Annotated in this window: 108 protein-coding genes, 1 tRNA gene and 3 pseudogenes (2 of these 112 running past the window's edge); 52 read left to right on the forward strand and 60 right to left on the reverse strand. The window is 69.1% G+C overall.

Going from position 1 to position 114376, the window contains the following annotated elements; translation table 11 throughout:
* The 6 genes from C1746_RS05805 to C1746_RS05830 form a co-directional block, all read right to left on the reverse strand.
* Positions 1-176 carry the start of a PKD domain-containing protein gene (locus tag C1746_RS05805; protein WP_116713710.1) on the reverse strand. The gene continues 3811 nt to the left of window position 1, outside the view, so the window shows 176 of its 3987 coding nt (coding positions 1-176); its start codon is at positions 174-176; the stop codon falls past the left edge of the window.
* A gap of 1 nt (position 177) precedes the next feature.
* Positions 178-1740 carry an oligosaccharide flippase family protein gene (locus C1746_RS05810; RefSeq protein ID WP_116713711.1) on the reverse strand — a complete coding sequence of 521 codons (1563 nt, stop codon included), beginning with the start codon at positions 1738-1740 and terminating at the stop codon, positions 178-180.
* Entirely contained in the window at positions 1737-3269 is a 1533-nt protein-coding gene (locus C1746_RS05815) for a sulfotransferase (protein ID WP_116713712.1), read from the reverse strand. The genes C1746_RS05810 and C1746_RS05815 overlap by 4 nt, the downstream gene beginning before the upstream one ends.
* Positions 3266-3766 (reverse strand): UDP-N-acetylglucosamine--LPS N-acetylglucosamine transferase, encoded by a 501-nt coding sequence (locus C1746_RS05820; protein ID WP_116715587.1) that lies wholly within the window; start codon positions 3764-3766, stop codon positions 3266-3268. The genes C1746_RS05815 and C1746_RS05820 overlap by 4 nt, the downstream gene beginning before the upstream one ends.
* Before the next feature lie 318 nt (positions 3767-4084).
* Complete coding sequence (locus tag C1746_RS05825; RefSeq protein WP_116713713.1) at positions 4085-4768, reverse strand: enoyl-CoA hydratase/isomerase family protein; 684 nt, start codon at positions 4766-4768, stop codon at positions 4085-4087.
* Positions 4765-5514, reverse strand: coding sequence for a VOC family protein (locus tag C1746_RS05830; protein WP_116713714.1), 750 nt, complete (start codon positions 5512-5514; stop codon positions 4765-4767). Before C1746_RS05830 ends, C1746_RS05825 begins: the two co-directional genes overlap by 4 nt.
* A gap of 39 nt (positions 5515-5553) precedes the next feature.
* Between C1746_RS05830 and C1746_RS05835 the strand changes: the two genes are divergently transcribed.
* The gene (locus tag C1746_RS05835) at positions 5554-5799 is read left to right on the forward strand and encodes a hypothetical protein (protein WP_162867433.1); all 246 of its coding nucleotides are present in this window, start codon (positions 5554-5556) and stop codon (positions 5797-5799) included.
* A 32-nt stretch (positions 5800-5831) separates the two neighbouring features.
* On the opposite strand, the gene C1746_RS05840 is transcribed toward C1746_RS05835, so the two are convergent.
* Both C1746_RS05840 and C1746_RS05845 read right to left on the reverse strand, forming a co-directional pair.
* Positions 5832-9257 carry a cell wall-binding repeat-containing protein gene (locus tag C1746_RS05840; protein WP_162867434.1) on the reverse strand — a complete coding sequence of 1142 codons (3426 nt, stop codon included), beginning with the start codon at positions 9255-9257 and terminating at the stop codon, positions 5832-5834.
* Positions 9258-9389: 132 nt separating this feature from the next.
* Positions 9390-10103 carry a DoxX family membrane protein gene (locus tag C1746_RS05845; protein WP_116713717.1) on the reverse strand — a complete coding sequence of 238 codons (714 nt, stop codon included), beginning with the start codon at positions 10101-10103 and terminating at the stop codon, positions 9390-9392.
* A gap of 87 nt (positions 10104-10190) precedes the next feature.
* Here C1746_RS05845 and C1746_RS05850 point away from each other — a divergent pair, with 87 nt between their 5' ends.
* Together C1746_RS05850 and C1746_RS05855 are read left to right on the forward strand one after the other, a co-directional pair.
* On the forward strand, positions 10191-10640 hold the full coding sequence (locus tag C1746_RS05850) for an acyl-CoA thioesterase (RefSeq protein ID WP_116713718.1): 450 nt from the start codon (positions 10191-10193) through the stop codon (positions 10638-10640).
* A 169-nt stretch (positions 10641-10809) separates the two neighbouring features.
* Positions 10810-12654 carry an AMP-dependent synthetase/ligase gene (locus C1746_RS05855; RefSeq protein ID WP_116713719.1) on the forward strand — a complete coding sequence of 615 codons (1845 nt, stop codon included), beginning with the start codon at positions 10810-10812 and terminating at the stop codon, positions 12652-12654.
* A gap of 28 nt (positions 12655-12682) precedes the next feature.
* On the opposite strand, the gene mtnA is transcribed toward C1746_RS05855, so the two are convergent.
* The 3 genes from mtnA to C1746_RS05875 form a co-directional block, all read right to left on the reverse strand.
* Positions 12683-13822 (reverse strand): S-methyl-5-thioribose-1-phosphate isomerase, encoded by a 1140-nt coding sequence (gene mtnA, locus C1746_RS05860; RefSeq protein ID WP_116713720.1) that lies wholly within the window; start codon positions 13820-13822, stop codon positions 12683-12685.
* A 3-nt stretch (positions 13823-13825) separates the two neighbouring features.
* A complete protein-coding gene (locus C1746_RS05865; protein WP_170124912.1) occupies positions 13826-15835 on the reverse strand; it encodes a TIM44-like domain-containing protein in 2010 nt (669 codons plus the stop codon).
* Between the two features lie 67 nt (positions 15836-15902).
* Positions 15903-16907 carry a patatin-like phospholipase family protein gene (locus C1746_RS05875; protein WP_162867435.1) on the reverse strand — a complete coding sequence of 335 codons (1005 nt, stop codon included), beginning with the start codon at positions 16905-16907 and terminating at the stop codon, positions 15903-15905.
* A 90-nt stretch (positions 16908-16997) separates the two neighbouring features.
* Between C1746_RS05875 and fabG the strand changes: the two genes are divergently transcribed.
* Positions 16998-17735, forward strand: coding sequence for a 3-oxoacyl-ACP reductase FabG (fabG, locus tag C1746_RS05880; RefSeq protein WP_116713723.1), 738 nt, complete (start codon positions 16998-17000; stop codon positions 17733-17735).
* Between the two features lie 30 nt (positions 17736-17765).
* Here the strand turns inward: fabG and C1746_RS05885 are convergent, their stop codons facing one another.
* The 4 genes from C1746_RS05885 to C1746_RS05900 form a co-directional block, all read right to left on the reverse strand.
* Positions 17766-18656: an AEC family transporter gene (locus C1746_RS05885; RefSeq protein WP_116713724.1), complete on the reverse strand. Its 891-nt coding sequence runs from the start codon at positions 18654-18656 to the stop codon at positions 17766-17768.
* Positions 18657-18707: 51 nt separating this feature from the next.
* Complete coding sequence (locus C1746_RS05890; RefSeq protein WP_116713725.1) at positions 18708-19001, reverse strand: MazG nucleotide pyrophosphohydrolase domain-containing protein; 294 nt, start codon at positions 18999-19001, stop codon at positions 18708-18710.
* A 121-nt stretch (positions 19002-19122) separates the two neighbouring features.
* Positions 19123-20004 carry a bile acid:sodium symporter family protein gene (locus tag C1746_RS05895; protein ID WP_116713726.1) on the reverse strand — a complete coding sequence of 294 codons (882 nt, stop codon included), beginning with the start codon at positions 20002-20004 and terminating at the stop codon, positions 19123-19125.
* Between the two features lie 24 nt (positions 20005-20028).
* Complete coding sequence (locus C1746_RS05900; RefSeq protein WP_116713727.1) at positions 20029-20706, reverse strand: TetR/AcrR family transcriptional regulator; 678 nt, start codon at positions 20704-20706, stop codon at positions 20029-20031.
* A gap of 163 nt (positions 20707-20869) precedes the next feature.
* Between C1746_RS05900 and C1746_RS05905 the strand changes: the two genes are divergently transcribed.
* The 10 genes from C1746_RS05905 to C1746_RS05950 all read left to right on the forward strand — a co-directional run bounded on the left by C1746_RS05905 (position 20870) and on the right by C1746_RS05950 (position 29909).
* Positions 20870-21193: an aldehyde dehydrogenase family protein gene (locus tag C1746_RS05905; RefSeq protein WP_420810994.1), complete on the forward strand. Its 324-nt coding sequence runs from the start codon at positions 20870-20872 to the stop codon at positions 21191-21193.
* Positions 21194-21369: 176 nt separating this feature from the next.
* Positions 21370-21747, forward strand: coding sequence for a Fur family transcriptional regulator (locus C1746_RS05910; RefSeq protein WP_276309954.1), 378 nt, complete (start codon positions 21370-21372; stop codon positions 21745-21747).
* 74 nt (positions 21748-21821) lie between these two features.
* Positions 21822-24017 carry a catalase/peroxidase HPI gene (gene katG, locus C1746_RS05915; protein WP_116713730.1) on the forward strand — a complete coding sequence of 732 codons (2196 nt, stop codon included), beginning with the start codon at positions 21822-21824 and terminating at the stop codon, positions 24015-24017.
* 180 nt (positions 24018-24197) lie between these two features.
* Positions 24198-24599: a hypothetical protein gene (locus tag C1746_RS05920; protein WP_116713731.1), complete on the forward strand. Its 402-nt coding sequence runs from the start codon at positions 24198-24200 to the stop codon at positions 24597-24599.
* A gap of 2 nt (positions 24600-24601) precedes the next feature.
* The gene (locus C1746_RS05925; RefSeq protein WP_116713732.1) at positions 24602-24847 is read left to right on the forward strand and encodes a helix-turn-helix transcriptional regulator; all 246 of its coding nucleotides are present in this window, start codon (positions 24602-24604) and stop codon (positions 24845-24847) included.
* Positions 24848-24946: 99 nt separating this feature from the next.
* A complete protein-coding gene (locus C1746_RS05930) occupies positions 24947-26674 on the forward strand; it encodes an FAD-dependent monooxygenase (RefSeq protein ID WP_205711729.1) in 1728 nt (575 codons plus the stop codon).
* A 58-nt stretch (positions 26675-26732) separates the two neighbouring features.
* Positions 26733-27428, forward strand: a complete 696-nt coding sequence (locus C1746_RS05935; RefSeq protein WP_116713733.1) for an MBL fold metallo-hydrolase — start codon at positions 26733-26735, stop codon at positions 27426-27428.
* A 47-nt stretch (positions 27429-27475) separates the two neighbouring features.
* Positions 27476-28420 carry an alpha/beta hydrolase gene (locus C1746_RS05940; RefSeq protein ID WP_116713734.1) on the forward strand — a complete coding sequence of 315 codons (945 nt, stop codon included), beginning with the start codon at positions 27476-27478 and terminating at the stop codon, positions 28418-28420.
* On the forward strand, positions 28417-29226 hold the full coding sequence (locus C1746_RS05945) for an SCO6745 family protein (protein WP_116713735.1): 810 nt from the start codon (positions 28417-28419) through the stop codon (positions 29224-29226). The genes C1746_RS05940 and C1746_RS05945 overlap by 4 nt, the downstream gene beginning before the upstream one ends.
* Before the next feature lie 35 nt (positions 29227-29261).
* The gene (locus C1746_RS05950) at positions 29262-29909 is read left to right on the forward strand and encodes a TetR/AcrR family transcriptional regulator (protein ID WP_116713736.1); all 648 of its coding nucleotides are present in this window, start codon (positions 29262-29264) and stop codon (positions 29907-29909) included.
* A gap of 121 nt (positions 29910-30030) precedes the next feature.
* On the opposite strand, the gene C1746_RS05955 is transcribed toward C1746_RS05950, so the two are convergent.
* The 3 genes from C1746_RS05955 to C1746_RS05965 all read right to left on the reverse strand — a co-directional run bounded on the left by C1746_RS05955 (position 30031) and on the right by C1746_RS05965 (position 32945).
* Positions 30031-30858 (reverse strand): DUF6544 family protein, encoded by an 828-nt coding sequence (locus tag C1746_RS05955; protein ID WP_162867436.1) that lies wholly within the window; start codon positions 30856-30858, stop codon positions 30031-30033.
* The gene (locus C1746_RS05960) at positions 30855-32315 is read right to left on the reverse strand and encodes an alpha/beta fold hydrolase (protein WP_162867437.1); all 1461 of its coding nucleotides are present in this window, start codon (positions 32313-32315) and stop codon (positions 30855-30857) included. The genes C1746_RS05955 and C1746_RS05960 overlap by 4 nt, the downstream gene beginning before the upstream one ends.
* 393 nt (positions 32316-32708) lie before the next feature.
* Complete coding sequence (locus tag C1746_RS05965) at positions 32709-32945, reverse strand: hypothetical protein (RefSeq protein WP_116713739.1); 237 nt, start codon at positions 32943-32945, stop codon at positions 32709-32711.
* A 117-nt stretch (positions 32946-33062) separates the two neighbouring features.
* Here C1746_RS05965 and C1746_RS22440 point away from each other — a divergent pair, with 117 nt between their 5' ends.
* Positions 33063-33515, forward strand: coding sequence for a hypothetical protein (locus C1746_RS22440; protein ID WP_205711730.1), 453 nt, complete (start codon positions 33063-33065; stop codon positions 33513-33515).
* Complete coding sequence (locus C1746_RS05975) at positions 33508-34422, forward strand: DNA-formamidopyrimidine glycosylase family protein (protein ID WP_116715589.1); 915 nt, start codon at positions 33508-33510, stop codon at positions 34420-34422. Before C1746_RS22440 ends, C1746_RS05975 begins: the two co-directional genes overlap by 8 nt.
* A gap of 67 nt (positions 34423-34489) precedes the next feature.
* Here the strand turns inward: C1746_RS05975 and C1746_RS21935 are convergent, their stop codons facing one another.
* Complete coding sequence (locus tag C1746_RS21935; protein WP_162867438.1) at positions 34490-35215, reverse strand: GAF and ANTAR domain-containing protein; 726 nt, start codon at positions 35213-35215, stop codon at positions 34490-34492.
* A gap of 141 nt (positions 35216-35356) precedes the next feature.
* On the opposite strand from C1746_RS21935, the gene C1746_RS05985 reads away from it, so the two are divergent.
* From C1746_RS05985 to C1746_RS06005, 5 genes are all read left to right on the forward strand, one after another.
* A complete protein-coding gene (locus C1746_RS05985) occupies positions 35357-35818 on the forward strand; it encodes a hypothetical protein (RefSeq protein WP_205711731.1) in 462 nt (153 codons plus the stop codon).
* A gap of 73 nt (positions 35819-35891) precedes the next feature.
* Positions 35892-36944: a glycosyltransferase gene (locus tag C1746_RS05990; RefSeq protein ID WP_205711732.1), complete on the forward strand. Its 1053-nt coding sequence runs from the start codon at positions 35892-35894 to the stop codon at positions 36942-36944.
* On the forward strand, positions 36941-38017 hold the full coding sequence (locus C1746_RS05995) for a glycosyltransferase (protein ID WP_116713742.1): 1077 nt from the start codon (positions 36941-36943) through the stop codon (positions 38015-38017). The genes C1746_RS05990 and C1746_RS05995 overlap by 4 nt, the downstream gene beginning before the upstream one ends.
* 8 nt (positions 38018-38025) lie before the next feature.
* Positions 38026-38946: a glycosyltransferase family 2 protein gene (locus C1746_RS06000; protein ID WP_162867439.1), complete on the forward strand. Its 921-nt coding sequence runs from the start codon at positions 38026-38028 to the stop codon at positions 38944-38946.
* A gap of 44 nt (positions 38947-38990) precedes the next feature.
* Positions 38991-39434: a PA2169 family four-helix-bundle protein gene (locus C1746_RS06005; protein WP_116713744.1), complete on the forward strand. Its 444-nt coding sequence runs from the start codon at positions 38991-38993 to the stop codon at positions 39432-39434.
* Positions 39435-39506: 72 nt separating this feature from the next.
* On the opposite strand, the gene C1746_RS06010 is transcribed toward C1746_RS06005, so the two are convergent.
* Positions 39507-40199: an MgtC/SapB family protein gene (locus tag C1746_RS06010; protein ID WP_116713745.1), complete on the reverse strand. Its 693-nt coding sequence runs from the start codon at positions 40197-40199 to the stop codon at positions 39507-39509.
* A gap of 75 nt (positions 40200-40274) precedes the next feature.
* On the opposite strand from C1746_RS06010, the pseudogene C1746_RS23150 reads away from it, so the two are divergent.
* The 3 genes and pseudogenes from C1746_RS23150 to C1746_RS06020 all read left to right on the forward strand — a co-directional run.
* Positions 40275-40396, forward strand: a pseudogene (locus C1746_RS23150) (LLM class flavin-dependent oxidoreductase); the annotation flags it as partial.
* Positions 40397-40461: 65 nt separating this feature from the next.
* On the forward strand, positions 40462-41280 hold the full coding sequence (locus C1746_RS06015) for an endonuclease/exonuclease/phosphatase family protein (RefSeq protein ID WP_116713746.1): 819 nt from the start codon (positions 40462-40464) through the stop codon (positions 41278-41280).
* 63 nt (positions 41281-41343) lie between these two features.
* Complete coding sequence (locus C1746_RS06020) at positions 41344-42381, forward strand: LLM class flavin-dependent oxidoreductase (protein ID WP_116713747.1); 1038 nt, start codon at positions 41344-41346, stop codon at positions 42379-42381.
* 16 nt (positions 42382-42397) lie between these two features.
* Here the strand turns inward: C1746_RS06020 and C1746_RS06025 are convergent, their stop codons facing one another.
* Complete coding sequence (locus tag C1746_RS06025) at positions 42398-42937, reverse strand: TetR/AcrR family transcriptional regulator (protein ID WP_116713748.1); 540 nt, start codon at positions 42935-42937, stop codon at positions 42398-42400.
* A gap of 71 nt (positions 42938-43008) precedes the next feature.
* Here C1746_RS06025 and C1746_RS06030 point away from each other — a divergent pair, with 71 nt between their 5' ends.
* Positions 43009-43461 (forward strand): small multi-drug export protein, encoded by a 453-nt coding sequence (locus C1746_RS06030; protein ID WP_116713749.1) that lies wholly within the window; start codon positions 43009-43011, stop codon positions 43459-43461.
* Positions 43462-43494: 33 nt separating this feature from the next.
* On the opposite strand, the gene C1746_RS06035 is transcribed toward C1746_RS06030, so the two are convergent.
* The 4 genes from C1746_RS06035 to C1746_RS06050 form a co-directional block, all read right to left on the reverse strand.
* On the reverse strand, positions 43495-44277 hold the full coding sequence (locus C1746_RS06035; RefSeq protein WP_205711733.1) for a nuclear transport factor 2 family protein: 783 nt from the start codon (positions 44275-44277) through the stop codon (positions 43495-43497).
* Between the two features lie 121 nt (positions 44278-44398).
* A complete protein-coding gene (locus C1746_RS06040; RefSeq protein ID WP_162867440.1) occupies positions 44399-44812 on the reverse strand; it encodes an Rrf2 family transcriptional regulator in 414 nt (137 codons plus the stop codon).
* Positions 44813-44932: 120 nt separating this feature from the next.
* Positions 44933-45006 (reverse strand) — tRNA-Pro (locus tag C1746_RS06045).
* A 69-nt stretch (positions 45007-45075) separates the two neighbouring features.
* The gene (locus tag C1746_RS06050) at positions 45076-45525 is read right to left on the reverse strand and encodes a MarR family winged helix-turn-helix transcriptional regulator (RefSeq protein WP_116713751.1); all 450 of its coding nucleotides are present in this window, start codon (positions 45523-45525) and stop codon (positions 45076-45078) included.
* A gap of 40 nt (positions 45526-45565) precedes the next feature.
* On the opposite strand from C1746_RS06050, the gene C1746_RS06055 reads away from it, so the two are divergent.
* The gene (locus tag C1746_RS06055; RefSeq protein WP_162867441.1) at positions 45566-46213 is read left to right on the forward strand and encodes an NAD(P)-dependent oxidoreductase; all 648 of its coding nucleotides are present in this window, start codon (positions 45566-45568) and stop codon (positions 46211-46213) included.
* A gap of 4 nt (positions 46214-46217) precedes the next feature.
* On the opposite strand, the gene C1746_RS06060 is transcribed toward C1746_RS06055, so the two are convergent.
* From C1746_RS06060 to C1746_RS06085, 6 genes are all read right to left on the reverse strand, one after another.
* Entirely contained in the window at positions 46218-48143 is a 1926-nt protein-coding gene (locus C1746_RS06060) for a primary-amine oxidase (protein WP_116713753.1), read from the reverse strand.
* A gap of 101 nt (positions 48144-48244) precedes the next feature.
* Positions 48245-50338: a cell wall-binding repeat-containing protein gene (locus C1746_RS06065; protein ID WP_116713754.1), complete on the reverse strand. Its 2094-nt coding sequence runs from the start codon at positions 50336-50338 to the stop codon at positions 48245-48247.
* A 260-nt stretch (positions 50339-50598) separates the two neighbouring features.
* The gene (locus C1746_RS06070) at positions 50599-51516 is read right to left on the reverse strand and encodes a metallophosphoesterase (protein ID WP_162867442.1); all 918 of its coding nucleotides are present in this window, start codon (positions 51514-51516) and stop codon (positions 50599-50601) included.
* Positions 51517-51521: 5 nt separating this feature from the next.
* Positions 51522-54212 (reverse strand): transglycosylase domain-containing protein, encoded by a 2691-nt coding sequence (locus C1746_RS06075; RefSeq protein ID WP_116713756.1) that lies wholly within the window; start codon positions 54210-54212, stop codon positions 51522-51524.
* Positions 54213-54272: 60 nt separating this feature from the next.
* Positions 54273-55382: an o-succinylbenzoate synthase gene (menC, locus tag C1746_RS06080; RefSeq protein WP_116715591.1), complete on the reverse strand. Its 1110-nt coding sequence runs from the start codon at positions 55380-55382 to the stop codon at positions 54273-54275.
* Positions 55379-56188: a GNAT family N-acetyltransferase gene (locus C1746_RS06085; RefSeq protein ID WP_116713757.1), complete on the reverse strand. Its 810-nt coding sequence runs from the start codon at positions 56186-56188 to the stop codon at positions 55379-55381. Before C1746_RS06085 ends, menC begins: the two co-directional genes overlap by 4 nt.
* Before the next feature lie 67 nt (positions 56189-56255).
* Between C1746_RS06085 and C1746_RS06090 the strand changes: the two genes are divergently transcribed.
* Positions 56256-57074 carry a LamB/YcsF family protein gene (locus C1746_RS06090; protein ID WP_116713758.1) on the forward strand — a complete coding sequence of 273 codons (819 nt, stop codon included), beginning with the start codon at positions 56256-56258 and terminating at the stop codon, positions 57072-57074.
* Positions 57071-57721 carry a 5-oxoprolinase subunit B family protein gene (locus C1746_RS06095; protein ID WP_116713759.1) on the forward strand — a complete coding sequence of 217 codons (651 nt, stop codon included), beginning with the start codon at positions 57071-57073 and terminating at the stop codon, positions 57719-57721. Before C1746_RS06090 ends, C1746_RS06095 begins: the two co-directional genes overlap by 4 nt.
* A 164-nt stretch (positions 57722-57885) precedes the next feature.
* On the opposite strand, the gene C1746_RS06100 is transcribed toward C1746_RS06095, so the two are convergent.
* The 3 genes and pseudogenes from C1746_RS06100 to C1746_RS23155 all read right to left on the reverse strand — a co-directional run.
* Complete coding sequence (locus C1746_RS06100; RefSeq protein WP_116713760.1) at positions 57886-59019, reverse strand: ArsA family ATPase; 1134 nt, start codon at positions 59017-59019, stop codon at positions 57886-57888.
* The gene (locus tag C1746_RS22700) at positions 59012-59653 is read right to left on the reverse strand and encodes an ArsA family ATPase (protein ID WP_240598855.1); all 642 of its coding nucleotides are present in this window, start codon (positions 59651-59653) and stop codon (positions 59012-59014) included. Before C1746_RS22700 ends, C1746_RS06100 begins: the two co-directional genes overlap by 8 nt.
* A 58-nt stretch (positions 59654-59711) precedes the next feature.
* Positions 59712-59978, reverse strand: a pseudogene (locus C1746_RS23155) (ArsA-related P-loop ATPase); the annotation flags it as partial.
* 60 nt (positions 59979-60038) lie between these two features.
* Here C1746_RS23155 and C1746_RS06110 point away from each other — a divergent pair.
* From C1746_RS06110 to C1746_RS06125, 5 genes are all read left to right on the forward strand, one after another.
* A complete protein-coding gene (locus C1746_RS06110) occupies positions 60039-61448 on the forward strand; it encodes an NfeD family protein (RefSeq protein ID WP_116713761.1) in 1410 nt (469 codons plus the stop codon).
* Between the two features lie 9 nt (positions 61449-61457).
* Positions 61458-63221 carry an RNA polymerase sigma factor gene (locus tag C1746_RS06115; RefSeq protein WP_116713762.1) on the forward strand — a complete coding sequence of 588 codons (1764 nt, stop codon included), beginning with the start codon at positions 61458-61460 and terminating at the stop codon, positions 63219-63221.
* 198 nt (positions 63222-63419) lie between these two features.
* A complete protein-coding gene (locus tag C1746_RS06120; protein ID WP_116713763.1) occupies positions 63420-63710 on the forward strand; it encodes a WhiB family transcriptional regulator in 291 nt (96 codons plus the stop codon).
* Between the two features lie 28 nt (positions 63711-63738).
* Positions 63739-63891 (forward strand): Sp36 family protein, encoded by a 153-nt coding sequence (locus C1746_RS22445; RefSeq protein WP_205711734.1) that lies wholly within the window; start codon positions 63739-63741, stop codon positions 63889-63891.
* Positions 63888-64346 carry a RidA family protein gene (locus C1746_RS06125; RefSeq protein WP_205711735.1) on the forward strand — a complete coding sequence of 153 codons (459 nt, stop codon included), beginning with the start codon at positions 63888-63890 and terminating at the stop codon, positions 64344-64346. The genes C1746_RS22445 and C1746_RS06125 overlap by 4 nt, the downstream gene beginning before the upstream one ends.
* Before the next feature lie 59 nt (positions 64347-64405).
* Here the strand turns inward: C1746_RS06125 and selB are convergent, their stop codons facing one another.
* Complete coding sequence (gene selB / locus C1746_RS06130) at positions 64406-66367, reverse strand: selenocysteine-specific translation elongation factor (protein ID WP_116713765.1); 1962 nt, start codon at positions 66365-66367, stop codon at positions 64406-64408.
* Positions 66368-66504: 137 nt separating this feature from the next.
* Between selB and C1746_RS06135 the strand changes: the two genes are divergently transcribed.
* Positions 66505-66999 (forward strand): GGDEF domain-containing protein, encoded by a 495-nt coding sequence (locus C1746_RS06135; protein WP_116713766.1) that lies wholly within the window; start codon positions 66505-66507, stop codon positions 66997-66999.
* Here C1746_RS06135 and C1746_RS06140 read toward each other — a convergent pair whose 3' ends face one another.
* Positions 67000-68115, reverse strand: coding sequence for a peptidoglycan-binding protein (locus C1746_RS06140; protein WP_116713767.1), 1116 nt, complete (start codon positions 68113-68115; stop codon positions 67000-67002).
* A gap of 56 nt (positions 68116-68171) precedes the next feature.
* Positions 68172-69512 carry an L-seryl-tRNA(Sec) selenium transferase gene (gene selA / locus C1746_RS06145; protein WP_116715593.1) on the reverse strand — a complete coding sequence of 447 codons (1341 nt, stop codon included), beginning with the start codon at positions 69510-69512 and terminating at the stop codon, positions 68172-68174.
* Positions 69513-69692: 180 nt separating this feature from the next.
* On the opposite strand from selA, the gene C1746_RS06150 reads away from it, so the two are divergent.
* The 3 genes from C1746_RS06150 to C1746_RS06160 all read left to right on the forward strand — a co-directional run bounded on the left by C1746_RS06150 (position 69693) and on the right by C1746_RS06160 (position 73037).
* Positions 69693-70532, forward strand: coding sequence for an NUDIX hydrolase (locus C1746_RS06150; RefSeq protein WP_116713768.1), 840 nt, complete (start codon positions 69693-69695; stop codon positions 70530-70532).
* A gap of 10 nt (positions 70533-70542) precedes the next feature.
* Positions 70543-71349 (forward strand): MBL fold metallo-hydrolase, encoded by an 807-nt coding sequence (locus tag C1746_RS06155; RefSeq protein ID WP_116713769.1) that lies wholly within the window; start codon positions 70543-70545, stop codon positions 71347-71349.
* A gap of 146 nt (positions 71350-71495) precedes the next feature.
* Positions 71496-73037, forward strand: a complete 1542-nt coding sequence (locus C1746_RS06160) for a phosphoenolpyruvate carboxykinase (ATP) (protein ID WP_162867443.1) — start codon at positions 71496-71498, stop codon at positions 73035-73037.
* Between the two features lie 1537 nt (positions 73038-74574).
* Here the strand turns inward: C1746_RS06160 and C1746_RS22710 are convergent.
* The 3 genes from C1746_RS22710 to C1746_RS06180 form a co-directional block, all read right to left on the reverse strand.
* Positions 74575-75699: a cell wall-binding repeat-containing protein gene (locus C1746_RS22710; RefSeq protein ID WP_162867445.1), complete on the reverse strand. Its 1125-nt coding sequence runs from the start codon at positions 75697-75699 to the stop codon at positions 74575-74577.
* A gap of 68 nt (positions 75700-75767) precedes the next feature.
* Complete coding sequence (locus tag C1746_RS06175; protein ID WP_162867446.1) at positions 75768-76319, reverse strand: hypothetical protein; 552 nt, start codon at positions 76317-76319, stop codon at positions 75768-75770.
* 134 nt (positions 76320-76453) lie between these two features.
* Complete coding sequence (locus C1746_RS06180) at positions 76454-76687, reverse strand: hypothetical protein (protein WP_162867447.1); 234 nt, start codon at positions 76685-76687, stop codon at positions 76454-76456.
* 172 nt (positions 76688-76859) lie between these two features.
* Between C1746_RS06180 and C1746_RS06185 the strand changes: the two genes are divergently transcribed.
* Both C1746_RS06185 and C1746_RS06190 read left to right on the forward strand, forming a co-directional pair.
* The gene (locus C1746_RS06185) at positions 76860-77465 is read left to right on the forward strand and encodes an RNA polymerase sigma factor (RefSeq protein WP_116713775.1); all 606 of its coding nucleotides are present in this window, start codon (positions 76860-76862) and stop codon (positions 77463-77465) included.
* A gap of 19 nt (positions 77466-77484) precedes the next feature.
* Positions 77485-78708, forward strand: coding sequence for a DUF5667 domain-containing protein (locus tag C1746_RS06190; RefSeq protein WP_116713776.1), 1224 nt, complete (start codon positions 77485-77487; stop codon positions 78706-78708).
* A 287-nt stretch (positions 78709-78995) separates the two neighbouring features.
* On the opposite strand, the gene metH is transcribed toward C1746_RS06190, so the two are convergent.
* The 7 genes from metH to C1746_RS06225 form a co-directional block, all read right to left on the reverse strand.
* A complete protein-coding gene (gene metH, locus C1746_RS06195; protein ID WP_116713777.1) occupies positions 78996-82466 on the reverse strand; it encodes a methionine synthase in 3471 nt (1156 codons plus the stop codon).
* 101 nt (positions 82467-82567) lie between these two features.
* Positions 82568-82951: a response regulator transcription factor gene (locus C1746_RS06200; protein WP_116713778.1), complete on the reverse strand. Its 384-nt coding sequence runs from the start codon at positions 82949-82951 to the stop codon at positions 82568-82570.
* Positions 82948-83385, reverse strand: a complete 438-nt coding sequence (locus C1746_RS06205) for a response regulator transcription factor (RefSeq protein WP_162867448.1) — start codon at positions 83383-83385, stop codon at positions 82948-82950. Before C1746_RS06205 ends, C1746_RS06200 begins: the two co-directional genes overlap by 4 nt.
* A 14-nt stretch (positions 83386-83399) precedes the next feature.
* Positions 83400-84182 (reverse strand): hypothetical protein, encoded by a 783-nt coding sequence (locus C1746_RS06210; protein WP_116713780.1) that lies wholly within the window; start codon positions 84180-84182, stop codon positions 83400-83402.
* Entirely contained in the window at positions 84179-85876 is a 1698-nt protein-coding gene (locus tag C1746_RS06215; RefSeq protein WP_116713781.1) for a sensor histidine kinase, read from the reverse strand. The genes C1746_RS06210 and C1746_RS06215 overlap by 4 nt, the downstream gene beginning before the upstream one ends.
* 64 nt (positions 85877-85940) lie before the next feature.
* On the reverse strand, positions 85941-88595 hold the full coding sequence (locus tag C1746_RS06220) for a bifunctional acetate--CoA ligase family protein/GNAT family N-acetyltransferase (RefSeq protein WP_116713782.1): 2655 nt from the start codon (positions 88593-88595) through the stop codon (positions 85941-85943).
* A 13-nt stretch (positions 88596-88608) separates the two neighbouring features.
* Positions 88609-89220, reverse strand: coding sequence for a flavin reductase family protein (locus tag C1746_RS06225; protein WP_116713783.1), 612 nt, complete (start codon positions 89218-89220; stop codon positions 88609-88611).
* A 41-nt stretch (positions 89221-89261) separates the two neighbouring features.
* On the opposite strand from C1746_RS06225, the gene C1746_RS06230 reads away from it, so the two are divergent.
* On the forward strand, positions 89262-89666 hold the full coding sequence (locus tag C1746_RS06230) for a hypothetical protein (protein WP_116713784.1): 405 nt from the start codon (positions 89262-89264) through the stop codon (positions 89664-89666).
* A 1-nt stretch (position 89667) separates the two neighbouring features.
* On the opposite strand, the gene arfB is transcribed toward C1746_RS06230, so the two are convergent.
* The gene (arfB, locus tag C1746_RS06235) at positions 89668-90096 is read right to left on the reverse strand and encodes an alternative ribosome rescue aminoacyl-tRNA hydrolase ArfB (protein ID WP_116713785.1); all 429 of its coding nucleotides are present in this window, start codon (positions 90094-90096) and stop codon (positions 89668-89670) included.
* Positions 90097-90135: 39 nt separating this feature from the next.
* Here arfB and C1746_RS06240 point away from each other — a divergent pair, with 39 nt between their 5' ends.
* From C1746_RS06240 to C1746_RS06265, 6 genes and pseudogenes are all read left to right on the forward strand, one after another.
* Positions 90136-90567 (forward strand): CrcB family protein, encoded by a 432-nt coding sequence (locus tag C1746_RS06240; RefSeq protein ID WP_116713786.1) that lies wholly within the window; start codon positions 90136-90138, stop codon positions 90565-90567.
* Positions 90564-90905: a fluoride efflux transporter FluC gene (locus C1746_RS06245; RefSeq protein ID WP_205711737.1), complete on the forward strand. Its 342-nt coding sequence runs from the start codon at positions 90564-90566 to the stop codon at positions 90903-90905. Before C1746_RS06240 ends, C1746_RS06245 begins: the two co-directional genes overlap by 4 nt.
* A gap of 114 nt (positions 90906-91019) precedes the next feature.
* Positions 91020-91331 (forward strand): thioredoxin domain-containing protein, encoded by a 312-nt coding sequence (locus tag C1746_RS06250; protein WP_116713787.1) that lies wholly within the window; start codon positions 91020-91022, stop codon positions 91329-91331.
* A gap of 12 nt (positions 91332-91343) precedes the next feature.
* A pseudogene (locus C1746_RS06255) lies at positions 91344-91634 on the forward strand (thioredoxin domain-containing protein); the annotation flags it as partial.
* A 69-nt stretch (positions 91635-91703) separates the two neighbouring features.
* Entirely contained in the window at positions 91704-93134 is a 1431-nt protein-coding gene (locus C1746_RS06260) for an ABC1 kinase family protein (RefSeq protein ID WP_116713789.1), read from the forward strand.
* An 86-nt stretch (positions 93135-93220) separates the two neighbouring features.
* Positions 93221-93883 carry a YceH family protein gene (locus C1746_RS06265; protein ID WP_116713790.1) on the forward strand — a complete coding sequence of 221 codons (663 nt, stop codon included), beginning with the start codon at positions 93221-93223 and terminating at the stop codon, positions 93881-93883.
* Between the two features lie 70 nt (positions 93884-93953).
* On the opposite strand, the gene C1746_RS22450 is transcribed toward C1746_RS06265, so the two are convergent.
* The 6 genes from C1746_RS22450 to C1746_RS06295 all read right to left on the reverse strand — a co-directional run bounded on the left by C1746_RS22450 (position 93954) and on the right by C1746_RS06295 (position 102518).
* Complete coding sequence (locus C1746_RS22450; RefSeq protein ID WP_116713791.1) at positions 93954-96998, reverse strand: cell wall-binding repeat-containing protein; 3045 nt, start codon at positions 96996-96998, stop codon at positions 93954-93956.
* 150 nt (positions 96999-97148) lie between these two features.
* On the reverse strand, positions 97149-98336 hold the full coding sequence (locus tag C1746_RS06275; protein WP_116713792.1) for an alpha/beta hydrolase: 1188 nt from the start codon (positions 98334-98336) through the stop codon (positions 97149-97151).
* 20 nt (positions 98337-98356) lie between these two features.
* Complete coding sequence (locus C1746_RS06280) at positions 98357-98794, reverse strand: globin (protein WP_276309955.1); 438 nt, start codon at positions 98792-98794, stop codon at positions 98357-98359.
* Between the two features lie 2 nt (positions 98795-98796).
* Positions 98797-99624: a helix-turn-helix domain-containing protein gene (locus tag C1746_RS06285; RefSeq protein WP_116713793.1), complete on the reverse strand. Its 828-nt coding sequence runs from the start codon at positions 99622-99624 to the stop codon at positions 98797-98799.
* Positions 99625-99666: 42 nt separating this feature from the next.
* Positions 99667-101235 (reverse strand): D-alanyl-D-alanine carboxypeptidase/D-alanyl-D-alanine endopeptidase, encoded by a 1569-nt coding sequence (dacB, locus tag C1746_RS06290; protein ID WP_116713794.1) that lies wholly within the window; start codon positions 101233-101235, stop codon positions 99667-99669.
* Complete coding sequence (locus C1746_RS06295) at positions 101235-102518, reverse strand: class I SAM-dependent RNA methyltransferase (RefSeq protein ID WP_162867449.1); 1284 nt, start codon at positions 102516-102518, stop codon at positions 101235-101237. Before C1746_RS06295 ends, dacB begins: the two co-directional genes overlap by 1 nt.
* Positions 102519-102648: 130 nt before the next feature.
* Between C1746_RS06295 and C1746_RS06300 the strand changes: the two genes are divergently transcribed.
* On the forward strand, positions 102649-103503 hold the full coding sequence (locus tag C1746_RS06300) for a hypothetical protein (RefSeq protein ID WP_116713796.1): 855 nt from the start codon (positions 102649-102651) through the stop codon (positions 103501-103503).
* A gap of 162 nt (positions 103504-103665) precedes the next feature.
* Here the strand turns inward: C1746_RS06300 and C1746_RS06305 are convergent, their stop codons facing one another.
* Positions 103666-104508, reverse strand: a complete 843-nt coding sequence (locus C1746_RS06305) for a 50S ribosomal protein L11 methyltransferase (protein ID WP_116713797.1) — start codon at positions 104506-104508, stop codon at positions 103666-103668.
* 63 nt (positions 104509-104571) lie between these two features.
* Between C1746_RS06305 and C1746_RS06310 the strand changes: the two genes are divergently transcribed.
* A complete protein-coding gene (locus C1746_RS06310; RefSeq protein ID WP_116713798.1) occupies positions 104572-105387 on the forward strand; it encodes a hypothetical protein in 816 nt (271 codons plus the stop codon).
* A gap of 35 nt (positions 105388-105422) precedes the next feature.
* Here C1746_RS06310 and C1746_RS06315 read toward each other — a convergent pair whose 3' ends face one another.
* A complete protein-coding gene (locus C1746_RS06315; protein WP_116713799.1) occupies positions 105423-106580 on the reverse strand; it encodes an acetate/propionate family kinase in 1158 nt (385 codons plus the stop codon).
* Positions 106577-108703 (reverse strand): phosphate acetyltransferase, encoded by a 2127-nt coding sequence (pta, locus tag C1746_RS06320; protein ID WP_116713800.1) that lies wholly within the window; start codon positions 108701-108703, stop codon positions 106577-106579. The genes C1746_RS06315 and pta overlap by 4 nt, the downstream gene beginning before the upstream one ends.
* A 74-nt stretch (positions 108704-108777) precedes the next feature.
* Between pta and C1746_RS06325 the strand changes: the two genes are divergently transcribed.
* Genes C1746_RS06325 through C1746_RS06335 form a run of 3 tightly spaced genes read left to right on the forward strand, consistent with a single transcriptional unit; the run spans position 108778 to position 110987 of the window.
* Entirely contained in the window at positions 108778-109410 is a 633-nt protein-coding gene (locus tag C1746_RS06325; RefSeq protein ID WP_116713801.1) for a hypothetical protein, read from the forward strand.
* Positions 109407-110258 (forward strand): aminotransferase class IV, encoded by an 852-nt coding sequence (locus tag C1746_RS06330; RefSeq protein WP_162867450.1) that lies wholly within the window; start codon positions 109407-109409, stop codon positions 110256-110258. Before C1746_RS06325 ends, C1746_RS06330 begins: the two co-directional genes overlap by 4 nt.
* Before the next feature lie 51 nt (positions 110259-110309).
* Complete coding sequence (locus C1746_RS06335; RefSeq protein ID WP_116713803.1) at positions 110310-110987, forward strand: DUF2510 domain-containing protein; 678 nt, start codon at positions 110310-110312, stop codon at positions 110985-110987.
* Positions 110988-111095: 108 nt separating this feature from the next.
* On the opposite strand, the gene C1746_RS06340 is transcribed toward C1746_RS06335, so the two are convergent.
* The 3 genes from C1746_RS06340 to C1746_RS06350 are packed head-to-tail and all read right to left on the reverse strand — an operon-like array spanning position 111096 to position 114178.
* The gene (locus C1746_RS06340; protein WP_116713804.1) at positions 111096-112055 is read right to left on the reverse strand and encodes a methylenetetrahydrofolate reductase; all 960 of its coding nucleotides are present in this window, start codon (positions 112053-112055) and stop codon (positions 111096-111098) included.
* Between the two features lie 36 nt (positions 112056-112091).
* The gene (locus tag C1746_RS06345) at positions 112092-113132 is read right to left on the reverse strand and encodes a LacI family DNA-binding transcriptional regulator (protein ID WP_116713805.1); all 1041 of its coding nucleotides are present in this window, start codon (positions 113130-113132) and stop codon (positions 112092-112094) included.
* Positions 113129-114178, reverse strand: a complete 1050-nt coding sequence (locus tag C1746_RS06350) for a LacI family DNA-binding transcriptional regulator (RefSeq protein ID WP_116713806.1) — start codon at positions 114176-114178, stop codon at positions 113129-113131. The genes C1746_RS06345 and C1746_RS06350 overlap by 4 nt, the downstream gene beginning before the upstream one ends.
* Positions 114179-114363: 185 nt before the next feature.
* Between C1746_RS06350 and C1746_RS06355 the strand changes: the two genes are divergently transcribed.
* A protein-coding gene (locus C1746_RS06355) for an ABC transporter substrate-binding protein (RefSeq protein ID WP_116713807.1) crosses the window boundary here: on the forward strand, positions 114364-114376 show its beginning. It continues 1415 nt past the right edge of the window; 13 of the gene's 1428 nt are visible here — the first part of the coding sequence; the start codon lies at positions 114364-114366; its stop codon lies off the right edge, out of view.

Genomic DNA, 114376 nt, shown 5'->3' on the forward strand with positions numbered 1-114376 from the left:
GTGTTGTTGTCCGGGTCGTCGCTGACGACGACGTCCTGGGTATCTGATACTGCTGCCGCAGGGGTGAGCAGTGAGGCGGCCAGCATGACGACGAGCGCCAGCAGCAGGCCGACCTGCAGCACCGTGCGGATGCGGTTCGTGATGACTGGGTGGGATGGGGACGTGAAGGAGTACATGTCAGTTCGTCAGTCGTGAGGGGACACGAGCAGTCGTGTCAGATCGGTGGGATTCGCTTGTGCTGCGTGGCCCTGCTGCCCGCCGGCGGAGGACCTGGAGGAGTTCTGGGATGCGCCCCCGGTTGAGGGTCAGGTAGGTACCGCTTGCCACGAGGAGGTACAGGACCGCCGTTGCCACGCTGTCCTCCGTCGTCGCTCGCATCACCAGGCCGGTCAGGCCAAATGACCCGAGCGCGATCAGGCAGACTGCGCCGAGATCCCGACTGAAGGGCGTGACCTGCACGTGTCGCGTGACGTGCCACAACGACAGCGATTTGGCCACCACCCGGGACAATCCCCAGGCTAGCGCGGCCCCCGAGATGCCGAGGGTGGGGATCAGGGCCACGTTGAAGCCGATGTTGATGGCCAGGGCGGCGGCGGTGATGACCAGGTTGGCAGTGCTGCGGCCGGCCATGAGCAGAACCATGTCGACGCTGCCCACGGCACTGCTGAACAGCCCTGATGCGGCCAGGATCGCGACCGCGGTGGCTCCGGCGACGAACTCCGGCCCGAAGACGCGCAGGATCGTCGGTGCGGTGATCGCCGCCGCCAGGAATACGGGCCAGACGACCACCACGGTCCAGACCGTCGACCGTCGGTAGATTGCTGCCAGTCGCTCGGTCGACCCGCTGGCATAGTCGGACGCGAGGCGGGGTTGGACGGCCTGACCTACGGCGTTGATGACGAAGAAGCCCAGCTGGAGGGCGCGCGACGCGACCGCGTAGATGCCGGCGTCACGCGTGGACATGAAGGCGCCGACCAACAGCACATCCACCCACTGGATCATGATCTGCAACCCGGACGCGGCGGCACGGGGCAGGGTGAAGGACCAGAAGTCGCGAACGTCTGCGCGGGTCATGGCTGGCCGGTCGGCCGCATCGGCGGGTTGCATGGCTCGCAGCCAGCCGAAGGCGGCCAGAGCCGCAAGACCGAACGGAAGGGCCCAGGCGACGCCGAGCAGTGCGGTGTTGCCGATGACGAGCGCAACGGCGCAGAACAGGATCTGGGCTGCCGGTCGCGCCATGCGGTCCAGGAACACCGTGGGGTTCATGCTGCCCAGGCCGCGGGTCGCCCCGAGTACGGCCGAGAGGACCGCACCGACCGGGATGAACGGTGCCATGGCGCGGAGGTGGCCGGCGATGAGGTCGGCGTGCTCGGCGTCGCCGATCAGATCGGCGAGGGGGTCGGCGGTGAGGAACAGGATGACGGCCGTGATTCCCGAGACCACCAGGACGGGACCGAGTGCCACCCGCAGCAGGCCCGCTGGCACCCGTCCGTCCGGCGTCTTCGCCATCTGTCGGATCAGACCGGTGTCGGTTCCCAGGGTGGTGGCGGTGATCAGGATGGTCACAGCCGCGACCGCTGACAGAAACGCGCCGGCTTCCCCAGCGCCCAGCAGCCGGGTCAGCAGCGCCAGCAGGCCGATGGCACCCACGGCAGCGGTGATCGACCCGAACAGGTTGATGGCGCTGCCGCGACCCACGCCCTGGCCGGGCGAGCCCCCAGCGTTGGCCGCTCGAGTCATCGTCGACCTCGGCGGGGCAGGTAGCCGTAGGCGGCGAGCAGGGGTGCCGTCACCGCCGTCACCGTCGCGCGGTCACGGGCATCCAGGGCGGTCCGCCACTGCTCGTCCAGCCGGAGCGGGACCGGGCCGGCTTGGAATCGCATGGGGTTGCCCCCGATGGTGTGGCTGGTGCCCAGATCAGCGACGCCCTCGCCCACGAAGGAGAGGTCGGCATCCCCGCGGTCGATGAGGTCCAGCACCCGCGCCAGGTGTTCGGTGGGTTGAGCGATCAATGACTCGTAGGCGACCCTGACGGTTGGGACGTCCAGCGCCCGCAGACCGTCCAGCAACGCGTTGTACGCCAGGTAGCGACCCGCGGTCTGACCGGGACGCCAGCGGGTCATCATCGCATCGGCGTCGTCCGTTTCCTCACCGTCGCCTCCGGCCGCTCGATCGAACTGGCGCTTGACCTTCATCCACGAGAAGGCCACGCCGCGGCTGTCGCGGACGAGGTGGACGACGCGGAGATCATGGCCGACCAGACGGCGGAGCAGGAAGGCCGTCGCGACGTGTTTGCTCGAGTCCACGACCCACGGAGAGCCGCTGATCGCACGGATCGCGTCGTAGACGGGGAGCAGATACCGGCCGTACTCCGCGACTGCGCGGTCGAAGGATGGTCGAAGGCCGACCGGCGCGGCGAGGAGTGGGAGGTAGCGGTCTCGCTCGACCGCGTGTTGGGCGGCCACCACGCGCATGGGATCGATCTGGCTCCAGCCACCGAAGGCGTGCTGCCCCACCTGAGACCAGAACGGGCAGTCCTCGAAGGCGCGTCCACAGGCGCAGGGCTGACCCTCCAGCAGACCCCGGGTCCAGAGGTGGACGACCTCACCGACCGAGGTGCAGCCGTCGACGCGTCCCAGCATCCGATCGAGCAGCGTGCTGCCACTCCGTCCCATGCCCGCGATCAGCAGCACCTGCTGGGGCATCGCACCGTCAGGGGTCCTGACATCGTCGACCGGACCGTGACTCCGAATGGCGTCCTCGATCACCGTCCCCAAGGTAGCGACGGCTGGGCGAGGTCCGGTCTTGGCCAGCGCCGCGGCTCGGCGGGGCGCCCTCACCGCCGCGTCCAGTGCCGCCCAGAGGCTGTCCCGATCGTGGACCAGTTCGATCTCGCCGTGGGCCGCGAGGCGAGCTGTGAACCGCATCTGGTGGTCGTCCACGTGCTCGTCGTAGGCCGGATCTCGCGGGAGGACCAGAGGCCGATGACCACTGGCCTGGACTTCCAGGATGGTTGCTGGACCGCCGTGGCACACCACAGCGTCCGCCGTCTGCATGGCGGCAGTGAGTTCGTCGTGCGGGATGTAGTCCAGACCAACTGCCGCGCTGGGCGGGGTGGAGGTCCCGTACTGCACGGTGCAGGCAACCCTCGGGTTGGCCTCTGCCCACTCGTCAAGCCACCGGACGGCCCGATCGAACCGGTGATGGTCGGTCCCGACGGTCAGCAGCACCGACCGGTCTGGAGGGAGTTCTGTGACGCGCTCGCTCACAGCAGACGCCCGATCACGATGCCGTCGGGGTAGAAGGCACGCTGTTCCTCCCACTGCAGGAAGACGGCGGTGGACAGCGGCCGGCACAGACGACCGGTCAGGCTGGCCGAGTCGATGCGGTCATAGACCTCGATGAAGAACGTGGGGATGCCGCGCAGTCGACCCAGGATGAAGAACGGCAGGGCCAGACCGGCGCCGCTGGAGACGATGGCATCAACACGTTGCCCGGAGAGGATCCGCCAGGCCAACCGGGTGTTGCGAATCAGGTTCGGGATGTTGCGCGTGGTCGGGTGGTACCCGTGGATGACGTGGTCGTCAGCCAGCACCGCACGGGCGTCGGGCTTGTCGAAGGTCACCCAGAGCGGGTTGTGTTGAGCCAACCAGGGTTCCAGTGCCCGCAGCTGCGTCAGATGGCCCCCCGATGACCCGACCAGGAGGATGGTCTTGTCCGTCAGGGGGACGGCGCCGGCATCCGCGACGGGGACGTCAGACACCATGGCAGCCGCCGGCCCCGCCTTCACCACGGGCCGTGGTCCCTCAACCTGCTGCTCGACTCGCACTGCGCTTCTCCTACTCGTGTGACTGCTGGCTGTGCACGAAGTACCACTGCGTGCAGCGCCACCGCTTCGTTGGTGCAGCTGCGCCCATCCGGACGGGCCGGCATCTGCGGTGCCTCTGAAACGGATTCCTCCCCCATTACTTTGCGCTACCTTGGGTCAGATTGCAAGCTCTGGATGACATTTCTTCGGCTGAGAAACCAGGGTTTTGGGGTTTCGGTCGAAGTTACTGACCGTGGTCACAGTCGACGAGGTGTGTCAGGGCACGAACAGGTCGGCGCGGTCGCCGTCCGCATCGATGTGTGCCAGTAGTTCGGCGTGGACGGTGGTGCGGATGTTCCGGAGATTGGGCCCGCGATAGGCAGCCAGGGCCGCCGCCTGCTGCAGGGCGAGTTCCCGATTGGCGTCCACGCCCTCGACGGCGACGTCGACCACGCCGTGCTCGGCTGCCTCGGCTCCGCCCATCTGCTGGCCCAGGACCATCAGACGGTGAACCGTCGGTTGCGGGATGCGAGAGCGGATCAGGCGATCCATGACCACCGGGAAGCCCATGCCGAGCGCGACCTCGGGCAGTCGGAACCAACCGCGGTCGGCACGCATGATCCGCAGATCGGTGCACAGGGAGAGCATGGCGCCGGCGGCCTGGGCGTGGCCGTTGATCGCCGAGACGGTCGGCAGGTCCAGTCGAAGCAGACGACCGAAGAGGGCGTGCACGGTCTTGATGAAGTCCATGTGCCCATCACCCACGCTGGAGAGGAACTCGAGGTCGAGCCCCTGGTGGAAGGACTTGCCGGAGCCGGTGATGACGAGGCTCGACGGCCCCTCCACCGCCTCGACGGTGTCGAGTGCGGCGTGCCAGTTGGCGATGGTGTCCGGGTTGAGCACCTGGTGGTCGTCGTCCAGCGTGAGCAGCTGCACGGTGTCATCGGTGGTGAGGTTCATACGGTCGCCTGGTTCGTCGGAGGCAGGAGGGCCGGCCTGTAGGGAGTCCCAGCGCCGGGCCGCGCCGCGGCGTAGCCGTCGACCTCCTGGAGCCGTAGCCCGAGGGGTCCGGCGGATGAGGACCCTCTCAGCTCGATCGCCGTGGCGGAGTCCGGGTAGGTGGCCAGCATCGACTCCTCATCCAGTGGACGAACGGTCGCGCCGAGCGTCGTCCAGAGCCGGGCCGAGGCAGCCAGGTCGTGGTGGCCGAGGACCACCCGGTCGAGTCGTGGTGCCGTGGGATCGACCGGGGCCGGGGCGGGACGCCCGGTGGCGGCGGCGAACTCGGCGTCACTGAGTGCGGCATCGGCGATCTGGACGATGACGCCCCCGACGGTCCTCGGTCCCAGGAAGGCCTCGTGCCAGACGGGATCGTCGTCACTGACGTCCACGACCGGGACGCCGGCCTGGGCGAGGCGCTGAACCCCCTCCGCCAGGCTGTGCCGGAGCTTCAGGGTGAGGTGGTGGATGCGACCCGGACCGAAGCGGTCGAGGTAGGCGGTCATGAACGAGGCGTCGCGGCCCGGCGCGATGAGCTCCACCTTGCCGCCGCAGGAGAAGCGGACCTGTTCGTTGGAGAATGCCGCACCACGTGACCCCATCACCGGGACGGCACCCATCTCGTGCCACCGCGCGGCAGCAGCATCCAGATCGGCAACTGCAACGGCGACGTGGTCGAGTTGGGCGGTCAGCGGGGCGGGCGGCATGGATGTGGACTGTATGTGCTCGGTACCATCACCGGACCGATGAGCGACCCGACCTGCGCAGAGCCGGCCGCCGACACGCCCTTCGACGCCGCACTGGGTGAGTTGCTGCGGGCCTGGAGGGCCTGGGACGACGTGCAGAAGCGAGGGTCGAGCGTCCCGCTGCCCGAGCGAACGGCTGCGTTCATCGCCCTGGACGACGCCCGTCGTTGGGTCGGGGCCTTCGACGGGGCGGGCCGCCAGCCGGGCTGGCCAGGCCGACCGCCGGGACCGACCTCACCCGCCTGAGCGGACGGGCGGACGACGCTGGCCGCTCCCGCCTACGAGGGCCGGCGGTCCTGAGCCAACTCGCGGACCTGCAGTTCGTCCAAGGCCACGTCGAACACGTAGACGTCGTCCAGGCCGGTCTGCGGATCCGTGCGGGAATCGCCCACGCCGCGGGGCGTGTCCGTGCCGGTGAAGCCGCCGCAGTTGTTGGCGAAGTTGCCGATCATCAGGACGCAGTTCGCACCGGTCTCCTCCAACGTGACGCCGGCTTGGAACGCCGTGGCAACCTGCTCGCCGTCGACGAACAGGCTCACCCGCACGCCGGCCGTCCCACCCTCGGTGACCTCCTCTGCGGTCCCCGCGACGTGGGTCCACAGGCGATCCCCCAGTGGATTGGCGTCAGTGGCGTCGTACCGCAGTTCGGCCGGCAGATTGGGCTGGACATCGTTGCTCAGCGGCAGGGGGCCGAGGACGAGCGTGCCGTCACCCGAGCCGGAGAGCCAGAGGCCCATGTAGCCCGGCTCGCCCACGATCACCCGCCGCTCGGCGGCGCCGCCAGGTGAGCTGTCTGCCACCCATGCGGCCAGGGTGAAGGCGCCGCCGTACCAGTTGCTGGTGTCGTCGAACGCGTTCACCCGGAGCACACCGTTCTCGTCCTCGAAGCCAGGACTGGCGGCCGCCCAGGCCCGGCCCAGTTGACCCTGCCGGTCACGGATCGGCCCGCTGCCGTTCGGGATGGACGCGGTCCCGTCTGCCTCACGCGTGGTGGCTGCGCCCTCGTTCGGGAACTCGAACGCGAAACCATCGATCGGCTGGTCGCCGATGTCCAACGGCCAGTAGCCGAGCGGGTTGACGAGTTCGGCGCCGCGCGAGCCGTCCAGCGGGAACTCGTCGATGTCGTCGTCCAGCCCGTCGCCGTCGGTGTCGGCACGGTTCGGGTCCGTGCCCTCTGTTCGCTCCCGGGCGTCGTCCCACCCGTCACCATCGACGTTGGCCGACGTCGGATCGCTCCGTACCTCGTACGGGCCTGCCACGGCGTTTCCTCGCGGCTCGACGACCTCGATGGTGAGGGTCGCGGCGACCTCGGCCTCGTCGCCGAGCGTGTCGCCGTCGCTGTCGGGCTCGGCGTCTGAGGTGCCGAGCTGCCGCTCCTCCCGGATCCGGTCCAGCGTGTCGCCGTCGCGGTCCTCGTAGAAGACCAGCCGCGTCGCGTCCCCGGCCCGCAGGTTCACGTTGTCCAGGCCGAAGGGCAGGTTGTTGCCGATCGACGCCGAGCCGACATCGGTGATCCAGTAGGCGTTCTCCGAGCCGTTCCGGGGGAAGTCGACGTCGACATTGCCGATGCGCTGGTCCAGCGACGTCAGCACCTGGACCGGGAAGTCACTGCCGTTGATGCCGGTCACCTCATCGGACACGCCGAGTGTCCGGCCCAGCAGCACGCGGAGGGCCTCGCAGAGGGGCGTACCCGCCGGGGTGCCGTCGCTGTTGCGGTCGTAGGTGGTCGAGACGAAGGCCTGCTCGATCTGACCCGACGGCCCGGCGTCGATCGCGATCGAGGCGGTGTTCTGCCGCACCCGCTGCTGGTACTGGGAGAAGTCAGCTGCGTCGGTCCGGACGTCCCCCTTGCCGATCTCGGACAGCGTGAAGGTGCTGATGACGAACTCGAGGCCGGTCAGCTCGCGAGCCATCTCGAGCGCCGTGACGGCCGGGATGTCCTCCACCATCAGCTGCAGCTCGGCCGGCGGTGCGCCCTCGGTCAGCGCGAAGCCGGGTTCCGCACTGGCTGCGCCGACGGGGACCCGCCGGCCGTCCGACGTCAGGCGCGACACGTTGATCGTGATGTCCTCCATCCGGAAGTCGACGTGCCCGGCGTTGGACACCCCGACCGTGAACGACAGTCGGCCGTTGTCCACGTTGGCCGTGCTGGCCTGGGAGGTCTCGACGGCGAGGGAGTTCTGCTCCCGGAACTCCTCGGTGGTGATCGTGCCGGTCGTGTTGGTCGTGGAGTTGGTGTAGGAGTAGTTGACGCTGCCGGCCAGGCCGGACGGTGACGCGCCGACCTCACCGCCGACCTGGTGGGTCTCGGTCGTCTCGGTGGTGTCGATGTCCTGCGTGGTGTCGGTCCGCTCGGTCGCGTTGACGGTCGTCGTCGCGAGCGAGTCGGTCTGCGACAGCGTCCCCTCCAGTTCGAGGTTGATGTCGTTGACCAGCTCGATCGAGATCTCGGGGACGTCGGCGATGAGCGGGTTGAAGCGAGCCGTGTCGACGACCGGGTCGAAGGCGAAGGTGCCGGTCTCCTCCTCGGTGGAGAACCCGTCTCCGTCCGGGTCGCTGTCCGGTGCCAGGTCGCCGATCAGGTTGCTCAGCGTGGTGCTGGTCGGTGTCGTGCAGTCGCCGAAGGTCGGCAGGTCGGGGTTCGGGCCGGGGCCCGGGTCGCCGGGGCAGTTGGTGCCTGTGGGAAGGATCTGCGCCAGTTGGGTGACGGCGTCGCCGGTGATCGCTCCGGTCCCCCCGAGCAGGTTGATCCGGTCCAGGTCGCAGTACTCGCTGGCGATCCGCTCGGCCACCACCGGCGCGGCGGCCAGGTCATCACCGGGGACGAGGAGGAACGCCTGACCTTCGGCTGCCACCGCAGGACCGGCGGCGAGGGCGTCGGGGAAGTTCTGGCCCGTTGCCAACCACCGGGTGGCGTCGCTCATCCCGGCAGCGATGGCCTCGTCGTAGATCGCCGCGGAGGTCTCCCAGCGGCTGGCGCCGGCGATCCGTCGGACGGAGTCGGCCAGGGTCTCCAGTTCGGTTACGACCGCGTCGGACACGGCGTTCACCCCGCCCAGGACGACGATCTCGTCGGGTGCGGATCGGACCAGCTGGTCCCGCGTTGGCGTTGGGAGCTCGTCGGTGCCGGTCAGGACGATGGGATTGCCGAGGAAGGCGGCGTACGGCGCGGCGGAGAGCGCGTCGGGGAAGTCACCACCGGCGGCCACGAAGACAGTGCTCTGGTCGGGAGCCTCCGCGGCAGCAGCGGCGGCGGTGTCGAAGCGGCTGATCCCCTCGATGCGTCGGACGGTCGTGGTCTGGCCGAGTTCGACCTCGACCTCGGCCGAGACGGCGCTGGTGCCGCCCAGGATGATGACGTCGGTGGCACCGAGTCGGGCGATTTCGGCCAAGACCTCCGGCGGGAGGGAGGTCGAGTTGACCAGCAGGATGGGGGCGTCGTTCTCCGCGGCGACGACGGCGCCGACGAGGGCGTCGGCGAACTGGTCTGCGCGGCTGATGACGACCGTCTCGGCGGAGGAGAAGGTGGCCTCGGAGACGGCGACGGCCGTCAGGATCCGGGAGCTGCCCGAGATCCGGTCGACGTCGACCCGCCCAACGGTGCCCTCGTCCTCCTGGGCCGTGGCGGTGGCGCTCGGCAACAGTGCGGCCGCCAGGAGCATGGCGGCAAGCAGCGATACGACGGGTCGAACGGACACCCTCATGTCACACATCCCTCAACGAGCTGGAGCGCCGGCTCAGCGCTGGCGCGACCCTATCAAGGAACCGTCGGCCTTGGTCAAGTGAACCTGCCGGGCTCGGGAGGTCCCGGCGTGGCCGCCCTCGCGCGGCGTGACCTAGTAGGGCGGGACGGCTGCGCGTGCGGTCCTGCCAGCCAGCCCGACCACACGGCTCAGGCCTCGGCCGGCCTTGGCCGCCAGCTTCGCGTCCCGACGTGCCTGCTTGGCCGTGGCGATCACGGCCGCCTTGGTCTGGGCGGCCTTGACCCGCGTGTCGGCGGCGGCCTCCGCAGCCTTGACCCGAGACTCGGCGGCCTTCGACTCGGTCTTGGCCTTCGCGACCTCCGCCGTGAGGTCCGCGACCTCCTTCTGATGGTCGGCCAGCAGCTTGGAGTGCTCGATCGCGTGCTGTGCGCGCCAGGCGACACCCGGCTCCCCCTCGGTGTCCATGGCGGCGATGATCAGCCCGCCGAGGAGCCCCACGTTCTTGAGGAAGTGGATGGTCTGCTGAACCCGCGTCGCCTCTGAGTCGCTCTCCCAGAACCGATGACCAGCAGCCGTGGTCGGAACCAGGCTCGCGGCAAGAGCGGCCGCCGCCGGACGGGCGAACGTGTTGGTGGCCAGACATACACCGGCGCCGACCTGCAGGGCGCCGTTGGCTCGGATCAACGCCTCGGTGTCGTCCGGCAACTGGTCGATCCGATCGGCCAGTTCGTCCGTCACGGCCTCGGCATTCGGAACCTTGGGACCCGGATTGCGGAGCGCGTCCAACCCGCCGTAGATGAACATGGAGGCGAGCATCCCGCGCGCGGCAGTACGAAGAAGAGACATGGCTCAGTCTTATCCGGCATCCGCCCGGATCAATCCCAACCGGCCCGGCCGTGCTGAACTGGACGGAACTCTGGCAGGATCCCGACCATGAGCGCGACCGCTGAGCAGCCGGCATTCGACCTGGCCGACCCGGCTGCCTACTCCTTCTTCCAACGGGAGAACGTCCGGTTCAGCGACACCGACATGGTCGGACACGTCAACAACGTCGCCCACGTCGCCTTGGTCGAGGCCGGTCGGCTGGCCTTCGCCTTCGACGCAGCGGAGCGGGCGGGGGTCGAGACCGGGCTCGTCACCTTCGTCCGGCTCGAGATCGACTTTCGCGACGATCTCTACTACCCGGCCGCGGTCCGCATCGGGGCACGGGTGCTCAGGGTGGGTAACTCATCCTTCACCGTCGGGATCGGGGTCTTCGACGGAGACCGTTGCGTGAGCACATCGGTCAACGTCTTGGTGCACCTCGGTGATGACCGTCGACCGGCGCCGCTGCCGGACGCCATGCGGTCGGCGTTGGAGCGCTCGCGCCTGGGACAGCCCTGATCACCAACCCCTCTCGACGTTGGCGGCGTCCCGACACCGGGTAAACCTCCGGCGACGAGGCGGAGCGTTGAATCCACTTGCGGTACGAAAGCGGCAGGTGATTCACTCCGCCGATGGTGCTGCCGCGGAGCAGCCCCCCTATATGGCAACCCCGAGGAGAACAGAGCCCATGGTGTTACGCGTCAACACCCTCGCCGAACTTCTGCACCAGCGTGCGGAGCAGAACCCGAACGACATCGCCATCCGGACCAAGGTCGACGGGACGTGGACGGATCGGACGTGGTCCTACGTCCGCGACAGGGCTGATGCGATCGCGGCGGGGATCCTGACCGCGCGGGACGGGGCCCTCGAGTTGGCCCACAACGACGTCATCGGGATCCTCGGGCAGACCTCGGAGGACTGGGTCGCCTGTGACCATGCGGGGCTCTCGATCGGTCTGCAGACGGTGCCGATCTACGCCTCGCTCCCGGCGGAGGAGGTCGGCTACGCCCACGTCGACACCGGCATCAAGCTCGTCGTCGTGGACAACGCCGACCAGCTGGAGAAGATTCGATCGATGCGGGACGGGTTCACCTTCTTCGACGTCGACTACACCGCCGACCAGGTCCAGCTGGAACACATCGTGGTCATCGACCCGACGGGCATCGAGCCCGCAGACGACTGGGAGTCGTTGGCCGATCTTGAAGCCCGCGGCGCGTCGAAGCTCGACGAGATGCGGCCCGAGATGGAGAAGCGTCGGGCCGAGGCCGACCCGCAGGAGACCGCCACGTACACCTACACCTCGGGCACGACCGGGGCTCCGAAGGCCGTCATCCAGACGCACCGCAACCATCTGGCCATGGTCGATGCCGTCGAGCAGGCCGGCGTCATGAACGACAGGATGCGCGAGGGAGGGCTGTTCCTCTTCCTCCCGCTGGCGCACAGCTTCGGTCGTCTGATCCAGTTCAGCGGTCCGGCCCAGAACATGCCGCTGGTCATCAGCGCCGTGGACACGTTGGCCGACGACGCACGCGAAACCCGTCCGGGGTTCTTCCCCGCGGCCCCACGCGTGTACGAGAAGATGAAGTCCAAGATCGAGACGACCGTCTCCGGTGCCCCGCCGCTGCGACAGAAGCTCTTCGGCTTCGCCATCGACACCGGCAAGAAGACGGTGCCCTACCGCACGACGGGCAAGCCACTGCCGCCGCTGCTGAACCTGCAGTACACGCTGGCCGACCGGGTCGTGCTCTCCAAGCTCCGCGCGCTGCTCGGCATGGACCGGGCGGAGGCCCTGCTCAGTGGGTCGGCGCCCTTGGACAAGGAGGTCCACACCTTCTTCCAAGCCATCGGCTTGGATCTGCTCGAGGCGTACGGCCTGACCGAGACGGCTCCCGGTCTGACGTCCAACCAGCCCGGCGACATGAAGATCGGCACCGTCGGCAAAGCACTCCCCGGCGTCACGCTCAAGATCGCCGACGACAAGGAGATCCTGGCCAAGGGTGACAACATCACCCAGGGCTACCTGAATCGTGACGAGGCCACCGCCGATGCCTTCGACGAGGAGGGCTGGTTCCACACCGGTGATGAGGGCCACCTCGACGAGGAGGGGTTCCTGCACATCACCGGGCGGAAGAAGGAGCTGATCAAGACCTCCGGCGGCAAGTACGTCGCGCCGGCCAAGATCGAGGGGTCGGTCAAGCTGCTCCCGATCATCCAGGAGTGCGTGCTGATCGGCGACACCAGGAACTACTGCACGGCGCTCATCAGCGTGGACCCCGAGGACCTCAAGGACTGGGCCGAGCAGAAGGGGATTCCGGCAGACGAGAACTCCCCGGAGGTCAGGAAGGTCATCGACGACCACGTCGCCGAGGTCAACAAGGACCTGGCCAGCTTCGAGACCATCAAGTACTGGACCCTCATCCCGCCGCTGTCGGTCGAGAACGGGATGATGACGGCCTCACTCAAGGTCAAGCGGAACGTCGTCCACGACGAGTACGCCGACCAGATCGACGAGATGTACCAGCAGAAGAAGTAGCCCCACCTCGGTACATCGCCCGGAAGGGTCAGATCCTGGCTGCCGTGGTGCCGAGCCTCTCCGCGATGGCCGGGGCCGTCGCGGCACACAGGCCACGGTCGGTGATCAGCCCCGTGATCAGGCCCGCCGGGGTGACGTCGAACGCCGGGTTGGCAGCCTCGGTTCCCTCGGGGACGACCGTCACCTCGGTCTCCTGCTGCGTGCTGCGCGCACCCACGGCGGTCCTCGACCCGTCCACCCCCCGCACCCGCGTGACCTCACCGGGCCCACGCTCCTCGATCGGGATCTGGGCGATCCCGTCGGTGGTGCTCGGGTCCAACGTCGAGGCCGGGAAGGCCACGTAGAACGGGACGTCGTGAGCCCCCGCTGCCAGCGCCCGCAGGTACGTTCCGATCTTGTTCGCCACGTCGCCGTTCGCGGCCACACGGTCGGCACCGGTGATGACCAGGTCCACCTGGCCGCGCTGGAGCAGATGGCCGATCGCGTTGTCAACCACGAAGGTGTGCGGAACACCTGCCTGTCCGAGTTCCCAGGCCGTCAAGGCCCCCTGCGACCGCGGTCGGGTCTCGCCGACCCAGACGTGGACCGGGATCCCCGCGCGGTGCGCGGCGTAGATCGGAGCCGTGGCCGAGCCGTGCTCCACGAAGGCCAACCAGCCGGCGTTGCAGTGGGTCAACACCTGCACCGGCGCACCCGTCCGCTGGTGGACCTCCCGCATCAGTTCCAGCCCGTGCTGGCCGATCCGGCGACACCGCTCGACATCGTCCTCAGCGATCCGCTGGGCGACGTCAAGCGCTCGTGACGTCAGGGTCGGGCCAGCCCACAGGCCGGCCAGTTCCCCGAGCTGCAGCGAGACCGCCCAGTCCAGGTTGACCGCTGTCGGCCGCGTGCCGCGCAGCAACGCCGCGGATCGGGCCAGGTGCTCCGCCGCCCCGTCCGCGCTGAGCCCCTCCGCCTGCAGCGCCGCCAGGTACATGCCGAACCCGGCGCTGACCCCGATGCACCCGGCACCTCGGACGGCCATGTCCCGGATCGCCTCGGCCATCTCCTCCACCGTCCGCAGGTCGAGGACCTCGACGGCGTGGGGCAGCCGCCGCTGGTCCAGGATGTAGACCACCGAGGGGTCGTCCGGGTCGACCCAGATCGTCCTGGCGGGGACATCGGCCACGGGTCAGTTCTGCTCCGGGTTGTCCGAGAGCGGTGGCGGGATGAACTCCGGCATGACCGGCGGGGCGCTGCGCAGGATCTCCTTCGACTGCTGGTACAGCTTCTTTCGCTCCTGCTTGATGGCGCGCTTCAGGTCGGCTTCGACCCAGTCCATCTGCCGGGAGACCGTGGCCAGGAGCGTTCGCTCCTCCTTGGAGATCTCTCCGTCGATCAGCGCGCCTCGGATCAGCTGGCTCATGAAGGCCTGGGCCTGCTCACGGTTGTCCGGCAGCGTGATCGTGTGCGTGCTGGCTGCTCCACTGGCCAGGAACTGCTGCACCCGTTCGACCGGGATGCCGCGGCTGCGAGCCATCTGCGTCAGGTGTTCGATCTCCTTCGTCGCCAGCTGCCCGTCCGCGGCCGCCATCATGGTGAGCGCCACCATCAGCTCGGGCTCGTTGGCCAACCGGTCGTTCTCGAGCCGGTTCGACGCGAGGGGCCCACCCGCGGCTGGCAGGACGCCGCCCGCCACGGCCCCCCCAGAGGCCCGCTGCTGCATGGCCGACTCCCGCTCGGCACGCTCTTCGCTGGCGATCTCCATCAGGTAGCCCTTCATAGCGTCGTAGGGCTGCACGTCGATCAGGATCCACGACGTCGAGCCGTCGTTGATCGCCGTCCCGCAGAACTGGCACTCGGTGGCGTTGCCGACATCCAGGGGGGCCCCACACTGCTGGCAGCTGAACGACGTGAAGGTCTGGGCCGTGTTGGAGGTGACGCCAGCCCGTCGCTGCAGGATCAACACGTCGGAGTAGATCCGCTGCTGGTCGATCATGCGCGGTGAGGTCTTCTTGCCCGTGGCGCGCCGCGCCGACCAGCGCACCAGCACCTTCACGGTGTCGACCGGCTGGCCCTGCTTGGCCGCCTGTGCGCCGACGACCTCGACCGATCCGACCGCAGGCGTGAACCAGTAGTTCCCGTTCCCGGGATCCAACCGCGGCGGCAGGGACGTCGCCCCGGCCGGCAGCACCGGTGCGGCTTGGGAGAGGTCGTCGAAGTAGATCGCCATCATCGCTCGCCAGTAGATGACCGAGGCGCGGTCTTCGAGGTGCTGGACGTTCAGGCCCGGGTCCTTCTCGAAGAGCTTGGTGATGCCCGGGATCGGACGGGTCGAGGGGACGATCCACTCCTCGTCCTGGGTGATCTCCGTCAGCACCCAGTCGTAGGCCCCCGAGTTGATGTGAGACCCACAGGTGGTGCACTCCGCCCGGTCGACGATCCCGATCTCGCTGCCGCAGTTCGGGCAGGTCCCCTCCAGGATCGAGGCGTCGGTCCGGGTCTTGACGCCCGGCCGGCGCGAGAACGACCAGATCTCGGTGAAGGTGATCGGGCTCGAGTCGGAGTTGCCCGACACCCGCCGCTGCGTCGTCAGGCTCTCGTTGAAGCTGATGGCCCTGGCCGTGAAGCGGACGTGGATGGTGTCGAAGTGCTCGTCGGAGTTCACGGCCACGACGTCGTGGCCGACGACCTGCACGTCCCGCATCCGGTTCCGGATGTTCTCCGCCTGCTGCATCTTGATGTACAGCTCGAACCGCTCGTACACGCCGTCGGAGATGAAGGCGCGGCAGATGCGCAGATCCTGCTCGCTCCAGGCGTATTGGGTCGTGACGAATCCGGCTCCGGCACGGGTCAGGAACTGGCCCAGGTTGAAGGCCGGGTCACGCTGCGCGATCGCGGCGAAGGTCTGCTGCTGCAGCGCCTGCTCCTGTCGCTTGACGCCCTGCCGGATCGTGCGGGTGACCCGCTGCTTCTGGCCCTTGTTCCCGCTGTAGGAGAGCACCAGGAAGACGACGACGAAGACGACGATGACCACCGGCGATCCGCCGCCGCCTCCCCCGCCGCCGGAGAACCCACCGCCGGAGAACCCACCGCCGCCGCCGCCGGAGAATCCGCCTCCACCACCTCCCCCGCCGCCGAAGCTGCCACCCCCGCCGGCCTGGGCGAGGATGATGGACAGATCGAACAGCAACTCCCTCATACGGCGACGATACCGCCCTGCCGGCTCACCCGATCAGCGCGCCAGCGGGTCGCCGCGGGGTACCGCCTCAGCGGCTGGGATGGCCACCACGACAGTCATGCGCGAATGACCGGTGGTCGTAGTGGGCCAGGAAGGCTCGTGTGGCGTCGGCTCCGACGTCGAACAGCTCGGCGACCTCCTCCTTCGTGATCAGCACGTCGAGGGTGCGGACGTGCGAGGTGTCCAGGTTGATGGTCCGCCGCTCGTCGCAGGGCCCGGTCGGCTTCATCTGGTTGCCGGTGTCCAGGACGGTGGCGACGACCGCCCGTAGTCGGGCCGTTGCCGAGTCCGGCCAGGTCCGCTCGTGCGGCCGGTCCAGCAGCCTGAGGGCGAAGGTCGGGTGGTCGGGCGATTCGCCGTCCCGGCGGTCCAGGACGTCCACGGAGAACCCGGCCCCGAGGCCGCCGTCGATCAGCAGTCCGCCGGTGGTTGTTCGGTCGCCGATCGGGACCGGGTCGAACACCAGCGGGACCGACATGGAGGCGCGCACCGCCTGAGCGACGGGTTGCTCATCCGGGTCGAGCCCGTAGCGCTGGTAGTCCCACGGCAGCCGGACGATCCGTCGGTTGACGATGTCGAGTGCCCGCACCACCAGCCGGTACCGCTGGTCCTGCGGGATCCACGGGTCGGGATCCTCCAGCCGCAGGTCGGCCCAGGTGTGGACGCCGCGGTCGGCCAACAGCCGGGTGATCCACTGGTCCGGATCGGTCGTGCGGTTCTGACCGACCCGCTCGAGGACCCCGCCGACGAGTGGTGTGTTGGCCAGTCGTCCGGCCAGGTCGGAGAGGGTCAGACCGGGCCAGTCAAGCTCGGTCAGGATGGTCTTCAGCTCGTCCGGGCTGGCACCGGCGGCGATCATCGAGCCCGCCATCGCCCCCGACGAGGCACCGGCGATCCGGTTCACCGTGTAGCCGTGCTCCCGGAGTTCGGCCAGCGCACCGACGTGGGCGATCCCGCGGACACCGCCACCGCCGAGCACCAGATCGCAACGCTGCGGTTCGGCGCTCGGCGGTGCCTGTGCGTCGGAACCCATCGGCATGAATATACGCACGCGCCACCTGCCCTCTATGGTCGACAACTGGCCGGGAGGACCGGGCCGAATCGCGTCGTCGAGGAGTTGGAGATGGGTCTGCTGGAGGGCAAGGTCGCACTGGTGACAGGCGGTGCGCAGGGCATCGGCCTGGCGGTGGCAACCCGCTACGTGGAGGAGGGTGCCCGGGTGATGCTGGCGGACCTCGACGGAGCTGCGGCGCAGGAGGCGGCCGCAACCCTGGGTGAGTCGGCCGCCGGGTGTGCTGCCGACGTGGTCGACGACGGTGACGTCATCCGGATGATCGACGCCACGATCGACGCGTTCGGGCGGTTGGACGTCCTGGTCAACAACGCCGGGATCACTCGTGACGCCTCGCTGGCCAAGATGACGCTTGCTGAGTTCCGACAGGTCATCGACGTCCACCTGCAGGGCACGTGGCTCGGGATGAAGGCGGCGCTGCCGGTGATGAAGGCCCAGGGCGAGGGCGGGGCGATCATCAACATGTCGTCGATCTCGGGCAAGATCGGGAACTTCGGGCAGTCCAACTACGCGGCCGCCAAGGCCGGGATCGTCGGCATGACGAAGTCGGTCGCACGCGAGGGTGCCAAGCACGCCATCCGGGTCAATGCCATCCAACCCGGTCTGATCGACTCGGCCATGACCCGCGCGATGCCGCAGGACATCTTCGCCGCGAAGGAGGCTGATGTCCCGATGAAGCGGGCGGGTCAGCCAGAGGAGGTGGCCGGCGTCGCCGTCTTCCTGGCGAGCGAGCTGTCCAGCTACTGCACCGGCATCACGATCGAGGTGGCTGGCGGACGCCACATGTGAGGCGACACCGTGTCACACAATGGGGGACCCTCACCGGACCAGCGCGATGATGCCCGGCAGCGTCAGCAGCGACGCAAGGGTGCCGACGAGGACGATGGCGCTGGTCAGATCAGGCATCGTGTCCTGCTCGATCGAGAGGACGACGGTGAACACCGCAGCCGGCATGGCTGCCATCAGCACGACGGCTCCGAGTGGTGCACCGCTGAGTCCGACCACGACCGCGGCGCCCGCAGCAACGGCAGGCTGCACCAGCAGCTTCGTGCCGACGGCCGTGAGGATGTCGGCGTCGAGGCGCGGTCGGGTCATGCCCTGCAGCTGGATGCCGAGCGTCAGCAGCATCACCGGGATCAGCGCTCCGGCGAGCAGCCCGATCGCGCGGTCCGCGATCGTCGGGAGGTCGAGGTCCAGCGCGTTGACCAGTGCGGCCGGAGGGATCGCCAGCGTCAGCGGTGAGGTCAGCGCCCGCCTGACCGAGGCGAGCCCGGAGTGTGCGCTGGCGACGCCGACGATGACGCCGACGGTGTTCACCACCACGAGTCCGATGGCCGCGAAGGCCGCAGCCTGCTCGCCGAAGGTGAACACCACGACGGCGAGGCCGTAGTTGCCGGCGTTGCCGTACACCGATGTCGTCAGGACAGCAGCCCGGCGGTCGGCACCGCTGCTGGTCGCAGCCACCCACGCGGTCAGCCCGGCTGCGATGAGGCCCAGCAGCAGCGCGCCGACCATCCGCACCAGGACGTCGCCACCCAGGTCTGCGGACGCCAACACGTCGAACATGAAGGCCGGGCCGATGATCCAGTAGGCCATGGTCGCGAGCGGAGCCGGCGGCACGTGCAGCCGTCTCCCGGCGACCGCACCGAGCCCGATGAGTGCGAAGACCGGTCCCAGGATGTCGACGACGATGCTCACCAGACCGGTCACTGACGAGCGACCCTAACGCCTCATGCCCCATCACCCCCGCTGTGCGTCACGTCACTCGCAGTCGCAGGGCGTGAACCCGCACCTCGGACAGCCGTCGGCGTAGCGTTGCACCGCGTCCTCGAGGTCGATGCCGGCCTGCTCGGCCAGCGAGGACACCCAGGCCAGCACGTCGGAGAACTCCTCCACGCGCATCTCGTGGCTGCCCCGGAAGATCGCACGCGAGAGCTCACCGATCTCCTCGGTCAGCCAGGCGAACGTCCGGGCGATGCCGCGCTCGGCGTCCCGGTCGCCGTAGATCGCAGCCATCTGGTGCTGGAAGTCCGAGATCGTCTCAAGTCGTGCCATGCCCCGCAGTATCGGGCGCCCGGCTGGCCTGGTTGAGCTTCTCCGGTCACATCTTGACGAACCGCGCCCAGCGCGGCGGCGAGAAACGTGTCCACGCTGCCTCTGGCTTGTTCCAGGCTCATCACGCCACCCGCACGCCTGCCTCAGAGCGGTCGCGGTTGGTCAGGAAGGCGAACGCGAAGCCGGTGACCAGCATCCAGACGCCGTACAGGCCCGGGATGATGGCGATCTCGGCTGAGTCGAGCACGGACAGCGCGATCGTGATGGCGAGCGTGGAGTTCTGCAGGCCGGTCTCGATGGCAATGGTGGAGGACTGCTTCTGGTCGAGTCCGGCGATTCGGGCCACCCCGAACCCGACGACGAGGGCGATGGCGTTGAGGGCGATGAAGGCCGGAGCGAATCGTGGACCCTCCTCCATCACCTGGTCGATGTTCTGGATGACCAGCGCGACGATCACCAGGAACAGGAAGGCGGCTGCAAAGATCTTGGACGGTTCCTTCAGCCGCTCGGCCAGGCTCGGCCTCCTGGCGCGGACCGCCATCCCGATCAGGACCGGCACGATGGTCAAGGCGGCTACCTGGACCATCACCTCGCCCACCGGGAAGGCGATCGGCTGCGAGCCGTCATCGAAGGTCCGGAACGCGAGGCCGAGGAGGAACGGCATCGTCAGCCAGACGATCGAGTTCGACAGCGCGGTCAGCGAGACCGACAGGGCCCGGTCACCCTCGGCGGCGTGGACGATCAGGTTGGAGGTCGTCCCGCCCGGCGCGGCGGCCAGCAACACGATGCTGACGGCGAACACGGCGTCGAGCGGGAACACGGCCGCGACGGCGAACCCGAGCGCCGGCAGCAGGAGCATCTGACAGACCAGACCGATAGCGATCTGCTTCGGGGCCGACATGACCCGACGGAAGTCGGCAACCGTGAGCGTCATGCCCATGGCGATCATGATCACCACGATGCAGAGGGGGAGGATCACCTCCGACAGCACACCGGATTCCATTGCGATTCCTTTCCGGGATGGGAGCTAGCGCGGACCTGTGCCCCGCCGCGAAGTGGGTGCCATCGACCGCTCGGGCAGTCCCAACATGCGGCACACGTAGCGCTGCAGGTGCGCGGTGAACTGCGCGAGGTCGTCGGCTGTTGGGGTCAGCGGTCCGGACCTCCCGACCGTGCCGAGCGACCCCCCGGAGAAGAAGCCGTACTCCATCCAGGTGACGCTCAGCAGGAAGTGGCGCATGTCGAGGTCATCCGCCACGGTCCCGGCTCGTTGCGCCCGCACCAACACGTCACGGACGGCGCGATACAGGCCCCGACCGAAGTCGACGTCGATCCGGGCGATGGCGGCGTCCGGCTCGGCCAACCACCGCTGCAACCACAGCCGCGGGGCCTCCTGGTAGCGGTTCAGCAGTGTGATGTGGTCGGCGACCAGATCGCACAGTGCCTCGCGGAGTGCCACGGGTTCGGCGACGGTCCGGTCCTCGATGCCGGCGCAGAACTGGATGATCAGCGCTTCCTCGTGCACGAAGGCGTCACGGAAGACGGCTTCGTACAGCGCCGCCTTGGAGCCGATGTGATAGTTCAGCGTCGCGACCGAGATCCCGGCCTCGTCAGCCAACATCCGCGTCGACACCCCGTCGTAGCCGTACCGCGCGAACAAGTTGCGCGCGATGCGGGTGATCTCGTCCTTGGTGTTTCGGCTCATCCATGTCCTCTATCGACTGATCGAGCGAATACGATCCGCACGACCGTGTCAAGCGGCTGTCGCTCAGTCGGCGGCACGACGTCCACCAGCCGCTCGGTGTCGTCGGGAACATGGCCCCTGAAACTTCCCCATCGACATCTCCATCGGGCCTCTGGTCGACATCCTGGCAGCGGGCAACCGGGCGATCGTGAAGCCCAGCGAGCACGCCCCAGCCTCCGCCGAACTGGTGGAGGAGATGATCGGCGAGTCGTTTCGTGAGACCGTCGTCGCGGTCGTCACCGGTGGCGTGGACCTCGCACAGCAGTTCGCATCGATGCCGTGGGACCACCTGCTCTTCACCGGCGGTGGGGCCATCGGACGACGGGTCCTGCAGGCGGCGCGCTGCCGTTCGGGGGTGTTGGTGCCAGCGGCATGGGCCATCACCACGGCCACGACGGGTTCAGGCACTTCTCCAAGGCACGGCCGGTCTTCACGCAGCCACGGCTGAACGGATCCGCGATCCTGTATCCGCCGTACGGTCGGACGGTCGACTTCCTCCTGGACCGGATCCTCCCGTCCCGCTAGATCGACGACGTCCCAACTCTTGACCGAGTCCAGAATTGGTGTAGCGTCGGAACCGTGTCGGAAGCTCCTGCAACGCGTCTCCGTGATCACGGGTTGCAGGTGACCGCGCAACGAATCGCGGTTCTCCACGCCGTTGACCAGTCGCCACACGTGACCGCGGACCGCGTCGCGGAGGCAGCCCGGAAGCGCATCGGCAGCATCTCCCGTCAGGCTGTGTACGACAGTTTGACGGTCCTGGTCGAGACCGGCCTGGTCCGTCGCATCGAACCGGCTGGCTCACCCGCTCGGTACGAGGCTCGAACCGGTGACAACCACCACCACCTCGTGTGCCGCTCGTGTGGCCGTGTCGTGGACGTGGATTGTGCCATCGGGCATACCGCGTGCCTCACCCCGGACGATGACGCCGGCTTCGAGGTCGATGAGGCCGAGGTCGTCTACTGGGGGGCCTGCCCGGAGTGTCAGACAGCCGCCAGCTGATCGTTCTCCACCGACCGCGGACACGACGCCGACATACATCCATCGAAACACCACCTACTCCGAAAGGGACACCCATGACCGCCAGCCAGCCCGAGTGGGGTTCGCTGACCTCCAGCGAGTTCCAGTCAAACGAGAAGTGGTGGCCGGACAGCCTCAACCTGAGGATCCTCCACCAGCGACACCCGGACTCCTCGCCGTTCGGCCCCGACTTCGACTACCGCGCCCAGCTCGACGCGACCGATATCGCCCAGCTGACCGCCGACGTCGATGCCCTGATGACCGACTCCCAGTCGTGGTGGCCCGCGGACTGGGGGCACTACGGCCCGTTCTTCATCAGGATGAGCTGGCACGCCGCCGGCACCTACCGGGTCAACGACGGCAGAGGAGGAGGCGGCACGGGCGCCCAGCGCTATGCCCCGCTCAACTCGTGGCCGGACAACGGCAACCTCGACAAGGCCCGCCGCCTGCTGCTGCCGATCAAGCAGAAGTACGGCAAGGCCATCAGCTGGGCCGATCTCTTCGTCTTCGCCGGCAATCGCGCGCTGGAGACGATGGGCTTCCGCACCGCCGGCTTCGCCTTCGGTCGTGCCGACATCTGGGCACCCGAAGACGACATCTACTGGGGGCCCGAGACCGAGTGGCTCGCGACCGAGGACGAGCGCTACAGCGGCACCTTCGAGGGTGGCGATCGCGTGCTCGACAACCCCCTCGCCGCCGTGCAGATGGGCCTCATCTACGTCAACCCGGAGGGACCGAACGGCATCCCGGACGCCCTCAAGTCGGCCCAGGACATCCGCGAGACGTTCGGCCGCATGGCCATGAACGACGAGGAGACCGTCGCACTGACCGTCGGTGGGCACACCTTCGGCAAGATGCACGGGGCGGTCGGCGAGAACTTCCACGGTCCCGAGCCGGAGGGAGAGGGACTGGCGGCCCAGGGATTGGGCTGGGCCAACTCCCACGAGACCGGGTTCGGGGAGTACACCCTGACCTCCGGACTCGAGGGGGCCTGGACACCCACGCCGACCCAGTGGGACAACTCCTACCTGGAGACCATCTTCAAGCACGAGTGGGAACTGGTGGAGAGTCCCGCCGGTGCCAAGCAGTGGGAGCCCGTCGAGGTCCAGGAGGGCTACTGGGTCCCTGACGCCCACGTCGAGGGCAAGATGAACAAGCCGGTGATGTCCACCGCCGACATGGCGATGATCACCGACCCGGCGTACCTGGAGATCTCCAAGCGCTTCTACGAGAACCCGGACCAGTTGGCCCAGGCCTTTGCCGACGCCTGGTTCAAGCTGCTGCACCGCGACATGGGCCCGGCCATCCGCTACGCCGGTCCGCAGGCCCCTGACGCCGAGTACCTGTGGCAGGACAACGTCCCGGCACACGAGGGTGAACTGATCGGCGAGGGCGAGATCGCCACGCTGAAGTCGCGCATCGCCGACTCGGGGCTGTCGGCTGCGGAGCTGGTGGGGACGGCCTGGGCCGCCGCCTCGACCTACCGCCGCACCGACTTCCGCGGTGGTGTCAACGGTGCGCGCATCCGGCTGTCACCGATGAGCGAGTGGGACGTCAACGTCTCGTCCGGAGTCCCCTCCGTCCGCTCGACGCTCGAGGACATCCAGTCGACCTTCAACAGCGAGGGCGGCCCACAGGTGTCCCTGGCCGATCTGATCGTGCTGGCCGGCAACGTCGGGATCGAGACTGCAGCAGCGGCAGCCGGCCATGAGGTGACGGTGCCCTTCACGCCCGGTCGGACCGACGCCTCGCAGGAGGACACCGACGTGGAGTCCTTCGCCTGGCTCGAGCCGAACGCCGACGGGTTCCGCAACTACGTGAAGAAGTCGGGCATGGTGCCGACCGAGCACCTGCTGGTCGACAAGGCGTTCATGCTCAACCTGAGCGCGCCGCAGATGACCGCACTGGTCGGTGGTCTGCGCGTGATCGGCGTCAACGCCGGGGACCAGTGCCACGGCGCCCTCACCGACCGCCCCGGTCAGCTGAGCAACGACTTCTTCGTCAACCTGCTGGACATGGGGACCGTCTGGGCCCCGGTCGGCGAGCACGAAGACGTGTTCGAGGGCAGTGACCGGGAGAGTGGCGAGTCCAAGTGGACCGGGACCCGGGTCGACCTGGTCTTCGGCTCGGACAGCCAGCTGCGCGCCATCTCCGAGGAGTTCGCCGCCGCCGGTGGCGAGGCCCTCATGCTGGAGCACTTCGTGAACGGCTGGACGACGGTCATGGAGAACGACCGCTTCGACCTGGAGTAGCGCCAGGGTCGTCTGACCATCAGGCGGGGCGTCCCACCAGGGGGCGCCCCGTTGGCGTTGGAGGGCCAGAGCCGAGGCTGCCACACTCCAGGATGTAAAGATATTTTGACATAGGGAGAGGGGTCGGACTACGTTCAGATGTAAAGACATCTTGACATCTCTGGAAGGGATCATAGCCTCGTGTCCCCCCACGAACGACGAACATGGACCTACGCGTGCATCGCACTTGCCGTTCCGGTCGGCTACGCGGTCTGGATGGTCCTCGCCAATCGCGGCGTCGCGGCAGGCACCATCGACTTCGCCCGACCGCTGCTGATCGCCGCTGCGCTGAGCATCGTGTTGAACGCCGTGCTCGGCGGCGTCACCGCAGCCGGGCTGGTCGACCAGCGAGACGATGAGATCGAGCGCCACGGCGAGTACATCGGCTTCTTCGTCTTGGCGTTCGGGATGCTTCCGGCCTTTGGTCTGACGCTGGCGGAGGTCGACCACTTCTGGGTCGCTCACGCGATGTACGCGGCCTACGTGCTGAACGCGCTCGTCTCATCGGCCACGAAGCTGCTCGCCTACCGTCGGGGGCTGTGAGGGTGGGCCGTGGGACGAACGTGCAGAACGTCATTCGCGATCTGCGCGCTGCGCATGGCCGCATGACGCAGCAGCAGCTCGCCGATCGGATCGGCGTGACCAGGCAGACGGTGATCGCCATCGAGAAGGGCCACTACTCCCCGTCGCTCGAGATGGCCTTCGAGATCGCTGCGGTGTTCGGTGTTCCGCTGGACGGCGTCTTCACCTACCGAGCTGGGAGGCAGAAGCGAGAGCGGGGTACGCGGTGAGCGCCGGCTAGACGCTGCAGGTCGCCGGCCAAGTTGGTGTTGCACGTGATCAAACCAAACTGTACAGTTTGATTACGCCGATCCCGAAGGGGCACTCCGATGACCGTTCCAGCACCCGCCGCACCCGCCATCCGACACACCGATGTCCTGATCGTCGGCGCCGGTCCGACCGGGTTGGCACTGGCTGCGACATTGGCGCAGTACGACGTCGACTTCCTACTGGTCGACCGGCACGGGGCCCCGCAGCAGCTCTCCAAAGCAGCCGCGCTCCACGCCCGGACCCTCGAGGTCCTCGACCGCCTTGGCGTAACCGCGCAGATCATGGCCGAGGGGGAGAAGGTCGACATCATCAACCTGCGGACCGATCACACCGACCGGATGCACGTCGACTTCCGCAAGCTCCGTGACACCCGGTTCAACCACATGGTCGACATCCCGCAGCACCGGACGGAGCAGCTGCTCATCGACGTGCTGGAAGCGCGTGGTGATGCCACCCGGGCAAAGATCCTCCGGGGCACCGACGTCGCCGACATCACGATCGACGGTGCCGGTGTCCGGGCCACGCTGCGACCCCAGGGACAACCGGGACCTGACGATCAGCCGGTCCAGACCGTGACCGCCGACTGGATCGTCGGCTGCGACGGGCACCGCTCCACGGTCCGGGAGGTCCTCGACATCGACTTCCTGGGCGAGGAGTACGACGACCCCTGGGTCCTGACGGATGCTGTCGTCGACTGGCCGCTGCCGCGCAACGAGATGAGCTTCTCATCCAGTCCCGAGGGGATCCTGGGGGTGTTCCCGCTGCCTGGTGACCGACGCTTCCGGATCGCCTACACCCAGACCCGCGACTCGGACGGCACGCCGGTGGAGCCCGATCTGGCCGACGTGCGAAACGCCATGCGGCGCTCGGGCATCGACGCCGACGTCGAGTCCGTCCGGGGCTTCTGGACCTTCGGCCTCTCGCACCGACAGGCCGTCCGCTTCTCGAAGGGACGCGGGTTCCTGGTGGGTGACGCCGCTCACGTCCACACCCCATGGGGTGGGCAGGGCATGAACCTCGGCATCTCCGACGCCTTCAACCTCGGCTGGAAGCTCGCGCTCGTCACCAGGGGGCTCGCGGAGCCGACGCTGCTGCAGACCTATCACGACGAACGACACCCCATCGCTGCCGACGTGGTTCGGACGACCGACATCGGCGCTCGAGCCATGCTCGTCCGAGACGAGTGGTACGCCCCACTCCGAACCTTCGCCATGAACCGACTGGATCGCGTCGACGTCTTCTACGACCATCTGATCCACCGGCTCTCCCAGTTGAAGCCTCACTACCGCCGAACCGGCCACGCCGAGGGACGCCTCGGGGCTGTCCACGCCGGTGACCGAGCGCCCGACCGCGCCTTCTACGACGGGGTCGCCGGGCGCGACGCCCGACTGCACGACCTGCTCGATCCGGCCGGCCACACCCTCCTCGTGTTCACCGACAGCCGCGGCACCGGACCGAGGGCCGTGGCCGAACGGGTCAGACGTCGCTTCGCCGATCTGGTGACGACCGTCGCAGTGACGTCGAACGAGGGCCAGGCAGAGAGCCTGGCGGGCAACCTCCCCGTTGCGCTCGACCGCGCGCACGACCTCGGCGGCCTGTGGACCAACCATCCCACCGGACTGCTGCTCGTCCGTCCCGATCAGTTCGTGTCCTGGGCTGGCCCGGCGACCGACTTGTCGCGGATGCTCGACCACCTCGGTCGCTACCTCCGTCCCAGCCAGGACAGGCCGGGTCTCGCCGAACAGTCCGCCCCCGAATCCGCACGTGCGGCCCTGACCGCCGTGTGACCTGCCCCTCGTCCGCACCTGGTCCACCCAGCCCAATCGCAGAAGTGAAGGAGTCGCCATGAGTTCCCCCATCGACATCGCCCCCGACGTGCTCGGCATCCCCATCGTCCCCGGTCACGGCATCAACGCCTACCTCATCGGCGACGTGCTGATCGATGCCGGCACCCGCTTCTCCCGCACCGGGCTGCTGAAGGCGCTTCGCGGCAGACCGCTGCGTGGCCACGCCCTCACCCACGCCCACCCCGACCACCAGGGCTCCTCGGCCGCGATCTGCACCGAACTCGATGTGCCGCTGTGGGTCGGAACAGGTGACGCCGATGCGGCCGAGTCAGGTGATCTGTCCGAGACCTTCCCCCGGCCGTCCCATCCCGTGGCCTGGTTCCAGCGGCGCTTTCTCGCTGGTCCCGGCCATCCGGTCGGTCGACGCCTCCAGGAGGGCGATCGCATCGGCGAGTTCCGCGTCCTCGACCTACCCGGTCACACCCGCGGGCACATCGGCTTCTATCGCGACGAAGACCGCGTGCTGATCGCCGGAGACCTGATCAGCCACAAGGACATGGGCACCTTCCGAACCAAGCTGGTCGAACACCCCGACCTGTTCACCGTCGATCGGGCCGCCAGCCGACGGTCCGCGCAGCGCCTGATCGAGTTGGAGCCCGAGACGGTCTGCCTCGGGCACGGGCCACCCGTCCGCGACCCCCGGGCGCTGCAGGCATTCCTCCGTCGCATCGTCGATGCACCAGCGGCGGCCTGACCGCTGATCGTCCCGACGCCGTCCACCCCACCAAGGAGTCATCTGCCATGTTCACCACCACACCCATCGAGTTCCAGACCGTCGACCAGACGACGCTGCGCGGCCAACTGCGGCTGCCAGCGGGCGACGGCCCCCATCCGGGCATCGTCATGTCCCACGGCTTCGCCGCCGTCATCGGTCAGTACCTGCCGCGCTTCGCCGACGCCTTCGCTGGTGCGGGCTTCGCGGTGCTGCTGTACGACCACCGCAACTTCGGTGCCTCCGACGGCACGCCCCGCCAGGACATCGATCCGTTCCAGCAGGTCGAGGACACCCTGGACGCCGTGACAGCGCTCCGGTCGCAGCCCACGGTCGACCCCGACCGGATTGGTCTGTGGGGGACCAGCTACTCCGGTGGTCACGCGATGGTCGTCGGCGCCCGGGACCCTCGGGTGGCCTGCGTCGTCGCCCAGGTACCGACCATCTCGGGGGAGATCGCCCTCAGCCGGCGGATCCCGCCGGTGGCCACGCGCCAGACCCTCAAGGGCATCTACGCCGATCGGGAGGCGATCGTCGCCGGGAAGGAGCCGGCGACACGGCCCCTGGTGGACGACGGGTCGGACGTCCCGCCGGTGTTCGCGGGGCCCACCGCCGCGGAGTTCATGAACCGGCCCGGCTCGCAGCCCGAGGGGTTCGTCAACGCCGTGACCGTCCAATCGCTGGGTCGCAGCCGGACCTACAACCCCGGCGAACACGCCCACCGGATCTCGCCTCGGCCGCTGAAGTTCATCGTCGCCGATCACGACCCGGTGGCGATGACCGACCTGCAGCTCGAGCTGTACGAACGCCTACCCCAGCCGAAGTCGCTGACCCTGATTCGTGGCGAGCACTGGGCCCCGTACGACGAGGAGGCCGCCCAGTCCATCGACGCCGCCATCGAGTTCTTCACCGAGCACCTCATCGGGACGCCGGCGTCGACGTCGGAGGCGACCGCAGTGGTGGCCCCGTCGTGAGCGGCCTGGCAACGGCCCCGGCCGGCTCATCACCCGATGTCGCGACCCTGGATCGCGTGCGGGCGACCGAAGACGCCGTCCACACGGTCGGCGGGGCGTGGTTCTTCGCCCCGCAGGTCCGGGCCGTCGGCGAGGAGGCTGGCATCACGGACCGATTCGCCTTCTACGCGGGGGGTCGCGGTGGTGCCACCGGTGACCCGACCGGCGAGGTCGTCGCCTCGTGCTTCGCGTTCTTCCCGGCTCGGATCGTCGTCGAGAAGTACCGGACGGCCATCCAGGGCCACAACCCGCATGACGTGGCCACGCTCTACGCCACGGGGCAGGCGGCCTGGGCGCGCGACGTCTTCGGTGAAGATCAGGACTGGGGACGGCTGGCCGAGCTTGGTCGTCGCGTCGCCGACTCGGTCCGTCCCATGGGCCTGCCGCTGTTCGCGGCGTGGCGATCGATGCCCAGGCCGGAGGATCCCGCGGCGGACATGGCCCTGGCGATGCAGGTCCTCCGTGAGCTGCGGGGGGACCTGCACATCCAGGCCGTCGTGACCACCGGAATGACACCGCTCGAGGCGATCATCGGCAAGGACGGGCCGGAACGTGCCGCCGAGCTCTTCTACGCCGAGCCCTACCCCACGCCGGCTGAGGTCGCAGTCCGCCGCGAAGCCGTGGAGCGGTTGACCGACCGATTGACGGCGCCCGCGTGGCAGGCACTGCGGCCCGATGAGTGGGACGAGGTCGATCACCTGCTCGCCAGTGCGGTGCCGCTGGCCGTGGCCTCGACGGCGCGCGCGGAAGCGGATGCCGCATCCTAGAAGCCAGGGCCAGACCTCAGATAGCGTCGGGGACGATGACCAAGCTCAGCCCTCGCGCCCAGGAGAAGCGTGCCCAGATCCTGCGCGGCGCGCGCCAGGCCTTCATGGATGGGGGCTTCGCAGCCACCAGCACCGATGCCGTGGTCAAGCAGGCGGGCGTGTCCAAGCAGACGCTCTACGTGTACTTCCGGACCAAGGACGAGTTGCTGGTCGCCGTGCTGGAGGAACTCCTGGAGGCCCTACCCGAGCGGGGCCTGCCGGAGATCACCGACGGGACGACGCCCGATGCCGCCTGGGTCAGGCGTGCCGCGCTCGAACTGGCACGAGCTTTCGTCCGGCTGACCATGCAGCCGGACTACATCGCGTTGATGCGCATCCTCGTCGCCGAGAGCGGGACACGTCCCGAGTTGGCTGACCAGTTCCGAGCCCGCATGCCAGCTGGTGTGATCGCCGCGATCAACCGCATCCTCGAGGTCGCGGTGGACGCCGACGTCGTCCACGAGCGGGTCTTGGAGCAGCGGGGAGTGGCGGCGAGAGGCCTGCTCGGCCCGCTCGTGACCTACCCCGTCATCGACGGGCTGCTCAGCCCCGGAGAGGATGCCCGGCCGCCGGATGACGAGGTCCTCGAGTTGATCGTCGATCGTTGGTTGGCCGGGCTGGAAGTCCGCGATCAGACCGTCTGACCACCGCCTCCTACCAAGGCGGCGAGGACCCGCACCCCGACCCGGTCCGCCCCCGCACCGAGTGGAGATCCCGTCGACACCTCGCTGGCCCGCTCATCGGCCTAGGCGATCCGGCGTGCGGCTACGAACCACCGTCTCCAGCGAGAGGCTCGTGGCCGCCGAAGTGGATCGCGGTGACCCGATAGCGGAAGAAGACCCCCTCCACGGCACTTGGCGTCGCCGTCCCCCAGCCGACCTCCCCGGCGCCGGAGATGTGCACGCCGTCCCACCGAGAGGTTGCCGTGCTCCGACCGCTGAACGGCATCGCCGTGGGCGGGTCGGCGGCCGGGTTCCAGCGCTCCAGCGAGATGACGGCGATGTGGCCGGAGCCGTCGACGGTCACATCGACCTCCTCCGACCCGCACGGTCCGCGCAGGACCACCCGGGCACGGTCATCGTCGATCGGGTGCCACCTCGCGCCCATCTGCGGGGTGAGCGCCTGGGGCAGCCAGGCCACCGTCTCCGCGGCCAGTCGCCCGGCGGCGCTGCGGACGACCGCGGGTCCGGACTCGTGCACGAGTTGGACGCGCCCGGCCAGCTTGAATGCCATCTCCGCCCCGTCGGGACCCAGCACATCGGCGCCCTGGATCCACAGTGGCCGGCGACTGACGCGTGGTGCCCAGACCAGCCCAAGGCCGGCGCGGAGGATCTGCGTGGCTTCGAAGGGCAACCACACGCCGAGTTTGATGTGCCCACGCATGCGCAGCGTCACGATGTCCTGGAGTGGCGTACCTGGCGGGAGCGCACGCTCCAGCAGCCGTGCCGCAGGGGGCGGCAGTCCCCTGATGGTGGACGGATCGAAGTGGGCGACCCTGACGTGTGCGGGGACCTGGAGGGCCTCCCATGTCCGGCGCGACGCCTCGTCCAGCCACTCCGGGACCTCGCCCGGATCCAAAGGGCCTGACGTCACGTCGCCTCCGGCAGGACGGTGTCAACGATGTACTCCACGAAGGCGTCCGGCTGCTCGAACAGCGGCCGATGTCCGGCGGTGGGAAGTGTGACCCGGCCGACCTGGGGCGCCTCGATCATCCCGTACCACTCCTCGAAGAGCTCCGCTCGGCCACCCGCCTCGTGTGCGCCCTGGACGAAGAACAGGGGAATCTCGAAGCTGGTGGCCGTCTCACGGAAGTCGATCTCCTGCAGCTGGGGGTACAGGACGCTGAAGGTGTCCATGAACGCTGCCAGCACATGGACCTCATCCAGCAGGGTGTGCTCCTCGGCGATGAGGTTCTCCGAGAAGCCGCCAGCGCCTTCGGCATTGGGGCTGCGGTCGTAGGGATAGACGTCGTGTTCGTGCGTCAGAGCGGTCTCGTAGTCCAACATGCGGTCGTAGGGCGGGGGGCCGATCGCCTCCAGTTCGCCGACGAGCGCCACGTCGTCCCTCGCTTGAGCCCACGCCAACGTGTCACGCCAGAAGAGCCGATCGGTCTCGCGCTGACTGACCATCTGACCTGTCCCCACGAACGCGCTGTACAGATCCGGGCGCTCCTGGACCGCCAGCACCCCAAGGGTGCTCCCCCAGGACTGGCCCAGCAGGAGGATCGATTCCTGAGCGAAGCGCTCGCGCAGGTGCTCGCTGAGGGCGATCGCGTCGGCGACGTACCCGTCCAAGGTCAGCGTGTCGGTCGGATCGAGGTTGCGGTAGGAGGTTCCGGCACCTCGCTGGTCCCACGTGACCACGGTGACGTGGCGCTCCAAGGCCTCCAGGTGGTTGCGCATCGCACCCCGCTCCGCTCCGCCCGGCCCGCCCGCGAGGAACAGCAGCACCGGATTGCCGACGTCGTGGCTGCGGATCATCACGGGATGGCTGATCCCATCGATCTCGACGGTGCTGAGCTCGGCGATGCTGTCCGGGACGGGGTCACCGTCGGAGTCGACGATGGCAGCGGTCGATGCCGGGAGGGCCACGGCCGCAGCGAGGAGGACGACGGCGAGGGTGCCGATGCCGGTCGACACCCGCCCGGCCCTCCCGAGCGACGGCCGTGTGGTGCCGCTGGCGACGCCGTGACCCAGCAGTCCCAGGCCCACCCCGACGGTCAGCGGCAGCACGGTGAGCAGTCCGGCCGTCAGCCGCCCGGTGACCACGGCGATGATCCCGTAGGTGCTGAGCCGTGGGGCGTCCACGGTCGGTCCGACCGCGTCCAGCCTTACCACTTCGACCACGGCGATGAACATGAGCGGTACGAGGAGCAGCATGATGCGCACGCCGCTGAGACGGCCCACGGCGATCCCGACGAGCAAGCTGATGCCGATCGACCACAGCGCCTCAGCCGTTGTGAGCGGCCCCCGAGGCGTCCAGAGCCCGAGCACCAGCGCCCAGGTCCACGTCATCGCGATCCCGACCACCACTGCCGTACGACTGTTCATCCACGAGTCCTCGTGTCGGCGTTCTGTGAGTCCTCCAAGGGTGGGACACGCCGTGCCCGAGCAGTAGAGCCGAAGGTCCCGTTTCCCCGGACCCCTGTCCTCGGCCGCCACCGGGACCCTTGGCGTCTGCTGTGCACCGCCCATCCGGAGACGATGAACCCACCGTGACAACCACCGACCCCTACAGCGTCGGCTCCCGGTCCTCGGTCCCGACGTCCCAACCGGTCGTCACGGGCTGTCGAGGACGTTGAGTCCTTGCGGTCCCGTGCGGTTTGGCCCATGCGCCTGACCTTCGTTGGGACCGCGCCCGGGTCGCAGCTGTCGGCACTGCCCGAGGTGCGGGAGATCGGTCGCGATCATCACCGGTCATGCCCTCGCCGTACATCGCCAGGCTCACTCACCGCCCCCGCTCGGATCATCGTTCTGTCGCCGCAGTCGTTCACGGCGCGCCACAGTCGCGTCGTCGGGTTCCGGCGCCTCCTGGTCCGGCCCCGGCGTCACGTGGCCGGCTCCCACCGGGTTCATGCCGCTCTGCCCGGGTCCGCCGGGGCGTCCGGACTTGGACTCGTGGCCCTCCGGAGGGATGTCGGGGTTGTTCGGATTGTCTGCGGGTTCGTCCTGCTGAGCCATCGGTGGTGCCTCCGCACGTGGATGATCGGTGCGCTGGGTATACCCGCGTTCGGCGTCGGCTCACGCCTTCCAGATGGCCACGATTGCGGCACGGCGATCCCGGCAAGGTCACCAGATGTGAAGGACTCGGAGCGCTACTTCGTCTCACACGGCCGCCGCTGGCGCCGGACGGATCCAGCGATCCCAGAGGCACTCCGCGAGGAGCTGGTCCGGGCGCTGATGGCCGCGCGCCGGGCGGTCAAAGCCGCCAAGCGGGCCGATGATCCCAACGCGCTGCGCCTGGCGCGACATGCGGTGCACGACGCGAAGGTCGCGCTGGGGGAGCGCGGCCGTGCTTGGTGGGAGCCCCTGGACGCGGAGGCGGCACGGCTGCGCGGGGCGGCGGCACTCCGTGCCCTGGCGCGGCACCGCCGGTCCCTTGCCGAGGGGCCGGTGGAGGAGGACGTGCGGTCGGAGGAGTTGGCGATGATCGTGGCGCAGGGCGAGGATCCAGACGCCGTCGCCTCGATCGTGTCGCGGGTGCTCGACGAGGCCGGTCCGGGAGCGCAGGATGGCCGAGGACATGCCTGAGGGAGACACCATCAGGCGGCTGGCGGATCGACTCCACCGTCACGTCTCTGGCCGCACGATCGCGCGTTCGGTGTTCCGCCACAACCGCTACGCGACCCGCGATCTCGCGGGCTTGCGGATTGACGTCGTGGACGCGGCCGGCAAGCACCTGCTCATGCGGTTGTCCGCGGAGGGCCGGCGCCCCATCACCATCCACTCGCACCTGCGGATGTCGGGCCGCTGGTCCATCGGCCTGCCACCCCGCACACCGCCCTGGCGACGTCGGATCGAGTTGTGGTTGCCAGACGCCAAGCCGTTGGTGGGCATCGACCTCCCCGTGCTGGACGTCGGCCCCACGGCCGACGAGCACCGCTGGGTCGGACACCTCGGGCCCGACCTCTGCGCCACCTCGTTCGACGGTGACCTGGCCGTGGCGAACCTGCGGGCCGCCGGTTCGGTGCCACTCGGCGGTGCCCTCTTGGATCAGCGCAACCTGGCTGGCATCGGGAACCTGTACGCCGTCGAACTGCCCTTCATGGCTGGCGTCAGCCCGTGGTTCCCGAGCGGACGGGTCGACGGCCTTGAGCACCTCGTCGCGGTTGCTCGAGCGCTCCTTCCGGTGAATGCCGAGTTGGGACCGCAGACGACCACCGGGAACGCGAGGCGCGGCCGGACCCACTGGATCTACGGTCGACGGGGCCGCCCGTGCCCTCGCTGCTCAACGGCGCTACAGGTTGCCCGCGAATCGGACGTGCCCTGGGGGCGCGTCACGACCTGGTGTCCCCGATGTCAACCCGGACCGGACGCGGTGGACCACGCTCACGTCGACCCCGAACGGCTGCGGCGACTGGTAGCCGGTCATCGTCTGGTGGCCAGGGCGCTAGGCCGATCTGGACAGCACGGTCCACGGCACTCCCGATCGGGCTAGGACCGACCGGCAGCACCGCTCTCCGCCGCGCGACCAAACCGCCGCCCAACGGGGGACGTGCGCCGATCTACGAGCCGTCGTGATCGAGGGCGCTGATCTGCAGAACACCGCCCACGAGTTGTCTCGCCACGTCATCGATGCGAAGCCGATTGGCACGTGCGTAGCGACGGATCAGTTCGAAGGCTTCGGTCGGTTCGATGTGTCGGACTCCGGCCACGTACCCCTTCGCCTGCTCGATCGGGGCGTTGCGATCCATGGCTGCCCGCAGCCGCGAGACCATGTCGGTTGCCTGGTCGATTCTCCGTGCGCTCATCAGATAGGTGGTCGCGATGTTCGCGAACGTGGTGCCGGCGGCGCGCTGCTCCACGCTCACCGAACCCGGTTTGTCCCGGTAGAGGTTCAACGCGCCAAAGGAGTGGTCCTCGATGATCATCGGGAAGCTGTACACGCTGTACATGCCGGCGGCGGCGGCCCGCCTGGCGAACCGGGGGAACCGGTCATCGCCAGTCCGGAGACTGTCGGTGATGACCAGTTCGCCGCTTTGCGCCGCCATGACGCAGGGTCCCTCACCCTCCTCGATCTGGAACTGCTCGATCAGTCGGGTGCGTTCGTCGGAAGAGGAGACGAAGCGCAGCACTCCCTCGTCGTCTGCCAGCATGGCCCCGCAGCCGTCCACCGCGAGTTCCTCGGCGGCGACGACCATCAACTGGTCCAGCTTCTCGATGGCCAGATAGTCCGACGTCATGTCGACGGCGAACGTCTGCAGCGTCTTGATGAGGCGATCGGTCAACATGGCGGGGCAGCAGGCTACCCGCGCGGCTAGCTCGCCTCCAGCTCCACTGGCGGTCGCGATCGCGGCGTTCGGCGTGCGTTGACGTCGTGATGGGTAGGGCACCGCAACCGCTCGCCAACCCGCTGATGAGAGGAAACCATCATGACCGACCATGGCCTGGACCGACGCCCCGACGGGGTCGACGACGAGACCGTCGAGGCGCTCGGCACATTGGGCGAAGCGCTGGAGACCATCGAGCGCGCACGGGGACACCTCTACAGCTTCCACCAGCTCTGTGGGACCGTCGACCTGACGCTCGGCCAGGCGGCCGATCAGCTTCGCGACGCCGGCCATGACGATGCGGCGGACCGTCTCGACCATGACATCGTCGGCCGCAACGTGATCGAGGGCCGCTGGTCCTTCCAGATCGTCGAGGAGTACGACGACCACTACTACTCCGCGGCAATGGATGCCGGGTCCGCCATACGGGAGCGTCTCGCCAATGGTGTCCGACACATCTACGAAGCGGAGATGAAGGCGCGCCGCATCAACGCCTCAGGGCCGCGTCAGCGTGCGACGCCACGACGCTCGCCCGACTCCGGCGGTCGTGATTCGCGACCCTGACAACCGGATAGAACCTTGACACACCAGCCATCCCCCCGCAGGTGCGCCCATCCTCGAGTGAGAGTTGACTGCGGTGAAGATTGCGATGGTGGCCTCGGTGCGCCACGGGCTCCGCGAACCCTTCGCCGGAGGGCTGGAGCGACACACGGCGGACCTCGCTCGTCGGCTTCGGGAAGCCGGCCATGCCGTGACCGTCTTCGCGAGCGGCCAGTCCGACCCCGAGTTGGGTGTCGAGGCAATCTGCGCGGCCGACTCGGAGCTTGACCTGTCGCCGGCGGCGCGCCGTGACGTCTCCATGCTCAGCAAGCGCTTCATGGTGGAGCACGACGCCTATCTCGGACTGATGCTCCGCCTGGCGGAGTCAGACTTCGACGTCATCCACGACAACAGCCTTCACTACCTTCCGCTGTCGATGTCGCGCAGTGTGCCCGCCCCCGTCGTCAAGGTCCTGCACACACCCCCGACCCCGTGGCTCGAGAGCGCGTTGCGCTACCGCGCGCCGACATCGGTCCTGGTCAGCGTCTCGCGCAGCAACGCCGTCCGGTGGTCCACCCCGGTGGACCGGGTGGTGCACAACGGCATCGATCTCGGTGAGTTCGCGCCGTCCGGCGGTGAGATCCGGCCACGTGCCATCTGGTCCGGTCGCATCGTCCCGGAGAAGGGTGCCGCCGTTGCCCTGCGTGCCGCTCATCTGGCCGACATGGACCTGGTGCTGGCCGGCCCGATCTCTGATGAGGGGTACTTCCGTCGCGAGGTCGAACCACTCCTGGATGAGCGTCGCCGTCACCTCGGGCACCTGAGGGCCGCTGCCTTGGTCGCGGAGCTCGCGGCCAGCGCGGTCAGCCTGGTGACGCCCCTTTGGGACGAGCCGTACGGACTGGTCGTCGTCGAGTCGCTGGCGTGTGGGACGCCGGTGGCCGGCATCGCTCGTGGGGCACTGCCCGAACTCCTGACGGCGGACACCGGTGTGATGGCAGAGGCTGCGGACCCGCAGGAGCTGGCGCGCTGCCTGGTGGAGGCGTCGAAACTCGACCGGGCTGCCTGCCGGCAGCGAGCCTGCAGCCTGGCCGACGGCCGCCGCATGGCGGCGCAGTACGTCGAGGTCTACGAGGCGGCCGCAGCATGATCGGCTGGTACGCCCACCACCACGGCCGCGGCCACGTTGCGCGGGCACTGGCTGTCAGCGCCGCCTGCGATGAGCCGCTCACCGTCTTCAGCAGTCGTCCGGCCCTCGGCGTCGTGCCCTTGCCGCTCGATGTCGAGGCCCCGCGGAGTCCCGCGTGTGCCGCTACTCCGACGCCACCCGGTCTGCACTACGCCCCAGTGGGTGTGGCCGGTGTTCGCCGGCGCATGGCGATCATCGCCGCCTGGATCGACGAGGTCGATCCTGACCTGTTCGTGGTGGACGTGTCCGTTGAGGTCGCGCTCCTGGTGCGGCTCCTGGGCGTCCCGAGCGTCGTCCTGCGGCAGCACGGTCGACGGGACGACGAGGCCCACCTGCGCGCCTATCGCAGTGCAACGTCGCTGGTCGCGCCGTATCCCCGATGGCTGGAGGACCCATGGGTCCCCGAGTGGATTCGTGAGAAGACCTACTACAGCGGGGGCTTCAGTCGCTTCGACGGTCGAACTGGCGAACGGGTTGCCGCACGGGCGCGTGTCGGTCTTAAGCCCCACGATCGGGTCGTCGTCGTGCTTCCCGGGGAGGGTGGGGGAGCAGGCGCCTGGCCGGTTGCGACGGCAGCCGCGGCCGCGCCCGCGTGGAACTGGATCGCCCTCGGCAGTGGGTGGGACGGCATAGCCGGCCCCGGCTGGGTCAAGGACCCGTTCGACTGGCTGGTTGCGGCCGACGTCGTTGTCACACACGCGGGCCACAACGCGGTCATGGAGTGCGCCGCCGTGGGTGCCCCGATGGTGGTGATCCCGCAGGACCGTCCATACGACGAGCAGGGCCACAAGGCACACCGACTGGCCGAGCACGGCCTGGCCATCGTCTGCCCCCGATGGCCTGATCCCGCGGCGTGGCCCCTGATACTCGACACCGCCGTGGATGCGCAGGCCGGTGCAGTCGCCCGGGTCGTCGACGGCGGCTCCGAACCGCTGGTCGACGGGAACGGTGCCAGACGGCTGGCTCGGCACCTCCAACGTCTGGCTGCGCAGATGCGCGGCCAGTCGGTGGTGACCGTCAGCACCCAGGACTAGGCGTCGGTGTGACGCGCCACGTTCGACCCTCTGTGGCCGTCTGCACCCTGGTTCGCGGGCGACGTGATCATCTGCGCAACCTGTTGGTCGGACTGACGCGGCAGACACAGCGCCCGGATCTGGTCTGCGTGGCCGTCATGGGTGGTCCCGATCCACGATCTGCCGCGCGCGGCCTGTCACTGCCGATCAGGTGGATCGACGTGCCCATCGAGAAGTCGCCGCTGCCGCTGGCTGCCGCGCGGAACGCGGCGCGCCGGGCAGCAGGCCGGTCCGCCCACCTCGTGTTCCTTGATGTCGACGTCATCCCGGACGTGACACTGGTGGCCGACTACAGCCAGCGGCTGCTGCGCTCCGATGCGCTGTGGAGCGGACATGTCGAGTACCTGCCAGCCATGGATCTGCACGGCTGGAGCTACGCACTGCTGGGAAGGACGGGGCGACCGCATCCCGCCAGAACACGACCGGTCCGAGACGTGCGGATCGAACGTCCCGAGCTGTTCTGGTCACTGTCCTTCGCGCTGCGCAGCGCCACGTACGACCGAATCGGCGGCTTCGACGAGTGCTTCGTCGGCTACGGCGCGGAGGACACGGACTTCGCTCTGCGCGCCGATGCCGCCGGTGTACCCCTGCTCACGACGGGGGACGCCCTTGGCTGGCACCAGCATCACGAGTCGACTGTGCCACCCGTGGAGCACCTCCACGACATCATCGGCAATGCCCACACGTACCGTCGTCGGTGGGGGCGGTGGCCCATGGAGGGCTGGCTGACGGCCTTCGCCGAACTCGGGCTGATCGAGTGGGACCCCGATGGAGCCCAACTGGCGGCGACGTCGGACGCGCGTTCCATGGTTGCTGCCGACGATCGACGTCCCGACGCGCTCGCAGATGATGCTCTTCGTTGCGTTTCATCGACGGGTGGCCTGGGCTAGGACCACGACCTGCCCCGAGTTCATCACACGCAAAGGAGTCAGTCATGAGCACGACCCGTGTGTACAAGGACCTCGTCGAGACGTTGGAGGACGGCCGCAAGGGCTTCGCCGACGGTGCCGACAAGCTACGAGACAGTGGTGAGATGCAGCTTGCCGACCTCTTCGCCGAGATGAGTCAGCAGCGCCAGACGTTCTCCAGTGAGATCCGGGACTTGGCGATGTCTGTGGGCGAGACCATCGACGAAGACGGATCGCTGGGGGGCTCCCTTCACCGGGGCTGGATGACCCTGAAGGATGCCCTGACTGGTAGCGACGCGACAGGCATCCTGAATGCGGCTGAGACCGGAGAGCAGCACGCCCTCTCCGAGTTCGAGGACGCCTTGGGAAACGAGGACCTACCCGCCCAGGCCCGACCGGTCATCCAACGTCAGCTGGACGCGATCAGGCAGTCCCAGACTCGTCTGCAGGGGATGGCCAACGCACGCTGAGTTCCCTGGTCACCCTCGATTGACGGTTGATGGCAGTCCGAGAGGGCTGCCATCAATTGCTCTTGGTGGGTCTTACTCGTCGATGGCGTCGTAAGAGCCGGAAACGACCGCAGCCAGTTGAGCATACGCTGCGTGGTTCAGACGGCTCACCAGCGCAGCAAGCGCGTCAGGTCGTCCGCGAACCGTCACCGAGACCATCAATGGTCCATCGCTGGCCATCGACACGTCGTAGGCGCGAGTTTCCGCGGCACCGGCCTCAAGCTCCTCGCGGAGGGTCGGAAGCGCACCGGGGTCCGAGATGAGGACGTGGAGTGTCGAGTCCTCTCTGACCAGCCGGCCGTACACGCGCGTCCGCAGCCAATCAACCGGTCCAAGCGCTGCGATGGTGACCAGCGTGAGCGCAAGGGCGGCGATCCGGTATCCCATGCCCGCCAGCAGGCCGATCGCCGTCACGGTGAAGGCCGCGACCGCCGTGGTCAGGCCGTGCAGGCGTGAACCGATCGTGAGGATCAGACCACCCCCCAGGAACGACACACCGGCCACGGTGTAGGAGGCAATCCGAGTCGGATCGGCTGACGGGTCGTCTTGCGCGGCGACCACGGACAGCCATCCCAGGGCGCCCGCGGCCGCCCCCAGCAACAGGTGGGTGCGGAAACCCGCCGCCTTGCCCCGAAGCTCGCGGTCCAGTCCGACCGCGCCGGCCAGAGCCGCAGCCAAGAGGATCCGTAGAATCGGTGTCCAGTCGACGGTCGCAGATGCCTCCACGGCACTGACCTTCCCCTAAGTCCGGTGCTCGATACGCCACCGTCGCAGGAGCGCGCCGACCGGCAAGAGACCGAGCTGGTGGTCGCTGAGCAGTACGTTTGCTGGATCCGGGACAACCGAGGTTGATCGACCTGGGGCTCGGCCGCGCGCCGGGCACGGACCCGGTCACCGGCTACGCACGACAGCACGGCGCGGGCGGCGTCAGCCAGGAGTAGCTGCCCCGCTGGCCGACGATGTCGGCCCTTCGTAGGATCAGGCGGTCATGCGTGTCCTGACCTGGAATGTGTGGTGGCGGTTCGGTCCGTGGGAGGAACGCCAGTCGGCGATCCTGAAGACGCTCGCTGATGTCGATGCGGACGTGTGCCTGCTGCAGGAGGTGTGGGCCACCGCCGAGCAGAACCAGGCCGCGTACCTCGCAGACCAACTCGGTCTGCAGTGGGCCTGGTCGGCGTCACCGCTCGGCGGAGACGGGTCCGGCCGAATCGGGCAGGACGGCACTGACATCGGTCTGGCCGTGTTGAGCCGCTGGCCGATCGTGAAGACCGAGGAGCTGCTGCTGAGCCCGACACCCGACGTGGACCACCGCACGCGGACGGTGCTGCACGCGCTCATCGACGCGCCCGACGGTGCCTTACCCGTCTTCACGACCCACCTCGCCTCTGCGCCGTGGGCCTCGGCAGAGCGGTGTGCCCATGTGAGGGAGTTGATGCCGTTCGTCGTCGCACGGTCGCAGGGCCACCAGAGGCGGCCGCTCCTCGCAGGCGACTTCAACGCGCTGCCCGACGCCGACGAGACACGACTGCTGTGCGGGCACCGCACCGCACCGGTCGTACCCGGTGTGACGTTGGTGGACCTCTGGAGCTACGCCGGCGGAGACGCGGACGGCCACACCCTGGTGGGAGCCAACCCCCACGTCCGCGGGCACGGCCACTTCGGGATCCGCATCGACTACCTGCTGCTCGGCATCGGCGCGGGACTGGGCACGACGGGGCGGGTCCTCGACGTGCGGACGGCGGGTGAGGAACCGGTTGACGGGTTGGTGCCATCAGACCACTACGCGGTCGTCGCCGACCTCTCCTGAGCATCTCGGAATCGGGTGTGGCAGTGCCGGAAGATGGGCGCCGGTGAGGGCGTTGCACCGTGCATGCGCCTCTCCGTCCTCGACCTCGTCCCCGTCCGGACCGACCAGACCAGCGGTGACGCCATCTCCGCCGCCCGTCGACTGGCCCAGGCGGCAGAGAAGGCGGGCTACCACCGCTACTGGCTGGCCGAGCACCACAACATGCCGGCGGTGGCCGCCACCAACCCGCCGCTGCTGATCGCCATGATCGCGGCTGCGACGCGCCACATCCGCGTGGGGTCGGGCGGGGTCATGCTGCCCAACCACGCCCCACTGGTGGTCGCCGAGCAGTTCGCACTGCTGGAGGCGGCACACCCCGGGCGGATCGACCTGGGGATCGGCCGCGCGCCGGGCACCGACCCGGTCACCAGCTACGCACTCCGGCATGGCGCGGGCGGCGTGAAACAGGACGCGGTCCAGCGCTTCCCGGCCGACATCGACGACGTCATCGCCATGCTGGGGCCAGAGGGCGTCGGCCTCGACCTCGGCGGTCGGGTGCACGCACTCCGAGCAACGCCGCGGGCTACCTCGCGACCACCCGTGTGGCTGCTGGGTTCATCGGACTACTCGGCCAGGCTCGCAGCCAGCCGCGGGCTGCCCTACGTCTTCGCCCACCACTTCTCGGGCCGGGGCACCGCCGAGGCCATCGCGTTGTACCGCTCGGGCTTCACGCCCTCGGCGCAGCTGGCAGAGCCGCGGACCTTCCTGACGGTGAACGCGGCCGTCGCCCGTGATGCCGATGAAGCAGAGCGGCTGGTCGAGCCGCAACTGCAGGCGATGGTGGCCCTGCGAACGGGCGGGCGGCTGGACCCGCAGCGACTGGTCGAGGAGGCCGAGAAGGAGCCCATCCCGGTTGGCCACCGGGGCCTGGCGGACGCGATTCGCGCCACGTGGGTGGTCGGCAATCCGGAGGGTGCGGCGCAGGAGATCGCCGACCTGGCGTCCACCTACGACGTCGATGAGGTCATGGTCCACCCGGTCGCCGGGGCCTTCGTCGGCACTGAACCCGACACGTCGCCGGCGCGTGAGGAGACCCTGCGGCTGCTGGCTGCCGCGACGTGACGAGGGCGCAGACGGCTCACTCCGGAGGGTCCTCCGAATCGGCACGCCGAGCCAGCTCGACCAGCCGACCGATTACCGCATCACGCCGGTGGTCGTCGAACTGATCGAGGTGAAGGAGGCTGGTCAGCCACAGTGCGTCGGCGGCAAGCCGGACGATGTCGCCCAGCACGGGGTCGGTCAGCCCGTCGGTGACCTGGGCGAGCAGCGCAGCGAAGTCGGCTCGGACATCGGCTCCACGCCTCGGCTGCTCAGCGGCGGCGATCAGGACCGCCGCGTCCATGTCGGTCTGGTCGGCGTCGATGGTTGCGACGTACGCCTCGAGCAGGGTGGCGGCGGGGTTGGCCTCGCGGTAGCCGTCCAGCTGTGATCGCAGGGCGTCGACCCGCTCGGCCGCCATGGCCCAGACCAGGGCGTCCTTGGACGGGAAGTGGTACAGCAAACCGCCCTTCGACACGCCTGCTACCTCTGCCACTGCGTCCAGTGTGAACGCCTTCGAACCCTGATCTCGCACGACCCTGGCAGCGGCGCGCAGGAGGATCTCTCGTGTGTTCGTCACGGAGCTGAACTGTACCGTCCAGACGGTATAGTTACCGTGATGGTTGCCACGACGTCAGATGGTGGGACAGGGTGAGTCGCGCAGAGGTGGGACTCGCGGTGGCCACGTTCCTCGGTGGGGCCCTGCCGTGGCTCGAAGCGGTGGTGGTCATCCCGGCTGGGATCTTGGGCGGGCTCGACCCGGTGGTTGCGGTGGTCTCGGGGGTCAGTGGGAACTTGCTGACCGTGGCGGCTGCTGCCTACGGCGGTGACCGGATCATCGGCGCGTGGCGACGCTGGCGTCGTCGACGGAATCCCGAGGCCGCCCCACCCGACGCTGAGCACCGACCGTCGCGCGCCGAGCGCGTGTTCCGTCGCTACGGCATGCCGGCCTTGGCGCTGCTCGGGCCCATTGCCATCGGCACGCAGCTGTCGGCGATCACGGCCGTCGCGCTCGGGGTGTCGTCAACTCGAGCCTTCGCCTGGGTGGCGGCTGGGACGATCGGGTGGGGTGTGGCAGCAGGCGCGGGGCTCGCCGCGTTCTAGGACGAAGACGACCGACCTTCGGGGGCGAAGCAGTCAGAACTTGCCGTTGGGGTTGGCCCATTCATCGCGGGGTGGGATCGTCTCGATGGCGTCCCAGTGTTCGGCGATCTTCCCGTCAGCGACGCGGAACAGGTCGTAGAACGCCGTGGGAGCGTCACCCACTTTCCCGAGGCTGCCGACCATGACGAAGTCGCCCTGACCCAGGACCAGCTCGATGGTGTCGTAGCTGATCGCCTTGCCGTTCTCTGCCATCGCGGCGAACGCCGGGCCGAGGGAGGAGACCCCGTCGGCGATCTCGGGGTTGTGCTGGATGTACGTGTCACCGTCGAAGTAGCCGGCGAGGGCGTCCATCTTGTTGTTGACGAGCACGTCGGTGACGAAGGCGCGGACGAGGTCCTTGTTCGCATCGGTCTTGTCGAGGTCCGTCGCCTCTGTCGGTCCGTCGGTCATCGTCCGGCCCGACGGGTTCGGGCCTCCCGACGGCTGGTTGTTGTCCCAATGCTCGACGATCTTGCCGTCCTCAAAGCGGAAGATGTCGAACCCCGCACCGGGGCTGCCGAAGTTGTGGACCGCATGCGTGAAGACGTGGGCCCCGTCCCGGAAGGCACGGACAACGTCGTGGGTGGCCCCCGAGGAGGACATGTACCGCTGGAGGCCGAGGAATCCCTCCTTGCCGTCGGGGACGGTCAGGTTGTGCTGGATGTAGGTGTCGTCGTCGATGATCGACGGCGGCCCCTCGGCACCGGTCTCGAGGCTCTTGAGAAGCGCCTTGACCTTCTCGATGGCGTCGTCGGGGGAATGGCTTGAAGCGGTCACGAGTGATGTTCCTTCTCGGTCGGAGTTCGGACGCCAGAATTCCTTCCTGGCAAATTTAAAACCAAACTGATTTGGTATGTATTCCGGCTGAAACAACTTCCTCCCGATTCCCGGCTGCCCGTCATCGCGCCGCGAGGATCTCTTGGAGGACTTGGTGAACGGTGCGCTGAGCGAGCCGCGCCCGTACATCCTCTTCGACCGTGGCGACCACGACGTCGAGCGCGTCGCCGACGCCTCGGCCGACCGCACACGCGGGGTTCGGGGCGTCATGGATGGAGAGGAGGGGATTGGTGGTCACGGCGTCATAGATGTCGGCGAGGCTGATGGCCGTCGCATCGACGAGGAGTTCGGCTCCACCGTTGGCGCCTCGTCGCATGGCGATCAGGTCGGCGTCGCGAAGATCTGCAAGCACGCGGCGGAGGAAGACGGGGCTGGTCCCGACGCTGTCGGCGATCCGTGCAGCGGATACTGGCCCGCCTCCCTCGTAGGTGATGACAGCGAGGGCGTGCACAGCGATGGCGAAGTGGGTGTTCACGGCGGTCCATACCGGTCGGGGTGGCCCTTGATGGTAGGCCGTCCGTACCCCCGGACCTCCACGTCCCTCACGTGGGCTGCCGCGCTGTAGCGCGGCAGGTCTGTGGTCGAGTGATTGGAGTCGGGATGCGGGGATTTGAACCCCGGACCTCCACGTCCCGAACGTGGCGCGCTACCAAGCTGCGCTACATCCCGATGCGGTCCCACGGGTGGGCGTCGCGAGACGACGAGCATAGCCGGCTCTGATCAGCCTGCCGCCATGGCCTATCGCGACCGATCGGGCGTGGGCGAGGGCGTCGGCCCCCACTCGGCCGACAGGGCCTCGGCCAGATCCTGGACGGCGGACTCACCGATTCGCCGCGCGAGCTCCTCCTCGAGTTCGGTGAGGATCGTCCGCGCATCCTTGGCCAGGCGCCGGCCGTCGGCTGTGAGCCGCATGAGACTGCGCCGGCCGTCGCTGGGATCGGGCTCACGCCGCAGGACGCCCAGTTCGACCAGCTGCAGCAGCAGCGTGTGGGCGGACTGGCGAGTGATCCCGAGGCTCCGCGCCACCATCGTCTGCGAGGTCGCACCCTCTGCGGAGAGCAGCGGGAAGACCAGCGACTGATTGCGACTGAGGCGTGGCCACCCGCGTTCCGCGAGGCGCTCCAACAGGGCCGTGTTGAACCACTCGGCAGCGTCGAGAAGTGCAGCAGCCAGCGGGAGGTCGCGCATGTGGTGTCAACCTAGCCGAGCTGACACTATATTTGTCAGTATGACTGACAAACTAACACTGGCCGTCATCGGCGCCACAGGACGAACCGGGGTGCCACTTGTTGCGGCTGCGGTGGATCGCGGCCACACCGTCAAGGCATTGGCGCGCTCGGCACAGAAGGCCAAGACGTTGCTGCACGGCGACGCCACCGTGGTGGTCGGCGATGCACTGGACCCGAGCGCCATCCAAGACGTGGTCCAGGGCGCCAGCGTCGTCATCGACGTATCCGGACCGGTTCGCGGCGGGGCCGAGGACTACCGACGTCGCTCGACGGAGATCCTCCTCGACGCGCTCGATCAGCGGTCAGGTGTTCGACTGGTCCACCTCACAGGTGCCGGCGTCCGACGTCCTGGGGATGAGCCGGGCTTCCTCGACCGCGCCGTCCGCGGAATCATGGGCATCGTCGCCCGCTCCCTCCTGGCGGACTCGACGGCCGCGGTGGAGCGCATTGACGCCGCAACCGTCCCGAGCCTGGTCGTCCGCGCCCCCCGGCTGACCGACGGCGAGCGGGTCGGGCAGGTCAAGGTGGCGCCGGCAGTGGGTCCCGAATCGGGTCTGCAGATCTCCCGGAGCGACTTGGCCGAGGGGCTGTTGGACCTGGTCGAAGAGCCCTCGTGGCCGACCGGCTCACCGGTGTTGTCCTCGTGAGGACTCAGTGACAGGTCGTCGAGCCCGATCCGGCCGGTAGGTCCATGGCCGCGCTCCGGTCGAAGAAGCCTGACGGGCGCAACGTGAACCCGATGCTCGCCACCGGCATGACGGGCCAGTCCTCCAGGCTCGGGAGGTGGTTGTGGCCCATGACGTACCAGACCACGACGTCGGTCGACTCCACCGACCGGTCGGCGGCTGTCCACGCCTCCAACCCCTCCCCACCCGCGCTCTGGTTGGGGTAGTTGCCCGCCGGATACCGCTCGTCGGCGTCATACGGCGTCACCCACAGGTGTTGCCACATGTAACCGGCTCGCTTGCGGATGGAGGAGTCCTCGGTCGCAAACGGCAGGATGTTCTCACCGGGAATGAGCTTGAACCCCGTCGGAGTCCCCATCCGGTTGGTCTGCGCCGCCGACTCGATACGCCAGTACCGCCCAGCGAACGGGTCGATCCGCCGCTGCGCCTGCTGCTCGGTTGCCAGCACGGTCCGCTCGCCGTAGAACGCGTTGCCCCAGGGGTTCTCCTCAGGCGGTGCCGGTCTGGTGTTCACCTCGACGACGGTGTTGGCGGTGCCGTCGATCTCGGTGTCCAGCCGCACGCAGAAGAAGTGCTGGTGGTTGGGTGCGTAGACCAGGTCGCTCAGCTTCGTCCCGTAGCGGGTGTCCTCCCCATGATCCAGACCACCGGTGGAGAGGATCCCGGTCAGCTTGACCTCGTACTCGATCCGGCCGTCCTGGTACAGGTACCAGTACATGGCGTACTCGTAGTTGCCGACCGTGGCGATGAAGCTGATCACGAGTCGGCGGAGGCGACGGACCTCCACCTCCTCGGTCCGGAAGTCGGTGTGCTTCCACGAGATGCCGAAGTCCTCCTCGTGGATGCAGATCGCCTGAGGGATCTGGTAGATCTCGCCGGAGGCGGTCGCGACGTGGGCGTCCAGGTACTGGATCTCGCCCAGGCAGTCGCACCCGAGCTCGAGCGGATTGGCCAACATCCCGACGCCGTACTCGCCGACGTCGAAGGCGTTCTTGCGGGCCTGGGTGTCGGAGGGGTCACCGTACGGGACGGTCATCTCGGCCAGGGACGCCCGGTAGATGATCGGGCGGGTCTCACCGGCGTCGTCGTAGCTGATCTGGTTAAGGATCAGTCCCTCGCGGTGCGACCACCCGATCCGGACCGACCACTTCTGCCAGGTCAACCGGTCGCCCTCAAGCGTGAAGCTCGGCCCCTCGGGCTGGACGATGTCGAGGGGCTTGATGCTGTTGCGCGGCTGGTCCATCAGGCTGCTGGACCACTCGTGGGTGGTGCCGGCCGAGGGGACCGGCAGGACCCGCTGATCCTCGATTCGGATGATCTCCATGGTGGCGAGGTCGAGGATGACGATCAGCCCGTCGATGGGGCGGGCGTACTGGTTGTCGCCGGGCTGCTCGTGCACCCACACCAGTGCTCGGATGATGCGGTTGCTGGTCTCCGCCTCGTCGCCGTAGTTGCCGGCGGACCAAGGGTCGATGCAGACCAGCGACATGTCGGTGATGCCGCGCTTGGCCATCGCTGCCTGGAAGTCCGGGTCGTTCTGGATGGCCTCCTCCGCCTCGAAGAACTCATCCAGGATCACCGAGGGCTGCGCACCCTCGATGACGGTCCACTGGTCGATCTCCTCGCGGGTGAGGGAGACGACGACCTCCACGGCCGCGCCGATCTGGTTGTCGAGGAGGATCACCTCGGCGGCCCGGTCGACCGGGTCACCGTCGGAGAATCCGAGGACCTCGACCTTCGGCGGCTCGCGCAGGTCGACGCGGGCGAAGCGCGTGCGGTCGCCGAAGCGGTCATCGGCCTTGACGATGGCGACGGCGGCCAGGGTCTCCTGCTCGCTCAACCGGTCGAGCGGATGGGTGGCGGTTGTTGGCGGGGCGGCGGTGTCGGTCATCACAGCTCCTCGAGGGGTCGGCGCCGGAGAGATCTCGAACCTCCCCCCGCCAGCGGCTCCTGTCAACCCATCATCGGAGGAGACGGGGCGCGATCATCCCCCTACGACTCGTCGTCAGCGACCCGCACCGATCCGGCGACCCAGGTGCGGTCCCCGTCGCCGTCGACGTTGCACCGGTCCGGCTGGACATCGTTGAGCCCTCCGCCCATCGACACACGATCGTCCTGATCGGCCACGACGGCGCCGTCCTCGTCCAGGATCTCGAAGCCGTCGTCGGTGAAGAGGACCGCGTACTTCGGGGGCCAGATGATCGCTTGTGCCTCGCCCTGCTCCTCGTACCAGACGCAGCCGCCGTCGAGGTCGGGGTCAGCGACGAGTTGGACGTCAGCAAGCAGGGCGAGTTGCCCATTGCGGATCTCCGTGGACGGTAGCGCGATCGCACCCTCGACCCCGCCGCCCGGCGGCTCCGACCGGCCGGGGCCGTCGAGCACGGAGATGCAGATCTGATCGGCGCCGTACTGCCCAGCCAGGTAGTCGCGGGCGACGTCGTCAGGCGCCACGACGTCGATGGCGATTCGGTTCTCGATCACGTCGATCCCGTGGCCGGCCACGATGGCGTCCTCCCCAGGTCGGTCGGGCAGGACGATCCGGCTTCGGATGGCGGCCAGCAGGGCCAGGCTGTTGTCGACCTCTCGGGTGGCCAACGGCGCGTCCGGGCCAGCCAACTCGCGCAGTGCCGCGAGATGCCGGTCGGCGTCCTCGGTGAACAGGACGGTGAAGAGACCACCCGCACGCTGGTCGAGGTAGGCACCGGCGTAGGTGTCTGGGGCCTCTCGCGCCGCGTACTCGAGCACGATGGGCCCGACGGTGAGTGCCACCTCGTTGCGGGCGAAGATGTCATCGATCTCCTCGCGGGTGGCCGGAAAGCCGAACTTGGTCTCGGCCGTCGCCGGGTCGGCCAACAGCCGCTCGACCGTGTCGACGTCCGATGGCAGTCCACGCTCGGCGCGAGCCACCTGGGCCTGCGCCACGACCGGATCCTCGGACAGCGGACCGTCGATGGAGGGCGGTGGCTCTATCATTCCGCACTCGACCAGCCCACCAGCGGAGGGAGGACTCCCAGGCGTCGGGTTGGCCCCCTGCCGGAGGATCCCCAGGGTCCGGAGGATGGCATCGGTGATCACAGCAGTCCCCCCGGCCACGCGGATCGAGTCGACCTCGGGGAGCAGCCCGGCGACTGCCTCGTACTCCAACTGGCCGCCGCCGAAGGCCAGACCGTCGACCAGCAGCAGGCCCCCACCCTCGGCCGCGGCTGCCGGGCCAGCGGCGAGTGCATCGGCGACGGACCGACCGGTCGCGACCCAGACCGTGTCGAACTGGTCCCGATCAGGTTCGGCCCGGTCCGCGGCCAGGACGGCCTGGGAGGTGGCGTAGCGATCCTGGCCAGCCAGACGCTCGACGAGGGCGACCGTCCCCTCCACCTCGGCCACGACGGACCGGCTGACGACCGCCTCACCCCCCACCACGATCACGCGCTCGGGCCTCAAGTCGGTCAGCGCCTGCCGGGTGACCTCCGGCAGGTCGTCCGTGGCCGTGAGCAGGATCGGCGCTCCGGTCCGCGCTGCCAGGGCACTGGCGGCAACCGCGTCTGCGAAGGCCGTCTCGGCCTCACCGGTCCCACGAACGAGGATGGCGTCACCGCCCGCTGGACTCGCCAGCGAGGCGGCGACCTGTGCCGCCGTGTCGAACCGCGACGCTCCCGCGATCCGTCGGACCGCCAGCCCCTGGTCCTCCAACTGCTCAACCGTCTGCGGGGACACCGCCTGCTCGCCCCCGACCACGACGGCATCCGATGCCCCCAGTCGGCGGATCTCCGCCAGCGTCGCTGAAGACAGCCCCTCCTGCCCGGCCAGTAGGACCGGTGCGTCTTCAGCGGCCGCCAGGGGACTGGCGGTGAGCGCGTCAGGTGGCAGATCGCCGCGAACCACCACGACCGTCTCGGCGGTGTCCCGGACGGCGGCGCTGATGGAAACCGCGGTGCTCTCGCGACCCTCACCGGCGACGCGCTCGACGTCGGCCGAGGCCGTCGCGCGCTCGGGCCCACTGGCATGGGCCGCGGGAGCGAGCAGCGGCACCACCAGCCCCAGCACGACGACGATGAGCGAGATCCGGACACGGGCGGGGCAGAGGGTCACGGTGAGTGAGACGTCGGCAACGCCCCGAGTGTTCCGAACGATTCTCGGCAGCGCCCGCTACGAGGAAGTCCACGATCGTGCAGAAACGGGCCCATATGTGGGTTCGGCCCCGATCGTGCCGAATCCGTCGCGGGCACAGTGTCCACGATCGTGCAATACCGGCTGTATGTGTGGGTTAAGCCCCGATCGTGCGGAATCCCACGCTCAACGGCCCCCCGCGCCCAGACAGACGCCCGACCGCCGACGCCCCGAACCTCGCCCTAGACCCGCGGCACCAGGTCCAGCACCGACACCTCGGGGCGACAGGCGAAGCGGATCGGGTAGTAGACGCTGTGGCCCAGGCCAGCGCTCACGTGCAGCGGCATCCGCCCGCCGACCAGCGACGTCCCCTTGGCATTCCGTGGCGGGAGGTCGCAGTTCGACACCAACGCTCCCCACCCCGGTACCGCGAGCTGCCCCCCATGGGTGTGACCCGCCAGCGTCAGGTCGAACCCCTCCGACTCGAACCGGCGCAGCACCCGGCGGTAGGGCGCGTGGACCAACCCCAGCCGGAGCACGGCCGCCGGGTCCGGCACCAACGCCGAGATCACGCGGACGTCGTCCCGCTGGATGTGCGGATCGTCGATCCCGACGACCTCGACCACCCCCGCCGGCGTGTCCACCCGCACACACGCGTTCTCGAGCACCGACCAGCCCGCCCCGAGCAGGCCCGCCACCAACGAGGCGGTGTCCAGCGGCCGCCCGCCCGGCCCGCTGCTCGGCTCCTTCAGATAGTTGGCTGGGTTGGCCCGACGCGGCGCATACCGGTCGTGCGCCCCCAGGATCGCCACCCCCGGGGCACCGGTCGACGCCAGGACGTCCCGGTGCACCTCCACGACCGGCTCGATCGCCCGAGCGTGCTCGAGGTTGTCCCCGCCGGAGACGATCAGGTCCGGCTGAGCCTCCTCCGCCACCCGGCGCAGGTAGTCCAGCCGGTGATCCTGACCGGGCGCGAAGTGGAGGTCGGAGAACAGCAGCATCCGCAGCCGGCCGGCGCCATCACGCCCGGTCCCACGCAGCACCCGCAGGGTCTCGTCACGACGCGCGTACCAGCGCCGCTCGATCAGCGACCCGTAGGCCACACACGCGGCACCAGCCGCCACCACCCCACCGGCGAGGCGGGGCAGACCTTCGACCAACGGACCTACCCGTCCGGGTCGACGACCGGCTCGGGAGGTTCGGCGGGGTCGGGCTCGCCGCCGTCGGGGGCCTCCTCACCCGGTCCACCGTCCGGCGGTGGTGGCTGCGGCAGCTCGCCCCCATCCACCGGATCCGGCTCCTCGCCGCCGTCTCCACCGTCGTCGGTCGGCTGAGGATCGGGCAGGTCGGTTGCCCCGGGGCTCACCAGCGGCTCGGGCGGCTCAGAGCCGTCGGGTTCCTCGGACGGCTCCTCGGACGCTGCCTCCTCCTCCGTCTGCTCCCGACCGACGACCAACGTCAGCTGGCCCGTCTCGCCGTCGATCCGGGCGTCGATGACGACACCGATCAGGTCGGGATCGGAGACACCCTGCTCGACCAGGATCGGATCGAGGCCGGCGTTGAGCGCGACCTGGGTCGCCTCCTCGATGCCGAGGCCCACCACCTCGGGCACTTCGGGTGGCGCACCCGTTCCGTCGGAGATGTTGAGGACCACCAGCGTCCCGCGAGGCGCCTCACTGCCTCCGCTGGGGCTCTGCGCCACCACGGTCCCCTCCGGCCGGTAATCGGCGACGACGACGCTCTCGGCGGAGAACTCCGCATCGGCCAGCGTCGCGATGGCCTGCTCCTCCATCATCCCGACGACTGACGGCACACGGTCGGACGGGAGCCGTGGCGGCGGCGGGAAGTCCGCCACCTCGAGGTTGCGGTACTCGATGGCGTTGACCATGAAGTTGCGCCAGATGATGGTCGGCAGACACCCACCGGTGACGTTGCCACAGCGGGAGTCCCGCATCGTCGAGGGGGTCTCGTTACCCACCCAGACGGCGGTCGACATCTGCGGGACGTAGCCCACGAACCAGGCATCGCGCCAGTCCTGGGTCGTCCCGGTCTTCCCTGCCGCCGGACGACCGATCTGCCCGTTGCGCGATGCCGTCCCGTTCTCGATCGGGCCGCGCAGCAACGAGGTGGCCGCGGCCGCGTGCTCCGGCGAGATGACCTGCTCGCAGCGATCGCCGCCGCGATAGATCTCGTTGCCATCGGCGTCCTCGATCGACTGGATGGCGAACGGCTCGCAGCGGATCCCGTCGTTGGCCATGGTCCCGAAGCCGGAGGCCATGTCCAGCGGGTAGACCTCCGACGCACCCAGCACGGTCGCGCAGATGCTCGGATCCAGTTCGGTGTTGCGGATCCCCATCCGCGTGGCGGTGTCGGCCAGACCCTGCGGGCCGGTGAAGCGGTCCACTAGGTGGGCGAAGTAGACGTTGGAGGAGATGGCGGTTGCCCGCGCCATGTTCATCGTCCCGCCGGAGCCGTCGGAGTAGTTGCCGGGGTTCCAGCCGGAGTTCGCGCACTGCCCCGTCGGGTTGTACGGCGAGGGAGTGTCGATGGTGTAGGCCGGGGTGACCCCCGCTTCCAGTGCCGCGACGATCTCGAAGGCCTTGAACGACGAGCCGGGCTGGCGTCCGAACGAGGAGCCGACGCCCGGAACAGCCGGGAGCACCTCGGTCTGGCCGGGCCCCGAGCCGAACTCCTTCGGTCCGAAGCCGATGGCCAGGATCTGCCCGGTCTGAGGATCGATCGACGTCAGCGCCGACTGCGGCCCGTCGGGGTTGCTCAGCACCTCGGTGATCGCGTTCTGCGCGATCTCCTGCAGCGCCGGGTCGACGGTCGTGTTGATCGTCAGACCACCCTCGAGCACCAGCCGCTCCCGCGCCTCGGCGTCCACCCCCAGTTCGGGGATCTCGCGCAGCAGCGTGCGGATGTAGTTGACGAAGAACGGCTGCTCGGCCTCCGCGATCGGCTGGATGTTCAGGCCCAGGATGTCCCGGATCTGGTCATCGGTCGCCTCTGCCGGCGCCCCGACCACAACCGCCAGCGCCTCGTCCTCGGTGATGAACTCGGCGCTCACCATCTGCTGGATGACGATGTTGCGACGCTCCAGCGCCGCCCGCGGATCGTTCAGCGGGTCGTTGGCGTTGGGTGCCCGCAGCATCCCGGCCAACATGGCGGCCTCGTCGATCGTGAGCTGTGAGATGTCCTTGCCGAAGTAGAACTCCGCCGCCGCCCCGAAGCCGTACACCTGGTTGCCCAGGTAGGCCTCGTTCATGTAGATCTCAAGGATCTCGTCCTTGGTGGCGTTCTGCTCCAGCTCGATGGCGTAGACGGCCTCGGCCATCTTCCGCTCGATCGTGGTCTCGGCCTGGCCGGTGATGTTCTTGATCAGCTGCTGGGTGATCGTCGAGGCACCGGACTCGATGTCGCCAGCCCGGATGTTGCCGAGTGCGGCACGTCCGATCGCGCGCCAGTTGACGCCCTGATGGTTGCGGAACTCCTGGTCCTCCGTGGCCAGCACGGCGTTCTGGACGTGGAGGGGGATCTCCTCGATCGTGACGTTGACGCGGTTCACCGCTCGCAGGACCGCTAGCTCGTCGCCGTTCGCGTCCAGGATGACCGAGCGCTCGGGGGCGCGATACCCCTCCAGGATGTCGCCGATCGGCGGGAAGTCGAAGACCTCGGTGTTGACTCGGTTGGTGATGTGCGCCAGCGGCTGGACGGTTGGTACCAGCCCAGCACCGAATGCCGTTCCAGCGCCGATGATCAGGAGCGGGACCAGCAGGATGGCCAGCAGCAGCCGCAGCAGGACGTGCGGGTCGGAGTAGCTCGGCTGCTGCAATGGCAGAGAGGGAGAAGCCATGACGGACCTTGAGTCTATGAGCGTTGGGGTGCTGACTCATCGCGCGCGGCCATTGACCGGTCAGGCAGCCACGGTCACTGTCTCCACGGTTGCCGCCCGGACCGCGTCCACATCGAGCTCGAAGCCCATGCCGGGGCGGGTGGGGACCCTCAGGTGCCCGTCGACCATGACCCTTGGATCGGTGACGATGTCGGTGGCGAAGAATCGATCGAAGGCGGAGTTGTCCCCGACCAGCGTGAAGCCGTCCAGCGCGGCCAGGGCGGTGTTGGCAGCCCGTCCGATGCCGCTCTCGACCATGCCGCCGCACCACACGGGGACCCCGCGTGCCCGGCACAGATCGTGCATCTCGACGGCCTCCAGGAACCCGCCGACCCGACCCGGCTTGATGTTGATGATGTCGACCGCGTCGGCGCGGATGGCGTCGGCGACGACGGCGGTCGAGGTGGCCGACTCGTCCAGGCAAAGCGGCGTCGTGATCGCCGTGCGCAGGTCGGCGTTGGCCAGCAGGAACTCCTCGGGGAAGGGCTGCTCGATCAACAGCAGATCGAACGGGTCGAGGGCCTGCAGCGGTGTGATGTCGGTGGGTGCGTAGGCCGCGTTGGCGTCGACCTGCAGTGGCACGTCTGCGCCGAAGGTCTGCCGGACCGCTCGGACGGGCTCGATGTCCCAGCCGGGCTGGATCTTGAGCTTGATGCGCTGGTAGCCCTGGTCCAGATACGCCTCGACCGCCGCAAGCAACTCGGGGATGGAGGGGAAGATCCCCACCGACACGCCGCAGGGCACGCGGTCGCGCGACACACCCAGGTACGCGGCGAACGATCGACCCTCGGCCGTGAGTTCGGCGTCGAGGATCGCGGCTTCCAGGGCCGCCTTGGCCATCGGGTGGCCGTGGATGGGCCCCAGGAGGGGCCGGACGTCCTCGGCCCGGAGCTGCGGTGCGGCGAACAGTCGGGGGGCCAGGTGCGCGCTGATCAGCGGGATGACCAGGTCGGTGGACTCCGAGGAGTACAGGGGCCAGGGCATCGTCACGCACTCACCCCAGCCCTCTCCGGCGTCCGTGATGGCCCGCACGAGGACGATGTCGCGGACGGTCTGGGTGCCGAACGACGTCTGGAACGGGGCGATCAGGGGGAGCTGGACGCGTCGCAGTTCGAGCCCCTGGAGGATCACAGGACCGGACCGGCCCACCGCAGGTAGTACGTCGCCTCACGGTCGAACCGGCAGACGCGGTAGCCCGCCGCGATGGCCGGCGCCAACGACTCGCGGACAGCGATCCGCCACTGGAGCGCGGTCGCCATGTCCGTGCGGCGCAGCGCTTCGATGTCATGCGGCAGCTGGACGGCGAGCTGGACACCGGTGGTCCGAGCTGACGGTCGCGGCACCGCACCCAGGCTGATCGGACGGCCATCGGAGGAGCGCCGCAGCAGCCACTTCAGCCCCGTCTCGTCGTCAGCCTCCCGACAGTCGGTCGTCTCGTCCAGCAGCGAGCCCGTCGGCCACCAGACCTTGAGCCGGTCCGTGCGGTCGCCCTGGTTCAGACCATCGCTCATCTCGCCGTAGTGATCGGTGGAGTACTCCGGGATCTGGACGCCAAGACGGGTGATGTTGAACCAGGCGTTGCGGGCCACCAGGGGGTCCATCGTCCAGGTGACCGCGACGATGCCTCGGGCGCCGCCCCAGGCCCGTTGATGCCGCTTGAGAGCGGTCCCGATGCCGATGCCAGGCGTGAGTACCCCCGTGACGTGGCTGTGCAGGGTCGGCACCTCATGCCCGCCCTCGAAGCCGACACCGCGGAAGGCGACGGAGGCGCCGACCATCTCCCCGTCCGCAAAGGCGCCGGCCACGTACCCGCCGGCCTGCTGGATGGCACGGGTCAGGTTCGGCGGCATCAGTCCAGGGGCGGACCAGACGCGATCGATCAGTTCCGAGGCGGCGGCGATGGCCGGCATGTCGTCCAGCACGCGGATCTCGGGCACTGCACCATGATGGCGTTCGCCGTCGGAGGGTGCGACCGCTGTGTCCCACCCGATACCGTTCAGGCTGATGACGGTACGTCGCATCGACCTCAACGCCGACCTCGGTGAGGACGTCGGACCCGGCGCCATGGCTGGCGACGCGGCGATCCTCCAGATCGTCTCCAGCGCCAACGTGGCCTGTGGCGGACATGCTGGCGACAGCGAGACCATGTTCAAGACGGTGTCGTTGGCGGCCGCGGAGGGTGTGCAGGTGGGCGCGCACCCGGGATACGTCGACCGTGAGGGCTTCGGGCGCCGCGTGATCCCGATGAGCCTTGACGAGCTCGGCCGGATGATCGCGGCGCAGGTGGGTTCGCTCCAGGCCATCGCTGCGCTGGCCGGTGCCCAGGTGAGCTACGTCAAGGCCCACGGCGCCCTGGCCAACCTGGCGGCCCGAGAGCGGGAGGTGGCGGACCGGCTGGTCAGCACCGTTCGCCAGATCGACCCGGAGCTGGCTGTCCTGGCCATCTCGGGAACCCAGATCGAGCGGGCGGCCCGAGCGCTCGACGTGCCGGTCTTCAGCGAGGTCTTCGCCGACCGCGGGTACCTGGCCAACGGGCAGTTGGTGCCCCGCGGCGAGGACGGGGACCTGATCCACGATCCGGGCGTGGCAGTCGAGCGCATGCGGGCATTCCTGGAGAGCGGGCACATGCCCGTCGTCGACGGTGATCCGATCCCGCTGCAGGCGCACTCGATCTGCGTGCACGGCGACACGCCGGGTGCGGTGGAGCTGGCTCGCCAACTTCGAACCGGCCTCGAGCGGGCGGGGGTCGAGGTCGTCGGGTTCGGCGACGATGCGCGGGCCAGTGGCGGGTCCGATGACCCCAGGGTCCCCGCCGTCGAGTGAGTGCCTGGCCCCGGTTCACCCCGGTTGCGGACCACGCGCTGCTGGTGGAGTTCGCCAGCCAGATCGCTCCGCACGCCCACGAGGCAGTGCTGACGCTGGACCGTGCGCTGATGGCCACGAGCATCCCGGGCCTGGTCGAGGTCGTCCCCGCCTTCGTCAGCCTGCTGGTCGACTTCGACCCGCTCGTCACCGATCACGTCGCGGTCGAGTCAGGGGTGCGAGCGGCGCTGGAGGGGGATATGCCGTCGCCGCCCGAGCCGGCTGAGCACGTCGTCCAGGCGAGCTTCGGCCCAGACGAGGGCCCGGACCTGGCCGCGGTCGCCGCCTCGGCGGAACTTCCCGAGCAGCGGGTGGTGGAGTTGTTCCTCGCCGGCAGCTACCGGGTCGCGATGTACGGCTTCGCGCCGGGCTACGCCTACCTCATGGGGGTCGACGAGCAGATCCAGGTTCCGCGCAAGGCCGAGCCCGTCCGGGACGTCCCGGCCGGCAGCATCATCATCGCCGGGCCCCAGTGCCTGGTGACCACGGTCCGCATGCCGACCGGCTGGTCCATCATCGGGCGGTCCCCGACGAGGATCCTCCGTCCCGACTCCGACCGCCCCTTCCTCTTCGACCCCGGCGACCGGGTGCGGTTCACGCGCGTGTAGGGGACCGGGCGCGGTTCACCCGCGTGGAGGGGACCGGGCAGGTCGGGGCAGGTCTTGGGTGGGCGCCCGCACGCGGTGGGTGGACCTCGGCCAGGTGAGGGGTGGGAAGTCCACCCAACCAGGTCAAGCCGAGAGCAGACCAGGTCGAGCCGAGGGCAGACAGGTCAAGCCGAGAGCAGATGGGCCCTGACGGCCCGCAAGCCCTCGAGGTCATGCACGTCGGTCGCCATCAGCGGCACCGTCGCCGTGGCGCCGACCTCGAGGCCACGCAGCCGCTCGGCGATGTTGCGCGCCTGCCGGGCGCTGACGTCGGTCTGACGGGTGGCCAGTTCGATCATCCCGGCCACCGCCCGCTCCCGATCATCCCCCTCAGCCAGGCGAGCACGGCAGGCCATCGACACCTCGTCCAGCAGGGTCCCGAGCTCGGTGCTCGGCGCCGGCGTCACCCGATTGATCACCACGCCGGCCAGGGGCATGCCGTCCTCGGCCAGGCGCTCGACGAAGTAGCGGGCCTCCCGGAGCGCACCCGGCTCTGGCGTCGCCACGACCACGAAGGCCGCCTGTCCGCTGGACAGCAGCCGGTAGACCTGCTGAGCCCGCTGCTTGAACCCCTCGTACATCCCGTCGAAGGACTGGAAGAACTCGGCGAGGTCATCCAGCACGCTCGCGCCGGTGATTCGGCCCGCCGCCCGCATGAACATGCCCGTCCCGAACGCCGCCACCTTGCCGATGGTTCGCGTGGCGGACAAGCCGGGGGAGAGGAACATCTTCAGGAACCGGCCGTCCAGGAAGTCCGTCAGCCGGCGTGGCGCATCCAGGAAGTCCAGCGCATTCCTGGTCGGCGGCGTGTCGACGACGATGCAGTCGTAGCCACCCTCGTGGTGCAGGTCGTACAGCTTCTCCATCGCCATGTACTCCTGCGTGCCTGCCAAGGTCGAGGAGATCTGCTGGTAGAAGGTGTTGGCCTTGATCCGCTCGGCCTTGCGGGCGTCCTCGGCGTGGCGCTCGATGACCTCGTCGAAGGTCTGCTTCATGTCCAGCATCATGGCGTCCAGGCCCTCGACCCCGGCCACGGCCTGGGGCGTGTTGGACAGGGCGTCCAGACCCAACGACTGCGCCAGCCGACGAGCGGGGTCGATCGTGACCACGATCGTGCGCCGGCCGGCGTCGGCTGCGGCCATCGCCAACGTCGCGGCTGCCGTGGTCTTGCCCACACCCCCCGAGCCCGTGCACACTATGATGTGACGGTTCTCGACGATGTCGAGCAGGCTGGCGGTGGAGCCGTCGGACTCAGCCATCCGTGACCTCCGTGATCCGCTGACTGATCCCCGTCGCCACGTCCAGCGACCGGGTTGCCGTGGCCACGAAGGGCAACTCGACGACGGGCAGGTCGGCCTCCTCGGCCAGACGCCCGCGCATCCGGTCCTGCAGGTCCAGTCGCGACTGGTGCTTCGACGCCAGCTCGAGCAGCTGCTCGGCGACCCCGCCGGTCACGTCCACGATGCCGTCGAGCGTGGCGGTCACGTCCGCGTCGGTCATCTCCAGGGCCACCTTCAGCGCCTTGTCGTCCATGGCCGGCTGGGCCACTCGGTTGACCAGGATCGGGCCCAGGGGCACGGACAGGTCGGTCAGCGCCGCGATGCTGTCGACGGTCTCGGTGACGGGCATCTCCTCCAGCAGCGTGGTGAGCAGCACCGCGGTCCGATCGGCGTCGGTCAACATGTCGATGACGGTTGCTGCCTGCTGGCGGACCGGTCCGACGTTGACCAGGTCGGTCGTGGCCTCGGGGGCGGCCAGGAAGTTCACGATCCGCCCCGTCGGCGGGGCGTCCACCACGATGAGGTCGTAGGTGAACCGCCCATCGGGACGCCGCCGACGCTCCCTCCACCGCGGGTGTCCGTGCCACGAGGCTCGTGATCCGTCGCGCGCCATAGAAGGTCGAGAGGTACTCCGTCAGCGAGGCCTCCGGATCGATCGAGAGGCCGAACAGGCCGGGACGGAACTCACGCTCCTCGAAGTCCCACTCCGCCGTCGAGAACATGGAGGAGAACGCCTGCCGCCCCTCGACCTCGACCAGGCACGTCCGCAGGCCCGCCGCCGCGGCCGACAGTGCAGTGGCCGCCGCGATGCTGGTCTTGCCAACCCCGCCTTTGCCGGTCACCAACAGCAACCGGCGGCGGAACAGGTCGGTCACATCCACGAGGCCAGTGATACCCGCTTGGAGGAGCCGCAACCAGGTCGGACCGGACGACCACATCGTCCTCGGTCGGGGCCCCGTGACGGGCGCGCCCGACGGCACGACCTACACTCATGGGCAATGTCTCGGTTCCGTCTTCTCGGGGGAACGCTGCTGATTCTGGGCCTGCTGGTCGGGATCGCCGCGCCCGCCCTTGCTCAGTCGTCTGCCAGCGATCGCGTGGATGTGATCGAGGCCGTCGGGGTGCTCGATGCACCCCTCACCGGCTTCGTCACCGACGCCGTGGCCCAGGCCGGTGCGGACGGCGCCCAGGCGGTCGTCATCCGGCTGGACACCCCCGGAGGACTCGGCGGCGACGTCGACCGTCTGGTGGAGACGATGCAGGCCTCGCCCATCCCGGTCGTGGTCTACGTCGGCGACCCCGGAGCCCGTGCCTTCGGCGCCGGTGTGCAGGTGGCAGCCGCCGCAGATGTCCTGGCGCTCTCGCCCGTGACGACCTACGGGGTGGCGTCGCCACTGGACCTGGGCCAGCCGGATGCGCTCGAGCCCGACGAGGTCACGGCCCGCCTGGTCGACGCCGCCGCGAACACCGACCGCAACGAGGAGTTCTTCCGACTCGCCGCCGCTGGCTCCTCCGTCATCGCGGTGCCCGATGGCGAGGCGGGGACCGAGGTCGTCGGCGACGCCAAGCTGCCCGACCGTGCGGACGCCTCAGCCGCCCGAACACTGGACGAGAGCGCGCTGCGCGATGAGGGCATCGCCGACATCGTCGCCTCCACCCTGCAGGGCGTGCTCTCCCGACTGGTCGACATCGAGGTCCAGACCGCCGACGGGCCCGTCACCTTGAACGTCGACCCGGTCACGGCCAACGTGCGCTTCGTCAACACCAGCCTGTGGGTCCGGATCCTGCACACGGCGGCCAGCCCCACCCTGGCCTACCTCCTCCTGCTGTCGGGGGCCATCGCACTGTTCTTCGAGATCTTCCAGCCGGGGTTCGGGGTCGCCGGCTTCTCGGCCATCGGGATCCTGGCGCTCGGCGTCTATGCCCTGGTTCCACTGCCGGTGTCGGCACTGTGGATCATGGTCGCGCTCGTCGGCCTGCTGCTGCTCGCCTTCGACCTCGCCATCGCCGACCTCTCCTGGCCCACCGCACTCGGCACCCTGCTCCTCGGCCTCGGCTCCTTCCGGATGTGGCGTGTCGCCGAACTCTCCCCACCGGGGTGGCTCATCGTCATCGGCACCATCGCCTCGTTCGTCTTCTTCGGCTTCATGATGACCACCGTCCTGCGGGCGCAGGGCAACCAGGCCCTCCAGGGCGTCGAGCAGGTGACGGGCAAGATCGGGATCGTCCGGTCTGCGCTCAACCCCGAGGGCCATGTGTTCGTCGGCGGCGCCCTGTGGCGCGCCCGCAAGCCCGAGGGACACACGGACAAGGTGCGGCCCGGCACGCGGGTTCGCGTCAACGGGCTGAACGACAAGCTGACCCTCGACGTCACCCTCCTGGAGGACGAGATCGACGTCCCCGCGTAGTCCTGCACCGTGACGGACACCACCAACAACGCCGACGTCCAGCAGTTCGGCCGAGACCTCTTCGATCGCTACGCCGATCGGGTTCATGACCTTGCCTTCACCCTGACCCGGGATGCCGCGCGGGCGGCCGAGATCACCCTCGAGGTGATCGTGATGACGGCCAGCCAGCCCGAGCGCTTCCGGGTGGAGGCCGCCAGTAACCACCCAGACCTGCTCGTGTGGCTCTACACCCAGGTCCGTGCCGAGGTGTTCTCGGCGCTCGGCACCAGCGCACGGTCGCCGGCGGACGAGCGCGTCATCTCGATCCCGCTGATGCCCGGGGCGGCCACGGGAGCTGACCTCGCGGGCGTGACCTGGGAGGCCATCCGCGCGTTCTCCGAGCGTGACCAAGCCCTGCTCGCGCTGTCGGGTCGTCATGCGCTAAGCGGCCAGCAGCTGGCGGCTGTCATGGGACTCAGCCGCGCGGCCGTCGATGTGCTGCTGCCCTCGACACTCGACCGCGTCCGCACGCAGCTGACGACGCTGCTCCTGCTGTGCACGGGGCAGGTCCAGGGCTGCGACGCCCTGTCCCGCGTGCTGTGGGAGTGGGACGGGACCTTCTCGCCATTCGTCCGTCGACGCGCGGAAGAGCTGTCCGCGACCTGCCCCGAGCTGTGGGCCGGCGTACCCGGTCCGATCGAGCTGCTGCGGACCATCCCCCCGGTTCCGGCGCCGACCGCGCTGCGGTTGGCAATCGAGGAGCGGCTCGAGGTGGTCGCCGCCATGGGTGAGGGGGCCGGGGCCGGGTCGGCCTCGATGCCGGACGAGACCCTCCCGCCCCGAGCGGGAGCAACGCCCGGTGCGGTTCGGCCCGCTGCGGCCGGCCCCGACCTCGGAGAGACGCGCAGCAGCGACGTCGCGCCGCGGCGGACAGGGGCGGTGGTCGCCGCCGCCTGTGGTGCCGCGGTGCTGGTGGCACTCATCGGAATCGTCCTCGGCGCCCGTGGGTCCTCCGACCGGGTCGCCGCCGTCGAGCCGAGCGTGACGGTCAGCGAGGTCCCTCCGCCGCCGATCGAGCCGTCGGGTCAGGACGCCGCGGCCACGGCCTCCGCCGGCTCGGGAGGGTCAACCCCACCCCTGCAGCCCGGCGGTACGGCCTCACGTGCGCCGGACGCCGGCCTGCGGGACGCCCTCCGAGGCCCGGGCTCCGCGACCGAGATCTCATCCGACGCTGAGACCCCGATTCGGATCACCAACGCTGCCGATCGTGCGGTCGCGTGGATGATCGTGCAGGCCCCGGCCTGGTTGGCTCTGGACCGCACCGAGGGGACGATCGAACCTGGGCCACCAATCGAGGTCGGGGCCCTCATACGCGATGACGTGCCCGAAGGCGACTACGAGGGCACGGTTGTCATCGAGTGGCAGGCCGACGGGCCACAGACGCTCGAGCTCGCTGTCAGGGGATCCTCCGAGCGGGCGCCGGAGATCCAGGACGTCGCTGTCTCGACCAACACGCTCGGCGTGGAGGGCTGCGCGGGAGAGCAGGCCACCTTCTCGGTCGTCGTGGGCGACGAGAGCCAGCTCACCCAGGTCGTGGTGGCCTCGGTGGGCCCGGCCCCGGACCGACAGGTGCAGGCCTCCCTCGTGCCGGACGAGAACGAGGTCGGACGATTCGTGGGACCGGTCGGACCCTTCGACCAGCCGGGGACCGTCAGCACCGCGGTGACGGCCCTCGATGTGCGCGGCAACGAGACCCAGCTGGAGACGGGCGTCCTCACCGTCACGGACTGTTGACATCCTCGAGGCGGGCGATCGCGACCGGTGTGCCACGATCGCCTTGGCCGATGGGTTGTTCCAGGCACCCAGAGTGACTAGGCACGTCTAGTCATTTGGGAGTGCTTCCACATTGGCCCTTTTCATGCGGCTTACTAGCGCTTAGTCTCCCTGCCGGTACCGCCCGTATTACTTTCCCACCGCAAGGAGTCACGCCTCATGGCCACCCTCCCGTTGCTCGCTGCTGCCCCGACGACTGACTGGCAGACCCATGGTCTGTGCCGCACGATCGACTCCAGCATCTTCTTCCCTCCGGCGCAGTTCGAGCACAAGCCGGAACGGGAGACTCGCGAGAAGCGCGCCAAGGCCATCTGCGGGGAGTGTCCGGTGAAGGCGGAGTGCATCGACTGGGCACTGACGACGAAGGAGCCGCACGGCGTGTGGGGTGGCTACTCCGAATCCGAGCGGAAGCAGATCCTGCTGGGCAAGGCCAAGGTCAACGCGGCGTAGCGGGCGGCCGGCTGGGTAGGGTGCTCTCATGCAGAAATGGGAGTACTTCACCGCACCGTTGCTCGACCACGCGCTTCAGGAGATCCTGAACAACTTCGGAGACGATGGGTGGGAGTTGGTTGCGGTCGTGGCGACGAACCCGGCCAGCCCGGTCGCCTACTTCAAGCGGCCGAAGGAGTGAGCATCGCGCAGCGGCTGGCGGCCGCGGGCGTCACGCTGCCCGAGGCGCCGCCGCCAGCGGCGAGCTACGCCCCCTGGGCCCGGTCGGGCAACCTGATCATGACGGCCGGACAGATCCCGGTGGTTGACGGCTCACCGATGATGACCGGGATCCTCGGGGCAGCGGTCAGCCTGGAGGAGGGGCAGCAGGCCGCCCGGCAGTGCGCGATCAACGTGCTGGCTCAGTTGCAGGCGGCCACCGGGGACCTCGAGCAGCTCACGCGGCTGGTCAAGATCACCGTGTTCGTGGCGTCGGCGGCGGACTTCCACAGCCAGCACCTGGTCGCCAACGGGGCGTCGGACTTCCTCGGCGAGATTCTGGGGGAGGACGTCGGCACCCATGCCCGCTCGGCCGTCGGGGTCGCGGTGCTGCCGCTGAACGTCCCGGTTGAGGTCGAGGCGATCGCCGAGGTCTGATCGCACGCCCCCTACCGTGAAACCTACACGGGCTGAAGGGGGGAAACGCACCCCTTGCGCTACCCGCTCTGGTCGCGCAGCGTGCGTCGGTCGCCCTCACGGCGGGTCACCCTCGCGGCGTCCAGGTGCTCGAGTAGCGGGAGCAGGTACTTCCGGGTGGTGCCCAGCGCCTCCCGGGCCTCTGACGCGGTGAAGGGCCCGGACGCCTCCTGCAGGCCCCGCAGGACGTCGATTGCCTGATCCCGCGCGGCGGCTGTCACCACCACGTCCGGGGTCAGCTGCACCAGCTGGCCATCGCGAACCAGGGCGGTGATCAGATCCCGGTCGTCCTGTGAGTGATGGCGCTCCGGGTGGTCGGCAGGAGGGCGGTCGTCAGGCGTGCGGTCGTCAGGCGTGCGCTGCAGGAGGTCGGCGACCGGCGGCGCCTCGATCCCGACCTCGGTCAGCTCCGCGAGCAGGGTGGTCCGCGTCGTCTGCTGCGCGATCGTGAGTCGGGGCTCATGCCCCGGCGCGCGCAGGCCTCCGGGTATCTGTTCCAGCCGACCGTCGGCAACAACGCCGGCGAGCACGTGCTCCACCACCTCCGCGGTGGCACCGGTCGTGGCCAGGAGCTGCCGGGGCTCGGCCGGGTCCACGGCGGCCAGCGCCGGGCGCCGCTGGTGGGTCCCGATGACCGACTGGACGGCCAGCTTCGAGAGGATCTCCCAGCGGTCCGGTGCCATGAGCACGCCGGTCGCCGGGGAGCCCGAACTCGATGAGCTCAGGTGAACGAGAAGGCCCGCGTCGACGGCTGCTTGGAGATCGGCCGCGGTCGCTCCGGCGCCGGCCAGCGCCTCGTCCGCATCCAGTTCCTCGTGGTGTGCCACCAGGGCGGCCAGCCGGGCGGGGAGCGCGGATGCCTCGGCAAGCTCGCCGAGCGCCACCACCGCGGACGATCGGTTGGCCGAACCGCGTGGGCGTTCGCCCGGCGCGGGGTCCAGCACCCGACCGCCACCCATGGTCGTCGACCGGCCGGCCTCGCGGAGCACCAGGTGGTCGCCAGCAGCCAAGGGGAGGGGACGCTCGAACGTCAGCCGCACAGGGCCGGGGACGGACAGATCCTCTGCGGCCGAGGGATACAGGGACACTCCCATCGACGCCGTGCCGACGTGAGCGGTCCAGGCCCCGCGGCGGCCCAGCACCGCACCGCCGCTGGGCTCGCACCACGCGTCCACCGAGCCGGTCGCTCGCCACTGGTCGGGACGGCCGAGCATGGTGCCGCGCGGCACCTCGTCGGTGTCGACCCCGACCAGGTTGAGCGCCACCCGCCACCCCGGCGCGGCCTGCTCGACGGGGCGCTCCAGCGACTGGATCTGCCGGACCCTCACCGTGCGGTCCAGCGGCCACACGTGGAGGCGGTCGCCCACGGCCACCGTGCCGTCGACCAGCGTGCCGGTCACCACCGTGCCCGAGCCGGCGATCGAGAAGGCCCGGTCCACCCACAGCCGCGGGCGACCTCGATCGGCGGGCTTGGGCGCCTGTCCCAACACTCGGACCAGCGCGTCCCGGAGCTCCGCAAGCCCGTGGCCGGCCGGCGCGGAGACCGGGATCACCGGCGCGTCGGCCAGACCGGTGCCGGCCAGCTCGTCGATCACCAACTCCCGCGCGATCTCGAGGGTCTCGTCGTCCACACGGTCGGCCTTGGTCAGGGCCACCACGCCGTGCGTGACGCCCAGCAGTCGCAGGATCTCCAGGTGCTCGGCGGACTGCGGCATCCAGCCCTCGTCAGCGGCCACGACGAACAGGGCGGTCGACAGGGGACCGGCGCCGGCCAGCATGTTCGGCACGAACCGCTCGTGCCCCGGCAGATCGACGAAGGCGACGTCACCGATGCCGTCGAGCGCCATCCATGCGAAGCCGAGGTCGATGGTCAGACCACGTCGCTTCTCCTCCGCCAGCCGGTCCGGATCGGTGCCGGTCAGTGCCGCTACCAGGGTCGACTTGCCATGATCCACATGACCGGCCGTGCACAGGACTCTCACAGACCGTTCACCCTGGGGATGGTGCGACTAGTGCCCCGTGGAGCGGCTTCATGGCCCGAAGTGACCATGCGGAGAGGGTCGAGTTCATCCGCGCAGGGGGTGGACCAGCGAGACATGCGCGGTCACCCTAGAGGGATATGGCAGGTGTGGCATCCCACTCGATGGGCCGGGACAGCGAATCCGGTCTCATCACGGGTGAGCGCTTGTTGGACGACGTCGATCGGATGATCGCCGACGCCGTTCGCTTCGGTCGCCCGCTGTCCGTCGCCGTTGCTGGGCTCTCGGCGGAGGGAGGTCCACCGGACGCCGCCGACATCCTCCGGGTCGCGGGGCTGATCCAGTCCGGGGTGCGGACCTGTGATCTGGCTGGTCGCTTGGACGACGGGATGTTCCTGCTGGCCCTATCGGGCACGCCGGCGCGGGCAGCGGTGACGCCACTCACCCGACTGCAGCAGGAGGTGGCCGAGTTGGCACCGGCGACCAGTGGTGGACTACGCGTTGCCGTCGGGGTGGCCGCGCTGAGTGGACTGATGTCGATGGAGGAGTTGGTGGTCCGGGCCATCGGGCTCTCGGACCAGGCACAGCAGCGGGGCCCGGGCATGATGTGCCTGGACCCCGAACCAGCCCGCTGATCAGCTGAAGGCTTCTGCCCAGGTCGCCGGTCCGACGATCCCATCGACCGTCAAGCCCTTCTCCTCCTGGAACAGGCGGGCTGCCCGCTGGGAGTCCGGTCCGAAGAAGCCGTCGACGGCCAGTGGGGCACCGTCGGCGCCTCGCCATCCTCGCTCTGCCATCCGTTGCTGCCAGGCGCGGACGTCCTGGCCCTGCAGCATCGGGTCCTCGAGTCGCAGCGCACGGCCGGGGAAGCCGGTGCTGGAACTCGATCCGGGCGGCTTGTTGGATGGCTCCTGCCCCAACTCGTCCAGTCGGCGCTCCATCGCTGCGCGGCTCGCGGGTCCGACGATGCCGTCGACCGTGAGCCCCTCCTGCTGCTGGAACTCCCGGGTCGCCGCCTCCGTGGCGGGGCCGAACGCACCATCGGTGGCGAGGCCGGCGTCGATCGCGGTGTTCAGGTCGGCCTGCCAGTCGGCGACGCTCGACCCGCTGGCCCCGGTCTTCAGAGCACCGGAGGTGGAACTGGGTACCCGGCCGGCTCGCTCGGCGGCGACCAGGCTGTTGTAGGGGTTGAGGTAGTGCTGACGCCAGGGCGACTCGGCGATCTCGGGGTCCACCAGGTCTTGGTCGAAGATGCTGAAGTGCAGGTGCACCGGCGTGTCCTCGGCATTGCCCGAGTCGCCCATGTACCCGATCAACTGACCCTCGCGCACCGTGGCGCCCACCTGAATCCCGGGCGCGTAGGCGTTGCGATAGCCACCCGCACCGTCGTCGGTGCCGGGGGAGTCGTTGTTGAGGTGGTGGTAGCCGTAGACCACGTTGCCGGTGCAGATCCGGATGATGTAGCCGTACGCGGGCATGGGCTCATTGATGCCGGGAGCCATGCAGACCCGTCCGCTGGCCGCAGCGTGGATGGCCTGGCCCTTCACGCCGTAGATGTCGGTGGCCTGGTGTCGGCGGCTGCCGCCACCGCGGATCTGCTGGTAGTCGTCGGAGTACCGGTTCGGGCCGGCAACGGGGAAGGTGATCTCGACCGTGTCGTTGATGTCAGAAACTGCGTACGCGGCGGGCATGACCGCCATCACAAGCAGGATGGTCAACACGACACAGATCGTGGGGAAGTGACGATCCATGCAGGAAACTGTAGACCACTGTTGTTAATTACTGTGGTATTTGTTGCGCTTGAGGTTCACGAGGCTGTTGTTGCGGCTTCCACGGCGGCCGCAATCACGTCATCGTCGGCGGGCGTGACCGTGCGGAGGTCGATCAGCGCGCGGCCCTCGTTGACCCGGACGACCACCGGTGGGTCACCCAGCCGCAACGAGTCGGCCAGTTCGCCCTTCGGATCGGGGAGCGCCACGGCGGGGGAGGGGACACCCACACCCGGCGCCGACCCGCCGCCGATCATCGTGGTGACCTCCACCACCCGCCCGTCCAGTCGGGTCGCCAGTCGCTCGACCCGCGCGGGAAGTTCCGGGTCCGTCGCCAAGGTCGACTGCACCGCCGAGTGCCCGTCCCGTCGGTGGGCCAGCAACGCCGCTCGCAGCCCGGCCAGGCGCAGCTTGTCCAGGCGCAGCGCGCGCATCAGCGGAGCCGACCGCAACTGCTGGATGAGGTCGCCCCGACCGGCGATCAGGCCGGCCTGCGGCCCGCCAAGCAGCTTGTCGCCACTCGCGAGCACGAGGTCTGCGCCATCGGCCAGCGCCTCGGCCATGCTGACCTCCCCGGCCAACGGCCCCTCCTCAGCAGGGACCAGCAGGCCCGAGCCGGCGTCGTGGACCAGCGGCACCCCCACGGACCGGGCCACCTCGGCGACCGCGGACAGCGGCGGCTGGGTGACGAACCCAGCCTGGGTGAAGTTGGAGGGGTGGACGGTCAGCACCAGCGCCGTATCACCCTCGACGCCGTAGTCACGCGCTCTGGTCCGGTTCGTCGTGCCGACCTCGCGCAGCTGGGCACCGGACGCCTCCATGATCTCCGGCAGTCGGAACGAGCCGCCGATCTCGACCAGGTGGCCGCGACTGACCGGGACCTGACGGCCGGCAGCGAACGTCGCCAGGACCAGCACCAGGGCCGAGGCGCAGTTGTTGACCACGACCCCGTCCTCTGCGCCGACCAGTTCGGCGAGCAGCGCATCGACGTGGGTGCCGCGGGACCCACGGGCACCACTGGCCAGCTCGTACTCGAGGTCGCAGTAGCCGGTGGCGCCGACGATGGCCGCGACGACCTCCTCGGCCAGTGGGGCGCGCCCCAGGTTGGTGTGGACGACGACACCAGCGGCATTGATCACGCGCCGGGGGCCGGGTCGGCTGTCGTCGGCCAGCGCCTCGGCTGCGCGACCGCGGATCCAGGCGGTCAACTCGTCGCGGTCGGCAGACAGCCCTCCGGCCAGCAGCTGCTCTCGAGCCGCCGTGGTCGCCGCGGCCAGCGCGTCCTTGGTCGGCGCCTGACCGTGCCGCTCGACCAGCGCCGCGGCGTCGGCCAGAAGGACGTCCATCCGAGGCAAGTTGGCGAGGGCACGCTGATCCATCCGGGCCAGCATCGCACGCGGGGCGGCCGGCCTCGTCGTGGTGTGTTGCCTCCGCGTGCTGGCCCGCTCACAGATGACACACCCTGGCCTCCGCGCAGCCGTGTGTCGTCTGCGCGTGCTGGCACGCTAGGAGCCGACACAGCCCCGGGGGCGAGGAGGCCGGGGTAGCCTCCACCCCGGATGCCCTCCCTCAACGACGTCACCCCCGACCAGGCTGTTGCCACCCGCGATGCGGCCACCATCGTCCTCCTGCGCGACACCGACGAGGGGCCAGAGGTCCTGCTCCTCCGGCGGCACGCTCGGTCCGGCTTCGCCGCCAGCCTCTGGGTCTTCCCCGGTGGTGTGGTCGACCGGGCCGACGCCCACCTCGACCCGGCGCACTGGACGGGCATCGACCCCGAGTCCCTCACCGACCGCTTCGACATGCCTGCCGAGACCGTGCTCGGCATGTACGTCGCCGGCGTGCGCGAGACCTTCGAGGAGGCGGGGGTCCTGCTGGCCCACCACCGCGACGGTCGCACACCGGACACCACCACTCCTGCCTTCACGAGGATGCGAGCGCAGATGAACGACCGCGCGGTCGACGCCGACTGGGCCGGGTTCCTCCGGGAGCACGACCTGGTCCTCGACCTCGACGCCCTCACCTACCTGAGTCGCTGGATCACACCCATCCAGGAGCCGCGCCGCTACGACACCTGCTTCTTCGTGGCCCATCTCCCCGAGGGGGCGACGGCCAGCGCCGACAACGTCGAGACCACCGAGGAGCGGTGGATCCGCCCAGCCGACGCCATCGCCGCCGACGACGTGCCCATGATCTTCCCGACGATCAGGACACTGCGGGACCTGCAGCACGCGCCCACGGCGTCCGCGGCGGTGTCGGCAGCAGCCACCCAACCCGAGGTCATGGTCGTCCAGCCCCACATGGAACTCGACGCCCGAGGCAGCTTCGTGCGGATCCTCACCGCCAGCGACGCGGACTTCCCCCACGAGCTGTACGAGTCCGACGGGCCGTCATCGTGAGCGGACCCCCATGACCGAGTCGGCCGACGGCGCCGTGCAGCTGGATGAGCTGACCCGCATCATCCTGGCTCCCAACCCCTCACCCATGACCCTGGAGGGGACCAACACCTATCTGCTGGCCGACCCCGCGCACGACGGCGTGGTCATCGTCGACCCAGGCCCCGACGACGACGGCCACCGCCAGCAGATCGAATCGGCCCTGGGCGGCGCGGACGTCGCCGCCGTCATCATCACCCACCACCACATCGACCACGCCGAGGCTGCGGGATGGGCAACGGAGTGGTCGGCGCCGCTGCGCGCCTTCGATCCCGGCCTGATCCCGGATGCAGTGCCCTTCGTCGACGGCGAGCAGATCACCCTCGGGGGTCTGACGGTGACGGCGCTCCACACGCCCGGTCACGCCTCGGATCACCTCTGCCTGCGGATGGACCCCACCGACGTCGTCCTCACCGGTGACCACGTGCTCGGCCGGGGCACCACGGTGGTCAACTGGCCGGACGGCGACATGACGGCCTACATGGCCTCCCTGGAGCGACTGGCGCAGGCGCCCGGCAGACGGATCTACCCCGGTCACGGCCCAACGGTCACGGAGCCGCAGGCCAAGGTGCGGGAGTACATCGCCCACCGCAAGGACCGGGAGCGCCAGGTGCTGGCCGCGATCGCAGATGGTGCGGACTCGGCCGACGCGATCGTCGAGGTCGTCTATGCCGACGTGCCGGAGTTCCTGCACCCCGCGGCACGAAAGAGCGTGCAGGCGCTGCTCGAGATGCTGGTGGGGCAGGGGCGTGCTCCGTCGACGTTGTCACCCGCGCCGTGAGGGCCACGGGGCCGGCTGCGGTTTTGGGGAACGGTCCGCCTGCTGTTTAGGCTCGACCGACGAGTGCTTGTGAAGCTACGCACAACCTCGTGCACGACTCGTCGCCAGTACCCCAGATTCACCGAACTCACAAAGGAGTGAGCGCAGTGAGCATCCAGCTCCCGCAGGCACAGAGCGTCCTGCGAAACCCCACCCAGGAGCAACTTCGCGACCTGGTCGCCACGATGCCCGGCTCGGAGCTGACCGAGTTCGGCAACTACAACGTCACGACCCGGGTGACCGCCCGCTCCGCTGGCTCGACCTACCTGGTCACCGACGATCCGGACTCGACGCAGGTCCAGGTCATGTCGACGGCCGAGTACGCCGAGAACGCGGCGCGACAGGATGCCCACATCGCAAGCCGCGACATGATCCTGGTCGAGGGCTACATCGGGCCGGAGAACTCCCCCATGCGACGGGCCGCCCGCATCTACATCGAGGCCAGCCAGGCCAACATCCCGGCGATGCAGCAACAGCTGTACTTCGACCCCGACGCCGACTGGGACGAGAGCGACGCGCTGACCATCATCTACACGCCGACGTGCCCCGCCGACGGATACCCCGGCGGCAAGCTCGTCACGATCGACCTCGAGAACGAGGTCACGCGGGTCTTCAACATCGACTACTTCGGCGAGTCGAAGATGGGCGGCCTGCGCATGTGGATGGACTGGGTGTACGAGCAGGGCGCGCTGGCGCTCCACTCCGGCGCCAAGGTCATCCCGACAGCCGACCGGCAGAAGGTGGCGCTGATCGTGGGTCTGTCCGGGACGGGCAAGACCACCACGACCTTCCAGCAGCAGAACGAGTCCCTACCGGTCCAGGACGACATCGTTGCGCTGGTCGCGGGCGGCGACGTCTACTCGACCGAAGATGGCTGCTTCGCCAAGACCATCGGTCTCGACCCGGCGTACGAACCGACCATCCACGCGGCGCTGACCGCCCCGAACTCGTGGCTCGAGAACGTCCGTGTCTCCGACGGGGTGGTCGACTTCGACGACGACACCTACACCGCGAACGGCCGAGGAACCTTCCCCCTGGCCGACATCCCCCACCACGACCCCCGCAAGCTGGGCAAGGCCGACTTCCTGCTCATCCTCAACCGCAACGAGACCATCATCCCCGGCGTCGCCAGGATGAGCTCCCCCGAGCAGGCCGCGGCCTACTTCATGCTGGGTGAGACCAAGGGGACCTCGGCGGGCGGTGCCGCCGAAGCGGGGAAGTTCCTACGGGTGCCGGGCACGAACCCGTTCTTCATGCGCTTCGACGCCATGCAGGGCAACCGGCTGCTCGAGATGATCCACTCACTGGACTACGACTTCGGGGTGTACCTGATGTCGACGGGCAGCGTGGGCGGCGGAGAAGACGTCGAGGATTCGAAGAACATCAAGATCCCCCACTCCTCGGCCATCGTGAAGGCCATCGCCGAGGGATCGATCGAGTGGGAGACCGACCCCGACTTCGGCTACGAGATCGCCACCGCCGTCCCCGGCATCGATGATCTCGACCTCCTGCAGCCCCGGCGCCTGTACGAACGCACCGGCCGCAGTGAGGAGTACGCCGAGCTCGTGGCCCAGGTCAAGACCGAGCGCCAGGCCTTCATGGCCACCCACACCGGACTGAAGCCGGAGATCGTCGCCGCCCTCGGTTGACCGGGGCGTGTCACTCTGGGGAGTGGTGACCGAACCGTTCTCCTTTCGCCGGGCCGCCCGGGACACCGCGGGGGTGGTGTGGCTCACCACGGTCTTCTGGACGTTGCTGCTGCTGGTCTGGTCGGTGGTCGTCCCGATGTTCAACGGCGCGGACGAGCCACAGCACATCGACATCAGCCTCGACGCAGCCGAGATGCCGCTCACGGGCTGGTTCGCGGCCGACGCCAGCAACACGATGAGCGAACGCCTGGGCCAGATCTCCCGCAGCCTGGGCTACTTCGACGAAGCAAGCATCGCCGACCCGGTGGCGCCACTGGGACGAAGCAGCGGGCAACGGACGCTGGAGCAGGCCCCGCCACGCGACACCCGGTTGACGTTCGATGGGCTCGACGGCCCGGCCAACCCCCAGTTCGGCCGCGTCAACCAGATGACGCAGCACCCACCGCTGTACTACCGGCTGCAGGGCCTCCTGATCACCAGCTGGCCGGGGTGGGAGCAGCAACCGGCTGACCTCGTCATCGCCGTGATGCGGGTCCTGTCGGTGATCGTCGTCTCGCCGCTGCCCCTGCTGGCGGCGTGGACGATCCGCGGCCTGGGGTTCGACCGGACGACCGAAGCCGTGGCGGCGCTCGGCATCGTGGCCGTCCCGCAGTTCGCCCACCTCGGGTCGGTGGTCACGAACGACAGCCTGCTGATCGGGACCGGCGCCCTGGTCACGCTGCTGCTCGCCCACGTCGCCACCGGTGACCTCTCCAGACGCACCGCGGCACGAGTGGGGGTTGCGACCCTCCTGGCCATGCTCACCAAGGGGGTTGCGCTGGTGCTCCCCGCGGCCGTCCTGGTGGCCTACTGGCGTGGTGCCCGCATCGGCGCAGCGCCGGAGGGGGTGTCCCTGGCGACCCGGCTGTCGAGGTCGTGGCAGCCCCTGGCCATCGCGGGTGGGATCAGCAGCCTGGCACTGGTGTGGTACGTCGAGAACGCCCTCCGGTTCGGGTCGTTGCAGCCGTCGATCCTGGCACCGGTTCCGCCCGCCGAACAGGGGCCCCTGGCCTTGTTCCTCAGCCGCGCCTTCGAGGTGCAGACCCGCACCTTCTGGGGCCGCACCGGTTGGGTCGAGACCGGGGTCGACACGCCGACAGCCACCATCGCCACGGTCATCCTGCTCGTGCTGCTGGCCATCGGCTCCGTGCGCCTGAGGACCGCGCTCAGCACGGTGCTGCTGAGCCCGGCCGTCCTGGCCGTGGCCGCAGTCTGGTACGAGTCGTACAAGGTGTTCGGTGAGCCGTTCGGCATCCGCGCGGTGGCCGGTCGTTACGCGGCCGCCGGCTTCCTCGGCATCGTGGTCGTGGCCGCGATCGGCATCCGGCGGGTGCTGCCGCAGCGGCTCGCGCCCGTGGTCACCCTGCTGACCGCCGCCGGCTTCCAGGGGCTGGTGATGGCCGTCTCGCTGGTGTGGTTCTACGGCACGCCGCCGCAGGTGACCGGTCCCGGCACCGTCCAGGCCGCCGCCCAGGCCATGTTGGCGTGGGCGCCGTGGTCACCGGCGCTGGTGAGGGGCCTGGTCCTCATCACGGCCGGGGTTGGAGTCCTGCTCGTCGTCGCCGTGCTCCGAACGGTCACGACGCCGGGCGGCGGGGAGCAGGAAGACCACCAGCGCCAAGAGCAGCGCGAGGACATCCCCGCCTGAGGAGCGGGCCCACGCGAGGCCCTTCGAGACCGGTTGGCGAACGCCGAACTCGGACGCAACCCGGGTGACCAGACCGTCGGAGAGCGTCGAGAGCCCGCCGAAGACCAGCAGCCGGTCCGCCTGGAGGTCCTCACCCACCGCGTAGATGTCGTCGAGCAGCTGCTCGGGCTGTTCGGGATTCACCAGAGCGAGCGTGGCGCACTCCTGGGCGAGCAGCGGCGCAGCCGACGCAAGATCCGGGTAGGACAGGCTGCTACCGAGACCCAGGGTGCCGCGGTCACAGGCCGCGTAGGACGCCGGCGGCCGATCGATGGCCACGCGATCCAACTCGATACCCAAGCTGCGCAGCTGCCCCGGCAGTGGCGTCATGAGGTGCTCCTGGTCGTCCAGGAAGACCGCGCGCTCCGTCCGCTGGTCGCGCAGGAACTCGACCACGTCCGGCCCGATTCCGCCGTCGGTGTAGGGCAGGATCGGGGCAGCGTCACGCGTGGCCCAGGGCGCGAGGCGGGCCGCCCCCTGCCACGCCTCCACACTGACGTCGTCGGTCAGGTAGACCACCGGTGCCGGACCCATGCGACCGGCGATCCCCAGCGCCAGGTCATCCAGCGTGGCCGAAAGGAGGAGATCGACGTCGATGTCGAGGTTGTCCACACCGGCCCGCAGCGCCGGGCTCACCTCCTCGGTCAGGGCGACGAGCACGACAGACGTGGCCTCCAGCCGCGCCAGTTCGCCGGCAGCGTCGTCGGTCAGGCGGTCGGTGGCGGTCAGCAGGACAGGGCCGTCCAGCGTGGCGGCCAATGGCGCGGCCATCGCGGCCACGATGGGTGCATCGGCCACGGTGAGCACCACGGTGTCGGCCCGACCGAAGGCGAGAGCCGACAGGGCCGCGCTGGTGGCGAAGCGGTCACTGCCACCAATTCGTTGGACTGTTCCTGATTCCTTCTGGGCGAGTGCGGTGCCACTCAGAAGGAGCACGACGACAACAAGGCCGATCAGACACGCAAGAGCGCGTCCTGCACCACGCCGTGCACCCCCAGGTCGGATCAGGACTTCTTGTACAAGGTCGGCGCTCGACCGGGGCCACTGTGATCGGGGTCCGTTCCCAATTCAGCAACTCGACCCGCGTCAACCTCGATGCCTATTGCTTTGCGCACAACCGCTGCTGAGGCTCCGGAGATGTTCTGCAATTGCTTGACGGTGAACGCAGCCGTCGGAATAGCGGCAATGACTTCTTCGGTCGTGACCCGGGTGCCCGACCGCTTGCTGGAACTGCGTGATTTACGGCCACCCCGGACCGAGGTGAACCCGGCGCGCTTCAGCACAGCCGCGGGCACGCCTTCAGCGATGAACGCCTCGCCACTGATCCCGGCCTCGTCCGCCCACGCCTTGGCGTGCATGACGAACTCGTCCTCGGCTGCCTCCAGGGACGGCGCCTGGAGATCGCGCAACTCCTCTTGGAGTTCCAGTCGCTTGATCACATCCTCGGAGGACTCCAGTTCGGCGGACTTCTCGGCGATGGCCGTCTCGTCCTTCAGTGATTCGGGATCCCGAAGCGCTGTCAAATACGAGCGAACTGCTTCAACCGGCGTGGCCATGATGTGTGAATCCTCAAGCTGTGGTGAACGACGTGTGAACCCACCCCTGTGACGAAAGGTTGGAAGAGGATCCTACGTCACAAACAAGATTGCACAACAAACGAGACCGGCTTCTTGCTACGGGGCCAGAAGAGTCAGGTGACGTTGATCGACCGGGCGACCCGCATCAACTCTGCGGCCCGCACTTCGAAGTCCCGTGCTCGCACCAGATCTCCCTTTGCCCGGCAGGATCGGCCGCGGGCGGCGATGCAGACCGCGCGCTGCACCATCTCCGCGCGGAGGGCACGCAGCGACAGCGTGGAGGCGGGCGTGTAGTCGACGGTCGGGGCGACCGCCGAGGACATGGGCGAGGAGAGAGGAGGACTCATGGCTGTGCGGGGAAGAGCGCAGGGGAATCAGTAGCCGGGGAAGCGGGCCGGTCGTATCAGGAACACCAGTGTTGACGTCATCACACCGAGGATGCCAACTGCCCGAATGGACATTTCATGAACAGCAATCGGTGGAAAGATCGCCGGGCTTGAGCGAAAGTCGTGGCTGGTGATGTTCGACGAAGAAGTCGCAGCGCGGGTTCGCGAGGGCGACCCCGACGCGGTTGGTGAGGTGTATGTACACCTCGCCGATCGCCTGCTCGGGTATCTCATCGCCCGGGTCCGAGACCGTGCCACCGCGGAGGATCTCGTGGAGGCGACCTTCATCGAGCTGCTGCGCAAGGGGCACACGATCACCGGCGGAGCTGCTGCGATCAAGGTGTGGCTGTTCCGAGCCGCCTACTTCAACGCCCTTGACCACATGCGCAAGGTCAAGCGCCGGGCGGAGGAGATGACGAACGACTTCGCCGGATTCGATGTCGAGGAGGAGGCCGAGGGTCCCGACGAGATCGCCATCCGCAGGGAGCGCCGGCGGATCGTCCGTGCTGCCATGGCCCATCTCTCCGACGACCAACGAGCCGTGCTCGAGATGCGCTACGTCGCCGAGCTCAGCGCGCCGGAGACTGCCGCGATCCTGGGCAAGACCGAGGGTGCCGTCCGGTCCCTCCAACACCGGGGTGAGCGGGCGCTCGGCCGCATGCTCGAGGGCTCCGCGTCAGCGCCGGAACTGACCTTGGAGAACGATTTTCCACCGGGCGCACCGGACGCCCCCTTCTGAGCGTCTTTATCACACACCCATGACCTCTCACGACCGTCCCGACCGCAACCCGGCCATCGCCGAGTTGCTGGAGGATGCCTTCATCTCGCCGGTCGACGTCGAGACGGCCGCCCGCCACCTGTGGGCCATCCATCATGAGGCCGACCTTGTCGCCGGGGCCCGGTCGGTGGCCGAGCCGGTCGCCGGCGACGTCGAGCTGGCCGAGGAACCCCCGGTCTCGCTCGCCACGCGGCGCTTCCCCCGAGCTCTGGCTCCGCTGGTCGCCCTGATCATGTTGATGTCGATGTCGAGCGTCGCCGTGGCGGCCAGTCGAGGCTCCCTCCCGGGGGACGTGCTCTATGGCCTCAAGCGCGGCCAGGAGACCGCCCAGCTCGTCTTCACCCGTGACCCTGTCCAGCGCGTGCAACTCCAGGTCGAGTTCGCCGCCATCAGGTTGGAGGAGATCCGCGCCATCGGGACCACCAGGCCCGAGGTCGTTCCCGATCTGGTGGCCGAGATCACGGAGACGCTGACCGAGGTGCAGCAGGCCGCCTCCGCCGATCCGACCAGCGGTCCCGCCGTGATCGCGAGCGCCGAGCGCCTGCGGGAACAGACCTCGCAGGAAGTTGCCGGGCTGGGGTTGCCCAGTGACATCGACGAGCAGGTGGGCCAGGTGCTGGCTGATGCCGGCGACGACGAGGGCGACGAGGGCGAGGTCGCCGCGGCTGCCAGCGTCTCCGCAACGCCGTCGGCCTCGACGGTGGCCACCGCCGCCGAGCCAGAGGAGGGCGAGGATGAGGCGACGGAGCCGCCGGTTGCCACCGAGCCAGCCGACCCCGACGCCACGGCCGTGCCCGGTACCGGCGCCAGCGCCGAGCCCGGCCAGACCACGGACGAGGACCGGGAGTCGCTGACGGCCTCGGACGACGCCAGGCCTGCCGCGGCCGCCACGGCCGCTGACTCCACCACCACCTCCGATGGGAGCCCTGACACCGGCTCGACGGGAGCTGTTACGACCGGGAGTCCGGGCGCACCTCCCGCCGCCACGGTCGAACCGGTCCCGGCTGACCAGCCGACGGAGATCCGTCCGCCGGACGTCGTCACCGGCCCTCCGATCCCACCCCTGGAGGCGCCACCGGCGGTGCAGGCCCCCGCGCCCGTCTCACCCCCGAGCGCCGGTCCGACTGCTGTCCCGTTGCCTCCACCGACGCCGGAGCCGACCCCGTCCGGCTCGGAGCCCTCGGGCCCGACGGCGACGCCGTAGGACCGCCTCGCTCAGCGGGCTCGACCGACGAGCCAGATCGCTCACAGCGAGGACGGACTTGACGTGCTCGACGACCCCGTCGGTGAACGCCCTTCGTCTCATGGGAGACAAGCAGTTGGTGTCCGGCAGGAGGTTCCGGGTGAGAACCACAATGGCGTCGGCTCGCTCAACGCCATGTGATGCCCGCACCCCGCATCCCCGGCTGCGGGTCGGCGTCGCCGGGTAGCGGACCGGCTGTCACGACCTCCAGCCTCATCCGTCACGACCTCCAACGGCATTCGGAAGGCTCAGCGGGCGTTGAAGTACTTCGCCTCGGGGTGGTGGACGATCATGGCGTCGGTCGACTGCTCGGGGACGAGTTGGAACTCCTCGCTCAACTCCAAGCCGACCCGGCCCGCGTCGAGCAGGTCGAAGAGGGGAGCCCGTGACTCGAGGTCGGGGCAGGCGGCGTAGCCGAAGGAGTACCGCGACCCCTGGTAGCCCTGCTTGAACAGGCCCGTCGCCTCCGCAGCATCGTCACCATCGATGCCCAACTCGGCACGGATGCGCTTGTGCCACATCTCGGCCAGCGCCTCGGCCATCTCCACGCCGAGCCCGTGCAGGTACAGGTACTCGGTGTAGGCGTTCTCGGCGAACAGTTCCGCCGCGCGTTCGCTGACCCGACGGCCCATGGTCACGGCGTGGAAGGCGATCACGTCCCGCTCCCCTGACTCGACCGATCGGAAGAAGTCCGGGATGCACAGCCGCTTCCCACGGGTCTGCCGTGGGTAGGTGAAGCGGGCGGCGACCTCACCCGAGTCCGGTGCGGCGTACACCAACAGGTCATTGCCCTCGGACTGGCAGGCGAAGTAGCCGTGGACGGCCTCGGGCACCAGCAGCGACTCGGCGCGTGCGGTGGCCATGATCTTGCGAAGCGCCGCCTCGCCGTCCTCTCGTTGATCGCGGTCGAAGCCCCACTGGTTGCGGAACAGCGTGGTGAGGTTCAGGTACTCGGCGATGTCGTCCAGCGGGACGCCTCGCGTGACGCGTGTGCCCCAGAACGGGGGCTCCGGGACCTCCACCGTGCGAGAGACGGTCGGGGCGACCACCTCACTGGTGTCGCTCGACTCGATCGTCCCGGTTGACGCCACCCGACGCTGGCCGATCTCGCGCCCCCACGTCTCGTCGACCGGAGCGCCGCTCTTGCGGGCAGCCACCTGATCCATGACGTGCAGGCCGCTGAACGCGTCCTTGCAGTAGAACAGCGGCCCGCCGTACCGCTCGCGCAGATCGATCTCCACGTAGTTGCGGGTCAGCGCGGCCCCGCCGAGCAGGACCGGGAAGTGGTCCAGCTTCCGACGGGTCAATTCGTCGAGGTCGTCGCGCATCACGACCGTGGACTTGACCAGTAGGCCAGACAGTCCGATGGCATCGGCCTCGAAGTCCTCCGCCGCCTGCACGATTGCGTCGATCGGCTGCTTGATGCCGATGTTGCGGACGTCGTAGCCGTTGTTGGTGAGGATGATGTCGACCAGGTTCTTCCCGATGTCGTGCACATCACCCTTGACGGTCGCCAGGACGACGCGGGCCTTCCCGCCGGCATCCGCCGCGTCCATGTGCGGTTCCAGGTACGCGACCGCCGCCTTCATGGTCTCGGCGGACTGCAGCACGAAGGGCAGCTGCATCTCACCCGCGCCGAACCGGTCGCCGACGACCTTCATGCCGGCCAGCAGGTGGGTGTTGATGATGTCGAGCGGCGCGAGACCGTCAGACATGGCCGCGGCCAGGTCGCCGTCGAGGCCGTCGCGCTCACCGTCGATGATGCGCTGCTCCAGGCGCTCGACCAAGGGCAACTCGGCCAGCGACTCCTTGGTGGAGATGGTGCCGGAGACCCCCTCGAACACCGCCATCAGCCGATGCAGCGGGTCGTAGTCGGGGCCGCCGGTGCCGTTCTGGCCGGCACGGCCACGGCGGTCGTGGATCAGGTCCTCGCAGATGACCCGCGTCTCGTCGTCGATCTTGGCCAGTGGCAGGATCTTGGAGGCGTGGACGATGGCGGAGTCGAGGCCACGCGCCACCGCCTCGTGCAGGAACACGCTGTTCAGCGCCTGGCGTGCCGCCGGGGACAGCCCGAACGACACGTTGGAGACGCCCAAGGTGGTGTGGCAGCCCGGCACCTCGGCCTTGATCTGCTCGATGGCCTCGAGCGTGGCCAGGCCGTCCTTGCGGAGGTCCTCCTGCCCTGACCCGAGCGGGAACGTCAGGGTGTCGAAGATGAGGTCGGCCGGCTCCAAGCCGTACTCGTCCAGGCCGATATCGGCGATGCGCTTGCAGACGTCGACCTTCCACGGCGTGGTCCGAGCCTGACCCTCCTCGTCGATGGCCAGCGCGATCACGGCCGAGCCATGTCGCTTGGCCAGGGGGAAGAGGACGTCGGCCTTGCGGCGACCGTCCTCCAGGTTGACGGAGTTGATGACGGCACGGCCCGCGAGCCGCTTGAGCGCAGCCTCGACGACCTCCACCTCGGTCGAGTCCACCACCAGCGGCAGGGTCGACTTGGTGGCCAGGTGGCTGACCAGGTTGACCATGTCGTCGCTGCCGTCGCGGCCGACGTAGTCGACACAGACGTCCAGGGAGTTGGCCCCCTCGCCGGTCTGGGTCTTGGCGATGGACAGCATCTGGTCCAGGTCACCAGCCAGGAGGTGCTCCCGGAAGGCCTTGGAGCCGTTGGCGTTCAGCCGCTCACCGATGATGTGGAACGACAGCTCCTGCTTGAGCGGAACACTCGAGTAGAGCGAGGCCAGGGCCGGGGTCCACTCCACGTCGCGCGGGGCGGGGGTCAGGTCCTTCACCGTGTCGACGACGTGCCGCAGGTGCTCGGGTGTGGTGCCGCAGCAGCCGCCGACGATCTGGACCCCGAGGTCCGAGACGAACTCGGCGTGGGCACTCGCCAGCGCCTCAGGGCTCAGCGGGTAGCAGGTGACCCCATCGATCATCTCCGGCATGCCGGCGTTCGGGATGATCGAGATGGGCTTGCGGCTGTTGCGGGAGAGGTAGCGGACGTGCTCGCGCATGTCGTCGGGCCCGGTGGCGCAGTTCATCCCGATGACGTCGACCCCGAGCGGGTCCAGGGCGGTCACGGCCGCGCCGATCTCGGAGCCGAGGAGCATCGTGTTTATGCCCTGCTCGATGGTCACCTGGACCATGAGCGGCACGGTGATCCCCTCGGCCGCCATGCCGTCGTGGCAGGCCGCGATGGCCGCCTTCGCCTGCAGCAGGTCGAACACGGTCTCGACCAGCAGGACGTCGCTCCCGCCGGCCAGCAGCCCCCGCACCTGTCGCAGGTACCCCGCGACCATGGCGTCGAAGTCGATCCAGTCGCCAGCCGTCGAGGGATTGGTCAGGGAGAGCGTCGGCGAGCGGGTGCCGGGACCGATCGAGCCGATGACGAACCGTTCGCCGTCGGCCTCGTCGCACGCCTCCCGCGCGATCGCCGCCGACTGTCGGTTGAGCTCCTCGGTCTCCGCTCCCAGGCCGTACTCGTCGAGAACCCAGGGCGCTCCACCGAAGCTGTCGGTCTCGACCGCGTCACAGCCGACGTCGAGGAACTCCGCGTGGAGATCCTTGATCACGTCCGGCCGGGTCCGGACCAGCACCTCGTTGCAGCCCTCCAGGCCGTCGAAGTCGTCCAGGGTCAGGTCTCGCTCCTGCAACGACGCACCCATGGCGCCGTCGACGACGAGGACGCGGCTGCGGGCTACCTCCAGGAACCTGCTCATCCACGCAAGGGTAGGTGGCGCAGCGTGGACAAGCCGTCAACGCGGCAGTGCTAACACCCGTCCCTCGGGCCGGGTCGCCGGGCTCCAGGCCGGTCGGATGCTCAGCCCGGCTGGCCGAGTTCCCGAATCGCCGCGGGGATCTGGTCGATCCGGTCCTTGCTGAGGAAGCGGTCGACGCCCGCCTCGCGGGCCTCCGCCTCCAGTGAGTCGTCCGCGAACGCCGAACACATGATGAACCGGGCGTTGGGCCGCTGCTGCCGGATCTGGGCCACCGTCTCCAGACCGTTCATGCCCGGCATCATCCAGTCCGTCACCACCACTTCAGGGATGTCGTCGGAGTCCATCGCCTTGATCAGCCTGACGGCGTCTTCGCCGGTGCCTGCCTCGGCGACGACCTGGAGTGTGTCGTCAGACAGTTCGATCATCTGGCTGATGAGGAACCGGATGTCCGGCTGGTCATCGATCACGATGGTTGTGGTGGTCATGTCAGTAGCTCTCCCGCGAAGATCGCGCGTTGTTGGTCTCGGAACGCTTGGTTCTGGCAGTTGGTGCGCGACGTCACGGCCGCCACGGTCGCGCACAACTCATCGAGGTCGAAGGGTTTGGTGAGGTAGCCGTCGCACCCCATCTCCCAGGCCCGCGCCAGGTCCGATTGGGAGAACTTCACCGTGCACATCACGACGCGAAGGCCGTCGAAGCGCGGATCTCCCCGGACCTCCGCCAGCACCGACCAGCCATCCATCTCCGGCATCTGGACGTCCAGCAGGAGCAGATCGGGGAGGGACCGGCTGGTCCGCAGCCCCTCGAGCGTCCGGATGCCACCGTCATGGGTGGCGACCTCGTAGCCCTCGTTCTCGAGTGTCAACGACATCAGGAGTCGAAGATCAGCTGCGTCGTCGCAGATCGACACGGTCGGCATCGAACAGGGCTCCTTCATCGGATGTCGACCAACGCGGGTGTCCCGCTCGGGACATCGTCGACGTCTTCGAATCGTTCGTTCCAGTCCTGGATGCTGCCCGCGGCCAGGCCGCGGATCACCCAGTAGAAGTAGATCGCGGCCGGGACGCCGAGCCAGTCGACCCACAGGCCGTGGTAGTCGGGCGTGAACAGATCGGTCGCTGCGTACACCACGTACACGGCATGCATGAGGGCGCACGTCGGGAAGATCAGCATCAGCGACAGGCCGGACATCGACCAGCCGTCCAGGCGTTGCTGGATCTGCCGCTGACCACGCCACAGCTCCCGCCCGATCAGCGCGTACATCCCGACCATCACGACGTTCGGCAGCAGCCGAGGATCGGTGTAGGACAGGCGGGTGACCAGCAGCCCGATACTGCCAGCCAGGACGGCCGTGCCGGCCATCACGTACAGCAGCGCCGCGCGGCGGAGCCACGTCGGCGTGCCGCTGATGAGCCGGTCTCCCCGACCTCCTCGCGCCGTCTGGACCCGGAAGTAGGAGAAGACGAGCCCGGCGGGAACGCCGAGCGTGACCGCAACGACGTCCAGGCTGCCGATCGAGCGGCCCTCGCCGACCAGGTGGATGGCGTGCACCAGGTGATGCGCCCCACAGGTGAACATGACGGCCAGCCAGCCGACGCCGAAGTGGGAGTAACCTCGACGGCGCATCGACCGCTCCAGGTCCATCGCGATGATCGTCGCGATCACGAAGTAGGTGATCCCGAGGATCAGGTTCAACGTGCCCGCTGCAACGGTCATGATCGCCCGCCCACGCCGATTCCAAGTTGTTCGATGAACTCGTCGACGGCGGCCTTGGGGGCCGAGCGGCCCTCGATCGTCGTCGGCGGCGTCTCGCCGTCGGGCGCCGGTGTCGGCAACAGCGGCAGCCGAATGGTGAACGTGGTGCCTGCTCCACGGGAGGACTCAACCCTGACCGTGCCGCGCATCGCGGCGACGAGGGACTGGACGATGTACAGACCGATGCCGGTCCCGCCGAAGCGGCGGACGTCGGTGGCCTCTCCCTGCCAGAACTTCTCGAAGCAGCGGTCGAGCTGGTCCGGCGACATGCCGATGCCCTGATCGGTCACCCGGACGATGGCCTTGGTCGCGGACCGTGAGAGCGCGACCGAGACGTCGCCCCCGTCGGGGGAGTACTTGATGGCGTTGTCGATCAGATGGTCGATCACGGTCACCAAGGCGGTGTCGGAGACCGTCGCCCAGATGTCCTCGCGGGTGACCAGGGTGATGTGGCGGCCGAGCGAGTGCGTGGCGTCGGCGAGTCGGTCTCGCAGCAGCGCGGTGATGTCGTGGGGCTGGAGGTCCAGTTCCACACGACCGGCGTCGATCCGGCTGGACAGCAGCAGGCGGTCGACGATGTCGGACAGCTCGCGCGAGCGGGCCTCGATCGCATCGAGGGCAGTGCGGTCCCGCGGGTCCTCTGCCCGGGTCTGCAACAGCTGCGTGAACCCCCGAATGACCGTCAGCGGGGTCTTCAACTCATGGGAGGCGGTGGCGAGGAACATCGTCTTGGCCTCGTCGGCTTCCTTGACCTTGCTGATGTCCCGAAAGGAGTGGAGGTACTCGGTGCGGCCGTCCTGGCCGGGCAACATCACGGCGCTGCCGATCATGGGGCGTCGTTCACCGGGCAGGGTCTGGACCAGCTCGACCGATCCCGTGGGGCCACCGCAGAGCTCGGCAAGGGCACAGCCTCCTGAGCAGTCAAGACCCGCCCCGCTCTGCGTCACGAAGGACAGTCCCTCCGCGCAGGTGGTCCCGACGACGGCGTCGGCCGGAGCGTCGTCGAAGAGCAGCCGCCGGGCTGCTGGGTTGACCTGCACCACCACCCCCTCGGCGTCGGTGATCACGATGGCCTCGGTGGAGTAGTTCGTGATCAACGCACTGCGGCTGGAGGCGTTGTGGACGTCGGCAGCACTGCGATCGAGGGTTCCGCGGACCAGTGCCGCGGCCAGCACCAGCATGCTGACGACACCGGCCAGGATGATGAACCGTTCGCCATCTGCGCCACTTGGCCCTTGCGGCGTCGTCGCCGCAGCGGCCACGAAGATGGATCCCGTCAGGACCGCGCCGCCGAGCAGACCCCGCCGGTAGGTCGTGACCAGCACCAGGGGGATGGCGAGGTACCACATCGTGCCGGCCCCGCCCCGCTCCAGGAACACGGCGGCCGTGACCATGACCAGGTCGACGACGAAGGCTGCGTGGCCGGGCCATGCCCGGGTCGGTGCCTCGTCCTGCTTGACCAGCAGCCACACGGTGAGCGGGAGCCAGACCAGGCCACTGAGCCAGACGAAGGCCTCGGGGAGACCAAGCGTGTTGATGGAGCCGAGCACGGTGACCAGGAAGGCGAATGCGACACTGCCCCAGCTGCCCAGCCGTCGCGTGCTGGTCTGATCGGTCAACCCGACTGCCGTCGCTGCTCGCGTGTGACGTCCCATCCAGCCTCCCCATCGGCTCGGGCGTCCTCGATATGAGGGGTTCTGACGACGTGGCTGCGCTGGGCTACTCCGTCAGCGGGTTCCGGGCTCGCCGCCCGGCGGCCACCACGATGCGACTGTCGACCACCGCGACGCCGTGTTGGCGGACGAACACCGGGTTGAGGTCGACCGACTCGATCTCGGGGACCGCCTCGACCATTGCTGCCAGACGGAGGAGCAGGACCCGCAACGCGGCGATGTCGACTGCGGGGTGCTGGTCGTCGCCGGTCAGCAACGGGTAGCCCTGCAAGCTGGTGATCATGTCGTCCACGTCGACGTCGGTCAGTGGGAGGATCCGCATCGTGCGGCTGCCGAGCATCTCCGCCGTCCGACCGCCGAACCCCGTCACGATGATCGGGCCGAACGTCGGATCCTGCTCGACACCGACGACCATCTCGACGCCGCCGGAGATCATCTCCTGCACCAGCCAACCCGTCTCGTCGACCACCGAGCGGTGCTCGTCGGGGACCACGGCGTTCAGTTCGCGCAGAGCCGCCATGACCGCCGACGGGCCCGCGAGGTCCATCCTGACCAACCCCGCCTCCGCCTTGTTGATCGCGGCGGTCGGCTTGAGGACCACGGGACTCCGGAGGGACTCGGCGATGCGCCCCGCCTCCTCAGCAGTCGTGGCGACACCCGCCGGCGCGGTCGTGATGCCGAAGGCGGAGAGCGTGTCGATGGCCTGCGTCGCGGTCAGCGTGACCCGCCCGTCAGCCTCGACCCGGGGGGAGGCGCTCAGGGCCTCCGTCACCACGGCCTGGGCCACGCTGGCGTCCGTGTCGTCGAAGGTGACGACGCGGCCCAGGTCCCGGTCGCGCCACGCCACGTATCGGGCGGTGTGGCCCAGTGCCTCCGCGGCGCTCTCGGGAAAGACGTAGGTCGGGATGCCGGCGTCGGCGAGTGCGGTCGGGGGGGTCTCCATGGACATGAAGACCACCATCACCGGTTTGGTCGCGTCTGCGGCGGCCGCGGCGATGACCTCACCGATCTCATCGGCATCGATCAGGACCGGCGGGATGAAGATCGCCATGACCGCGTCGGTCGCGTCATCGGCGATCAGGGCCGCCAGCGCCGCCCCGTACTCCTGCGGCGTGGCGGTGGGGTGGAGCGTCACCGGTCGCGTGTCGTAGGCCCCGGACTCGCGGACCGCAGCAGCTGCTCCCTCACCGAGTGAGGCGAGGTCCAGACCTGCGGCCGCACATGCATCGGCGGCCAGCGCGGCCGGTCCGCCGCCGTTGGACAGCACCGCCACCCGCGGTCCGCGCGGCAACGGCTGGTGCGCCAGCAGCCTCGCGACAGCGAACATCTGGTCCAGACTCGCGACCCGGATGACACCCGCCTGGTCGAACAGCGCCTTGGTGGCATCAACATCACGCCTGCCGCTCTTCACGACCACGATGGGCTTCGTCCGGCCGATCCGTCGGGCCAGCCGCGCGAACTTGCGAGGGTTCCCGAAGGACTCCAGGTACAGCAGGATCCCGGTCGTCGACGGGTCCTGCTCGAGGAACTGCAGGACGTCGTTGGAGGAGATGTCGACCCGGTTGCCGATGGAGGCGAAGGAGGACAGCCCAACCCCGATCCGCTCAGCGGCCGCGAGGATCGTCAGGCCCAACGCCCCTGACTGCGAGCTGAGCCCCAGCGGACCGGCAGGTGGTGTGATCGGCGAGAGGCTGCCGTTCAGCGAGACCGCCGCGTCGGTGTTCAGCACCCCCATGCAGTTCGGACCGATCAGTCGGATGCCGTGCTGCCGGGCGGTCTCGACCAGCTGCCGCTCCAACGCTCGGCCCTCCGGGCCGGCCTCGCCGAAGCCCGCGGCCATGACCACGGCCGTGCGCACGCCCAGTCGTCCTGCCTCGTCGATCACCGCCGCACACCCGGGGGCCGGAACGCAGACGTAGATCGACTCCGGGACGACCGGACACGCCTCGATGGTCGGATACGCCGGGATGGACTGGACGTGCACGGCATCGGCGTTGATCGGGAAGATCGGCCCCTGGAAACCGCTGCGGACCAGGTTGCCGAGGATCACGCCGCCAACGCTGTGCGGATCACGGCTGGCACCGACGACGGCGATGCTGCTGGGCCGCATGACGCTGGAGAGGGCGGCGTTGGCCGCCCGTCGCTCCTGCTCACCCGCCTTCTGGAGCAGCGCCTCGGTGGGTGTGGTCGTGAAGGTGGCCGTGACCGTCGGACCGTAGCTCTCGAACGAGGGCTCGAACCCCTCATCCCTCATCACCCGAATCATGGACCGGTTGTCGCTCAGGATGTCGCCGTGGAAGTTGCTGACCCCCAGGTCACGCGCGGGGGCCATGAGCGCACGCAACAACGTGGTCCCGATCCCACGCCCCTGCTGGTCGTCCTGGACGGTGACCGCGAACTCCGCGGACGCCGGGTCGGCTGGTAGCCGGTCGAAGCGTCCCACCCCGATGATCTCGTCGTTCAACTCGGCGACGAGGGCGAAGCGCTGGTCGTGGTCGACCTCGACCTGGTACTGCATCTGCTGGCGACTCATCTTGCGCGGTGCGAAGAACCGCATCCGAATGGTCTCCATCGAGAGCCGATCCCACATCGCCATCATCGCGTCGAGGTCGTCTGCGCGGATCGGGCGCAGGTGGATCGTCAGCCCGTCCTTGAGCACCACGTCGTCGACGTAGTCATCCAGGTTGAGCGGTGTGGTCATCGAAGCGGGCTGGTCACGGGCTGAGGTCGTCCCAGGAGGGACGCGGCAGGCGGAGGACGGTGTCGCCCATCGTGTACTGACTGCCGCTCAGCCGGCCCACCGGGTCCATGGCTCCGACGTCAACCCGACCGTCGGACCACAACTCGTCGCGCACCTGGATGCGGGTGACATCACCGAACACCATGTGTCCGGTGCCGATGCTCAGCTCGCTGCGGACGGTGCACTCCAGGACCGCCGGAGCCTCAGCCACGTAGGGTGCCGGCACCGTGACCGCTTCCGCTCGGGTGATGGGGGCGAGGTCGAACTCGCTCACTCCGGCAGGTGCGTCGGCAGCGGTGGTGTTCATCGCCTCCATCAGCTCGCGGCTGACGATCGAGACGGTGAACACCCCGGTCGCCCGCATGTTCCGCAGCGTGTCCTTGACCCCGGAGGAGGTCACGTGGACCACCGGCGGGTCGCTCGAGATGACGTTGAAGTAGGAGTGGGGGGCCAGGTTGTCCACGGGATCACCGTCTGTCGCCCGACTGCGGGTGCCGACCCAGGCGATCGGTCGGGGGACGACCAGGCTGGTCAGCAGGTGGTAGGTCTCCGTAGCCGACAGGGTGTGCGGATCGAAGGTGGGCATGGCCGTGATCGTACGGCGGGACGGCGGCAGAATCTCGGGGTGTGATCTTCCGTCGTCGATCCTTGCCTCCGGACCTGGCCGGTCCCTATGCGGTGTTCACCTCGCAGGTGCAGCGGATGGAGGAGGCGCGCTCTGCGCTGATGTCCTGCCTGCCGGTCGGTCGGGTGGACCCGGCACCGGTTCCGGTGGGCCTCGACCTGCTGGACGACACCCTGCAGGCGATCTCCGCTGAGCTCGACGAGTGGAGGATCCCCGAACTGGTCAAGGAGTGGACGCTCTGCGAGGAGGCCATCACCGAGTCACGCGGCAACATGGCCCGCGCCCACGAGGTCGCCCGGACGAGCGAGGAGCTGGAGGAACTGCTGGCGGCCGTCGAAGACGTGGACGAGCCGCTGGGCTACGCCTTCCAGCAGGCCGAGCTGCGCTGGCGGACCCTCAAGCGGTAGCTCACGCGCCCCAGTCGCGTCCGCGGTCGGCCTTGAGTTGGCCCCGTCGCCGCTTGTTCTCGACCCGTCGCCGCTTCGACGCCCGGGACGGGCGGGTCGGCTTCCGACGCTTGGGCGGCGGCTTGATGCCCTCGTCCAGCAGCTCAGCCATGCGCTTGCGGGCCTCCTCCCGGTTTCGGGTCTGTGACCGGTGCTCCGAGCCGGTGGTGATCAGCTCCCCGGCGTTGGTCATCCGATGACTGAGTCGCCGGAGGATGCGCTCCTTGATCCGGTCCGGGATGGCGTCGCAGGTCCTGACGTTGAGCCGTAGTTCCGCCGCGGTGTTGGAGGTGTTGGCGTGCTGGCCCCCCGGTCCACCCGATCCGGTGAACCGCCAGTCGAGGTCGCTCTCGGGGATGGAGATCCCCCTGACGTCAAGTCCGTCGGGCATGTCGTGATCGTACGACCCTCGCGTAGGGTCCGGCCGACGATGTCGGAGCGCGCTGGAACCAGGGGACCGGGCGATGGCGGCCGCGCCTGGCCGCAGACCGTTGCCGTCGTGGCCGGCGGCGCCGTCGGTGCACTGGCCCGCTCGGGGGTGTCGGTTGCCCTTCCCGACGACCCCGTCGGGGTCGGGACGGTCGTGGTCAACCTCGTTGGTGCCCTGCTCCTCGGCGTCCTGGTCGCACGCCCCATGGGCGACGTGGCTGCGGTGTTCTGGCGAGCCGGAGTGCTCGGCGCCTTCACCACGTTCAGCGCGATGAGCGCGGATGCCGCCGCCCTCGGATGGTGGGGTGCGCCGTACCTGCTGGTCGTGGTTGGCAGTGGCCTGGCGGCGGCACACGTCGGCCTGCGCGCGGGCCGGGCCGTCGCTGTCCGCAGGATGCCGGAGGACGGTGCCGGTGAGCAGGGTCCGCCGTGACGCTGGCTGGCGTACTGGCCGTTGCGGTGGGCGGCGGCATCGGTGCAGCGGCACGGTGGGTCCTGTCCCGCTGGAACCGGTCGTGGCCTGTCGGAACGCTGATGGCCAACCTCATCGGGTGCTTCGGCCTGGGCCTGCTCCTCGCCGTGGCGCCGGCCGAGCCGGCGCGGACCGGTCTGGGTGTCGGGCTCTTCGGCGGGTTGACGACCTTCTCCACGTTCGCCGTCGAGACCCTCGACGCATCCCCGGCGGTGCGACGGAGGTACGTGGCGGCCTCGGTGGTGGGCGGCACGGCGCTCTTCCTCGGTGGGATGACCGTCGCCACGACACTCGGCTGACCGCCTGGAGGCGGGCAACTTCGGTGACCAATCATGCGGAACTCTGCCCCCGCCTGCTCCGTTGCCGAGGAGATGCCCCACCGTCCGCCAACCCACAGCGCTACCATCCGGGCTGTGCGTCTCCGCCTCCTCGTCCTGCTGCTCGCGCTGGGTCTGATCGCCACCGCCTGCGCGGGGGATGCCGCGGAGTCCGCGGGCGGTGACGACGCCGCGACCCAGCCACCGGAGGCCGAGGCCGAGCCCGACGACGGCCAGTCCGCAGCAGACGCGGCGGAAGATCAGGCCGAGCCGGCCACCGGTCCCGAGGCACCCGCCGAGGTCCCCGAGATCCTCGACTTCCAGGCCACCACCGTGGCCGGCGAGACCATCTCGGGGGGTGACTTCGCCGGACAGGACCTGCTCTTCTGGTTCTGGGCGCCGTGGTGACCCAGCTGCAACCGGGAAGCTCCCGAGGTTGCACAGGTTGTGCAGCTGCTCGACGACAACCAGACCATCATCGGCGTGGCCAGCCGCGACTCGGTCGAGGCCATGCAGGACTTCGTGGACCGTCACGAGTTGGGTGACATGGTCAGCATCGCCGACGAGACCGGCGACGTGTGGGCCCGCTTCGGCATCGTCGGACAGCCCAGCTGGGCCTTCGTGGACGGCGAGACCGGCGAGTCACAAGCCCGCCCGGGCGGACTCGGCCTGGACGGCATCCAGGCGGTCTTCGCCAACGGCACCTTCTGATTCCAAGGGTCTGGCTCGCCTGACGACCGAGAGGGTTAGAAGTCTCACTGCGGGCAATCATCAGACCTGATGAGCGAACGCAACACCTTGGGAGGCCGGGCCCGCCGCGCGGCGAAGCTGGCCAAGCTCGGCGCCAAGGCGGGTGCGGGGCTGGTCTCCACCCGCCGTGCCGAACGGCGCGGTGACGAGGATGCGGCGGACGCTGGTCACGAGGCCATCGCCGACGCCGTCTTCGAGACCCTCGGCAGCATGAAGGGCGCGGCGATGAAGCTGGGCCAGATGATGGCGTTCGTCGACTTCGACGTACCGGATGACACCTCCGACATCTACCGCAAACGCCTGAACGCGCTGCTCGACCAGGCTCCGGCCACAGACACCGATGCGATCGAGGAGAGCGTGGCCGAGCAGTACGGGGCCGCGCCAGAGGACGTGTTCGCTCGGTGGGACCGCGAACCGATCGCCGTGGCCTCCATCGGCCAGGTCCACCGGGCCGAGCTGCCGGACGGGACCGAGGTCGCCGTCAAGGTCCAGCACCCGGGGATCGCCGAGGCCATCCAAGCCGACCTCGGCAACATGTCCGTGCTCCGGCCGCTGTTCAACCTCACGCACCCCAACCTCGACACCAAGCCGCTCATCGATGAGGTCCGCGAGCGTCTCCGCGACGAGCTGGACTACCAGAAGGAGGCGGCGTACCAACAGGCCTTCTACGACCGCTTCGAGGGTCACCCCTCCATCCAGATCCCGCAGGTCTTCCACGATTGGTGTCGGCCACGTGTCTTGGTCAGCGCCTACGTCGAGGGGCGCACCTTCGAGGATGTGCTGGAGAACGACCCCAAGGAGGCCCGCGACTACTACGGCGAGTCGATCTTCCGCTTCGTGTTCTCGTCGCTGTACCGCTTCCGGATCTTCAACGCCGATCCGCATCCGGGAAACTTCATCTTCCCCGAACCCGGCTCCGCAGACGGATACGGCAAGGTCACGTTCATCGACTTCGGGTCGGCTCGGACCTTCTCCAGCGAGACCAGGAGCAAGCTGCGGGCGTTGCACCTGGCCGTTGCGGCCGACAACGAGGGGGACCCGTCGGGGTCCGCGGCCCTCGAGCGGGCGATGTCGGATGCCGGTCTGCTGCCGGAGGATCGCCGAGGCATCGACTTCGACGTGGTCCGGCGGTGGTTCTCGTTGGCGTACGAGCCGCTTGCCGGGGACCGCGAGTGGACCTACTCGACGGAGTACTCACGTCGGCTGATCGCCGCCTCGACCGACCCGACCCAGGGGATGGAGGCGACGCTCCGCCGGCTGACGATGCCGGCTGAGTACATCCTGCTCAACCGCATCCAGTTCGGGGTCAACTCGCTGCTCGCACGGCTGCAGCCGACCGCGAACTGGCAGCGGATCATGGAGGAGATCGCCACCAGCGGCCCGCCGACGACGCCGCTCGGGGAGGCGGAGCAGGCCTGGCTGGGCGAGGTCAACGAGCTCGTGGAGCCGCTGGCCAGCTGAGCGTCGTGAGCCTGCGGAGGTGTGTCGCCTTCGGGCGTGGGTGCGCTCGGACATGACACACCCACGGCGGTTAGGCTGAGGCGGCGATGCGACTCAGCGACTTGGCCCTGCGCGTCCTGGGATCACTGATCGAGAAGGCGATGGCGACGCCACAGTCCTATCCGCTCTCGGTCAACGCGCTGCGGTCGGCCGCGAACCAGACCACCAACCGCGACCCGGTGACGGCGTACAGCGAAGACGACATCTCGGCAGGTCTGAAGGAGTTGGCTGCCGGAGAGCTCATCCGAGCCGCCTATGCCCGTCGCTCGTCGACCCCGAAGTACGAGCACCTGCTGGATCAACATCTGGAGATCAGCGATGCCGAGGTGGCGGTGCTCGGGGTCCTCATGCTCCGAGGCCCCCAGACGATGGGCGAGCTGCGGCAGCGGACCGAACGACTGCACGCGTTCGACGAGATCGGCGACGTGGCCGCCACACTCGACCGGTTGGCGGACCATCCCTTCGGTGCCCTGGCGGTCGAGATGGACCGCCAGCCGGGGCAGAAGGAGACCCGCTGGGCCCACCTGCTGGGTGCGGAGGAACCGTCTGTCGGAGCTCCGGTTGAGGTACCCACGACGACTCCGACACCGGACGGCGGGGGCGAAGCGGGACAGAGCGAGATGGCAGCGCTCCGCGAGGAGGTCCGATCACTCCGGGCCGAGGTGGAGGCCGTCACGGCCCGGCTGGACCAGCTCCACACGTCACGCTAGACGCATACATCTGACCGTTCCTCCCGCACGGACCGGGCACGTCTCACGGTAGGGGGCGGGCCCCATGCGATCAGCGGACCCGGGGGAACGCGACCACCTCGAAGGTATCGGCGTCGGGGGTGCCGAACTTCGCATTGACGATGGCCAGCCCGTTGCCAACGGCAGCAACCGTGGTCGGGACGTCGAACGCCGGGTCGGTGTAGCGCCGCAGGATCGTCCCGGAGGAAAGGTCATCGGACAGCTCGATCTGCGCAACGCTGTTCTGGTCGTTCTCGACCACGAACAGGTCACCGTTGTCCAACAGGATTCCGTCAGGGGTCCCCAGGTCATCCAGTCCGCCGATGAGGGCGCTCTCGCCCATGGCCGCGTCCACGGTGTACAGCTCCTGGTTGCCCGAGTGGGCCACGATCAGGGTCTGCCCGTCCGGTGTCGCCGCGATGCCGTTCAGGTTGAACTGACCGCTCGTGTCGGCGGCGGGGCCACTCAGCTCAAGGGCCTCCGGCGCGCCAGGTCCACCGCCAGCCGTCGGGACGAAGGTAAGGGTGGCGGCCTGGGAGTTGGTGAACCAGGCACCCTCCTCGGTTATCACGACGTCGTTGATGAAGCCGTCTCCGAGGTCGAGGACGGCGACCTCCTCACCCGTTGAGGCGTCGTAGACGTACCCCTCACCTGCTGGTCCGCCGGCGGCGTAGATGTGGTTCGTCGCACCGTCGTACTTGAGCCCGACGGCGATCCGGCCATCAGGCGCGTCGACCAGCACGGTGACCTCACCCGAGGCGATGTCGCCGAAAAAGATGTCCCCGGTGACCAGATCACCGGCCAGGAAGTCGGTGAACTCTGGACCGGAGGTGATCCCCTCGGCCCCCTGTGCCCCGGGCAGGACGAAGGTTGATGAACTGCTGTCGGTGAGCGAGCCGCAGTCGCTCAGCTGAGCGACGATGTCAGCTGCCAGCGGTCCAACGACCGTGGTGCGGGCCGGACCGCCACTGGCGCAGATGGCAGCGAGGGTCTCGGTCGGGACCCGGTCGTCCTCGACCAACAGGATCCCGCTCTCCTCCCGTGCCGCCAGCGACGATGCTGGCAGGAGGTGGGCCCAGCCGAACTCCGATCCCCCATCACCCACGATGAACGTCCGGCGCGGTGTGTCGAACAGGCTGGTCGAGATCGCCACGGCCGTCGCAAACCGGTTGCCACCCGCGATCCGGTCCGCCCCGGCGTCCGACACCACGTCATCCGTCAGCGCAGCGGTGCCACCCAGCGCGATCACGTCGGTGTCGCTCCGACTGTCGAGGAAGGCCGCGACCCCGTCGTCCAGCGAGTCGCTGAAGGTCAGCAGCACCGGCTGCCGGGTCGTGGCGGCCCAGGCGCCCCCCGTGACCGACTCGGCCCACGCCGCGGTCGGCTGGTCGGCCGGCGAGAACGCACGTGACAGGACGGCCTGCTCGGCGGGGCCGTGCAGTCGCTCGAGTTCCTCCGCGATCTCCAGGGCCGTCTCGATGCGTGTGGGGCCGGCCAGACGGGTCACGGTGTAGCCCAGCGCGTCCAGTTCGGTGGCGACGCTCGGACTGATCGCCGAGGAGCCACCCAGCACGTACACCGGGCCTGACCTGCCGAGCACGCGTTCCAGCTCGGCGACCACGTCGACGCTCAGCGTCCCGGTCGGGGTCAGCAGCAGCGGTCCGTCAGCCGCCAGCGACGTCGCTGCCAGCGAGTCGGGGAAGATGTCGTCCCGGCCGATCAGCGCATAGGCCGCCGTCGTGGTGGAGGTGTCGGTCCCCGAGTCCGTGGCCGCGGCGAAGATCGATTGGCTGATCCCGATGGCCGTCAGGATCGGGTCGTCCTCCTGGATGTCCGCGGGCACGACCTGTGCAGCGTCCAGGACCACGTCCACCCACACCAACCGATGATCGGATGACGGGAACGGGAACGTCCCGACGGGCTCGAAGGCCGGATCGTCGGACGTCGGCCAGAACACACCCGCGTCGACCAGTCCGAGGGTCTGGCTGGGCAGGGCGTAGTCGGCACGCAGGTGGCCGGGGTCGGCCGGGTTGAAGGCCGCCGTGTCGTACGCGGGGTCGCCCTGATGGGTCAGGTTCGCCTCACCGGTCAGCGCGGACTGCTCCACGCCGCCGGCGCTGGTCGGGGTGAGGTCGGTGTTGACCAGCGGGTCCAGCAGCAGTTGCTGTGGAGCTCCGGGCAGGCTGTCACCGTCGAATGGATCGGCGTTCTGGTCCCCGGCGATCACGAAGTGCGACCCGGCCGCCAGCCCACCGGTCTGCCCATCGTCGTCGGTCATCCAGGACGCACCGTTGATGTACTCCGCCCAGAAGCGGATCTCGTCGGCGTTGCGCAGCCCGTTTCGGTCCTCCGGGCCGTCGAAGACCGGCGGCGTCGGATGGCTGGCCAGCAGGTGGATGATCTCGCCGTCGACCTGGATCGGAACGTCCCAGTGGGACTTCGAGGAGAGCCGGACGATGTCGAGCTCGTCGGGTGAGAACCAGTCGGCCGGCTCGGGGGTGTCCGGGTCGTCGGGCAGGCGGGCATCCGGCATGTCGGCCCACAGCAGCTCCGCGAACGTTCGCACCTCGTCGGTGGCGATCGGGTAGCGGCTCAAGACCGCCATGCCGAACTGGCCGGGGAAGAACCCGAACCCGAAGGCGTCACCAGGACCGCCGACGGAGCCATCGTTGTCCAGATCCTCGCCGCTCGGCACACCGGTGTTGGACGGAGCTGCGAAGGCGAAGTCGTAGGTGATGGGCTCTTGCCCGTTCTGACCGACCTCCAGGTAGTTGTCGCGGAATCGATCCAGGCTGGTCCCGGCGGCGTCGTAGTCGAACTCGTTCAGCAGGAGCACATCCGGCCGGACCCGCTGGATGATCTCGGCGACGGCCTGTGCTTGGGTGTCACCGGGAGTGTCCAGGTCAGCGGCCAACTCACCCTCGGCGCTCCGGTTGAGCGAGGCGTTGAAGGTGGCGATGCGGATCACATCCGCATCGGTCGACGGCTGGGCGACCGCCGGACGTGCCGGGGTGGCCAGCAGGGACGCCACCAGGGCGGCCAGGGCGACACCGACCAGGGTGAGGACGGAGCGGGCAGAGCGAGAAGCGGCGGTCATGACCTGTGACCGTAGAGGTCCACCAGCGTCCTGACCAGGGACACGCGACGGTCCATCCGTGAACAGCCGGTGATCGGTCAGCCAACGGCACCGGGCACAGGCGGTGAGCGGGGGTAGGTCGGTGTCAACGGGGAACGTCAGGCGCAGCGATCACGGGAAGACATCGGCGAGGAAGGTCGCGATCGCGCTGGCGTAGCGCTCCTGATCGGTGTTCCAGCCCTCGACGTGGCCGGCCCCGTCGATGCGCTCGAACGTCAAGTTGTCGGGACGCGCCTGCGCCAATGCGGCCGACGGCTCGGGCGGGACGAAGTCGTCCTCGTCGCCGTGGATCACGAGCATCGGCAGCGTCGTGTCCGCAAGGTCGTCGACGTGCTCGACGTCGCTGATCGCAAACCCCGACCGGAGTTGCGCGATGACCCGGGTGCCGAAGAGGACCGGGGGGATGACCGGCCCCGGCAGTCCCCGCAGCCGGGCTTGCTGCGCCAGCGTGTCGGAGAGCGACAGCAGCGGCGAGTCGAGAATCACGCCGTTCACCTCACGCTCACCCACGTTGCGCAGGTAGTAGCCGATCAGCGAGCCACCCTGACTGAAGCCCATGAGGACGACGCGCCGCGCACCCTCGGACCGGGCGTAGGACACGGCAGCCTCGAGGTCGACCCACTCGGTCTGGCCGAAGCGTCCGACCGCATCCATCGTCTCGGGGGCGCCGGCCATGTCGTTGCGATAGGTGATCACCAGGGCGGTGGCTCCGCTGTCGACCACGGTCGGCAGGCTGCGGAGTGCCTCCGCCCTGGTCGCCGAACGGCCATGGACCAGGATCACCCAGTCCTCCGGCGCGTCGGTGCCATCCACCCGCCAGGCGGGCGCCACACGGTCCGCGCCGATGCCCAGGTCCCCGTCGACCTCACCTGGGATCGGCACCTCCACCTCGGTGAACGGAACGTCGACGTCGCTGGGGTCCGCAAGACCCGCGTACTCGTCGAAGCGCGCGCCCACCTCACGCCCCAGCGGTGGGTCGCCCATCACCACTCGTTGCACGGTTCGTTCGACCATCCCGGCCTGATCCGCCCCGCACCGGCCCGCCACCACGGGGCCGCCGTAGACGACCAGCGCATCCCCCTCCAGCAGCATGGCGAAGGTCGCCAGACAGGCCCGACGATCGGGCGGCAGGAGGATGGTCCCGTCCTCGGTCAGCGTCGCCTGGAACTCCAAGGTCCGATCACGCGCCGGGGCCGGGAGCAGCTGCCCGGAGTACACCAGGCCGCCGCCGACCGTGACCAGTCCCAGCAGTGCGCTGGTCACACCAGCGATTCCGATCAGGAGCCGACTGCTCTTCATCGCACGCCCACCGGGTCTTGTTAGCCGTCCATGTTCCGCATGAACGTGGCGGCCCGCTCGAAGTAGGCCCACAGCTCCTCGCGGATGTCCGGCTCGGGATCGACCTCGTCCAGGGCGCCGGACATGGCGTCCAACCAGGCGGCGATCGTGGTGCTGTAGACCGGGAAGGGCGCATGGCGCATGCGGAGCCGGGGATGTCCGCGGGTGTCGCTGTACGTCGTCGGGCCACCCCAGTACTGGATGAGGAACAGGCGGAGTCGTTCGTTGGCCCCGCTCAGTTCCGGGTCGGGGTACAGCGGCCGAAGGATCTCCGACGCCTCGACCCGCTGGTAGAACGCGTCGACCAGTCGGACGAAGAACGCCTCACCGCCGACACGATCGAACAGCGTCTGGGTCGGTGGGTCGGGCGCGGTCCGCGGGACGCTGGCTGCCTGGGGCAACGATCGATCGGGTTCCACGCTCACTCGCCGCCCAGGTTCTCGTCGAGGTGGTCGACCAGTTCGATGGGGTCATCCAGCACGGTGATCCCCAACGGCTCGGCGATGCTCAGATCCGTCCCCTGCCCGCCCATGATGAGCTGGACGCCGTTGCAGGCCTCGGCGAGCCCCTGGTACATGGTTGCGTCCAGTGGCATGCCCACGCTGACGCAGACGACGTCCGCGCTGACGATCGTCAGGAAGGTCCGCAAATCCTCGAGGGGCACCTGGGTTCCCAGATGGTGGACCTCCCAGCCGGAACCGCGGAGGAAGTCAGCCACCATCGTGCTGGCGATGCCATGCTCCTCGCCCGGCGCGGTGAGCGTCACCGCCACACCCCTTCGGGGGCCGGCCCGCCGGAAGTGGTCGCTCAGCCCACCCATGATGCCGGTGCAGATCGACGTCGCGCGGTGCTCGACGGCCACGTTGATCTCGCCGGTGCTCCACTCCTCACCGATGCGGTGCAGTGCCGGCGTCATGAGCTTGGTGTAGACCTCGCCGGCGGTTGCGCCGTCGCCGATCACGGTCTGCACCAGTTCCTTGCAGGCCTCCGCATCGCCATCGCGCAGACCGTCGTGCAGCCGGCCGATGTGGACGGACCAGTCGCGCCGGCCGCCGGACCGACCGGCCCCGACGCCGGTGTCCACCCGTCTGGCCACGACGTACTCGTCCAGCGCGGAGCGACGCACCCGCAGGCGTCCGCCAGCCTTGAACGCCTCGAGGTCCCCTCGACGAACCCAGCGATAGGCCGTCATGTAGTGGACCTTCAGCTCATCCGCGGCTTCCTGCAGGGTCAGAAGATCATCAGTCATTAGTGTGCGGGGCGAGCATACAACCGCTCGCGGGCCGCCTGCTCAGCAGCTGTGGGACGGGAGGGGAGGCAACTCGTCCGGCCCGGCTGGGACCTCGGGTGGAGGTGGTGGCACCGGCTGGCAGCCGTACAGCTCGGCGCTGAGGGCGAGGACGACGAGATCCTGCAGGCGACGTGCGTTGTCACGTTGGTCCGGGGTGAGGGCATTGCTCATCACGGTGAAGTACAGCGGCTGCCCGTCAGGACCCACGACCGCTCCCGACAGAGCTCGGACGTCGCCCAAGGATCCGGTCTTGCCGCGCAGTCGGAGCTCGGCGATGGACCCGACCAGACGCCGCTCCAGCGTGCCCGACTCCCCGGCGACGGCCATGAGGTCCTGCCACAGCGCCCCCACGCTTGAGTTGGTCATCCGGTAGTTGAGGGTCGTCAACACCGCCGCAGGGATCGTCGACGCACGCGACAGTCCCGAGCCGTCCTGCACCAGCGAGGTGGACCAGTCCAACTCGAGGTCCGCGAGCAGCGTCGGGATCTGCGTCTCGGCGTCGTCGAAGCTGCCGTCGCCGACCGAGTGCCGGCCGACGGCGCGGAAGACGGTGTCAGCGATGTGGTTGTCACTGCTGCGGACCATCCGCGTGAGCAGCACGGACAGCGGTGGGGACTCCACAGCCGCCAGGTCAACAGCCGTTGTCAGTTCCTCCTCCGGTCGGATGACCTGCGGCTCACCGGCGATGACGACGCCGCGCTCGATCAGGGCCGCGCTGAGCGCGGCTGCTGCCTCGAGCGCCGGGTCGGGCGCCGCGCGCGCCTGCGGGACTCCGTCCTGCTCGAAGAACTGGATGCCCTGGTCGATGGTGAGACCCGTGATGGGCGTGGCATCCAGGTCCTCCAGGTAGTTCGGCGGCCAGCCGTTGGCCAGCGTCTCGCCCTGCAGGTAGGACGGATCGCCGACGACACCGCCGTCGATCTGGATGATGCCCGCCGCGACGATCTGGTCGGCGAGGCCGTCCAGCGGTGTCTGCGGACGCTCGGGGTTGGTCTCCAGCTCGATGAAGGTGCGTGACACGAGGGTCGGGTCGCCGCCGCCGATGAGCACCAGATCGCCGTCGATCACGCCCTCGACGGGTGTGGTGGTCGAGGCTGCCCGTGTGACGAACCGGTGGTCGGGCCCGAACGTCGTCAACGCCATCGCTGCGGTGACCAGCTTGGACGTGGAGGCGGGGATGCGAGGCGTGCCACCCTCGAAGTCGAAGACGATCTGCCCCTCGGCGTCCATGACGTGGACCGAGGACTGGCCAGCCGCCCCGGCCTGCTCGATCGCGTCGAGCAGTGCCAGCGTGAGTGGTGCTGGTTGGGCGTCGGGCGCTGGAGGATCCGGCACGCTGACCGGTGCAGCGGTGTCGGCCAACTGGACCAGGCCGGGTTTGGCGGTCTCCCCGACCAGCCGACGTTTGAGGGGGGCCGGCTTCTCGCCGACCACGCCTGCGACCGCGCGGGGCAGGGGGTCGCCGACGACCAGCTGCGGCTCGGCGTACCAGATTCCGGCCGCGATCAGGCTGAGCACGAGGATCAGCACGAGCAGGCTGCGCCAGAACACGCCCTGTCGGCCGGCCATCAGCCTCCCGTCGGCGGGTCAGCGATGGTGAAGACCGCGACGGCCTCCACGTGGGCCGTGTGCCCGAAGAGGTCCAAGGGCTGGACCGACTGCAGTGCGTAACCGCCCGCGAGCAGTGTGCGGGTGTCCCGGGCCAGCGCCGCGGGGTCACACGCCACGTAGACGATCTGCCGTGGTTCGAGGCCGAGGAGCCCCCGCACCACCTCGGCGCCGGCGCCCGGCCGGGGTGGGTCGAGGACCACGACATCCACGGTGGCGTCGTTGGATGCCAGCCACCGCTCGACGGTGGTGGCGCGAACCTCGGTGCTGCCGGCGTGGCCGGGCCGCGAGCTGCCCTCGCGTCGGTCGGCGTGGGAGAGATTGGTGCGGGCATCGTCGGCGGCGACGGGGTCGGCTTCGACAGCGATCAGGTGGGCAGCGTGCGCAGCCAGGAAGACCGACAGCAGACCGCCGCCGGCGTACAGGTCGGCGACGGTGTCATCGGGTCGGATGTCCACGGCAGCCAGCACCGCCTCGACCAGCGCCTCCGCACCCGACCATCCGGCTTGGAAGAACGACCCGGCCGTGGCGACCAGGCTGATGCCGTGGACGGAGACCTGGATGGACGACGGTGGCTGTTGCACTCGGCCATCGACGACGATGCCGAGGCGCGGGTCGTCGGCTGGTCCGCCGTGGACTTCGCCGGGCGGGTCGGCTGTTGTGACGGCGACGACCTGGCCGTCGCTCCCGGCGAGGAGCGTGACCTCGGTGGCGCCGGCCCAGTCGTCGCCTGCCCGCTCACGGAGCTGCTGGGCGTCCGGCTGGAGCAGCAGGCACTCGTCGACGGGCTGGACCGTGTGGGCGCGCGGCCTGCGGAAGCCCAGAACACCGCCGTCGCTGACCGCCATCCGCGCCCACGAGCGGTAGCCAGCCGGCCAGCCGCTGGTTGGTGTGATCACGTCGGCGACGGGGGGATCGATGACGCCGCCGAGTCGCTGCAGTTGCTCGATCACGACCCGCCGCTTCAGGGCCAGTTGGTGTGCCGGGTCGACGTGCTGCAGTTGGCAGCCGCCACAGCCCTCGTACAGCGGGCAGGGCGGGTCGACGCGATGCGGGCTGGGAGTCAGGACCTCGAGGAGGTCGGCGACCGCGTGCCGCTTCTTCACGGTGTGGACAGCCACTCGGACGCGCTCGCCCGGGATGGCACGGGGAACGAAGCAGGCACGGCCGTCGGGCAGCCGACCGACGGCCTGGCCGCCGTGCGCCCAGCCGTCGAGCGTGATCTCGACGGGTGGCTCCCTCACGCCGGTGTCGCCGCCCAACCGGGCAGCCGAGCGGCGTTGTTGCGGAGGCCGAGTGCGTGACCCGCCTCATGTCCGCAGTGACCCATCGCGGGGATGTTAGCGTCCAGCCGATGCCCAGCTGCCGGACTGCATGCCGCCGATCGTGTCCCGTCTGACCAGTCGTCTGCTGCTGGCTGCGGCGCTGGTGGTCCTGGTCGGCTGTGGCCCGTCGAGCCCGACCCAGGATCCCGTCCTCGACCTCATCGGCCACGTGCCGGCCGAGGTGGCCGCCGCTGGGCTCCACGTCCGTGCGGACACCGAGGGGCACGAGCAGCTGCTGGAGGCACTCCAACTCGACCCGGATCAGGTCCAAGCGGTGGGGCGGACCGGTGCCCCGGCGCTGCGGGTGGTGACCGGTCGTGGGTTCGGGGCCGTGGCCGAGCGACTGCGCGATCTGGGCTTTCCCTCGACCGCCAGCGCCACCTCGGAGGATCCTGCCTGGGAGATCTTCGAACGGCCTGCCGAGTTGGAGGGGTTCATCGGGATGCCGGCCATCGCGATCGCAACCGGGGTGACCAGCGATGCCGGAGGGGTTCGCGACCTCATCGCGATCGGGGACCTCGAGCAGTTGGCCGCCGTGGAGCGCGGAGGGAGGAGCCTGTCGGTGACCCGGCAGGAGCTGGTCGGCGCCAGCTCGGCACTCGTCGGCAGGCCGGGGGACGTCACGGTCTCCGTGGTCACCCTCCCCGCGGAGGAGGGGGGACCCTCCACCGGGATGGTCCTGCTGGAGTATCCCGCCGCGGTCGAGCAGTCCGAGGCCGTCGCGGTCGCGGTCACCCTGCGCACGCTGGCTGCGGAATCGCCCGAAGCGCTGTGGAGCGTCGGCGCTCCTCTGGCCAGGGATGCGGTCGTCACCGTTCCCCTCGAGTGGCTGGCCGATGGGGACGTGGTCCTGCGGCGTGGCCTCGACACCGACCTGCTCGAGCGCATCACCCAGGACGACTAGTTAATTCTTTTGTGAATTTAGGCACAGACTCCGCCGCCAACCTGCCGAACACTCTGACGTACAACGACCTATCTCGACGCCGGCGAGATGGACACGGCGGTTCATGTCGCCCGGCGATGTGTTGGGCGCGGCGGCTCGACACATCACCCAACGCCCCGAGGATCACCTCGGGGCGTTGGGCTTTCTTCCGCGCGCTGTCGCGACCTCGCCAGCGCGGTGGCCGACCAGCACCGCCCACTCGGCACCGGAGGTCACCGCCATCGTCACGCCCAGCCGCTCGAACCGGTGGACGGCTTCCGCCTCCCTGCCGACGGCCACACCGGAGGTGATGACCGTGCCGCCTGGTGCCAGGAGAGCCACGAGGTCCTCGGCGATGGCCAGCAGCAGGTCGGTGATGATGTTGGCGACGACGACGTCGCCGGCCGCCTCGACCTCCGCACACGAGCCGACGCGCAGGCTGATCTGATCGAGATCGTGGGCGGCCACGTTGGCTTGCGCGACCTCGATGGCCTGGGGGTCGAGGTCGACGCCGGTGACCCGCGCCGCCCCCAGGGCACGCGCAGCCAGTGCCAGAACGCCGGTCCCGGTGCCGATGTCGACCACGTGGCGGCCACGCAGGTCCTGCGCCTGCAGAGCCTGGAGACAGCCGGTGGTCGTCTCATGGTGGCCGGTCCCGAACGCCAGGCCCGGCTCGATCACCAGCACGATGTGGTCCGCGCCGCCGGCCGGATCTGCCACGGCGTCTGCTGCCGGCAAGATCGTGACCCGCCCGACGGTCACCGGCGTCAACCCACGCTTCCACTCCTGCGACCAGTCCGTCTGGCGTACGTACTCCCAAACCCCCTCCACCGGCAGCGCGTCGTCGGGCCGCTCGGTGAACCACACGGTCGTCACGAAGCCGTCCTCGCTCAACCCTGCCGTCTCGATGCCTCCTAGCGTCAGCGCATCGGACACGGTCTCCAGATCCAGGCCGGTCACCCGATAGGCCCAGGCGTCGGTTGTCATCAGGTGCCTGTCGCGGTCATGGGCTCGGGGTACGGATCGGGAAGAGTGGGAAGGGTCCTGGCCATGGCCGACCTGCTGGATGACGCGAAGCGCGTGGTGCTCGCCTGGCCGGGGCGAACCGTACCGCTCCTCTCACCGATGGCGTTCTGGTGGGACGGTCGCAATGTCTGGTTCTCCACCTCCAGCGCCTCGGTCAAGGCCAGGATGCTGGGCGGCAACGGTGAGTGCGCACTCTACGTCCCGCCCGTGGACGACGGCGACGACGGGCTGGTCGCCCGCGGTCAGGCGAGGGTCTTCGGTCTGGCCGATCCTGTCGGCCTGGCCACCCACGCGGGGATCCTGGCGGCCGCGCAAGCGGCGCTGATGTTGAAGAACGCCCAGTCCATGGTCGGGTACCTGACCGACGCGCCGAAGATTCCGCGGGAGTTCCTGCCGCCCAACCGTGTCCTGGTCCGGGTGGCCCTCGAGGACCACCAGTCCGTCGTCCCACCCGGGATCGGCAAGGGCATCGCACCGGGGCTGCCGACCGAGGTGCCCCCCGAGATCCGCCGCTCGCTGGGTGGTGCTCGTCGGGTTGTGCTCGCCACGCAGGCGGACGGGGTGCTCGGCCTCATGCCGGCGGTGTGGGGCGCGGGGTTCAGCCTGGTGGTGCCGAAGGGGATGGTGCTGCAGGACGGCAGCGCGGTCACCGCCGTGTTGGATCACGACCCCGGGTTCCGCCCCACGGAGGTGGCGGGCATATCGCTCAGCGGCACCGTCACGACGAGCGGCCCGAAGCCGAAACTGCAGCCCGAGAAGGTGCGGTGGTGGTCGGGCTTCGATCTCGACACTGCCGAGGTGTCGAGCTCACCGACCAGCACCATCGTGATCCCGGACTGACCCCCCGCACGCAGCGTGTCCGCTCAGTCGGGCCATCAGGACCCAGAGGACACGCACTCCAGGGACTGAGCGGCGATCATCCGCTCCTCGTCCGTGGCGACCACCAGCACGGCCGCTGAACCCGTGCCGATGTCGACCGGCCCATCGCTGGCGTTGCAGGACGCGTTCACCGCGGCGTCCAGTGACAGACCCAGGTGGCCCAACGGCTCGACGACAGCTGCTCGCATCCGGGCCGAGTGCTCGCCGATGCCGCCGGTGAACACCACCGCGTCCAGCCCACCCAGGACCGCGATGTACGCACCGACGTACTTCCGCAGCCGGTGAGCGGCCACCTGGATGGCGAGCTCTGCGGCGGGATCCCCGTCGGCTGCGGCCGCCTCCACCGCTCGCATGTCGTTGGAGCCGGACAGGCCGACCAGGCCGGACTGTCGGTTGAGCGCCGTCTCCACCTCGCCGGGGGAGAGGCCCTCCCGGAGCAGGTGGAAGATCACCGTGGGGTCGACGTCCCCGCTCCGCGTCCCCATCACCAGCCCCTCCAGTGGTGAGAGGCCCATCGAGGTGTCCACTGATCGGCCGCCGTCAACGGCACACGCCGAGGCGCCGTTGCCTAGGTGCAGGGTGATCAGCTTGAGGACACCCAGCGGGCGACCGAGGGCCTGGGCCGCTCGGCGGGCAACGTAGTCGTGGGAGGTGCCGTGGAAGCCGTAGCGGCGGACGCCGTGGTCGTCGTACCAGTTCTGCGGGACGGCGTAGCGGTACGCCTCCTGCGGCAGGGTGCCGTGGAACGCGGTGTCGAAGACGGCCACGTGGGGCAGGTCCGGTCTGAGCGCGCGGGCCACACGGATGCCCTCCAGGATCGGCGGGTTGTGCAGCGGCGCAAGCGGCGAGAGCTGCTCCAGCGTCTCGATGACCGCATCGTCCACAATGGTCGGTTGGGTGAAGGCCTCGCCGCCGTGGACCACCCGATGGCCGATCACCGAGAGGTCGTCGAGCAGGCCCTCCTCGCGCAGGCGGCTCGCGATCGCATCCAGCCCCGCGGCGTGGTCGGGGACCTGGCTGCCCGCCTCACCGATCCCCTCGACGATGCCGCCGGTCACCGCCTGAAGGGTGTCCAACGGATCACCGTCACCCTCGGGTGTGAAGACCTCGTACTTGATCGAGGAGCTGCCGCAGTTCAGGACAAGAACGGTCATGACGCGTCCGAGCCGGTTGGATTCTCCGGCGGCTGCGCCAGCTCCATCTGCGCCTGCACCGCCGTGATCGCCACCGTGTTCACGATGTCGGCGACCAGACAGCCGCGGGAGAGGTCGTTCACGGGTTTGTTCAGACCCTGCAGGACCGGGCCGATCGCCACAGCTCGCGCGGAGCGCTGCACCGCCTTGTAGGTGTTGTTGCCCGTGTTCAGGTCGGGGAAGACGAACACGGTCGCGCGGCCGGCCACGTCGGAGTCCGGCAGCTTCTTCTGCCCCACACCCGCGTCGATCGCGGCGTCGTACTGGATCGGACCCTCCACCGGGAAGTCCGGGTTGCGCTCCTTCACCAGCTTCGTGGCCTGCCTGACCCGGTCGACGTCCTCGCCGGCCCCGGACCCACCGGTCGAGTACGACAGCATCGCCACGACCGGGTCGATGCCGAACGTCCGTGCCGTCTGGGCCGACGACATGGCGATGTCGGCGAGTTGCTCCGCCGTGGGGTTCGGGATGATCGCGCAGTCGCCGTACACCAGCACGCGGTCGGCCAGGCACATCAGGAAGACGCTGGAGACGTTCTCGACCCCCGGCCGGGTCCGCACGAACTCGAACGAGGGGCGGATCGTGTGCGCCGTGGTGTGGGCGGCACCGCTGACCATCCCGTCGGCGTCCCCCAGGTGGACCATCATCGTCCCGAAGTAGGAGACGTCCCCCATCACTTCGAGCGCCCGGTCCAGCACCATGCCCTTGTGCTTGCGGGCCTCGACGTAGGCCTGCGCGTATCGCTCGCGGGTCTCCTCGGCCGCCTCGCTGTCGGGATCGATCATCGAAGCACCGCTCAGGTCGACTCCCACTGCCGAGGCCGTCCGGCGGATCTCCTCGACCGACCCCAGCAGCGTGAGGTCGACCACCTGCCGACGCAGCAGCAGGGCCGCAGCCTTGACGATCCGCTCATCGGTTCCCTCCGGCAGCACGATGTGCCGCCGATCGGCCCGGGCCCGCTCGATCAGGTCGTACTCGAACATCAGCGGGGTCACACGATCGGACCGGGTCAACTCGAACTGGGCCAGCAACTCCTCGGTGTCCACGTGCTCTTCGAACAACCCCAGCGCCGTCGCGATCTTCCGCTCGGAGGTCGCGGTGATGACGCCGGCGACGTTCGAGACGGCCTTGGCGGTCTCATAGGTGTCAGTCGGCACCGCGTAGACGGGGATGGGCACGCCTCCGAGGCCTTCCAGCAACTTCATGATCTGCGGCGCGGGGGTGATGCCGCCCGACAGCAGGACACCGGCCGCGTCCGGATAGGTGTCGGCGAGTCGACTGGCCAACGCGCCGACCAGCACATCAGGCCGGTCCCCGGGCGCGATGATGAGCTCGGCCGCATCGATCCGGTCCAGCATGTTCGGCAGCGACATCGCCGCCACCTTGAAGGAGGACACCTCGACGTCGGTGGTGCCCCTGCCCGCATGGATCTCGGTGGCGTCGAGGCTGTCGAGGATCTCCGCCAGCGTCGGCATCCCGAGTCGTTGGTGCTCGGGGATGACGGCGGTCAACGGGCTGGTGTCGGCGAGGAGGTCCCGGACCGCGTCCACCTGCTCCGGAGGCACCCGGTTGAGCACGATGGCACTGGTCGCCACGCCCTCGCCGTCCAGCGCCTGGGCGGTGACCTCGGCTGACTCGGCGATGTCGTCGGTCGTCTGGCCCGAGCCGTTGACCACCGCAACCACGGATGCGCCCAGGTGGTTGGCGACCTTGGCGTTGAAGTCGAACTCGAGTGCCGACCGGGATCCGGTCTGGTCCGTCCCCTCGATCAGCACGATGCTGCAGCTCTCGGCCAGGTCGCGGTAGGCGGCGATCATGCCCTTGAAGATCTCGTCGCGCCGGCCCTCGGCCAGCATGGCGTCGACCTGCTCGTCGGTGTAGGCGTACGTGGCCCGGTCGCCCAACTGGTAGCGGTCGCGCATCAGTGCCATGCGGTGGTCGGCCTCGCCGCTGGCCACCGGTCGGAAGTACCCGACGTCGTCCACCCGGCGGGAGAACAGCTCCATCAGGCCGAGCGCAACCATCGACTTGCCCGCCTGGGGTTGGACTGCGGCGAGGTACACGGACGTCGGCGGGGTGCTCATGTGTGCGATCCTCCCCAAAGCGAGGCCGGTCCACAACACCGCCCTCACCCCGACGCGAGATCACCACCATCCCCATGGCACCGACCACCCATCACCACCTGTTCGAGGGTGCGATCACCGCCGCGGCGTTCGCCAGCGGCGATGCCGTGGTGGTCGGGACGTGGGCCCGGTCGCCGCTCGGGACCTTCATCGACGTCATGTGGCGGACCGATGCGGGCCGTCGGATCCTGCTCGCCCCCACCACAGACGTCGCCACCTACGTGGACGGCCTGTACGCGTTCGACGAGGTCCGGGTCGGTCCGATCAGTGGCGGCGTGCGCGGCGACTTCCTCGACGTCGTGGCGGGGCCGCTCCACCTCACCGCGGTCCTCGCCGGACGGCAGTGGCAATCCCTGCTGTTCGCCCTCCGACCACGCGTCCTGCGACGCGCTCCGAGCTGGATCCGCATCGAGGACCAACTGGCTCGACCGGTCATCGGGCGTCTCCTGGGTGGGGGCGCCGGCGTGCGTGCCGCCGGTGTCGCGCCGGGCGGCCAGACCGAGTTCTACGGGGCCGACGACTGGCGGCGCCTTCGTGACGCCCAACTGTTGGTCGCGGGGGAGGACGCTGGGGCGCTCTCGCCGATGCCCGCCGACTTCGGTGTCGGCCTGTCGGCATTCCCCACGATCCCCGCATCGGTCCGCGTCGGTACGATCGTCCAGCCGTGACCATCGCCTCCTCCGAGCCGCATGCCGCACCGTTGCCTGCCACGCGCCAGACCGCGCGCATCAACGGCGTGTCCTGTCCACTGGCGGACGCCGCCCTCGCCGTGACCGACGCTGGCGTCGCCCGCGGGGACGGCGCGTTCGAGACGGTCGGCGTGTGGGGCGGTCGGGCCTTCCGGCTGGAGGACCACCTGGATCGTCTGGAGGCCTCGGCCGCCGCCATCGCCTTGGACCCGCCTCCCCGTGAGGACTTGCTGGCCGACGCGAGGGCCGTGCTCGACGGCGTGGCGGCCGACGCCGCCCTCCGGCTGTACGTCACAGCGACGGGCAGTCGGATCGTCACCCTCTCGGCGCTGCCGGAGCGGGGGACGGTTCGTGTGCTCAGCCCCCAGCCAGCGCCGTGGATCCAACCCCCCGCGGCGTACCATCCCGCCGGAGCCAAGACCATGTCGTACGGGCCGAACATGACGGCTGGTCGGCTGGCGGTGCGCGACGGCGCCGATGACGCACTGCTGATCAGCCATCCCGATGCCTGGATCCTGGAGGGGCCGACGTTCGGTGTGGTCTTTGCGTCGGGTGGCGTGCTTCATGCCCCCTCCGTCGACCTCGGCATCGTCGACTCGATCTCACGGCGGACGCTCCTCGAGATCGCGGGTGACCGGGGCATCGAGGTCCTCTACGGGCACTGGCCGCTGGCTGAGCTGGCCACTGCGGATGAGGTGATCATCTCCTCCTCCCTCCGGCCGGCGACGGCCGTCGCCCGGGTGGGATCGTGGACCTTCGGCGAGCATCCCATCGCTGATCTCCTGGATCGGGAGCTTCGAAAGCGTCGGCGCGAATTCTCGAGCTGATGGGCTAGCCTCGGGCGCAACCCACCAGCAGGATTTTGACGAGGAGACCTCGTGAGTCAGTCAGAGGCACCAGCAGCCGATTGGTATCAGGACCCGTCGGGGCGGTTCCAGTTCCGCTACTGGGACGGCGAGACCTGGACGGGGCACGTCTCGACCGACGGTGAGACCGAGTGGGACCCACCAACCGACGAGCCCGACGGAGGCTCTGAGGATGCCGGGGTCGAGGATGCCGGCGCTGCGGGGACGGATGGCCAGTGGGCCCCGGAGGAGGCCGCCGCCTCAGCTGAAGCAGCCGCGCAGCCAGCCGCAGAGTCGGCCGAGCCGGTCGGCGGTGCGATCGAGGAGGGGGAGCCCTCGGACGCCAACCTCGTCGCCAACAGTCGCGCCGGCGTTGACGACGACATCCAGGAGTGGGTGGACGAGGTCGCGGCGCAGGTCGACCCACGCCTCAGCCGCATCAACCGGGCCTGGACGTCACAGCCGCAGGCCGAGGCCGCGCGCGCCTGTGCCTACGGGCTGCTGCTGGGTCACCTGGCGCACCTCCACCCGCACATGCGCGGCGAGCTGTCCCAGGTGGCGGAGGCCCACCCGTCCTTCACCACGCTGGAGGCCGGCAGCCGGCTGGAGACCCTGGAGCAGATCGCCGGCGACCCGCAGCGCAGCGCCGCCTGGCTGGGTCCGCTGATCGGCGAGGAGAACCCGGACCAGGTCCGGATGCTGTTCGACTGATCGGTCCCAGAACGCGCGGACGGGCCGCCCGGTTCACCGGCGACCCGAATGGTGTCCTCTCCGTCCCGCATGCCGAACCGAGGGGACATACTCGGCGTGCGGTAGGCCTCAGCCCACGAGGTCGCGGAGAGGCTCGGCGACCCGCACCACGTGGCGGGCCGTCGACATGATGTAGAAGTGGATGCCGGGGACGCCGGCCTCCAGCAGCTCCTCGGCCTGCTCGCGGGCCCAGGCCACGCCGACGTCGGCGACCTGGCCGTCCGGAGCGGCCATTGCCTCGTCCGCCAGCGCCTCCGGGATCTCGGTGTAGAAGCTGCGGGGCAGCAGGCTGAGCTGCCGCTTCGAGGTCAGGATCTTCAGGCCCGGCACGATCGGCACGCCGATGCCAGCTTCCCGGCAGCGCTTGGCCCAGTCGAGGAAGTGGCGGTTGTCGAAGAACATCTGGCTGACGACGTAGTCCGCACCGGCCTCGACCTTCTGCTTGAGGTGCTCGATGTCCCAGCTCGCGTTCGGCGAGTCGACGTGGGTCTCTGGATACCCGCCGACGCCCACACAGAAGTCCGTCGGTGCGGCGTCGAGAAGGTCAGCGAGGTACCGGCCCTCGTTCATGTCGCTGATCTGAGCGACGAGGTCGCTGGCGTACTCGTTGACCGTCCGGTCCGCCCGGGTGTCGGCCCGCTTCCCGGTCTCGTCGCCGCGGACCGCGAGGAGGTTGTGGATGCCGAGGTAGTTGAGCTCGATCAGCGCATCCTCGGTCTCCTCCTGGGTGAACCCGCGGCAGAGGATGTGGGGGACGGCGTCGATGCCGAAGCGGTACTGGATGGCAGCACACAGACCGAGGGTCCCGGGTCGCTTCCGTGTGGTCCGCTTCTGCACGGTGCCGTCCGACTGCTCCTCGTAGGTCACCTCCGCCCCATGGCTCGTGACGTCGATGAAGGGCGGATCATAGGGGGCCAGGTCGTCCACCACGGCCAGGACGTCGGCGACGGAGCTGCCCCGCTTCGGCGGGATGATCTCGTAGGAGAACAGCGGCCGCTCGGCCTGGGCGTAGTGCTCGGTGACCTTCATGGCCTCCAAGAGTAGTCCTGCGGGGTTACCGCTTCGTCAACCAGTCGACGGCCCATCGGCCGACGTGCTGCTGGTGCGGATGACCAGCCTCGTCGGCATGACATGCCGTTCGGGCGGGGCACCCTCGGCCATCTCGGTCAGGAGAAGCCGGGCTGCTGTGCCACCGATCTGATCGATTGGCTGCTCAACCGTCGAGAGGCCGGCGAGTTCGGCGATCTCGTCGCCATCGGTGCCGACGACCGCGACGTCTCCGGGCACCGTCAGACCCAACGACCGAAGGGTCTGGATGACTCCGACTGCCAGATAGTCGGACATGCAGTAGATGGCCGAGGGAAGGCGCGCACGGCTGAGGAGCGCGGCTGCGGCCGCCCGGCCGCCCGCGATGGTGAACTCCCCGGCTGCCTCGATGACCTGGTCGCCGATGCCCGCGGCGTTCATCGCGGCCAGGTAGCCGGCGCGGCGCTGGGCCACGACCGACCCTGCGCACGTGGAGAGTTCTCTGCCCGCCACCAGTGCCACGCGGGTGTGGCCCGCATCGATCAGGTGCGTCGTTGCCGACTCGGCGACCTGCTTGTCGTCGATCCGAACGGACGAGAAGCCCTCATGCTCGCGTCCGCCGACGAACACCACGGGGACGTTCCAGCCACGAAGTCGTTCCATCGTGGGTGGTTGAAGATCCTGGTTGACCACGATCGCACCATCCACCCGTCCGTCCGTCACACCGCCGACGACCCCCGTGGGGAGGATGGTCGGGTCTTCGGCCGCCATCGCCACGGTGTCGTAGCCCGCCTCGAACAGTCGGGTGTGGATGGCAGAGAGGATCTCGCGGTCGTACCAGGGCTGGAGCGATCGCAGAACGATGGCCACCGCACGGTTCGCGCGTGCCCGCAGGCTTCGGGCCTGGGCGTTGGGCCGATAGGCAAGTTCGGTCGCAGCAGACAAGACGGCGGCGGCCGTGCTGGGAGCGACGTTCTCCATGCCACGGAGAGCCCGACTGGCCGTCGCGATGGACACGCCGGCGTGTCGGGCGACGTCCTCGAGCGTCGCCGGAGCCGAAGAGCTCGGTTGCCCACTCATGGCGGTGTTCCCGTGGTCTCGCGAATGAGCAAGTCGGCGGGCAACACCACATGACGGTTCGTCGCCGGGTCAGCCAGGCACTCCAGGAGCAGCTCTGCTCCGGTGGCGCCGATCGCTGGGACCGGTTGCCGAACGGTGCTCAGCCCATAAGCATCGGCGAGTTGATGGCCGTCGACGCCGACGACCGACACGTCTGCCGGGACGGCGAGACCCATCTCCCGCAGCGCGATCAGCGCGCCGACTGCCATCCGATCCGACATGCAGAACAGCGCGGTCGGCGGTCTGCCACGCCGCCCCAGCAGCTGGCGGGCTGCGTCGTAGCCGCCGCGAAGGCTGTAGTTGCCGCTGGCTTCGAGACCGGCGGGTTCGAGATCTCCCTGTGCGTGTGCCTCCAGGAACCCCTGATAGCGCCGTTCGGAGGAGTCGAACTGGAACGGTGGGCGGCTCTCGCCCTTGATCAGACCGATTCTCGAGTGGCCGAGCGCCAACAAGTGGGCCGTCGCCATCCTGCCGACCGCGACATCGTCGATCATCACACCCGGGACGTCTGGAACCAGGCGTCCCGTGGTCGCCGTCGGCACGCCCATCCTCCGAAGCTCCCGCAGCGCGTCGGCCGGGATCGGCACATCGACCACCACGAGGCCATCAACCCGGGAGCGGCTCGGATCGGCGTCAGCGAAGAGTCGGCGGAGGCCTCCCGGCTCGTCGATGACCGCGACGACGGTGTCGTAGTCCCGGTCCGCCAGGAACGTCTGGGCCCCGGAGACGACCTCAGCCGAGTACCAGTGATTCAGGGCCGGGACGGCCACGGCGATGTTCCGCGTGGCTCCCCGACGAAGGTTCGACGCGACCTCGTTGCGGCGAAACGCGAGGTCCTCAGCGGCCCGCTGAACCCGCTGCCGGGTCGCGGACGCCACATTGGGGTTGTTGGCCAGCGCTCGGCTGACGGTGGCGACTGACACACCAGCTCGCTCTGCAACGTCCGCCATGGTCGCACGGCTCGCGGCCTCGCGGTTCCGCTGCAGGGCTCGGGATGTCTCGACCATGGTCTCCAGTATCGCCCGCGCCAGCGCAGACTGACGATTGGTCAGTAAACGATTGCGCTTGCAATGGGTAAGGTTCGGCGAAAGCGCTTTGAAAGTGGTGTTGTAATCGATTGCAGGTTGGTGTTACATACGTCATCGCTCGCCCCTGGCCGGGGGCGGAACCGACGATCGACTGGAAGCCGACGATGAGAACACGTG

This window comes from Euzebya tangerina (genome assembly GCF_003074135.1).
Classification (GTDB): domain Bacteria; phylum Actinomycetota; class Nitriliruptoria; order Euzebyales; family Euzebyaceae; genus Euzebya; species Euzebya tangerina.

Bases quoted from the DNA above. Each gene is read 5' to 3' on its own strand.
- C1746_RS06260 (WP_116713789.1), top strand. From the start codon at position 91,704: ATGAGCGAACGCAACACCTTGGGAGGCCGGGCCCGCCGCGCGGCGAAG.
- C1746_RS05940 (WP_116713734.1), top strand. From the start codon at position 27,476: ATGTTCACCACCACACCCATCGAGTTCCAGACCGTCGACCAGACGACG.
- C1746_RS05835 (WP_162867433.1), top strand. From the start codon at position 5,554: ATGAGCGACCCGACCTGCGCAGAGCCGGCCGCCGACACGCCCTTCGAC.
- C1746_RS05875 (WP_162867435.1), bottom strand. From the start codon at position 16,907: ATGGGTTCCGACGCACAGGCACCGCCGAGCGCCGAACCGCAGCGTTGC.
- C1746_RS06100 (WP_116713760.1), bottom strand. From the start codon at position 59,019: ATGGCTGAGTCCGACGGCTCCACCGCCAGCCTGCTCGACATCGTCGAG.
- C1746_RS06315 (WP_116713799.1), bottom strand. From the start codon at position 106,580: ATGACCGTTCTTGTCCTGAACTGCGGCAGCTCCTCGATCAAGTACGAG.
- selA (WP_116715593.1), bottom strand. From the start codon at position 69,512: ATGGATCAGCGTGCCCTCGCCAACTTGCCTCGGATGGACGTCCTTCTG.
- C1746_RS06305 (WP_116713797.1), bottom strand. From the start codon at position 104,508: ATGACAACCGACGCCTGGGCCTATCGGGTGACCGGCCTGGATCTGGAG.
- C1746_RS06340 (WP_116713804.1), bottom strand. From the start codon at position 112,055: ATGAAGGTCACCGAGCACTACGCCCAGGCCGAGCGGCCGCTGTTCTCC.
- C1746_RS05985 (WP_205711731.1), top strand. From the start codon at position 35,357: ATGACCGACCATGGCCTGGACCGACGCCCCGACGGGGTCGACGACGAG.
- pta (WP_116713800.1), bottom strand. From the start codon at position 108,703: ATGAGCACCCCGCCGACGTCCGTGTACCTCGCCGCAGTCCAACCCCAG.
- C1746_RS05965 (WP_116713739.1), bottom strand. From the start codon at position 32,945: ATGGCTCAGCAGGACGAACCCGCAGACAATCCGAACAACCCCGACATC.
- C1746_RS06110 (WP_116713761.1), top strand. From the start codon at position 60,039: ATGTCTCGGTTCCGTCTTCTCGGGGGAACGCTGCTGATTCTGGGCCTG.
- C1746_RS06210 (WP_116713780.1), bottom strand. From the start codon at position 84,182: ATGACCGTTGCAGCGGGCACGTTGAACCTGATCCTCGGGATCACCTAC.
- C1746_RS05840 (WP_162867434.1), bottom strand. From the start codon at position 9,257: ATGAGGGTGTCCGTTCGACCCGTCGTATCGCTGCTTGCCGCCATGCTC.
- C1746_RS06345 (WP_116713805.1), bottom strand. From the start codon at position 113,132: ATGAGTGGGCAACCGAGCTCTTCGGCTCCGGCGACGCTCGAGGACGTC.
- C1746_RS06275 (WP_116713792.1), bottom strand. From the start codon at position 98,336: ATGAAGAGCAGTCGGCTCCTGATCGGAATCGCTGGTGTGACCAGCGCA.
- C1746_RS05995 (WP_116713742.1), top strand. From the start codon at position 36,941: ATGATCGGCTGGTACGCCCACCACCACGGCCGCGGCCACGTTGCGCGG.
- C1746_RS06300 (WP_116713796.1), top strand. From the start codon at position 102,649: ATGCCGCCGATCGTGTCCCGTCTGACCAGTCGTCTGCTGCTGGCTGCG.
- C1746_RS06050 (WP_116713751.1), bottom strand. From the start codon at position 45,525: ATGCGCGACCTCCCGCTGGCTGCTGCACTTCTCGACGCTGCCGAGTGG.
- C1746_RS06075 (WP_116713756.1), bottom strand. From the start codon at position 54,212: ATGGCTTCTCCCTCTCTGCCATTGCAGCAGCCGAGCTACTCCGACCCG.
- C1746_RS05895 (WP_116713726.1), bottom strand. From the start codon at position 20,004: ATGGAATCCGGTGTGCTGTCGGAGGTGATCCTCCCCCTCTGCATCGTG.
- C1746_RS06155 (WP_116713769.1), top strand. From the start codon at position 70,543: ATGACCGAGTCGGCCGACGGCGCCGTGCAGCTGGATGAGCTGACCCGC.
- C1746_RS05975 (WP_116715589.1), top strand. From the start codon at position 33,508: ATGCCTGAGGGAGACACCATCAGGCGGCTGGCGGATCGACTCCACCGT.
- C1746_RS06265 (WP_116713790.1), top strand. From the start codon at position 93,221: ATGCGACTCAGCGACTTGGCCCTGCGCGTCCTGGGATCACTGATCGAG.
- C1746_RS21935 (WP_162867438.1), bottom strand. From the start codon at position 35,215: ATGTTGACCGATCGCCTCATCAAGACGCTGCAGACGTTCGCCGTCGAC.
- C1746_RS05950 (WP_116713736.1), top strand. From the start codon at position 29,262: ATGACCAAGCTCAGCCCTCGCGCCCAGGAGAAGCGTGCCCAGATCCTG.
- C1746_RS06200 (WP_116713778.1), bottom strand. From the start codon at position 82,951: ATGACCACCACAACCATCGTGATCGATGACCAGCCGGACATCCGGTTC.
- C1746_RS05830 (WP_116713714.1), bottom strand. From the start codon at position 5,514: ATGCCGCCCGCCCCGCTGACCGCCCAACTCGACCACGTCGCCGTTGCA.
- C1746_RS05960 (WP_162867437.1), bottom strand. From the start codon at position 32,315: ATGAACAGTCGTACGGCAGTGGTGGTCGGGATCGCGATGACGTGGACC.
- C1746_RS22445 (WP_205711734.1), top strand. From the start codon at position 63,739: ATGCAGAAATGGGAGTACTTCACCGCACCGTTGCTCGACCACGCGCTT.
- C1746_RS06180 (WP_162867447.1), bottom strand. From the start codon at position 76,687: ATGAGTCCTCCTCTCTCCTCGCCCATGTCCTCGGCGGTCGCCCCGACC.
- C1746_RS06140 (WP_116713767.1), bottom strand. From the start codon at position 68,115: ATGGATCGTCACTTCCCCACGATCTGTGTCGTGTTGACCATCCTGCTT.
- C1746_RS06175 (WP_162867446.1), bottom strand. From the start codon at position 76,319: ATGGCCACGCCGGTTGAAGCAGTTCGCTCGTATTTGACAGCGCTTCGG.
- C1746_RS06215 (WP_116713781.1), bottom strand. From the start codon at position 85,876: ATGGGACGTCACACGCGAGCAGCGACGGCAGTCGGGTTGACCGATCAG.
- arfB (WP_116713785.1), bottom strand. From the start codon at position 90,096: ATGCCCGACGGACTTGACGTCAGGGGGATCTCCATCCCCGAGAGCGAC.
- metH (WP_116713777.1), bottom strand. From the start codon at position 82,466: ATGAGCAGGTTCCTGGAGGTAGCCCGCAGCCGCGTCCTCGTCGTCGAC.
- C1746_RS05855 (WP_116713719.1), top strand. From the start codon at position 10,810: ATGGTGTTACGCGTCAACACCCTCGCCGAACTTCTGCACCAGCGTGCG.
- C1746_RS22450 (WP_116713791.1), bottom strand. From the start codon at position 96,998: ATGACCGCCGCTTCTCGCTCTGCCCGCTCCGTCCTCACCCTGGTCGGT.
- C1746_RS06325 (WP_116713801.1), top strand. From the start codon at position 108,778: ATGGCACCGACCACCCATCACCACCTGTTCGAGGGTGCGATCACCGCC.
- C1746_RS05845 (WP_116713717.1), bottom strand. From the start codon at position 10,103: ATGTCTCTTCTTCGTACTGCCGCGCGCGGGATGCTCGCCTCCATGTTC.
- C1746_RS06060 (WP_116713753.1), bottom strand. From the start codon at position 48,143: ATGACCGACACCGCCGCCCCGCCAACAACCGCCACCCATCCGCTCGAC.
- C1746_RS06020 (WP_116713747.1), top strand. From the start codon at position 41,344: ATGCGCCTCTCCGTCCTCGACCTCGTCCCCGTCCGGACCGACCAGACC.
- C1746_RS05890 (WP_116713725.1), bottom strand. From the start codon at position 19,001: ATGGCACGACTTGAGACGATCTCGGACTTCCAGCACCAGATGGCTGCG.
- C1746_RS05900 (WP_116713727.1), bottom strand. From the start codon at position 20,706: ATGAGCCGAAACACCAAGGACGAGATCACCCGCATCGCGCGCAACTTG.
- C1746_RS06190 (WP_116713776.1), top strand. From the start codon at position 77,485: ATGACCTCTCACGACCGTCCCGACCGCAACCCGGCCATCGCCGAGTTG.
- dacB (WP_116713794.1), bottom strand. From the start codon at position 101,235: ATGGCCGGCCGACAGGGCGTGTTCTGGCGCAGCCTGCTCGTGCTGATC.
- C1746_RS05850 (WP_116713718.1), top strand. From the start codon at position 10,191: ATGAGCGCGACCGCTGAGCAGCCGGCATTCGACCTGGCCGACCCGGCT.
- C1746_RS05935 (WP_116713733.1), top strand. From the start codon at position 26,733: ATGAGTTCCCCCATCGACATCGCCCCCGACGTGCTCGGCATCCCCATC.
- C1746_RS06225 (WP_116713783.1), bottom strand. From the start codon at position 89,220: ATGCCCACCTTCGATCCGCACACCCTGTCGGCTACGGAGACCTACCAC.
- C1746_RS06240 (WP_116713786.1), top strand. From the start codon at position 90,136: ATGTCGGAGCGCGCTGGAACCAGGGGACCGGGCGATGGCGGCCGCGCC.
- C1746_RS05825 (WP_116713713.1), bottom strand. From the start codon at position 4,768: ATGAACCTCACCACCGATGACACCGTGCAGCTGCTCACGCTGGACGAC.
- C1746_RS06090 (WP_116713758.1), top strand. From the start codon at position 56,256: ATGACGGTACGTCGCATCGACCTCAACGCCGACCTCGGTGAGGACGTC.
- C1746_RS06205 (WP_162867448.1), bottom strand. From the start codon at position 83,385: ATGCCGACCGTGTCGATCTGCGACGACGCAGCTGATCTTCGACTCCTG.
- fabG (WP_116713723.1), top strand. From the start codon at position 16,998: ATGGGTCTGCTGGAGGGCAAGGTCGCACTGGTGACAGGCGGTGCGCAG.
- C1746_RS06310 (WP_116713798.1), top strand. From the start codon at position 104,572: ATGGCCGACCTGCTGGATGACGCGAAGCGCGTGGTGCTCGCCTGGCCG.
- C1746_RS06285 (WP_116713793.1), bottom strand. From the start codon at position 99,624: ATGACTGATGATCTTCTGACCCTGCAGGAAGCCGCGGATGAGCTGAAG.
- C1746_RS05820 (WP_116715587.1), bottom strand. From the start codon at position 3,766: ATGGTGTCTGACGTCCCCGTCGCGGATGCCGGCGCCGTCCCCCTGACG.
- C1746_RS06120 (WP_116713763.1), top strand. From the start codon at position 63,420: ATGGCCACCCTCCCGTTGCTCGCTGCTGCCCCGACGACTGACTGGCAG.
- C1746_RS06005 (WP_116713744.1), top strand. From the start codon at position 38,991: ATGAGCACGACCCGTGTGTACAAGGACCTCGTCGAGACGTTGGAGGAC.
- C1746_RS06350 (WP_116713806.1), bottom strand. From the start codon at position 114,178: ATGGTCGAGACATCCCGAGCCCTGCAGCGGAACCGCGAGGCCGCGAGC.
- C1746_RS05810 (WP_116713711.1), bottom strand. From the start codon at position 1,740: ATGACTCGAGCGGCCAACGCTGGGGGCTCGCCCGGCCAGGGCGTGGGT.
- C1746_RS22700 (WP_240598855.1), bottom strand. From the start codon at position 59,653: ATGGCGCGCGACGGATCACGAGCCTCGTGGCACGGACACCCGCGGTGG.
- C1746_RS06015 (WP_116713746.1), top strand. From the start codon at position 40,462: ATGCGTGTCCTGACCTGGAATGTGTGGTGGCGGTTCGGTCCGTGGGAG.
- C1746_RS06135 (WP_116713766.1), top strand. From the start codon at position 66,505: ATGGCAGGTGTGGCATCCCACTCGATGGGCCGGGACAGCGAATCCGGT.
- C1746_RS06150 (WP_116713768.1), top strand. From the start codon at position 69,693: ATGCCCTCCCTCAACGACGTCACCCCCGACCAGGCTGTTGCCACCCGC.
- C1746_RS06185 (WP_116713775.1), top strand. From the start codon at position 76,860: ATGTTCGACGAAGAAGTCGCAGCGCGGGTTCGCGAGGGCGACCCCGAC.
- katG (WP_116713730.1), top strand. From the start codon at position 21,822: ATGACCGCCAGCCAGCCCGAGTGGGGTTCGCTGACCTCCAGCGAGTTC.
- C1746_RS05930 (WP_205711729.1), top strand. From the start codon at position 24,947: ATGACCGTTCCAGCACCCGCCGCACCCGCCATCCGACACACCGATGTC.
- C1746_RS06220 (WP_116713782.1), bottom strand. From the start codon at position 88,595: ATGACCACACCGCTCAACCTGGATGACTACGTCGACGACGTGGTGCTC.
- C1746_RS05865 (WP_170124912.1), bottom strand. From the start codon at position 15,835: ATGAGGGAGTTGCTGTTCGATCTGTCCATCATCCTCGCCCAGGCCGGC.
- C1746_RS06055 (WP_162867441.1), top strand. From the start codon at position 45,566: ATGACTGACAAACTAACACTGGCCGTCATCGGCGCCACAGGACGAACC.